Genomic DNA, 115,343 nt, shown 5'->3' on the forward strand with positions numbered 1-115,343 from the left:
TCGACGACGCGGTACACCGCTTCTACGCCACGGTGGTGACCCACCTGGACCCCACACCCCCACGCCGACCCTCCACCCCGGAACGGACTCCGGTGACCTGATCCCCTCACTGCTGTCGGAACGCAGGTGACTGAGGCTCGGTGTGTTCGTGCCGCATCTGTGTGACCGCGTCGGGCTTCGGTGTGACCGGTCCGCCTTCTTGTGAGGGCGACGGCCCCCTGTTGCCATGGCTATGGGGGTCGGAGTCGTAACCGGGGGGCGAGCATGGGTGAGCTGAAGGTCGTCGCGTGGAAGCGATACGGGCAAGATCGGCTGTATGTGAACCTGTCCGACGGCACGGCTGTCGCGTGGGCCGACCGGAGCACGGGCAAAGTCACGATCCTTCAGGAACCTTATCGGCGCGAGGCTCTGCGGCTCTTACGGGCCTGTCTCACTCGCGGCGCCAAGCCCGCGGCTCCCGCACCTCCGCAGCCTCGCCCCCCTCGGCAAGAGGCGCCCCCCGTACCGAAGTTGCCTCCCCTGACGCCGGCCGATGACCTCGCGTTGAACCGTCCCGGTGAATCCCTGCGCGCGAAGCTTCAAGCAGAGGGGCCTACGCTGCTCCAGCGATGGATCGACTGGTTGTTGCGGCGGCCGTCCGAACTGGACTCCTACCGCAAGGGGTTGGCTGGAGAAGTCCGTGTGGGTGCCGAGTTGCAGAGACTCACACACCATGGCTGGCACGTCCTGCACTCGATAGAGCTGCCCCGAAAGGTGGACATCGACCATCTCCTGATCGGCCCCGGCGGGATCTTCTGCATCAATACCAAGCGTCACTTCGGCAAGGCCGTTTGGGTCGGTGACGAGATGACGCGCGTCAACCATGGGAAGCCCCAGCCCTATGGCCGCAAGAGCAAAGCCGAGGCAGGCAGGGTGCAGGCGGTACTGGAACGCTACGTCGGCTTTCCCGTGCGGGTGGAGCCAGTGCTCGTGTTCGTCGGTGTGACACGTCTCGAAAAGGCCCCCACTCAGCTCGCCGTACGCGTGTACCGCGAGCGGGAGGTGTCCGCACTCGGCCCGCTTTCCGGAGTATTGAGCCCTGAGCAGATTGACGCCGTGTACGCCGTGGCGCGGCATCGGTGTGCCTGGTCAACGACTTGATCGGAGCGGAAGCCGAGGATCCCTCAGGCCTGGCAGCCTCAGTACTCGGTCCTCCAGCGGTCGGCTCCCCGGCCGAGCCCGGCAGGCAGCGTCGGCTCCCTGAACGCCGCACCGAAGTCACCGACTTGCCGAACCGGCGCGGGCTCAGCCCGCTGAAGGGAACGGGCCAGGACGGCACCACTGCCGTGCTCGGACCAGCCACGCGGTGATCATTCCAGTCCTTCTGCCGTCGCGGGCCCCAGTTCCTGGGCCCAGCGTCGACTCCAGACGGTCAGCGGGCTCAGCGCCTCGATGAGTTCCCGGCCGAGCTGGGTGAGGCGGTAGCCATCGCCGTCCGGGGCGAGCAGGCGGGCGTCGGACAGCTCCTCGATGCGGCTGCTGAGCACGCTGGAGGACATGTGCTCGCATCGGCGCTGCAGTTCACGGAAGCCGGCCGGGGCCTGACTCAGCTCCCACAGGATCCGCAACGTCCAACGCCGTCCGAGCAGGTCGAATGCGGCCATCACTGGCCGACCCGATTCCGATCCCCGCACCGGCACACCCGGACGCGGCGCTCTGGCTTCCATGCTCACTCCTTGCGCTTCGGTTCTCGAAGCATCATAGTGATGCGAAAACCGAAGCGGGAGGCGCCGAGACACCACGCATCGAACCGCTCACCCCGCCCCGCCCCGCCGACGTCGACCGGGCACCGGCATCGGCGCCATGGCGATCACGACGCCGACAAGCCTCGCTCTCGCCCGTCGGCGCTCCTCCGCGACCGACCCGCAAGTCAGACGCACTCATCCGCACACTGGAGGTTCCATGCCCAAGGGCTACTGGGTCAGCGTCTACCGCACCATTTCAGACCCTGAGAAACTGGCTGCCTACAACGAGCTGGCCCCGCTGGCCGTCGGACCCGGAGGCGGCCGGACCCTCGTGCGTGGCGGTCGGGTCGTCGCTCATGACGCCGGAATCGCCGAACGCACCGTCCTGGTCGAGTTCGACAGCTTCGAGCAGGCCGTCGCGGCGTACGAGAGTGCGGCCTACCAGGAGGCACTGGCCGCCCTCTCCGACGGCGTCGAACGCGACTTCCGCATCGTCGAAGGCATCGACTGACCGGGGTCCAACCGGAACTTCACTGGAGCTCCACCATCTTGGTTTGCGCTGGTGCTGCTGCTGGTGCGGTGAAGGCGGAGCTCGTGCGGAGTTCGGTGAGGACGCGCGGCCGGCCGGCGCCGAGGGCGCGGAGGTCATGGGCGACACATTCGGACGGCGAGGAGGGCGGTCGGCGAGACCCCGAAAGGTGGCCCGCCCCGGTGCCGTAGCTCCCGGACCAGCCCTCTGAGCCAAGCGGAGCCCCGGCATCCGCCTGCTGAAGTGCATGAACCGTTCACCGTACTGGCCGGTCCGTTTATCGGATTGGTAAAGAACAACAACCACACCTGTCCTGACCACCCCCGCAGACGGAAGTATCCCCGTACCGAGGGAATGACCGAAACGATGTGCGGGAGGCCCCACTTGACACGTACCCCGATGACCGCGCGGAGCAGACGAGCGATGACGTTCGGATCCGCGGGTGCTCTCGTTGCGGCGACGCTGATCGCGGGGGCGCTCGGTGCGCCTGCCGCCAGTGCCGACGCCGCCGGCGGCAAGGCCGCTTACGCCAAGGACCGTGAGGCCCGGGGCGCCGCCGTCGCCGCCGCGCGGGCGGCGAAGAAGGGCGTCGACTGGAAGGACTGTCCCGAGGACTGGGGCTTCCCCAAGCCCGTGCAGTGCGGCTGGGTCAGCGTTCCGCTCGACTACGCCAAGCCCTACGGCAAGCAGATCAAGCTGGCCGTCGACCGCATAGGCAGCACGGGGAGCAAGGAGGAGCGCCAGGGCGCGCTCGTCTACAACCCCGGTGGCCCCGGCGGCTCCGGCATGCGCTTCCCGCTGCGCGTCGTGAACAAGAGCAAGCTGTGGGAGAAGACCTCGAAGGCCTACGACTTCGTCGGCTTCGACCCGCGCGGTGTCGGCCACTCGACGCCGATCTCGTGTGTCGACCCGCAGGAGTTCGTCAAGGCGCCCAAGCTCGACCCGGTGCCCGACTCCGCGGCCGACAAGCGCGCCCAGCGCAAGCTCGCCGCCGAGTACGCGGACGGCTGCAAGGAGCGCAGCGGCTGGATGCTGCCGCACATGACCACCCCGAACACCGCGCGTGACCTCGACGTCATCCGCGCCGCGCTCGGCGAGAAGAAGCTGAACTACCTGGGCGTGTCCTACGGTACGTACCTGGGCGCCGTGTACGCGACGCTCTTCCCCTCGCACGCGCGCCGCATGGTCTTCGACTCCGTCGTGAACCCCTCGCGCGAGAAGATCTGGTACCAGGCCAACCTCGACCAGGACGTCGCCTTCGAGACGCGTCTCAAGGACTGGATGACGTGGGTCGCCAAGTACGACTCCGTCTTCCACCTCGGTGACACGCAGAAGAAGGTCGCCGCGCAGTGGACCGACCTGCGCGCCGCCGCGAAGAAGGCGCCGTTCGACGGCGTCGTCGGCCCCGCCGAGCTGACCTCGTACTTCCAGAGCGCCCCGTACTACGACTCCACGTGGGTCTCGATCGCCACCAACTGGAGCAAGTTCGTCGCCGGTGACCGGCAGCCGCTCATCAAGGCCGCCAGCCCCGACCTGTCCGACATCGCGGGCAACAAGGCCTCGGAGAACAGCAACGCGGTCTACACCGCCGTCGAGTGCGCCGACGCCAAGTGGCCCACCAGCTGGAAGAAGTGGGACCGGGACAACACTCGCCTGCACAAGGACCACCCGTTCATGACCTGGGCGAACGCCTGGATGAACCTGCCGTGCGCCACCTGGCCCAGCAAGCAGCACCAGCCGATCGAGGTCAAGAGCGGCAAGGGTCTGCCCACCACGCTGATCGCCCAGTCCACGCGTGACGCCGCCACCCCCTACGAGGGCGGCGTGGAGCTGCACAAGCGCCTCAAGGGCTCGCGTCTGATCACCGAGAAGGACGCCGGTTCGCACGGCATCACCAACCTGGAGAACCCGTGCCTGAACGAGCGGGTCGACACCTACCTGCTCACCGGCAAGGTCGACAGCCGCGACGTGACGTGCACCCCGCACGCCACGCCCAAGCCGTGACGCCTGTACGACACCTGCGCGACCTGTAGGTGATGTCTGCTGTCGGGAGATCGCCCTCGGCCTTGGCCGGGCGGTCTCCCGACCGCGTTCCGGCTGGCCGCTCAGGCCGTTCAGGTTGCCCTGGCCGCTCAGGCCGCCCGAGCCGTCAGCCAGGCGTCCTCCGCCGCGTAGTCGAAGAGGTCGATCACCGGATCGTAGGCGCGCGCCAGGACCGGGAAGGCCGTGCGCCAGTCCCTCCCCGCGAGCCGGTCCGTCAGCCAGGCGACCGTGTCCGGCAGCGAGTCGGCGTACGTCGTCACCGCCGTGTAGCCCAGCGCCCGCCGCGCGGCCGTCATGTCGTACACCACCGGATGCGCCGTGGTCCACGGCGTCAGGCCCACGCCCTTGCCGGGTGCCTCGCCCTCGATGAGCACCGTCTCGCTCTCGAAGCCCATGACCGCGTCGATCGCCGCGCCGATCCCGGCCACCGTCGGGGTGTCGGGGTCGCCCGCGTTCAGGACGCGGGAGCCGGGCCGCGCCGCCGCGAGGCGCACCAGTTCCGCCAGGTTCAGCACGCTCACCGGATGGAACAGGCCGGTGCCGCCGTGGCTGAGGACGCGCACGCGCCGCCCGTCCAGGACCCGTTTGACGAAGTACAGCTCGCGCGGCGCCCGGCAGTGCGGGCCGTGGACCGCGCCCGCGCGCAGCAGCGTCGTCGGCAGCGCGTCGCCGAGCGCGAGCAGCTCCTGTTCGAGGCGGACCTTGCGGGTGCCGTACGTGGCCTCGCCCGGCCCGACCGTCCGCTGGGTCTCCGGGATCGGCACCGGGTAGCGGGGGAAGCCGTCCGGCTCGTCCTGCGTGTCGAAGCTGCGGCCCCGCTCGTCCTCGTACACCGCGCCGCTGGAGATCACCACGGCCGAGTCGACGCGGTCCCGCACCGCGGCCAGCTGCCGGGCGTGCTCCGCGCCGTGCGCGACGATGTCGACGAGGACGTCGCAGCCGTCGCCCACGAGGCGCGTGACCGCGGTGTCGTCCGCGCGGTCAAGGCGCGTCACGCGCACCCCGTCCGGCCAGCCGTCGTCGCGCCCGCCGCCGAGCGAGGCCGCCGTCACCGCCCAGCCGTCCGCGGCGAGCGCCCGCACCGCCGCGCGCCCGATCTGCCCCGTCGCTCCCAGTACCACCGCGTGTCCCATGACGGGACCGTACGGGGCCCGCGAGCGCGGCCCCCAGGCCTTTTCGCGGTCGGCAGACGAGCGCTCGGGGCCGCGCTCAGCTCAGCGGCAGCCTCGGAAGCCTGCGCCGCGGCGCGGGCCGCCCGCTCTCCTCGGTCTGACCCGCGGCCTCCTCCGCCTTCACGTCGGCCGCGTACTTGTCGACGTACTCCTGGCCCGACAGGCCGAGGATCGCGTACATGATCTCGTCGGTGACCGCGCGCAGGACCGCCTTCTCGCCGTCCATGCCCGCGTACCGCGAGAACTCCAGGGGCTCGCCGAAGCGGATCGTCACGCGCTGGAAGCGCGGCACGACCTGGCCGGGCGGCTGTGCCTCGAAGGTGCCGATCATCGCGCACGGGATCACCGGCACCTGTGCCTTGAGGGCCATCGCGGCCACCCCGACCTTGCCCTTGTACAGGCGCCCGTCGTGCGAGCGGGTGCCCTCGGGGTAGATGCCGAGCAGCTCGCCCTTGCGCAGCACGCCGAGCCCCTCGCGGATGGCGGCCTGCCCGGCCTCCTTGCCGGAGCGGTCCACCGGGATCTGCCCGGCGCTGCGGAAGAACGCGGCGGTGAGGCGGCCCTTGACGCCGGGGCCCGTGAAGTACTCGGCCTTGGCCAGGAACGTGATGCGCCGCTTGAGGATCGCGGGCATCAGGAAGTGGTCGGAGAACGACAGGTGGTTCCCGGCGACGATCGCCGCGCCGGACTCCGGGACGTGTTCGAGCCCCTCGATCCTGGGCCGGAACATCAGCCGCAGCAGAGGCCCGATCAGCGCGTACTTGAGGACCAGGTAGAACATGCGGGCGCCGCCTTCCCCCGGGGGTGGTGCCGACGCACAGTAGTCAATCGGCGGCGCCTAGGCGAGAGCCCGTTCGGGTCGATTCGATCGCGCGGCGGACTGGTCCGTTCGGGTTCTGTCGTGCGGCCGGGTGGGGGAGTGCGTGGCGTGGCCGCTGGCCGGGCGCCGCCCGGCGGGGGTGCTCTGGGCCCGGCCCGCCGTCGTCCGCCGGGCCGGGCCCGGCGCCGTACGGTGCGATGGGCCGATGCCCAGCCGCCCCTGACGCCACCGTCCGTGACGCCCGAGGTCCTCGTCCGTGACGCGGCGTCCGCTTCCGCCCCTCCGGAGGTCCCATGCGTTCGCTCCTCGTCACCCCGGCCGCGCTGCTCGCGCTCGCCACGGTCGCCGGGCCGGCGGCCGCCGCGCCCGTCGACGGGCCGCAGCCCGACGCGCGCGGTGTCTTCCTGACGGTGTCGGGGGCTCAGAACACGTGGATCCGCGGGGTGCTGCTGCGCTGCGCGCCCGAGCCGTCCGGGCACCACCCGTACGCCCGGGAGGCGTGTGCGGAGCTGGACCGGGCGGGCGGCGACTTCGGCGAGCTCCCGCGGGAGGACCGGATCTGCACCAAGAAGTACGACCCGGTCACCGTCGGCGCGACCGGCACGTTCCAGGGGCGGCCGGTCGCCTGGCACAAGACGTACGGCAACGCGTGCGAGATGGAGGCGTCCACGGGGCACGTGTTCCGCTTCTGACCGGAAGCGCCGGAAGCGCCGGAAGGGGCCGGAAGTACTGGAGGCCCCCGAAGGATCCGGGCCCCGGTGAAGGGCCGCCCCGCCCCCGCCTCACGTGGGCCGGGAGAAGACCATCGCCAGCGTGATCAGGCCGAGCACCACCCAGCCGAACCACAGCCAGCCGTTGCTGCCGAGGGCCACCGTGTAAGCGGTCACCATCACCAGACCGCCGATGGTGAACGCGCCCATCGTCTTCGTAGCACCCGGCATCGCCCTGCCTCCTCACGACAGACGGCTCGGGCGTCCGGTATCCGGGGCACCGAGACCGTGGCCTCGGTGCCATCCTCACCCGTGAGGAGGTCCGGACGCTAGCGCCCGCGCGACGCCAGTGACGCCAGATAGGCGTTGTACGCCTCCAGCTCCTTGTCCCCGTCGCGGTCGGCGGCGCGGTCCTTGCGCCGGCCTTCGCGCTGGTCGGAGCGGTACCACTGGAAGAGCAGGGCGATGAGGACGAGCACCGAGGGGATCTCGCTGAACGCCCAGGCGATGCCGCCCGCCGCGTTCTGATCGGCGAGCGCTTCGACGCCGAGCGAGGACGGGGGGTTCTTGTACGTCTCGATCATGGGCTCGGACGCCATCATCAGGGCGATGCCGAAGAACGCGTGGAACGGCATGCCCGCGAACAGCTCCAGCATCCGCATCAGATGGCCGGGCCGGTGCGGGCCCGGGTCGATGCCCATGATCGGCCAGAAGAAGACCAGGCCGACGGCGAGGAAGTGCACCATCATCCCGATGTGCCCGGCCTTGGAGCCCATGAGGGTGTCGAACAGCGGCGTGAAGTACAGCGCGTACAGGCTCGCGATGAACATCGGGATGGTGAACGCGGGGTGCGTGATGATCCGCACGTACCGGCTGTGCAGGAGCATGAGCAGCAGCTCGCGCGGCCCCTTGCGGCCCCGGCCCGCGACCGGCAGCGCCCGCAGCGCGAGCGTGATCGGCGCGCCGAGCAGCAGCAGGATCGGCGACAGCATGCTGATGATCATGTGCTGGACCATGTGCACGCTGAACAGGACCATGCCGTAGTCGTTCAGCTTGGTGCACATCACGAGCAGGATCGTGAGGACGCCCACGACGAACGAGACCGTGCGCCCGACGGGCCACTTGTCGCCGCGCCGCACGAGGCGGACGACGCCCCAGCCGTACAGGCCGAGCGCCACCAGGCAGCTGATGAGGAAGAAGGGCTCGACCGAGATCTCCAGGCCGCGCGCCAGCGTGAACGGCGGCAGGTCCATGTTCATCCCATGGTCCATGCCGTGCATGCCGTGCCCGCCGTGATCCATCCGCTGGCTCCTGTTTCGTGCAGATTGTGCGCTGTGTGTCCGCACCAGAGTAGAACCGCCCCCGGGCGCGCTCGCGACCGGGGGCGGATTCGGGACCCCGGCGCTCGCCGGGGGCGGGGCGGTGGCCTAGAGCACGCACTCCGCTTCCTCGTACCGCTGCTCGGGCACGGTCTTGAGCGTCTCTACGGCCTCGGCGAGGGACACCGTCACGATGTCGGTGCCCCGCAGTGCGGTCATCCGTCCGAACTCGCCGCGGTGCACGGCCTCCACGGCGTGCCAGCCGAAGCGGGTGGCGAGCACGCGGTCGTACGCCGTGGGCGTGCCGCCGCGCTGGACGTGGCCGAGGATCACCGGGCGGGCCTCCTTGCCGAGGCGCTGCTCCAGTTCGAGGGAGAGCTGCCGGGCGATGCCCGCGAACCGCTCGTGGCCGTAGACGTCCTTGCCGCCCTCGTCGAACTCCATGGTGCCGGGGCGCGGCTTGGCACCCTCGGCGGCCACGACGATGGCGAACTTCTTGCCCGCCTCGAAGCGCTCGCCGACCTTCTCGGCCAGCTCCTCGATGTCGAAGGGCCGCTCCGGCACGACGACGGCGTGCGCGCCCGCGGCCATCCCCGAGTGCAGCGCGATCCAGCCGGTGTGACGGCCCATGACCTCGACGATCAGGACGCGCTGGTGCGACTCGGCGGTGGTCTTGAGGCGGTCCAGGGCCTCGGTGGCCACGCCGACGGCGGTGTCGAAGCCGAACGTCACGTCGGTGACCGCGATGTCGTTGTCGATGGTCTTCGGTACGCCGACGATCGGCAGGCCCGCGTCGGACAGGAGCCGGGCGGCCTTCAGGGTGCCCTCGCCGCCGATCGGGATGATCGCGTCGAGGCCGAGCTCGGCGACGTGCCCCTTGGCGCGCGCGACGCCGTCACGCAAGTGGGCGGGCTGTACCCGGGAGGAGCCGAGGAGCGTGCCGCCGAGCGCCAGGATGCCGCCGACCGCGTCCAGGTCGAGCTTGCGGTAGTCGCATTCCAGGAGGCCCTTCCAGCCGTCGTGGAAGCCGATGACCTCGTCGCCGTGGTCGACTACGGCACGGTGCACGACGGAGCGGATGACGGCATTGAGTCCGGGGCAGTCGCCGCCGGAGGTCAGGACACCGATACGCATGGTGCGAAACCTTTGCAAGGTGGGCGGTGACCGGACCCCGTCGTCCGGCTGAAATCCCGGCCCACCCTACCGGCGCACCGCCCGCCCCCGCAGGCATCGCCCACCCACTGGACACGCAACGGGACAGCGAAACGCCGGACGGGGGCAGCCGAACGCCGGACGGGCGGAGAAATCCAGCCCGTCCGGCGTTTGAGGACGAGCGCGCAGCGCGACAGAGCCGCCCCCCGCGCCGAAGGCGTTACGCGGGCTGCTGGGCGGCCGCGATCCGCTCGGCGCGCAGCGCCTCGTACCAGCGGTCGTCCGTCGGCGGCAGCGCGTTCACATCGAGCGCCAGCTTCAGGAGCAGGTCGGCGAGCAGCGGGTTGCGGGCCAGGACGGGCCCGTGCATGTACGTCCCGAAGACGGTGCCGTTGTAGGCGCCTTCCGTGCCGTCGCCCGTGCCGTTGCCCTTGCCGAGGCGGACGCGGGCCAGCGGGCGGGCGTTCGGGCCGATGTGCGTGACGCCCTGGTGGTTCTCGAAGCCGGTGAGCTCCGGCAGGCCGAGCTGCGGGTCGATGTCGCCGAGGACGTCGCCCACGCAGCGCTCGCCCTCGCCGCGCACGGAGACCACGTCGAGCAGGCCGAGGCCGGGCTCGCGCTGGCCCAGGTCGTTGATGAACTCGTTGCCCAGGATCTGGTAGCCGGCGCAGACCGAGAAGACGATCGCGCCGTTGCCCACGGCCCGCTGGAGGCCGCCGTCGCGGCGCAGGCGCTCGGCCGCGAGCCGCTGCGGCCGGTCCTCGCCGCCGCCGATCAGATAGATGTCGCCGGAGGTGGGCACCGGCTGGTCGCTGCGCACGTCGTAGCGCTCGACCTGGAGGCCGCGCTGGTGGGCGCGGCGCTCCACGACCAGGGCGTTGCCCTGGTCCCCGTACGTGGACAGCAGGTCCGGGTAGACCCAGACCAGCCGGAGGCTGTTGTCGCTCATGCTCATTGGTCCTCAGTGACGGTCGGGGCGCGGTCAGTTGCCCACGCGGCGGCGCAGGTCCTGGAAGGCGGTGTAGTTCGCGATGGTCTCGATGCGGCCGGGCGGGGCCAGCTGTACGGCCTCGTCGAGGCTCTCGCAGACGCGGAAGTCCAGGTTCGCGACCTCCAGGCGGACGGCGAGGTCCAGCTTGCGGTCGCCGAGCACGAAGATCGGGTGACCGGCGAGCCGGGTGTAGTCGACGTCCCACAGCCAGGAGGTGTCGGTGCCGTCGGCCCCGCGCGCGTTCACCGAGAGGATCACCGGGGCCGGGGGTCCGTCGATCAGCGAAAACGTTTCGAGCCAGCCTGCCGGGTTCTTGGCGAGAAGGAGACGCAGGTCACGGCCCTGGAACTGGACCACGTCATAGCGGCCCGCGACGGCCTGGACCTGATACATCCGCTCCAGGGCGACCTGCGGCGGCACGCCGAAGACGGCGGCGACGGCGGCGGACGAGGTGGCGTTCGCCTTGTTCGCCCGGCCCGGGAGCTGGAGGTGGATCGGCCAGGCCGAGCCGTGCGGGTCCAGGACGTGGTCGCCGGAGAGGGCCCAGCTGGGCGTGGGGCGGCGGAAGCCGCACTCGCCGCAGTACCAGTCGTCGCCGGGGCGCTGCATGACGCCGCCGCAGGCCGGGCACGACCAGGCGTCGTCCTTCCAGGCCTGGCCCGCGGCCACCCACACCACGTTCGGCGAGGAGGAGGCGGCCCAGACGACCAGCGGGTCGTCGGCGTTGGCGATGACGACGGCCTTGGTGCCCGCCAGGCCCTCGCGCCACTTCTCGGCGAGCATGCGGGTCTCGGCCGCGCGGTCGAGCTGGTCGCGCGAGAGGTTCAGGAGCGCGATCGCCTTGGGGTCGACGTCGCGGGCGACGCCCGCCAGGTACTTCTCGTCGACCTCGATCACGCCGAACTTGGCGTCCGAGCCGCCTGCGAGGGCGGAGGTGATGCCCGCGGGCATGTTCGCGCCGAGGGCGTTGGACACGACCTGGCCGCTGGCGCGCAGGGCCTCGGCGATCAGGCGCGTCGTGGTCGTCTTGCCGTTCGTGGCCGAGACCAGGACTACGTCGAGGTGGGTCGCGAGCCGACCGAGGAGCTCCGGGTCGAGTCTGAGCGCGACCTTGCCGCCGATCACCGAACCGCTGCCGCGGCCCGCCGCGCGCGACACCGCCGCGGCCGCCTTGCCCGCCGTCACGGCCAGCTTGGCGCGTGCCGACAGCGACTCTGAGCTGCCAGGGTGTCCTGCCATCGTTCTGGGTCCTCCTTGCGTACGGCGCCGCGCCTGCCCGGCATCGTGTCGGCCCAGCCTATCGAGATCGACTGACAAGCCCGAATCGCACCACCACCCGGCACCACTGCTGTCCCCTGGACCGTACTCTTGCGGCCATGCGACACGGCTCGATCCCGGGCGCCTCAGGGCGCGTACGACCCCTGACCCTGCTCGGTGACCCCGTGCTGCACACCCCCTGTGCGGAGGTGACGGACTTCGGGACCCAACTGGCGGCGCTCGTCGAGGACATGTTCGCCACGATGTACGCGGCCCGGGGCGTCGGCCTCGCCGCCAACCAGGTCGGCGTGGGCCTCCAGGTGTTCGTGTACGACTGCCCGGACGACGAGGACGTGCGCCACCTCGGCCACGTGGTGAACCCGCGGGTGGTGGAACTCGACGGCGTGACGGTGCGCGGCCCCGAGGGCTGTCTGTCGCTGCCGGGCCTGGAGGCGGCGACGCCGCGCTTCGACCACGCGGTCGTCGAGGGCGTGAGCGTCACGGGGGAGCCGGTGCGGGTGCACGGCACCGGGTTCTTCGCGCGCTGTCTGCAGCACGAGAGCGACCACCTGACGGGCGGCGTGTACACGGACCACGTCACGGGCTGGCGCAGGCGGCGGGTCCTGCGCCGGGCGGCTCGGGCGCCCTGGGCGACGACGGCCTGAGCTGTCGGGCGGGGCGGAAATGAGGGCCCGGGGCGCGGCGCGCCCCGGGCCCTCACGACTCTCAGAAGCCGGGCCCGCCCACGCGGTTGCCCGCGGCGGCCAGGCGGCCCCAGAGCAGGTCCGCCAGGCTGCGCACCAACTGGGCGCGGGGGCAGGGGCGTTCGCCCAGCCACCAGTCGCCCGCGGCGTGCATCATGCCGACGATGCCGTGGCCCCACACGCGCGCGAGCTCCGCGCTCTGCGGGCCGAGGTCGACGCGCTCCTCGATGACCTCGGCGAGCTCCTCGCCGAGGCGCCGGAGCAGGGGAGCGGAGTGCAGGCCCACGTCGAAGCCCTCGCCGCTCACCTCGCCGGACGAGACGGCTTCCGACGGATGCATGAGGAAGCGGTAGACCTGCGGCCGGGCCTCGATCGCCGCGAGGTAGGTGTCGAGCGTGGCCTCCACGCGCTCCCTGCGCTCGGCCGGGGCGTCCAGGGCCGCGCGCAGGGAGGCGAGCAGCGCGTCCGTGTGGCGCTTGGCGAGCGCCGCGTAGAGGCCGCCCTTGTCGCCGAAGTGCCGGTACAGGATGGGCTTGGTGATGCCCGCCTCGGCTGCGATGGCGTTCATCGAGGCCCCGGGGCCGTCGCGGAGCACGACGCGGTCGGCCGCCTCAAGGAGTTCGCGCCGTCGTTGCTCGGCGGACCGCTGTTGGTCGGTCCGCTGCGTGGTCTCCATGTGGTGTTCTCCGCCCGTGCGATTCCTGACGCAACGCGCAACGTAACACCCGGAAGCCCTCGCGCATCGAACGGGCTGCCGGGAGTTGACACAGGCTACCGGCCGGTAACAGACTCCAGTTACCGCAAGTAACGTAGCACGGGTTCGCAGCCTGGAGGGGTCATGGCCGAGTTCACCATGGAGCTCAACGACGAACAGAAGGAGGTCAGGGACTGGCTCCACGGGTTCGCCGCGGACGTGATCCGGCCCGCGGCCGCCGAGTGGGACGAGCGCGAGGAGACGCCCTGGCCGGTCATCCAGGAGGCCGCGAAGGTCGGCATCTACTCCCTGGACTTCTACGCGCAGCAGTACTTCGACCCCACCGGGCTCGGCATACCGATGGCCATGGAGGAGCTGTTCTGGGGCGACGCGGGCATCGCCCTGTCCATCGTCGGCACCGGCCTCGCCGCCGTGGGCGTCCTCGCCAACGGCACCGAGGAGCAGATCGGCACCTGGATCCCGCAGATGTACGGCGACGCCAGCGACGTGAAGGTCGCCGCCTTCTGCTCGTCCGAGCCGGACGCGGGCTCCGACGTGGCCTCGATGCGCACCCGCGCGGTCTACGACGAGGTCAAGGACGAGTGGGTCCTGAACGGCACCAAGACCTGGGCGACGAACGGCGGCATCGCCAACGTCCACGTCGTCGTCGCCGTGGTCGACCCCGACCTCGGCTCCAAGGGGCACGCCTCCTTCATCGTGCCGCCGGGCACGCCCGGTCTGTCCCAGGGGCAGAAGTTCAAGAAGCACGGCATCCGCGCCTCGCACACCGCCGAGGTCGTCCTGGAGGGCGTACGCGTCCCCGGTTCCTGTCTGCTCGGCGGCAAGGAGAAGCTGGACGAGCGGCTCGCCCGCGCGCGGGAGCGGGCGAAGAGCGGCGGCGAGCGCGTGAAGAACGCGGCCATGGCCACCTTCGAGGCCTCGCGCCCGGCCGTCGGCGCGATGGCCGTGGGCACCGCCCGCGCCGCGTACGAGGAGGCGCTGGAGTACGCGAGGACGCGCGAGCAGTTCGGCCGCCCGATCATCGACAACCAGGGCGTCGCCTTCCAGCTCGCGGACATGCGCACGCAGATCGACGCGGCCCGGCTCCTGGTGTGGCGGGCCTCCTGGATGGCGGTCACGGGCAAGAAGTTCGAGAGCGCCGAGGGCTCCATGTCCAAGCTGTTCGCCAGCGAGACCGCGAAGAAGGTCACCGCGCAGGCGATCCAGATCCTCGGCGGCAACGGTTACACGCGCGAGTACCCGGTGGAGCGCATGCACCGGGACGCCGCGATCTACACGATCTTCGAGGGGACGAGCGAGATCCAGCGCCTGGTGATCGCGCGCACGCTGTCGGGGCTGCCGATCCGCTGAGACGCCCGCGGCGCGGGGCCGAAGCGGGCGCGGCACGGGGGAGGGGGCGGCCCGTCGCTGCTCCCTCCCCCCGGCGTGACGCCCTCTGGTTGGCGTCATGTGCATGCCCTTACGGTGGCCCCGTCGTCGTCCCGCCGAGGAGTGCCCATGCGCTTACGTCCCCTGACCTGGCTGGTTCCCGCCCTCGCCACCGCCGCCGCGGTCACCGCCACCGCGCTCGCCCTCCCGCAGGGCGGGGAGCGCGCTCCGGACGGCCGCGCCGCTGCCGCCGCCGACGCCCGGCCCGCGGGCAAGGCCAGGCCCGACGCCCGGAACGTGGTCCTCGCCGTGCACGGCGGCGCCGGCACCGCCCTCGACCGCGACAAGACCACGCCGGAGCGCGAGAAGGCGTACCGGGACGGGCTCACCGAGGCCCTCAGAGCCGGGCAGAAGGTGCTCGACAAGGGCGGCTCCAGCGTGGACGCCGTCCAGGCGGCGGTCACGAAGCTGGAGGACGACCCGCTGTTCAACGCGGGCAAGGGCGCGGTCTTCACCGCCGACGCGGGCCATGAGCTGGACGCGTCCATCATGCGCGGCTCGGATCTGAAGGCCGGTGCCGTGGCGGGCGTGAAGAACCTGCGCAACCCCATCGAGGGCGCCCGGGCCGTCATGGACAAGTCGAAGCACGTGCTCCTCGCGGGCGAGGGCGCCGACGACTTCGGCGCCCGGCACGGCCTGCGGACCGTCACCCAGGACTACTACTGGACGCAGGCCCGCTGGGACGCCCTGATGGCCGCCAAGGAGGCCGAGAAGGGCCGCGAGGGCGGCAGCGGCGACAAGAAGGCCGCGCGCTCCCCTGCCGCCCTCGCCGACGAACAGTCCAAGGGCACGGTCGGCGCGGTCGCCGTCGACAAGCGCCGTGACCTGGCGGCGGCGACCTCGACCGGCGGCCTCACCAACAAGCTCCCCGGCCGCGTCGGCGACTCGCCCCTGATCGGCGCGGGCACGTACGCGAAGAACGGCACGGTCGCGGCGAGCGCCACCGGCGCGGGCGAGGTGTTCATCCGGGGCGGGGCCACCGCGACGATCTCGAACCTCATGGAGTTCAAGGGCGTGGGCGTGGCGAAGGCCGCGTACGAGGTGATCGTCAAGCGCCTTCCGGCCCTCGGCGGCGACGGGGGTGTGATCGCCCTAGCGCCCGACGGGCAGTTCGACGCGCCGCACAGCAGCCCCGGCATGCTGCACGGATATCTGACCGAGGACGGCGAGGTGGTCACGAAGATCTTCCCGGACGAGACGCCGCCGAACAGCTGAGACGCCGGGCCCCCAGGGAAGCGGGCTCCACGCAAGCGGACCTCCAGGCAAGGGGGCTCCAGGTAATAGGCAGGCAGACTTGCAAGTCTGCCTGCCTATTTCGTACGGTGACGTCATGACCGACTCGTCAGGAAGCACGGCTGGACCCGGGCCGGAGCAGATCGCCGCCGACCTCACCGTCGCCGTCCGGCACGTCGTGCGCAGGCTGCGCACGCAGACGCCGGAGACCGGCCTCACGGCCTCGCAGCGGTCCGCGCTCGCCCTGCTCGCGGAGGCGCCCGCCACCACGGCGGAGCTGGCCCGCGCCGAGCACGTGCGGCCCCAGTCCATGCGCCTGACCGTCGGCGCGCTGGAAGCCGAAGGCCTGGTCGAGCGCGCGCCGGACCCGCACGACGGGCGCCGGTCCGTGGTCTCCGTGACCGAGCGCGGCCGCCGGGTGCTCGCCGAGGCGCGGGACGCCAAGCGGAACTGGCTCGCGGCGGCCGTCGCGGACCGGCTCGACGAGCGCGAGCAGCGGCAGCTGGCCGACGCCGTCGTGCTCCTGGAGCGCCTGGTCCGCCCGTGACCCCCGGCGCCGCCGAGCGCGCCCACCCCGTACGAGAAAGGCACCCCCATGACCGCCACCACGCTCGACCCGAAGACCGCCCTCGTCCTCGTCGACCTGCAGAAGGGCATCACCGCCCTGCCGACGATCCATCCGGCCGACCGGATCGTCGAGCGCGGGGCCCGGCTCGCCGCCGCCTTCCGCGCGCACGGGCTGCCCGTCGTCCTGGTCCGCGTGACGGGCCGGGCGCCCGGGCGCACCGAGGTCACGCTCGGCGGCGGTGGCGCGACCCCCGCCGACTGGGCGGAGCTGCGGCCCGAACTGGACCGCCAGGACAGCGACATCGTCGTCACCAAGCACCAGTGGGGCGCCTTCCACGGCACCGACCTCGACCTTCAGCTGCGCCGCAGGGGCGTCACCCAGGTCGTCGTCGGCGGCATCGCGACCGCGTTCGGCGTGGAGTCGACGGCGCGGGCGGCGCACGAGCACGGCTACCACGTGACGGTGGCCGTGGACGCCGTGACCGACATGGACGAGCAGGCCCATCTGGCCGCCGTCGAGAAGGTCTTCCCGCGGCTCGGCGAGACGGACACCGCCGACGCGATCATCAAGCTCCTGGGCTGAGCGGCGCCCCGGGCCGGTACACGTACGGCGTGGTCGTGGCCAGTTCCGCGAAGCCGAGCCGCCGCAGGATCGGGCGGCTCTCGCTGGACGCGTCGACCTGGAGGTAGCGCACGCCGCGGGCGGCGGCGAGGCGGGCGCGGTGGGCGATCAGCGCGCGGTAGATGCCCCGGCCGCGCCACGCCGCCACGGTGCCGCCGCCCCACAGGCCCGCGAAGTCCGTGTCCGGCCGGAACTCGATGCGCGCCGAGCTCACCGGCTCGTCCCCGGCCAGCGCGACGACCACGGCGAGCGTGTCGGGCGCCGCCGTCAGCTGGTCGAGCACCTGCCGGCCGAGCGCGGCGCCGTCCGAGCCGAAGGCCCGGTCGTGCGCGGCGACCATCAGCCGCACCCCCGCCTCGTCCGTCACCGGGACGAGCTCGATCCCCTCGGGCGCGGCGGCGTCCAGGGGCAGCGCGTCGACCTCCGTGACCATCAGGGTCTCGGCGGGCTCGGGCGCGAACCCGGCCGCGAGGAGCCGCTCGGGCAGGTCGGCGGGCAGGTCGTGGGAGTACAGCTTCCACTCGAAGTCGCGCCCCAGGCCGGTGAACAGGCGCACCTGCGCGGCGATCGCGGCGTCGGCCGTGGCCGGGTCGAGGTCCGACCACAGCACGCCGTTCCAGTCGTGGGCGGCGGCTCCCACATGGCGGATGACGCCGTCCGCCCGCTCCACGCGGCCGCCGGGCCCCTCCGGGTCGGGGCTCTGCCGGATCTGCTGGTCGTACGCCGCGAGGGCCGCTGTCGAGTCCATCCGGTTACTTCAGCAGGGGGCTCCGCGCCGGACAACCGGATTTCTCCGGCGGGCGGTCAGCGGTCCGCGCGCGGGGCCCGGGCCCGGGACAGCGGCGGCAGGTGCAGCGACTTGGTGATCGCCGCGAGGCGCAGCGCGAGGACGAGGACGGCCGACGTCACCGTGGTGGTGGTCGGGGACGCGCCCGCGTGGTGCAGCCCGAGGTAGCAGCCGGCGCCCGCGAGCGCGGCGGTCGCGTACACCTCCTCGCGCAGCAGCAGCGGCGGGAACTGCCCGCACAGCACGTCGCGCAGGACCTCGCCCGTCACCCCCGTCAGGACGGCCAGGATGATCACGGCGAGCGGCGTGACGTGCGCGTCGATGGCGGCCTGCGCGCCCATGACGGTCACCACGGCGAGGCCCACCGCGTCCACCACCATCAGCGTGCGCTGCGGCAGCTCGCGGTGGCGCAGATAGAGCATCGTGGTGATGCCCGTGACCGCGATCACGGTGAGCAGGACCCAGTCGTGGGTCCAGTACAGCGGGTGGCGGTCCAGGATCAGGTCGCGCAGCGTGCCGCCGGAGATGGAGGCCACGAAGGCCAGGACGAGCCCGCCGAAGGGGTCCATCCGCGCCCGGTGCGCGGCGAGCACGCCGCTCGCGGCGAAGGCGGCGATGCCGACGAGGTAGAGCGCGTGCAGCATCAGCGGGCCGCCTCGCGCGGGGCCGGTCGCCGGGGCGCGGGGGAGGCGCCCGCGACGGCGCGCGGGCGCGCGGGTGCCGTGCGCCGGGCCCCGTGACGGCCTCCCCGCCGCAGCGCCAGGAGCCCCGCCGTCGACGCGGCGGCCGTCAGGCCCAGGGCGGTCGCGTCCAGGCGCCAGTCCGACGCGGCGGACCGCCCGCCGCCGTCGGCGACGGCCGCTTGCTCCTGCCCCTGCCGGGCGGGCGCCGCCGTGGCGAGGGCGCAGGCCACGGCGGCCGTCACCGCACCGGCGACGGCCACCGCGACGAGCCGCCGCCCGCGCTTCCACACCGTGTCCATGCTCCCCACCGTCCCGGACGCCCCGGGGCCCGCGCCATCGGTCAGATGGCCGGATCGGGGTGGCCGAAAGGACGAAAGATCACCGCGGCGGCCGAGCCGGAGGGGTGAGCAGCGGCCCCCGCGCCGCTGCTCCGGGGCGCCCTCACCCCTGCCAGCGGCAGCGCAGCGCGGCGGTGGTGAAGCCGGGGCCGTAGGCGACGGTGTAGCCACGGGCGCCGTCGGCGGGCGGCGCGCTGTGCGTGCGCTCCAGGACGCGCAGCACGCTCACCCCGCCCAGATTGCCCTCCTGGGCGAGCGTGTCCGTGGAGTGACGCGTGTCAACGTCATCGAGTCCGAGGGCGGCCGTGGTGTCGGCGATGATGCGGGGGCTGCCCGGGTGGACGACCGCGAACTCGGCCGTCTGCGGACCGATCCACTCCAGAAGCTGCGGAAGCACGTCGTCCGCGGCCGTGAGCGCCTTCCTGGTGGAGTCGAAGTGGAATCCGTCCGCCGTGATCCGGCCGCGCTGGCGGTCGATGCTGCCCGGCAGCACGTACTCGTACGTGTCCTCGATGACCAGGCCCGGGCCGAGGGGCTCGTCCGTCACGACGGTGGCGCCCGCGGAGTCCCCGAACAGGGCCTTGTAGATCATGGCCTCGATGCCCGTGTCGTTGTGGTGGTAGACGGACGAGATGACCTCCGCGGCCACCACGAGGACCTTGCTGCCCGGCCGGACGGCGACCAGGTCCGCGGCCCGGATCAGGGACTGGGTGCCGCCGGGGCAGGCGAGCGTGGTCAGGGCGATGCGGCGCACGGTGGGCCGCAGGCCGAGCCGTTCGATCAGGTGGATGTCCAGGTTGGGGACGGACCAGCCGGTGGTGTGCGTGGTGACCACGGCGTCGATGTCGGTGGCGGCGAGCCCGGCCGACGCGAGTGCGGCCGTGGCCGCGCGCTCGGCCATGGCGAGGGCGTCGCCGAAGGCCGCGGTGGCCCGCTCGTGCACATCGGCCGTGCCGGCGACGGTCGGGGAGTCGAGGGGCCGGGTGAAGTAGCGGGTCTCGACCCCGCAGTTGCCGATGACCCGCAGGAACGCGGTGAGCCGAGGGTGGTCGGGGTGGTGCCGGCGTATGTCGTCGGTGATCTCCGCGGTGGTGACCTTGTGGTCACCGACGACGGTCTGGGGTCTGAGGACATATGCGGACACGAAGGAACTCCCGCCAGGTGCAGGTCGGATGTGGAGGGCATAAGGAAACGTACTGCACCTCGTCGAACGTGCGTCCTGGCGTAGCGGTTCCAGCGCGGGCCCCGGACCTGGGAAGAGCCGTCGTTCGGGCCCGCTCGTGGCCGTCGGCCGGAGCGGGCCCGCGTGCGGCGATCAGGTGGCGCCGGGGCGGGCCCCGCCCGCGGTGATGCGGTGGGGCGGTGCCGGAGCGGGCCTGCTCGCGGTGATGCCGGTGGAGCGGTGCCGGGGCGGTGGCCGGCCGCCGCGGGCCGTCAGGTGGCCCGCAGCATCGGCGCCCGCGGGTGGACGCGCTCCCGTCCGGGGTGGAACACCAGGATCATCATCCGGGCGCCCGGAGCGGTCAGTGGCTGGGCGGCGCACATGGTGACCCAGCCCGCGCCCTTCTCGGCGTGCAGCAGGGGCCGCTCGTCGCCGTCGGGGTGGGGGTAGGGCTTGTCCGCGCCGTACAGCGGGGCGGCCAGGGGGTCGGCGAGGACCTCCTTCTCGATCTGCTGGAGGGTCTCGTCCTCGGGCCGGGTGGCGAGCGCCCCGCGCAGCTGCGGCAGCAGCATGGGCGCCCAGGAGGTGTCCCAGTCGAGGAGGATCTCGCGGGCCACCGGGCTGAGGACCATCCAGCGCATGATGTTCGGCGGGACCTCGCCCCCGGGGAAGACGGCGGCGCAGGCGTCGTTGTACACGAGCATGTCCCAGGACGCGTCCGCGATGTATGCGATGTGCGAGATGCCGTTGACGGCCTCGCGCCAGACGCCCGGCACCTCCTTGCCCGACGACAGGTGCAGCGGCCCCGGAGGGTCCTGGAGCAGGGCGTACCGGCACAAAGACACCCATTCCTGCTCGTTCAGCCCGAACAGACGGGCCACGTCGCGCAGGAGGGCCGCCGGTGGGTTGGGGTAGTTGCCGGACTCGAGGCGGTGGTACGTACCAAGGGTGCGATGCAGGAGTTGGTCCACCTGATGCTGGGAGAGCCCCGGTGCCCGTCTGCCCTGCCCCGTCGAGCGGACGAAGCCGTGCGATTCGGGGGCGATGAGGGCGCGTCGTTCACGGAGCAGAGCGCGCAGCGCCGTCTTGTTCATGGTGGGTAATCCCTCTTCGTACACGCCGAGTTGAGCGTCAGCAGTCTAAATATTCGCATCGTCTTTGGGCATAAACATTGCCTGAAGAAAACGATCAGCTCGTGCGGCATCATGGAGTGGGCGGGGCCACCGACCTGCAGGTTTGATCGTCGGTGGGCTCGCGGGCACAACTCAGGGGCATCTTGTTCGGGGAGCATGAAATTGGCTGAAATTCCTCGGCGTCGGATACCCCCTCCGCCTACGGGGTCGTAGTCGGGTAGCGCGCGGGACCGGTTGTTCGTATTCCGATCTGTGTGGTCGGAAACTGAGCAGTGTGTACCTGTGTGGCAGTTACTACCCGGTTCGGTTCCTGGGTTCACTGGCTGCGGCCGGTGCCGTCACTCGCCATTACGTAGCGGCCACGGTACCGGCCGCCCCGTGTTGTTCCGGGCGGCCCTTGTGGCTGGTATTCGCTCAAGAGACCCGAGTCCGCGTTCGGCCCTGTTGCTCCGTGCCGTCGAGCGCCGTCACCTGCTTTTCCGCCGCTGCCAGGATCTCCGTCACACGCGCGCCGAATCGCACGTCGCACGCGTGCGGCCGTCCGGCATGTGCCGCCGTCACGAGCGCGCTCACGGCTGACCGAAACGCGACGCCCGAATCGCCCCACCCTGTCTCTTCGAAGGCCTCCGGGGAGACCGTCCCGCGCTCGCCGCGGAACTCCAGCGTCACGCCCGTCGCCCGCTCCGGGGCACGCAGCGTCAGGGTCGCCGTACTGGACGCGCCGCCCGCGTGCCGCAGGATCAGATGGACCGTGTCCGCCGGTCCCGGGGCCGCCGTCACCGTCGTGATCTCGCCGAGGACCGCCGTCAGGACGGACAGCGCGTGCGGCCCGACGTCCCACAGGCCGCCCTTGCTCGCCCGCCACGGGGAGTCGAAGGCGCCGCTCCCGTCCGCCGCGTAGAACGAGCTGTACCAGTCGGCCCGCCCGGTGAACCACGGCCCCTCCCCGGCCCGCTCGGCCAGCCAGTCGGCCACGGGCGGGGCGAACCGCAGTGTGAAGAACACCACGGAGGCCACGCCGGCCCGCTCCACCTCCGTGACCAGGGCGCGCGCCGCCGCCGCGTCCGTGGCCACCGGCTTGTCCAGGAGCAGATGGCAGCCCGCCCGCGCGGCCCGCGCCGCCAGGGGTGCCTGCACGTCCGGCGGCACCGCGAAGGCGACCGCGTCGCTCGCGGCGAAGAGCGCGTCCACGTCCGCGTACGCCGTGGTGGCGTGCGTGGCCGCGAGCTCGGCGGCGGCCTCGGGGCGGCGGCCCCACACGCCGGCGAGCTCGGCGTCCGGATGCGCGGCGAGCACCGGCGCGTGCGTCGCGGTCGCCCAGGGACCCGTACCGATCAAGCCCACACGAAATCTGGTCATGGCCGCAGTATGGCGGAGCGGTGCCGGGCGCCCCACGGGCCGGGTGGGCGGTCGCCGCGGGGCGCTGCGCGCGACGATCTCCGCGCCCGCGCCGGGGCGGCCCCTGGTGACCTTCGGCCATAAAGGTACGGACCTTGCGGCGAGACGGTGTCCGGCCGCGGATCGTTTCCCGGGTACGGTCCGCGAAGTCCGTCCCGCAAATCGACGTACCGTCAACTCTCGGCGGGTGAATGGCAATTCGCCGGGCCAGGTGAATTGCCATTCACTCCGCCCCGGGGAGAGATGTCCGAGAATCGCGCGTGAACTGTCCCGACTGTCCGGGAATTCTCCGATATCCGGTGGTGCGGCTGACGGCGGGGCTGTTGCGCCCTGTGCAACCGTCCGTGGCCCGTGGGGTGTCCGCCGCCTACCCTCGGACGCGGCCGCCGGGACCGGGCGGCCGGTGAGGGAAAGTGACGCCATGACCAGCTCCACCCCGCGGCCGCACCGGCACGTGACGGGGTCCGCCCGCCGTGACGCCGAAGAGACCAGGGCCGCCATCGTGCGGGCGGCCCGGCATCTGCTCGCGCGGCACGCGCACGCCGACATCACCCTGAAGGCGGTGGCCGAGCGGGCGGGGGTGAGCCCGCCGCTCGTCCTGAAGTACTTCGGCAGCAAGGACGCGCTGTTCGCGCAGATCATGTCCTTCGAGGCGGACGCCGCGGCCATCCTCGACGCGCCCCTGGAGGGCCTCGGCCGCCACATGGTCCACCACCTGCTCACCAGCCAGGCCGAGCAGGGCGCCGACCCCCTCCTGCGCATCGTCTTCGCCCCGCTGCACCGCGAGCACGGCTATGTGCTGCGCGCCAACTTCCGCACGCAGGTCGTACGCAGGCTCGGCGAGCGCCTCCCGGGCGAGGATGCGGGGCTGCGCGCCGAGATGGCGGTGGCCATGCTCCTCGGCCTCGGTGTGATGTACGGCATCGCCCGCGGCCCCCATCTGCGGGCGATGGCGATCGCCGAGATCACCGATCGGTACGCGCCCGCCGTGCAGGCCTGTCTGACGCCCGCGTGTTGAGCAAAGCTTTACGGACGGCCGGAACCTGATGTTCCAGATGTGCCCCCGGCGCGGTCGGACGCGGTGGGGGCGGCCGTCCGGCCGTGGTGACTTCTTGACCTTCGGTCCGGTGCGGCCGGAATCCGCGGGTCGGCCGGGTTCGCGGGGTGACGCGAGCGTTGACCGCACGGGGTTCGGGGCGGAGCCTGTCGATATAGCTGCTAGATACATCTACTTCGGCGGGAGGAATCGTATGTGCGGCATCACCGGCTGGGTCTCGTTCGACCGCGAGCTGCGGACCGAGGGCCCGGTTCTGGACGCGATGACGGAGACGATGGCCTGCCGCGGTCCTGACGACCGCGGCACCTGGGCGCAGGGCCCCGCGGCGCTCGGCCACCGGCGCCTGGCCGTCATCGACCTGCCCGGCGGCCGCCAGCCCATGACCGCGGCCACGCCCGGCGGCACGGTCGCGCTCGTGTACTCCGGCGAGACGTACAACTACACCGAGCTGCGCGCCGAACTGGCCGGGCTCGGGCACGCCTTCACCACCGACTCCGACACCGAGGTCGTGCTGCGCGGCTACCTCCAGTGGGGCGAGGAGGTGGCCGAGCGGCTCAACGGGATGTACGCCTTCGCCGTGTGGGACGGCCCCCGCCAGCGGCTCGTCATGGTGCGCGACCGCATGGGCATCAAGCCCTTCTACTACCGCCCGACGTCCGACGGCGTCCTCTTCGGCTCCGAGCCCAAGGCGATCCTCGCCCACCCGCTGGCCCGGGCGCGCGTGACCGCCGACGGGCTGCGCGAGGTGTTCGCCTTCGTCAAGACGCCGGGGCACGCCGTGTGGGACGGCATGCGCGAGGTCGAGCCCGGCACCGTCGTCACCGTGGACCGCCGGGGCCTGCGCGCCCGCACCTACTGGCGTCTGGAGACGCGGCCGCACCCGCACGGTCGCGACGAGTCCGTGGCCACCGTCCGCTCCCTGCTCGACGACATCGTCCGCCGCCAGCTCGTGTCCGACGTGCCGCGCTGTGTGCTGCTCTCCGGCGGCCTCGACTCCTCCGCGCTCTCCGCGCTCGCCGCCCACCAGCTCAAGGGCGCGGGCGAGACGCTGCGCAGCTTCTCCGTCGACTTCGCCGGGCAGAGCGACCACTTCGTGGCGGACGAGCTGCGCGGCACGCCGGATGCCCCCTACGCGCACGACGTGGCGCGGCTCGCGGGCACCGATCACCGCGACATCGTCCTCGACGCGCAGACGCTCGCCGATCCCCAGGTGCGGGCGAAGATGCTCACCGCCCGCGACATGCCCGTCGGCTTCGGCGACATGGACGCCTCGCTGTACCTGCTCTTCCAGGCGATCCGGGAACACTCCACGGTCGCCCTGTCCGGCGAGTCGGCGGACGAGGTCTTCGGCGGCTATCTGCAGTTCTTCGACGAACAGGCGCGGCGCGGCACCACCTTCCCCTGGCTGGTGCGGCACGCCGAGACCCTCGGCGACGAGGCGGGGCTGCTGCGCCGTGACGTCCTGGACATCCTGGACCTGCGGTCCTACGTCGGCGACAGCTACGCGGGGGCCGTGGCCGCGGTCGAACGCCTCGACGGCGAGAGTGACTTCGAGTACCGCATGCGCACGATCAGCCAGCTGTATCTGACGCGTTTCGTGCGGGTGCTGCTCGACCGCAAGGACCGGGCGAGCATGGCCGTCGGCCTGGAGGTGCGGGTGCCGTTCTGCGACCACCGCCTCGTCGAGTACGTCTACAACGCGCCCTGGGCCCTGAAGACCTTCGACGGCCGGGAGAAGTCGCTGCTGCGGGAGGCCGCCGCGGACCGGCTCCCCCAGTCGGTGTACGACCGGGTGAAGAGCCCCTACCCGTCGACGCAGGACCCGAAGTACGCCTTCGCGCTCCAGGAGCACGCCAAGGACCTGCTCGCGCAGCCCGGACATCCGGTCTTCGACCTCGTGGACCGCGACGCGCTGCGGCGCCTCGCGCACCGCGAGACGCCGCAGATCAGGCCCGCCTCGCGGCGCGGCATGGAGCGCGCCCTCGACCTGGCCGTGTGGCTCGACCTCTATGAGCCGGAGGTCGCGCTGGGCTGAGCCCCCGGCCGGGGCGAGTCGTGCGCCGGGTTCAGGATCCCGTCGCCAGGGTGTCCAGGAACCGCTGGAGCGCGGGCGCCGACGAGGCGTCGAGGCGGCGGCGCACCGGCGGCACGCTCGCGCCCCGCCGGACCGCGCCGGCGCGCGCGTCGCCGCCCCGCCGTACGTGCCCGGTCGCCACCCGCCGTATGAACTCCGCGACGGTGAGGCCGAGCCGGTCCGCGTGCCGCAGTACGGCGTCGTACTCGTCGGGTGGGAACAAGACCTGCACAGGCGTGGCACCGTCCATGGACGCATGATGCCGTCCTGTCCAGCCAGGCGCGGGACAGATGGCCTATTCCGCCCGAAGGGGTGGCACGGGGGTGCGGGCGCGCGGCGGGGCGCGCGCGTTACGGAACGGAGCCCGCACCGACCGGTGCGGGCTCCGTCCGGGACGATCCGCGGGCTACGGACGGTTGTCGATCAGGTCCTGGATCTGCGGGTAGATCTTGTCCATGCGCGTGCCCACGTTGGTCGGGCAGGAGCCGCCCCAGTGCAGGGCGATCACCTTGTGAGAGGAACCGGCGAGCACGGGGGAGCCGGAGCTGCCGCCCGAGGTGTCGCAGTTGTAGCCGACGTCCTCGGCGCCGAGCTGCGGGGTCCGCACGCCGCAGTAGGCGCCGCCGTCGCGCTCCTCGTAGATCGAGATGCGCTTGGGCCGGGTGTCGCCGTGCCCGGCGATGTACGCCTGCTCGTTCGCGATCGGCGCGCGGGTCTCCAGGAACAGGGTGCCGAACTGGGTGATCCGGTCGAAGTCGTCCACGCTGAAGAGCGTGAAGTCGAGGCTCGCCGAGGTGCGCAGGAGGGCGTTCGCGCCGACCTTGGTGCCCGGGCGCGGGTCGTTGCCGCCGCAGGTGGCGCAGTCGTAGTCGAACTGGAGCTCCACCTTGTCGAGTTCGGCCTGTGTCTTGATGCAGTGGTTGTTGGTCATCATGTGGTTGCCGCGGCCCACCCGCCAGGCGGTGCAGTAGCCCCCGCCGTTCAGGAGCATGCGGGCCACGCCGCGCGAGGCGGCGTAGTGCGCGGGGTGGCTGGTCTTGTAACAGACGGCGTCCCGGCGGCCGTCGGCGCCGCACACGCTGCGCGTCGCCGGGTTCTCGGCGGCGAACTCCGCCGGGGTGTAGCCGCGCCAGTACCGGTCGACCCTCGCCTGCGAGCGCCGCTCGCCGCGGGTGTGCAGGGTGATCACCGCGGTGTCCCCGTCGACGGACATCGCGGCGAAGCCGGTGCGCCCGTGCCGGGTGAAGCCCGCGTCGCCCGGCGCGGCCCCGCCGCGGGTGGGGTCGCCGTGGTAGGTGTGCACTTCGCGTCCGGCCGGGTCGGCCACGGTCAGGCGGTCGCCGGGGGCGAGCGTGAGGCGGGCGAAGTGCACCTTGACGTACGCCGCTCCCGGGTGCCGGATCTCCTGCCGCGCCGGGCCGTCGGGGGAGCCGAGCCGGAGGTCGACCGCCTGCTCCTCGCCCGCGGCCGGGACCGGAGCGGTGCGGACGGGGGCCGGTGCCGTTGCGCTCGCCGTCGTCGGTGCGGCGGGGACGAGGGCGGCCGTGACCACGAGAGCGGCCGCCGCGATGACGCGTCTGAACACGGTGCCTCCTTGGGAGCGGTGGGGGAAGGGGCTCCCGCCCTCGACGGTAGGTCTGTACATGACAACGCGGGAGGTGTGTGTCGGTCAGAAGTGCCGGGAGGGTGTGCAGGCGAGAGGGCCCCGGCCGGACGGGGGAATCGCGGCCGGGACCCTCATCTTGTTCAACGGTGAAATAGGCAGGGGGGTTCCCGCCCACCCCGCGACCTCGTGTGATCTGTGCGACATGCAGGCGGCGCGGGGGCCCGGCCGGACCACGCCCCGGCCGCCCGGCCGGGTCAGGCCCTGGATGTGACACCCGTGCCGGGAACGCCCTAGCGTCGTGCCGTGACGCTCGACGATCTCCGTGTCTTCATCGCCGTCTGCCGCGCGGGCAGCCTCAGCGCCGTGGCGCGCGACCTCTCCTGTACGCAGTCGGCGGTGAGTCAGCACGTCAAACGCCTGGAGAAGGAGCTGGCCGTCAGCCTCCTCGAGCGGCACGCGCGCGGGGTCGTGCCGACGTCGGCGGGCCGCATCCTGCACGCCGCCGCCTCCGACGGCATCGGCGGCATCGACCTCGCCCTGCGCCGCCTGCGCGACCTGGTGCGCGGGGAGAGCGGCGCGGTGCGCATCACCACGGGTGCCACGACGGTGCGGCACTTCATGGCCGACGCGATCGTCGGCTTCCGGCAGCGGTTTCCGCAGGTGGCCCTGGAGTTCCAGACGGCGAGTTCGAGCCGGGCCTGCTTCGACGCGCTCGCCGCCGACGACCTGGACCTGGCCTGGGTCACCATCGGCGAACCCGTGCGCGGCATCGAGCAGCGGCCCGTCGCCGAGCTGCGCTGGGTGTTGGCCGTCCCCTGCGGCGACCCGCTGGCCGCCAAGCGGCGCGCCACCCTCGCCGACCTGGCGGCCGCGCAGCTCATCCGGCCGCCCGAGGTGTCCAGTTCGCGCTCCCGCCTCGACGCGGCCCTCGCCGACGCGGGGCTGCGGCCGCAGGGCCACACCAGCGTGGCCGACTGGGACACCGCCCTGCTGCTCACCGAACTCGGCGTCGGCCAGGCCGTCGTGCCGGAGCTGCCCGGCTGGCGCGACGCGGGTCCGCCGGGGCTCCGCCTCGTGCCCGTGCCGGAGCTGCCCGCGCTGTCCGTGGGCTGGGCGGTGCGCCGCTGGGACGCGCTCAGCCCGCTGGCGCGCGCCTTCGCCGACACGGTGGCCACCGACTGCGGCGCGGGGCGCGTGGGCGCGGTGCCCGCTCAGGGGGCGAGCCGCGCGGCGCGCGTCTGAAGGCAGCGGACCTCCGGGCGGCTCAGGGCGCGCTGCGCCGCCGGTCGCGGGGGCGTCCCCCGACCGGGCGCACCCCGCGCGCGGGTCCGGTGGGCCGCCCGGAGAGTGGGAGGCATGCGTGTCGTGCGGGAGGCGGTGGCGGGGCGGCTGCCGCCTGCCGGGCGCGCGGTCCTCGCCGGGGTGCCGGGACTGTTCGCCGTGGGGGCGCTCGCGCTGTGCGCGGTGGGCGTCGAGCACGCGGCCGAAGAGGCCGGGCACCGGCCCGCCGTGGTCCCCGCGGCCCACCGCGCGGCCCGGCCGCCCATCGTGCCGCGCGCCAAGTGGCTGGGCGACACGGGCGAGACCGGCCCGCCGGTGCGCTACGGCGGCCCCGTGATCGCCGTCTTCGTCCACCACACGGACTCGCCCAACAGCTACGACTGCGCCGACGCGCCGCGCATCATCCGGGCCCTCGCGGCGGGCCAGACCGGTGCCCGGCTCTTCGACGACATCGGCTACAACTTCCTCGTCGACCGCTGCGGCACGATCTACGAGGGCCGCGCGGGCGGTGTCGACCGGCCCGTCGTCGGCGCGCACACGCAGGGGTTCAACCACCGCACGGCCGGGATCGCCGCGCTCGGCACGTTCACCGCGGGCACCCCGGTGCCGCGGCCGATGACGGAGGCCATCGCCGCGCTCACCGCGTGGAAGCTCGGCCTCGCGGACGTCGACCCGCGGCTGCGGGCGCAGCTGGTGTCCAGCAACAGCCTCAGCCGGTTCCCGGTGGGGACGCGCGCCGAGTTCGACGCCGTGGCCGGGCACACCGACGGCTACACCACCAGCTGTCCGGGCGCCGCGCTCCGCGCCGAGCTGCCCGCGATCCGGGAGCGGGCCGCCCGCCTCCAGGGCCGCGCGGAGGAGCGGGCGCACGCGGCCCGTCCGCTGCGGTGACCGCAGGCGCCGGTCAGGTGACGCGGGCGGCGATGGCGCGGGCGCACTCCAGGGACTCGGTACGGGTGGTGTCCACCTCCAGGTCGTAGCGCACGCCCTCGTGGACGAGGCGCGCCTGCGCCGCGGCCATGCCGGGGGTCCGGTCCCCGCGCGCGACCTCGCGGCCCGCGGCCACGGCGCTCTCGCAGCGGACGCCGACCCACAGCACGTCCAGGTCGCCGAGGGCCTCCTCCCACCGCCGCCGGGACGCCGCGCCGCCGAGGAAGACGTCGTCGACGACGATCCGGGCGCCCGCGCGGGCCATCGCCACGATGCCTTCGGTCCAGGCCCGCTCCAGGGCCCGGAAGTCCGCCCCGACGTCCACGCCGCCGTCGGCGGCGAACACGATCCCGCCGTCCGCCCCCCGCATCCGCGCGGGCAGGGCGTCGACGAACGCGTCGCAGCCGAACGCCAGCCACTGGTCGGGCAGGACGGCCTGCAGGCACCGCACGATCCCGGACTTGCCCGAGCTGGAACCGCCGTTGAGGATGATCATCCGAGTCGTCACCGCGCCACCCTAGGACGCCGTGTCGCGCACCGGCCACCGCGTTTTCCCGGGTGCAGGGGCAGGCCTAGCCGTCGAGGCGGATGCCCTTCACGGCCGTGTCGAAGACCGGGCGGTACTGCTTCCAGCGCTCGTTCGGCGCGGAGAGGTAGACGACGTACTGGGTGCCGTCGTCGTCGGAGAACGCCATCTCCACGGCCCGGAACGTGCGGGCCTTGCCGTCGAAGGTGAACTCCCAGTACCCCGCGGGCGCGCCCCGGAAGGTCGTGGCCGCCATCCGCACCCGCTCGTAGCCCGGGTTGTCCCGGCGGGTCTGGCTCTCCTCGGTCCTGCGCCAGTGCTCGACCGGGTCGGACCCCGCGAACTCCGCCACGTTGACCCGCAGGCCCACCAGCCCTGTGGGGTCGATGTACGCGACGTCGCCGCCCGGCAGGTTCTTGCGGGTCCACCCGTCGCGCACGGGCAGGGCCAGGCCGCCCTCCTGCCGCGCCAGGTGGTAGCCGGACGGCACGGGCGGGACGGCGGGGCGGGAGGCACCGGTCGCGGGCCGGGCCCCGGACGCCTCGTCGCCGTCGCCGGGCCACAGCAGGACGCCGCCCGTCACGCATCCGGCGACCACGATGGCGGAGCCGCACCACAGGGCCGCGCGGCGGCCGGTCCCGCGGCCGCCCCGGCGCGCGGGGGCCGCGGCGGGCGCGGGACCGGCCGGGGCGAGCACGGTCGCGCCCGTGCCGGAGCCCGTACCCGCCACCCGCCTGAGCAGGCGCTCCGCCTCGTGCGCCGGGGTGCGGCGCTCGGGGTCCTTCACGAGCAGGCCCTCGATCAGCGGGGCCAGCTCCCCGGCGGCGCGCGGGGGAGCGTGCGGTTCGGTGGCGATGGCGTACGCCGTCTCCATCGCGGTGCCGCGCTCGAACGGATGGCGGCCCTCCACCGCCTCGTACAGCGTCACGCCCAGGGACCACAGGTCGCAGGCGGGCCCGTGCTCGACGCTGCGCAGCCGCTCCGGCGCCAGGTAGCGCACGGAGCCGATCAGCTCGCCGGTCCGGGTCAGGGACGGCGTACCGCTCTCGACGGCGATGCCGAAGTCGGTGAGCACGGTCCGGCCGTCGTGCCCGAGCAGGACGTTGGCGGGCTTCACGTCCCGGTGCAGGACGCCCGCGTCGTGCGCGGCCCGCAGCGCGGCGGCCATGGCCAGGCCGTGCCGGGCCGCCTCCGCGGGCGCCAGCGCGCCGCGCTCCGCCAGGACGTCGCCGAGCGTGACGGAGGGGATGTACTCCATGACGATGCACGGCAGGCCCTCGTCGTCCACGACGTCGTGGACGACGACCACGTGGGCGTGGGTGATCCGGGCGGCGCTGCGGGCCTCGCGGCGGGTGCGCTCGTGCAGCGTCCGGATCTCGTCGTCGTTCAGATGCGGGGGCACGTGCAGCTTCTTCACGGCGACGTGCCGGCCGAGCAGTTCGTCCTCGGCCCGCCACACGGTGCCCATGCCGCCCCGGCCCACGCGCTCCGCGAGGCGGTACCGGCCGGCCACGAGCCGTCCCAGATCGGACACCGTCGACGTTCCCCCGCTTCGCACACATGAACAGGTTGCGGAAGAAGCCTAACCCGATCGCCCGGCGGCCCCCGGAGCCGGATGAGGCGCCGGACCGGCTAGCGATTCGCTGTCGCGTACACGATGAGATTGTCCACGGGGTGCCCCTGGGCGTCGTACGCGCCGTCGCAGGTGATCAGGCGCAGGGCGCGGGCATCGGTCGCGCCGTAGACCTTGTCGGTGGGGAAGGCCTTCTTGGCGGCCGTCTCGGTGGCGGTGACCCGGAAGTGGACCGTCCTGCCGTGCGCGTCCCGTACGGCGATGTCCGCGCCCACCCGCACCTTCTTCAGGTCGTGGAAGACGGCCCGGCCGAAGCGCGTGTCGTTGTGGCCGATGATGACGGCCGCGCCGCGCCGCCCGGGGATCGCGCCGCCGGTGTACCAGCCCGCCGTCATGCCCTTCTCGGCGGGCGGCACCTCGACCGTGCGGTCCGGGTTCAGACCGAGGCGCAGCAGCGGGCTGCGCACGCCGATGGACGGGATCGCCACGTGCACGGGGGCAGCGGGCGCGGCCGACGCGGCCGCGTCGGGGGTGCCCACGTCGTACGTCTTGGAGGCGGACGGCCTCTCCTTGGTGGCGGCGGCCGTTCCGTCGGCGGCGGAACAGCCGCCCACGGCCGCGCCGACGACGACGGCGAGGACGCAGGCGCCGAGGGCACGGCGCGGGAGCGGTCGGCTCTTCAGGGGCATGGGTGCTCCGGGCGTGGTGGCGCCGCCCGGGCAAGGGGCGGCGCCACCACGCGTGATCGGGCCGGACGGGCGCGCGCGGCGCGGCGCCCGGCGGGGGAGGTGGTCCTCGCGGCCGGGCTCAGCCCTGGGCGCGACCGGTGGCGCGACGGCGCAGGACCAGGGTGCTCGCGCCCGCGAGCAGGGCGATGCCCGCCGCAGAGCCGACGAGGGCCGGGGTGGTGTCGCCGCCGCCCGCCGCGGGTCGCTCGCCCGCGGCGACGCCGCCCCTGGGGGTCACGGTGGGCTTCTTCCGCGCGGGCTCGGGCGCGGGCGCGGCGGTCTTCTCCTTGGCGTCTGTGACGACGGGCTTGTCGCCCGCGGCGACGCCGCCGCGCGGCGCGGCCTGCTTGCGCTTGTCCCGCAGGGCCTCCTCCGCCGCGGCCCGCTTCTTGGCGACGGACTCCTTGGAGACCTCGGGCGCGGGCGCGCTCTCACCGGCCGTCGGCTTCGGCTTGGGCGTCGACTCCGAGGCGAACGCGGACGGGGCGGCGAGCACGCCGACGGCCACGGCGGAGGCGACGGCGGCGGCGCGCAGGGGGCGGGCGTGGGGGCGGGCGTGGGCGCGGTGGGTCATGTGATGGGGCTCCGTTCCGGCTCGGACAAGAGGGGGCGTGCCCGGCGGGGGCGGCGGACACCGGTGTTCCGCCGGGCACGGTCGCCAGACTGGCGCGAAGTTGTGTGGAAGCTGTCAGGTTCCTGTTGGGGTTCGATCAGCCCTGCGGGGAAGGCCGGTCGGCCGCCCACCGGGGAGCGGCCCACCGCCCCGAGGCTCCGTCGGCCGCCGCGGCGCCGAGCGGCGGAGCACCGCCCGGCCCCGCTGTCGGACCCCTCTGGCAGAGTGCGCGGCATGAGTGATCGCCACGAAGCCTTCCGTGCCCTGCACCGCGCCGGGGCGCCGCTGTTGCTGCCCAACGCCTGGGACCACGCGTCCGCCGCCGCGCTCGCCCGCGCCGGGTTCCCCGCGATCGGGACGACGAGCCTCGGCGTGGCCGCCGCCGCGGGCAAGGCGGACGCCACCGGGGCCGCGCGCGAGGAGACGCTGCGGCTCGCCCGGGGCATCGCCCGGCTGCCCGCCCTGATCTCCGTCGACATCGAGGGCGGGTTCAGCGACCGGCCCGAGGACGTCGCGGACCTGGCCCGCGCGCTGGCCGGGGCGGGCGTCGTCGGGGTGAACCTGGAGGACGGCCGCCCGGACGGCACGCTCACCGCCGTCGACGCGCAGTGCGCGCTGATCCGCGCGGTGAAGGCCGCCGCGCCCGACCTGTTCGTCAACGCGCGCACGGACACGTACTGGCTCGCCGCCGGGGGAGCGCCCGAGACCGAGGAGCGCCTCGCCGCGTACCAAGAGGCGGGCGCGGACGGGGCGTTCGCGCCGGGCGTGCGGGACGAGGCCGTGATCGCCCGGCTCGCCGGCGCCCTCGACGTACCGCTGAACGTGCTGCACGCGCCGGACGGCCCGTCGCCCGCGCGCCTCGCCGACCTCGGCGTGCGCCGCGTGAGCACGGGCTCGCTGTTGTTCCGCGCGGCCGTGCAGCAGGCGGTGGACGTGGCCCAGGAGTTCCTGCGCGGCGCCGCCCGCCCCAGGGACGTACTCTCGTACGCCGACGCCCAAGATCTCGCCAAGGCGTTCGAGCCCGGGGAGTGACCCGGGCCGCCGACGGGCGGGGCGTGGAGGGGGAGCGCATGGCGGGGCGGGACACCTCACGGCGCGCGGCACGGACGTCGAGCCCCGGTCCGGCCTCCCTGTGGGCGGACCCCAACTACCGCCTCTTCCTCGCCCTCCAGGGCCTGTCCGCGCTCGGCGACTCCTTCTCGCACGTGGCGATCCCGCTGCTCGTGCTGCACCGCACCGGCTCCGTGGCGCAGATGGGACTCGTCACCGGGCTCACGGGCCTGGCCTCGATCGTCACGGGCCTCTTCGCGGGCGTCGTCGCCGACCGGGTGAACCGGCGCCGCCTGTTGGTGCTCACCGACGTCGCGCGCTGCGTGCTCTTCGGCATGGTGCCGCTCGTGTGGCTGTTCGCGACGCCGCTGTGGCTGGTCTACGCGGTCGTGCCGGTCGCCGGGGCCTTCGCGATGCTCTTCCAGGTGACGTATGTGACGGTGGTGCCCGCCATCGTGGGGCCCGGCCGGATCCTCAAGGCCAACAGCCATCTGTTCGGCGCGTACGCCATCGCGAGCGCGGGCGGGCCGATGCTCGCCGGGCTCGTCGCGGCCGCGTTCGGGCCCGCCGCGGCGCTCGGCATCGACGCCGCGACGTTCGCGGTATCGGCGGTCGGCATCCTCTTCGTCCGCATACGGCCGATGCCGTCACCCGACGAGGCGGAGGGGCGCGACGAGCGGGGCGGACGGGGCGAACCGGAGGAACGGGGCGGTGTCCGGCGGGAGTTCCTCGCCGGGGCCCGCTTCCTGTGGGAGCACCCGGTGCTGCGGCCGCTGACCGTGCTCCTGGCGCTGCTCACGTTCCTCACCTACGGCCTGACCGACGTCATCGTCTACTACGTCAAGCACGGCCTCGGGCACGGCGACAGCACGGTCGGCTCTGTGCTGGCGGCCGGGACGCTCGGGACGCTCGGCGCGTCGTTCGCCGTCGACCGGCTGCGCCGGCGCCTCGGGTTCGGCGTGAGCTGGATCGGCGTCCACCTGCTCGCCGGGACCGCCGTGGCCTGCCTGGGGCTCACCGGAAGCGTGCCGCTGGTGGCGGTGCTCGCGGCCGTGGTGCTCTTCTGCACCGGCGTCGCGGGGATCAACTCCATGTCCCTGCGCCAGGAAGTGACGCCCAGTCATCTCCTGGGCCGGGTCACCTCGTCCTTCTGGACCCTCCACAGCGCCCTCGGCCCGGCCGGTGCCGCCGCCGTCACCGCGGCGGCCGGGGCGTGGGGCGTCCGGGCCGTGTGCCTGACCGTGGGGGCGTGCGTGGTGGCCGTGGCCCTGTCCGCCACGGCGACGGGCATCGGCCGCACCCGCGGGGGCCGCGCCGCCCGGGCCGACGGGACCTGAGGCCGGGCCCGGCTACCGGCCGGGGCGCGGCAGCCGGACCGTCGCGACGCCGCCGTCCAGGTCCACCGCGGTGCGGTGCGGCGGGGCGCCGTCCTCCTCGTCGTCGCGCATCACGAGGGAGGACTGGCGCTCCTTCAGCTCGTTCTGCTTGCCGGGCGAGAAGCTGGCGTGGAGCTGCTCGAAGCCGGTCGCCGATATCTGGCCCTGGCGGGCGCTGTTCCGCCAGGGCAGCAGCCCCGCGCGCCCGGCGCGGAGCAGCAGTTGGTCCACGAAGGCCACGACGGTCAGGGCGATGACGAGGCCGGGCAGGGTCATCAAGACGGCGAATCCCATGACGTCAGTATGCGCGGCACGCGCCGCCGCCGGGCGGTGGTCGGCGCACGACTCCCCTCCGGGCGGCGACTCCCCGGCAACACCCCTCCGGTCGGCAACTCCCCTGGGCAACCTCCTCCGGGCGGCAACTCCCCTCCGCGCGGCGCTCAGTGCCGTGACTCCTCCCGTGTGCGACCCCGTTCGTCCGCCCCGGCACCGGGGGCCCGGTCGCCGTGGCCCGGCCACCACGCCGCGTGCCCGATGAGGGCCGTCAGGGCGGGGGTGAACAGCATCGCCATGACGAACGCGGCGACCGCGATGCCGAAGGACAGGGAGAAACCCATCTGGGAGAGCGTCGAGTTGCCCGCGAGCATCAGCGTGGCGAACGTGCCCGCGAGGATCACACCGGCCGAGCCGATGGTCGGACCCGAGTGCCGGACCGCGACGCCCGCCGCCTCGTGCGGGCCGCGGCCCTCGCGGGCCTCCTCGCGCAGCCGCGAGACCATGAGGATGTTGTAGTCCGTGCCGAGCGCGACCACGAACAAGTACATGATCACGGGCAGCATGAACATCAGGCCGGGCTGGCTGCCGATCTGCTGGAAGAGGAGCGATGTCGCGCCCAGCGTCGCGCCGAACCCGAGTGCGACCGACAGCATCAGGTACCACGGCGCCACCAGGCTGCGCAGCAGCAGCCCGAGGATGACCATGATGGCGATCGCGGCCACCGGGAAGACGACCGAGTAGTCGCGGTCCACGGCCTTGTTGATGTCGACGTACACGGCCGTGATGCCGCCGACCAGCGCCTTGGTGCCCTGTGGCGCGTCGGCGTGGGCGGCGGGCCGCAGCTCGTCCTTGATGGTGCCGAGCGCCTTCTCGGAGGCGGGCGGGTCGGCGAGCACCACCGAGTACGACGCGGTCGTGCCGTCCTTGCTGACCTTCGGCGCGGCCACCGAGCCCACGCCGTCGACGGACTCCAACCGCTTGCGGAACGCGGCCGGCCGGCCCTCGGGCAGCGGCCCGTCACCGGTCGACGTGAGATACACGAACGTCGGGTCGGTGGTGCCCGCGGGGAAGCCCTTCTCCAGGTTGTCCTGCCAGACGACCGACTCCTTGTCCTTGGGGAGCGAGGACCCGGCCAGGTCGAAGTTGGCCTTGTAGCCGAGCGCGCCGAGCGCGAGCGCGCCCATGAAGAGGGCCGAGACGACCGTCCACACGGCGGGCTTGCGGGCGATGGAGGTGCCGAGCCGGGCGAAGCCCGTGCCCTGCGGCTCGCGCTGCCAGGACTTCGAGGGCCAGAAGACCTTCGTACCGAGCAGCGACACCACGGCCGGGACCAGGGAGAGCCCGGCGAGCAGGGTCAGGAACACGGCGATCGCGAGGGCGGGGCCCATGGAGCGCAGCATGCCGAGGGAGGAGAGCGTGAGCGCGGCGAACGCGACGATGACGGCGCCCGCCGCCGAGGTGATGGCCTCGCCGACCCGCTCCACGGCGTGCACCATGGCGCCCTTGGCGTCCTCGCCCGCGCGCAGCGCCTCGCGGTAGCGGAAGAGCAGGAACAGGATGTAGTCCGTGCCGACGCCGAACAGGACGACGGTGAGCAGTTCCTGGACGGACGAGTCGGCCTTCATGTCGAAGGCCTCGTTGGCCCAGGCGATCAGGCCCGTCGCCATCGGCGAGATCAGCCCGATCAGGACGACCGGCAGCAGCGCGATGATGGGGCTGCGGAAGATCACGAGCAGCAGCACGATGATGATGACGATCGTGCCGGCGCCCACGAGCAGGCCCGCGCGCTCGGACGCGTCGCTCTCGTCGAGGGCCTGCGCCGCCGAGCCGGTGATGCCCGCGTCGAGGCCGGTGCCCTTCAGCTCCCCCTTGAGGTCCTTGCGGAGCTGTTCGACGGCGTCCTGCTGCTGGGTGTCCTCGGGGTTGGTGATCTTCGGCATGGCCACGACGGAGGTCTGGACGCGCTTGTTGGGCGACACCTCACCGGGCGCGACGGCCTGGACTTCCTTGATCTTCTTCGCTTCCAGGTCCTTCGACACCCGGGTGACCGCGGTGGAGTCGGCGGGGGTCAGCCGCCCGCCGTCGGAGCGCTGGAAGACGATGATCGCGCCGATGTTCTCCTGTTGCGGGAAGTCCCGTTCCTGGAGGTCGGAGGCGCGGATGGATTCGTAATGATCCGGCAGGAAGCTGGCTTCGTCGGTGCTGGAGGTGAGCTTCGGTGCCAGCGAGATCACGGCGGCCGCCGCGACGACCCAGGCGAGGATCACCCACCAGGGGCGGCGGACCACGAAACGGCCCAGTGCAGAGAACATGAATCACTGCCTCTCCTCGCCCCCGAGGCACATCACATCCTGCCCAGCATCGGCCGGACCATGCGGGCCCGCCACTCGGGACGGCCTTCCCGGGACCGCGGCGGCGGCCCCGGGAAGCGCGGGAAGCGCAGCCGCGGACTCAGAAGTTGATCATGTGTCCGGCGAGGCCGTGCACGGCCTCCTTGACGGCTTCGCCCAGGGTCGGGTGGGCGTGCACGTTGCGGGCCACCTCGTGCACCGTGAGGTCCCACTGCTGGGCCAGGGTCAGCTCGGGAAGCAGCTCCGTCACGTCCGGGCCGATGAGGTGGGCGCCGATGATCTCGCCGTACTTGGCATCGCTGATGATCTTCACGAAGCCGACGGTGTCGCCGAGGCCGTGCGCCTTGCCGTTCGCCTGGAACGGGAACTTGGCGACCTTGACGTCGAAGCCCTTCTCCTTGGCCTGCGCCTCCGTCCAGCCGAAGCTCGCGATCTGCGGCTGCGAGTAGGTGGCGCGCGGGATCATCGGGTAGTCGAGCTCCATCGTCTCGGCGTCCCCGATGGTCTCGGCCGCCACGACGCCCATGGACTCGGCGGTGTGGGCGAGCATCAGCTTGGCGGTCACGTCGCCGATGGCGTAGATGTGCGGCACGTTCGTACGGCAGCGGCCGTCGACGTCGATGGCGCCGCGCTCGGTGAGCGCCACGCCGGTCGCCTCCAGGCCGTAGCCCGTGACGTTCGGCGCGAAGCCGATGGCCTGGAGCACCTTGTCGGCCTCCAGGACCTGCTGCTTGCCGTCCTTGGCGGTGACGGTCACGCGGACCTGCGGGCCCGACTCGTCGATGGACTCCACGCGGGTGGAGGTCAGTACGTCGATGCCGAGCTTGCGGTACTGCTTGGCCAGCTCCTTGGAGACGTCCGCGTCCTCCAGCGGGGCGACGCGGTCCAGGAACTCGACGATCGTGACCTTCACGCCGTAGTTGTGCAGGACGTAGGCGAACTCGATGCCGATCGCGCCCGCGCCCGCGATCACCACGGAGCCCGGCAGCTCGTCGGCGAGGATCTGCTCCTCGTACGTGACCACGCGGTCGCTGCGGCGCGTGCCGGGCAGCAGCTTCGGGGTGGCACCGGTGGCGATGATGCAGTTGTCGAAGCCGATCGTGGTGGTCGTGCCGTCCGACTTGGCCACCTGGAGGGTGTTGGCGTCCAGGAAGGTGCCCCGGCCGTCGAACTCCGTGATCTTGTTCTTCTTCATCAGGAAGTGGACGCCCTTGACGCGGCCGTCCGCGACCGTGCGGCTGCGCCGGAACGCCTCGCCGTAGTCGAAGGACACCTCGCCGTCGACCTTGATGCCGTACGTCTTGGCCTCGTGCGTGAACAGGTGGGCGAGCTCGGCGTTGCGCAGGAGGGCCTTCGTCGGGATGCAGCCGACGTTGAGGCAGACGCCGCCCCAGTACTTCTCCTCCACGACCGCTACCCGCTTGCCCAGCTGGGCGGCGCGGATGGCGGCCACGTAACCGCCGGGTCCTGCTCCGAGCACGACGACGTCGAAGCGGTCATCCATGGGGTGGTTCCTCTCTGCGTTTGCGGTGCTGTGTGCAGCTCTGTGGTGTGGCTGCCACGATCATCCGTCATACCCGCCCCGGGGTGTGGGGCGGGTCGGTGTCCTTGACCCCTCAAGGCTCTCGCACGAGCTGCCACTTGACCTCGCCGGCCTGTCGTTCGGCGGTGGGGGCGAGCCCGGCGGCGCGGGCGACGGCGGCGGACGCGAGGTGATCGGGGTGGACGTGCGCGCTCACCGAGGTCACCCGGGGGTGCCCGAACAGCCAGGTGACGAGGGCCCGCGCCGCCTCCGTGGCGATGCCGCGCCCCTGCCACGGCGTGCCCACCACCCACGCGACCTCGGCGGTCAGCCCGTCGGCGCCGTCGGGGGTGACGGTGGCCTGCACGGTGCCCGCGAGACGCCCGTCGGCCCGGACGCGAACGACCCAGTTGCACCAGGAGACCCCGGGCTCGGGCGGCCCGGCGAGCATGCGCGCGTACCGGGCGCGCAGGGCGGGCAGGTCGTCCGGGGCCCCGCCGGTGAACGCGTGCAGTGCCGGGTCGGCGAGGACGGGGGCCATCTCCTCGGCGTGCGCGGAACCGAGGGGCTCCAGGGTGAGCCGGTCGGTGTCGAGCGGCTCGGGGACGACCGGACCGGCGCCGGGACGGCTCACGCGTCCTCCGCCACCGGCTCCAGGACCACCACGGGCAGCACCCGCTCGGTCTGCTTCTGGTACTCGGCGTACTGGGGGAAGGTCTCCACGGCCCGCGCCCACCAGGCGGCGCGTTCCTCGCCCTCGGCGACGCGCGCCTCGTACGTCCTGATCGCGGGGCCGTCCTGGAGCCGCACGCGGGGGTGGGCGAGCACGTTGTGGTACCAGGCGGGGTGCTTGGGCGCGCCGCCGACGGAGCCCACGGCGGCATAGCGCTCGCCGTCGGAGACGCGGATCACCGGGGTCTTGCGGATCTTCCCGGACCGGGCGCCCCTCGTGGTGAGGACGACGGTGGGGTAGCCGTTCAGGAGGGTGCCGTCCAGACCGCCGCTGGACTCGTAGCGGTCGACGTGCTCCGCCACCCAGTCCCAGGTGTTGGGGGCGTACTCGCCGTCGAGGGTGTGGTCGTCCGCGGGGCTCATGGGGGCTCCTTCGGCAAGGGCGTACGGGCCGGCCGGATGCCGGTCCGGTTGGTGCCAACCGGCCGGACCCGCGAACTCTTCCCGTACGCCCGCGTCCTGCCTCAAGGCGGCAGTGTGCGGCCCCCGATGCTCGGGACATCGGGGGCCGCGGGCCTCGGCTGCCTCCCCCCACGAAAGGTGGCCGAGGGGTCTTGGGGGACGGACCGTCAGAAGTTCAGGAGCGCCCCCTCGGCGAGCGCCGCGTCCTTCGTGCAGGGGTTGCCGAACGTGGTCGTCCAGGCGACGTGCTTGCCCTGCCAGACGCCGCTCACGGAGACGACGACCGGGTTCCACTCCTTGGTACACAAGGCCTTGGGCTCCTTGTTCACGAGCGCGTCGAACCGCGCGCCCACGGCGGCGGCCTCCGCGCAGGCGGCACGCGGCGCCGGGTGGGTGCCCGAGGCCTTCGGCGCACACGTCAGGGTGACCGCGCGCTGCACCGTGGCCGTGGCGGCGTCTTCGCCCTGGCCGACGGTGAGCACCAGGTCCGAGGGCGCGTACAGGCCCATCGGCTTCGGCGTGGCGGCCTGGGCCGCGCCCGTCGTGACCGCCGAAACGGTCAGGACGCCGGCGGCCACGGCAGCTGCCGTGCTCACGGTCTTGAGGAGGTGACGCACTGTAATGCTCCTTCAACTGCGGGTGAGTGGTACGAGAATGGATGTTGCGTACCGATACTGCTGCGCGTTACGGACGGGTTGCGTGCCGTAGCGGCGATTGCGTTGAGGAGTCTGGCAAGTGCGCTGAGTAAGCAGCAAACTGATGGTCGATTTCCGGATGCAGGCGTCCGCTGAGCGAGGCGCACGTGGTCATTCGGGCAGCTCAACGTACGCGGGAGCGCGCCCACTCATCTTGCGGCGCGCCGTTTTGACACTGGTGGTATAACCCAAAACAACCCTCTGACCTGCGAAAATGAGCGGTCGGTCGTTTTTTGCAACGTGGGCTTCGACCGGAAACCGGTGCTTGACCGGCCGGGCCCCACCCGGTAATCAGCGGGGCACACGGAGCGCGCGGGACGCCTGCGGCGGACGCTGAAGCAGGGGCGGGAAGCGGCATCGCCCCAGGTCAAACGGGTGAGGGCGAGGCCACGACGGCGCGTGCCGCCACCGGGCTCAGCCGCTGCCCTTGCTCGAAAGCGGTTGTGTACGACTGTGCGCCGAGGCGGGCGCGGGCCGCCGCCTGCACGCGGTCCACGTCCCCGCGCTCGGCATCGGGCAGCGGCGCACCCACCGAGGCGCGGGCCGCCGAGGCCGCGCCGAGCAGCGTCGCCGCCGTGCCGTGCGCGCCCGCGGCCGCCTCGGCCCCCGCGAGGCCCTCCAGGGCGAGGGCCAGCGCCCTCGGGTCGCCGAGGGGCAGCGCCGCCGCGAACCCGTCCGCGTGCAGCGCCCGGGCCGCCGCCGCGTCGCCGCGCAGCTCCGCCACGAAGCCGAGCTCGGCGAGGGCGAGCGTCACGCCGGGGCCGTAGTCGGCCTTGCGGAACCACGCGAGGAGCGCGCGCATGTGCCGCTCGGCGCCGTCCAGGTCGCCCTCCCTGCGGGCGCCGAGCCCGAGGCCGATCAGGGCGTCGATCTCGCCGGAGCGGAAGCTGTGGTCGCGCGCCAGCTTCAGGGCCCGCTCGTGATCGGCGCGCGCCCCGGCCAGGTCCCCGGTGAGCAGCGCGATCCGACCACGCCCGGACAGCCGCTTGGAGGCCTCCGCCCACAGCCCGAGCCGCTCCGCGACGAGCAGCCCCTCGTGGTGCAGCCGGGCGGCCTCGGCGTGGTCCCCCGCGATCTCGCTGAGCGTGGCCAGCGGGAACACGGTCTGCAACTGCCCCAGGGCGTCGCCGAGTTCACGGAAGAGCCGCGCGCTGCGCTCGCTGTCGCGCCGCACCGCCGCCAGGTCGCCGCGCGCCATCGCGTGCCGGGCCCGCACGCTGAGCGCGGCGGCGGTGCCCCAGCGGTCGCCGAGCGCCTCGAAGGCGTCGAGCGCCTCGTTCACCAGGCGCTCCCCGGTGCGCACGGCGCCCGCGCCGAGCTGCGCGGAGCCGAGGATCCACAGCGCGGTGGCCCGCCCCGACGGATCGTCGACGTGTCGGTACGCCTCCAGGACGGCGGCGAGGAGCGGCTCGAAGTCCGGGTGCGCGGCCGTCGGCGGACCGGCCGCGGCAAAGGCCGCGCCGTCCGTGTCGGTCCCGGTCCCGGTGCACGCGTCGGTGAACCCCTCGTCGCCCTCCCGCAGGGCGATGCCGGTGCGCCAGGCGAGGGCGAGCGCCCGCGCGGCCGCCGCCCCCGGCGGGAGCCCCGTGGCGGTGGGCGCGAGCGCCAGGGCCGCGTCCAGGGAGCGGCGCGCCTCGGCGACCCTGCCCCGCAGCACCCAGTACCAGGCGAGGGCGTTCACCATCCGCAGCGCCCGCTCCACAGCCCCGTGCCCGACCGCCGCGTCCAGGGCGCGGCGCAGGTTGCCGCTCTCCTCGTCGAGCCGTTCCAGCCACCGCCGCTGCTCCGGGCCGCGCAGCGCCGCGCCGCCGCGCTCGGCGAGCGCGGCGTAGTGGGCGCTGTGCCGCTCGCGCACCTCCTCGGCCTCGCCCGCCTCCCGCAACTGCTCGGCCCCGTAAGCCCGTACGGACTCCAGGAGGCAGTAGCGCGGCCCGTCCGGGCGGTCGGACGCGACCACGAGCGAGCGGTCCACGAGCCGCGCGAGCAGGTCGAGGACGTCCGCGGGGCGCACCGCGCCGCCCGCGCCGACGGCCTCGGCCGCGGCCGGGCCGCAGCCGTCGTGCACGGCGAGCCTGCGCAGCACCGTGCGCTCGGGCCCGCTCAGGAGCGACCAGCTCCAGTCGATCACCGCGCGGAGCGTGCGCTGCCGGGCCGGGGCGTCGCGCAGGCCCCGGCGCAGCAGCGCGAACCGGTCGTCGATCCGGGCGAGCAGACCGTGCACCCCCATCGTGCGGACCCGGGCCGCCGCGAGTTCGAGGGCCAGCGGCAGCCCGTCGAGCCGTACGCACAGCTCGGCGACGGCCTCCGTGTCGTCCGCGCCGAGCGCCGCCGTGCCGGGCCCGAGCCCGGCCCGCTGGACGAACAGCTCCATGGCGCCGCCCAGTTCCAGCGGCGGCACCGGCCACACCCGCTCGCCGCTCACGTCGAGCGGCTCCTGGCTGGTAGCGAGGACGGTGAGGTCCGGCGCCGCGCGCAGCAGCCCGGCGGCGAGGGCGGCCACGGCGTCCACCACGTGCTCGCAGTTGTCGAGCACGAGGAGCAGCCGCCGGGCGCGCAGCGCGTCCGTCAGGCGGGCCACGGCGTCCCGCTGCGGGCCCGCCTCCGGCTCCTCGTGCAGCCCGAGGACCCGCGCCACGGCCTCCGCGACGGCGGCCTCCGCCCGGTCGCGGCCCGCGTCGACGCCCGCGAGTTCCACGAGCCACACCCCGTCGGGGAACGCGGGCACGAGCCCGTGCGCCGCGGCCACCGCGAGCCGCGTCTTGCCCACGCCGCCGGGGCCGGTGAGCGTCACCAGACGCGTGGCGCCGAGCAGCCGACGTACTCCCGGCACGGCGTCGTCCCGGCCGACGAGGCCGGACACCGGGGCGGGGAGGTTGGAGCGCACGCCCGGGGCGGCGGTCGGCGGACGGCCGCGGCGCGCGGGCCCGCCGGGCGGCGGGGACGGCCCGTCGAGCGACGGGTCCTGGCGCAGGATCGCCCCGTGCAGCGCGGCCAGTTCCGGACCCGGCGCGAGCCCGAGGTCCTCGGCGAGGCGACGCCGCAGGTCCTCGTACGCGGCGAGCGCCTCCGTCTGGCGGCCCGAGCGGTACAGCGCCCGCAGCTGCGCCGCCCGCAGCCGCTCCCGCGCGGGATGGCGTACGACCAGGTCGGCGAGGTCCGCGGCCAGCTGCCCGTGCTCGCCGCTGTCGAGGCGCGCCTCGGCGTGCTCCTCCCGCGCGGTGAGCCGGGCCTCGTCCAGCCGCTCCGCCGCGCCCCGCGCGAACGCCTCACCGGCGAAGTCGGCGAACGCCTCGCCGCGCCAGAGGCCGAGCGCGTCCGCGAGCAGGCGGGCCCGCTCGCGCGGCTCCCCGGCGGCGCGCGCCCGCTCGACCAGGGCCGTGAACCGGGCCGCGTCCACGTCGTCGGACTCGACCCGCAGCGCGTACCCGGCGGGCCCCGACGCGACCAGGTCACGGCCGCCGGGACCGGCCTCGTCCAGGGCCCGGCGCAGCCGGGACACCTTCCCCTGGAGGGCGTTGGCCGGGTGCTCCGGCAGCGCCTCGCCCCACAGCCCGTCGATGAGCCGCTCGGCGGAGACGGGCCGCCCGGGGTGCACGAGCAACTGGGCGAGCAGCGCACGGACCTTGGCGCCCGGCACGGTGACGGCCGCGCCGTCCGTCGTCCACACGGCCAGCGGACCGAGCACCCCGAATCGCATGCGGACGACGATAACGCGCCAGGTGAACGACCCCCCGGCTCCCGCCCCCCGGCTCCCCGGTCCCCGGCCCCCCGCCCCCCTCGGGCCCTTGCCCCCGACCGCCCGGGCCCCGGCGGCAGCCGGACCGGCAGTGGACCGACAGCCGACCGACAGCGCCCGCCCGCAGGGTGACGACACAGGCCGCGGCGCCCAGGAGCCCGGCCCCTCACCACGGAGCGACCCCATGAGCACCGCCGATCCCATGAGCACCGCCACTCCCACGCCCCCCGCCACGGTCACCGTCATCGGCCTCGGCAACCTCGGCCAGGTCCTCGCCCGCGCCTTCCTCGACCAGGGCCACCAGGTCACCGTCTGGAACCGCTCGCGGGGCAAGGCGGACGCACTCGTCGCGCTGGGCGCCACCGCGGCGCCCACACCGAAGGCCGCCGTAGAGGCCAGTGAGCTGGTCGTCGTCTGCGTCCTCGACTACACGACGGTCCGCGACCTGCTCACCCCCGTCGGCGACGCCCTCGCGGGCCGCGCCGTCGTCAACCTGACGTCGGGCACCCCCGGCCCCGCCCGCGAGCTGGGCACCTGGGTCACCGAGCGGGGCGCGGCCTACGTCGACGGCGCGGTGTACGCGATCCCGCAGACCATCGGAACGCCGGAGGCCTTCGTCCTGTACAGCGGCGACGCCGACGCCTTCGCCGCGTACCGGCCGCTCCTGGAGCCGCTCGGCTCGCCGGTGTTCGTCGGCGCCGACGCCGGGCTCGCGCCGGTGCACGACGTGGCCCTGCTCAGCGGCATGTACGGGATGTTCGCGGGCTTCTTCCAGACCGTCGCGGTCGGCCGCTCCGCCGGGATCGAGGCGGCGGAGGTCACCGTACTCCTCGTGCGCTGGCTGAAGGAGGCGCTCGGCGCGCTCCCCGGCTTCGCCGCCGAGATCGACGCGGGCGACTACCGCACGGACACGTCGAACATCGGCATCAACGCCGTCGGGCTCGCCAACATCCTCACCGCGACCCGGGCGCAGGGCGTCGGCGTCGACCTGCTCCTGCCGCTGCACGAGGTCTTCCAGCGGCAGCTGGCCGAGGGCCGCGGCAGCGAGAGCATGGCCCGCGCCATCGAGTCCCTGCGCTAGGCGTTCCCCCTGGTGGGGCCGTCGTCAAGGCCGCGTCAACGTCCCGGCGGCCGCTGCCAAGGATGCGTCAAGGGCCGTGTCCGAAGTCCCCGGCACCCGCTTCGGTGGGGGAAGTCACCCAGGAAGCCAGGGAGTTGAGGCACATGAGCGCCGAGAACGTGGTGGGCCTTCTGATCGCCGCCGCCCTCGTCGGGTACCTCGTCCTCGCGCGGCTCTACCCCGAGAGGTTCTGACACCGGCGCGATGACGGACGGACGACCCGGACAGCTGAAGATCTACCTCGGAGCGGCACCGGGGGTCGGCAAGACCTGCCGCATGCTCGACGAAGGGCTCCGCAGGGCCGCCCGCGGCGCGGACGTCGTCATCGGCTACGTGGAGTGCCGCGGGCGGCCGCACACCGAGGCAGCGCTGGCGCAGGCGCGGGCCGGCGGCGTGACGGCCGTCGACCCCGCCCGCCGCTCCTGCCGGGGCGGCGAGTTCACCGAGCTCGACCTGGACGCGCTGCTCGCCCGCCGCCCCCAGGTCGCCCTCGTCGACGACCTGGCCCACGCCAACGTGCCGGGCGCGGGCCGAAACCCCCGGCGCTGGCAGGACGTCGACCGGCTGCTCACCGCCGGGATCGACGTCGTGACCACGGTCAACATCCAGCACATGGAGTCCCTCAACGACGTCGTCGAGAAGATCACCGAGGTGCCGCAGGCCGAGACCGTGCCCGACGAGGTGGTGCGCCGCGCCCACCAGATCGAACTCGTCGACGTCGCCCCCGAGGCGCTGCGCCGCCGGATGGCGCACGGCAACATCCACGCCCCCGAGGACGTCGACGCGGCCCTCGCCCACGCCTTCCGCCCCGGCAACCTCACGGCCCTGCGCCAGCTCGCCCTGCTCTGGCTGGCCGACCGGGTCGACGAGACCCTCCAGGCCTACCGCTCCGAACACGGCATCGGCGGCGTGTGGGAGACCCGCGAGCGCGTCGTCGTCGGCCTCACCGGCGGGCCCGAGGGCGACACCCTGGTCCGCAGGGCCGCCCGCATCGCCGACCGCTCGGCGGGCGGCGAACTGCTCGCCGTGCACATCACGCGCAGCGACGGCCTCGCCGCCGGGACCTCGCACGCGTCCCTGACCCGCCAGCGGCGCCTGGTGGAGGACCTCGGCGGCAGCTACCACTCGGTGGTCGGCGACGACGTGGCCGGTGCCCTCGTGGAGTTCGCACGCGCCGAGAACGCCACCCAGCTCGTCCTCGGCTCCAGTCGCCGCGGCCGCTTCGAGCGGTTCCTCACCGGGCGCGGCACCGGCGAGACCGTCGTGGCCCTCTCCGGGGCCATCGACGTCCACACCGTCACGCACGAACGCGCCGGGCACGGCACCCTCCTGCCTTCCCGCAGACGCACCCTGTCGGGCCCGCGCCGCGTCGCGGGCCCGGTGGCGGGGCTGCTCCTGCCCCTCGCCCTGACCTTCCTGCTCGACCTGGACGCCGCCCGCGACCGCCTCAACCTCACCAGCGAGGCGCTGCTCTTCCTGCTCGCCGTGGTGGGCGTGGCCTGCATCGGCGGCGTGGCCTCGGCGGTGGTCGCGTCCGTGACCGCGTCGCTGCTGCTCAACTACTGGTTCATGCCGCCCGTCGGGCACTTCACCCTTGGCGATCCCAACAGCGTCCTCGCGCTCGTGGTCTTCGCGATCGTCGCGGCCACCGTCGCCGCCGTCGTCGACCGCTCGCTGCGCCTGTCCCGGCGCTCGGCGCGCGCCACCGCGGAGGCCGAGACGATGTCGGCGCTCGCGGGCACCATCGTGCGCGGCGGCCGGCCCGTCCCCGCCCTCCTCGAACGGGCCCGCGAGGCCTTCGGCGTGGCCGCCGCCGAGCTCGTCGACCTGCCGCCCGACACCACCGACGACCAGGTGACCGCCGTGCCTGCGGGCACCGACGCCTACCTGGTGCTGCGCGGCCGCACCCTGCCCGCCGCCGACCGGCGCGTGCTCGCCGCGTTCGCCGCGCACGTCGGCGCCGCCGTGGAGCGGGCCCGGCTCGCCGAGGCCGTCGCCGAGGTGGAGCCGGTCAAGGCCGCCGACCGGATGCGCACGGCCCTGCTGCGGGCCGTCGGCCACGACCTGCGCACCCCGCTGGCCGCCGCCCTCGCCGCGATCGGCTCGCTGCGCAGCCCCGACCTGGACTTCTGCGAGCAGGACCGGCAGGAGCTCCTCGCCACCGCCGAGGAGTCCCTGACCCGCCTCAACCGGCTCGTCGACAACCTGCTCGACATGAGCCGCCTCCAGGCGGGCGCGCTCCGCCTCGAACTGCGCGCCACCGCCCTCGAAGAGGTCCTCGGGCCCGCCCTCGACTCGCTGCCGGTGGCCTGCCCCGTGGACACCGGCGGCCTGGAGGAGATCCCCGCCGTCCTCGCCGACCCGCCGCTCCTGGAGCGCGTCCTCGCCAACCTCGTCAACAACGCCGCCCGGCACACCCCGCCCGGCGGCCGGGTCCTGGTCACCGCGAGCGCCCTCGCGGGCCGGGTCGAGGTGCGCGTCGTCGACCGGGGCCCCGGCCTCCCGGCCGCCGACCGCGACCGCGTCTTCGAGCCCTTCCAGCGGCTCGGCGACACCGACAACACCACGGGCCTCGGCCTCGGCCTGGCCCTGTCCCGCGGCCTCGCCGAGGCGATGGACGGCACCCTCACGCCGGAGGACACCCCCGGCGGGGGGCTCACGATGGTCCTCTCGCTGCCCTTCGCCGGGCACTTCGCCGAGGTCAACGGTGCACACCGGGGAAGCGTCTGGCATTCTGAGCGCCTTTGAGTGATGGGCGCATCCATCGCACCCGAGCGCAGAGACGAGACACCGAGATATATGGCACGCGGCAAGCTGCGGATCTATCTGGGGGCGGCACCGGGCGTCGGTAAGACGTACGCGATGCTGTCCGAGGCCCACCGTCGCATCGAGCGCGGCACGGACTGCGTGGTGGCGTTCGTCGAGCACCACGGGCGGCCGCGCACGGAAGTGATGCTGCACGGCCTGGAGGTCGTACGGCGCAAGGAGCTGGAGTACCGGGGCGCCACCTTCACCGAGATGGACGTCGACGCCGTCCTGGAGCGGGCCCCGGCCGTCGCGCTCGTCGACGAACTCCCGCACACCAACGTGCCGGGCTCGCGCAACGCCAAGCGCTGGCAGGACGTCGAGGAACTCCTCGCGGCGGGCATCGACGTCATATCCACGGTCAACATCCAGCACCTGGAATCGCTGGGTGACGTGGTGGAGTCGATCACGGGGGTGCGGCAGCGCGAGACGGTGCCGGACGAGGTGGTGCGGCGCGCGGACCAGATCGAGCTGGTGGACATGTCGCCGCAGGCGCTGCGGCGGCGGATGGCGCACGGCAACATCTACAAGGCGGACAAGGTCGACGCGGCCCTGTCGAACTACTTCCGGCCGGGCAATCTGACGGCGCTGCGGGAGCTGGCGCTGTTGTGGGTGGCCGACCGGGTCGACGAGTACCTCCAGCAGTACCGGGGCGAGCACAACATCCGCTCGACCTGGCAGGCCCGCGAGCGCATCGTCGTCGGCCTCACCGGAGGCCCCGAGGGCCGCACCCTGCTGCGGCGCGCCGCCCGGCTCGCCGAGAAGGGCGCGGGCGGCGAGGTCCTCGCGGTCTACATCGCCCGCAGCGACGGTCTGACCGCGGCCTCGCCCAAGGAGCTCGCCGTCCAGCGCACCCTGGTCGAGGACCTCGGCGGCTCCTTCCACCAGGTGATAGGGGAGGACATTCCCGCGGGCATCCTGGAGTTCGCCCGGGGCGTCAACGCCACCCAGATCGTCCTCGGTGTCTCGCGCCGCAAGGCCTGGCAGTACGTCTTCGGGCCCGGCGTCAGCGCCACCGTGGCCCGCGAGTCGGGGCCCGACCTGGACGTCCACCTCGTCACCCACGACGAGGTCGGCACCGGCACGGGCCTGTCCAGCACGCCGCGCACCGCCCGGCTCAGCCGCAACCGCCTCATCTGGGGCTGGCTCATCGGCATGGTCGGCCCGGTGCTGCTCGCCCTGCTGCTGCGCGGCGTCGCACCGGGCCTCGGCCTCGCCAACGACATGCTGCTGTTCCTGACCCTCACGGTCGCGGCGGCCCTGCTCGGCGGCATGCTCCCGGCCCTCGCCTCCGCGGCCTTCGGCTCCCTGCTGCTCAACTACTACTTCACGCCACCCGTCCACCACGTACTGATCTCCAACCCCAGGAACATCGTCGCCCTGGTGATCTTCATAGGGGTCGCGGTGTCCGTGGCGTCCGTGGTCGACCTCGCGGCCCGGCGCACCCACCAGGCCGCGCGCCTGCGCGCCGAGTCGGAGATCCTCTCCCACCTCGCGGGCAGCGTGCTGCGCGGCGAGAACGGTCTCGCCTCGCTCCTGGAGACCGTCCGGGAGACCTTCGCGATGGAGGCCGTGGCCCTCCTGGAGCGCGAGAACGACACGGCGCCCTGGACCTGCGCGGGCAGCGTCGGCACCCGCAAGCCCGCGGACCGCCCGGAGTACGCCGATGTGGACATGCCGGTGGGCGACACCATGTCGCTCGCGCTCACCGGGCGCGTGCTGCCCGCCGAGGACCGCCGCGTGCTCGGCGCGTTCGCCGCGCAGGCCGCGGTGGTCCTCGACCGGCAGCGCCTGCAGTCCGAGGCCGACCAGGCCCGCGCCCTCGCCGAGGGCAACCGCATCCGCACCGCCCTGCTCGCCGCCGTCAGCCACGACCTGCGCACCCCCCTCGCCGGGATCAAGGCGTCGGTGTCCAGCCTGCGCTCCGACGACATCGAGTGGTCCGAGGAGGACCGGGCGGAACTCCTGGAGGCGATCGAGGCGGGCGCCGACCGGCTCGACCACCTGGTCGGCAACCTCCTGGACATGTCGCGCCTCCAGACCGACACGGTCCAGCCGATCGTCCGCGAGATCGACCTCGACGAGGTGGTGCCGCTCGCCCTGGAGGGCATGGCGGCGCCCGCCGAGCACGTCGTCCTCGACATCCCCGAGGACCTGCCGATGGTGGCCGCGGACAAGGGCCTCCTGGAGCGCGCCGTCGCCAACGTCATAGAGAACGCCCTGAAGTACAGCCCCGAGGGCGAGCCCGTCCTCGTCGCCGCCAGCACCATGGCCGACCAGGTGCAGCTGCGCGTCGTGGACCGCGGCCCCGGCGTCCCCGACGACGCCAAGGACCGCATCTTCGAGCCGTTCCAGCGCCACGGCGACGCCCCGCGCGGCGCCGGGGTGGGCCTCGGCCTCGCCGTCGCCCGCGGCTTCACCGAGGCCCTCGGCGGCACCCTGACCGCCGAGGACACCCCCGGCGGCGGGCTCACCATGGTCCTGGTCCTGCGGACGGCCCCCGGGCGGCCGAGGCCCCGGACGGACCTCCCGGCGGCGGCCACGTCGTAGCGCGCGGCGGGTCAGCCGAGCCGCACCGTGACCTTCTGGGTGGTGCCCCGGGTGCCCGCGAGGTCGCCGAAGACGAGCGTCAGCGAGCCGCCCGTCGCGGCCGAGGTCACGGTGGCGGGCCGGCCCGTGACCTCGGCGACCGGCCGGTGCCAGGTCACCGTCAGGCCGCCGCCCGGGGCCCGGGTCGGGTCGCTGACGCACACGGTGGCCGTGCCGTCGGGCCGCTCGGTGACGAGGACGGAGCAGGCGGCGCTCGCGGCGAGCGGTCCCGCCGCGCCGCCCGCCCAGAAGTTCGCGGCCGTGCAGCCGAGCGAGGGCACGTCGATGCCCTGCGCCGTGTCCGTGTTGGCGAGGATCCGCAGCCAGCCGACGGCCGCCGCCCGCTCGGCGGTGCGGTCCGCGCTCGCGCCGGGCAGCAGCAGATACGCGTACGACCCGCTGGTGGGGTCGGTGCCGTGGTCCACGTACAGCGTGAGGAAGGTGCGGGTGAGGGGCGTCGCGGAGCCGCCCCGGTTGATGTCGCTCCACTTGCCGGTGCGCTGTTCCCGCAGGGCCTTCACGGTGGCGCCGCCGGGGAAGACATAGCCGCCGTGCCCGCCGATGTGCGCCCACCGGGCGCCGGTCAGCGTCTGCGCCCAGGGCGTGGCGACGGGTTTGGGGACGCCGTCGGCCTGGAAGGGGGCGCGGCCTGCCGTCCCCAGGTTGCGGTTCTCGACCGTCGACTCCACCGCCGTGCCGTCCGTGCAGCTGATGCCCGCGCCCAGGCACACGATGGTGTCGTCCAGGCAGAACCACGACTTCCGCGCCGACAGGGTGCTCAGCAGCCCCTTCAGATGCTGCCCGAGCGCGGCCCGCTGTCCGTCCGTGGCGCCGCCCACCCAGCGCACGGCCGGCCGCGCGGCGCCCCAGTCCCCGCCCGCCCCGTCCGCGAGGACCGTGCGCGAGACGGTGGTGCCGGGCAGCCGGTAGGGGTCGACGGTGGGCCAGTAGGCGTCGCTGTACTGACCGTTGGCATAGGTGTCGCCCCACCAGGCGAGCAGGCCCGAGCCGGTGTGCCAGCCGCGCAGGTTCTCGCCGTTGCCGGTCTCGTAGTACGTGATGCGGGAGTCGGCCATGCTGAGGGACGCGGCCCAGCCGGGGCGCCGGTGCGTGGCCCGCGCCATCTCGGGGAAGAGCCGGTGGCCGGTCGGCTCGGGCACCGGGGCGGTCCCCGCGTCGTCCTCGACGTCCTTGAGGCGGGCCAGGGCGGCGATGCCGAGCTGCGGGTCGGCGAGCGCCGGGCTGTAGTGGTCGCGGCGCATCCAGCCCTTCACCAGGCTGCGCCAGCGGGCCCGTTCGGCGGCGGACGCGCCCTGTCCGAGCAGCAGCACCGACGCCAGGATCGGATGGCCGCGTAGATGGTCGTCGGCCTGGACGCGCCGGTCGTCGGAGGCGGCGACGCCCCGGCTGAGCGCACGGCCCGCGACGCAGTCCATCACCAGGCCGTTGTAGAGGAACGGCGCCCACGCGTGCTCCACGGCGTCGAACACGATCTGCAGGCCGGGGTCCGTCACCGCCCAGGGCGAGTCGGCGAGCAGCGCGAACAGCAGGCCGAGCCCGCCGAGCAGCACCGCACCGTAGGAGCCCGTGTAGGGCACGGTGGTGTGCTGGATGAACGAGCCGTCGCGGTACAGGCCGTCGCCGCTGCTCACGTACGGGAAGACCGGTGACAGGGCGTCCCGGGCCAGGGCTAGCTTCGCCGGAGTCGCGCCCACGGCCCCGCGCAGCGCGAGCACCCGGCACAGGTCCACGCGGTTGGCGCCCGTGCTGGTGCCGGTGTAGTGCGCGACCGCCGCGTCGGGCACGAAGTGGTCGACCGCCGCGCAGAACCGGGCCACCTGCTGTGCCGACAGCGCGTCGTACAGCAGCACGCAGGTGTCGAGCAGCGCCTGCGGGGCGCCGATCTGCCAGCTCCACCAGTTGCCGAAGCGCGTCGTGCGCTCGTTGTAGACCTGCGCGTACAGATGGTCGAGCCCGGTGAGGACGTCGGCCCGCAGCCCGGCGTCCCCGGTCAGGCCGGTGCCCGGCTGGCAGGAGGCCTGCGCCATCGAGGCGAGCCGGGCGTAGCTGGCCACGACGTTGGCGGAGTACGCGAACGAGTCCTGGTCGGTGTCCGGTTCGGGGTCGGCGTACGGCAGGTCGGGCCAGAGGGAGCCGCTCGCCGGGGCCATGGCCGAACGCCACCGCCGGGCCGCCTCGCCGAGCCCGGCGAGGCGGCCCTTGAAGGGCTCGGCGGTCGGCGTGAACCCCTCGCCGAGGACGAGGGTCCGCCAGGTGGCGCGCAGTTCGGCGTACGCGTCCCCGGCCGAGGCCCGGGCGGCGGGCCCGCCGGGGGCGCCGAGCGCGAGGGCGGCGGTGCCGGTGGTCAGCAGGAAGGCGCGGCGGGGCCATGAGGGCATGCGGGACTCCCGGGAGACGAAGGGGGAGCAGCAGGAGCAGGAGCAGGGGGTGCACGGGGTGCAGAGGCGTGCGGCGCGGCCTGGCAAGCGCTTTCTAGCATGCGGCGGCGGGCCCCTCAAGCCCCTGCGGCCCTCCTTCTCAGCTCCCGTCCCGCGGGGTCTGCTGCTGTGCGGCCCGTTCCAGGAAGCGCAGGAGTTCGACGGGGAAGGGCAGGACGAGGGTGGAGTTCTTCTCGGCGGCGACGGCGACGACGGTCTGGAGCAGGCGCAGCTGGAGGGCGGCGGGCTGCTCGGACATCTCCTTGGCGGCTGCGGCGAGTTTCTTGGAGGCCTGGAGTTCGGCGTCGGCGTTGATGACGCGGGCGCGGCGTTCGCGGTCGGCCTCGGCCTGGCGGGCCATGGAGCGCTTCATGGTCTCGGGCAGGGAGACGTCCTTGATCTCGACGCGGTCGATCTGCACGCCCCAGCCGATGGCGGGGCTGTCGATCATCAGCTCCAGGCCCTGGTTGAGCTTTTCGCGGTTGGACAGCAGGTCGTCCAGGTCGCTCTTGCCGATGATCGAGCGCAGCGACGTCTGGGCCGTCTGGGAGACGGCGAAGCGGTAGTCCTCGACCTGCACGACCGCGTTGGCGGCGTCGACGACCTTGAAGTAGACGACCGCGTCGACCCGGACGGTGACGTTGTCCCGGGTGATGCCCTCCTGCGCGGGCACGGGCATCGTCACGATCTGGAGGTTGACCTTGCGCATCCGGTCCACGATCGGCACGACCATCGTGAACCCGGGCGGCCGCGGCGAGCCGTGCAGCCGCCCGAGCCGGAACACGACACCGCGCTCGTACTGCTTGACGACACGCGCCGCCGACGCCGCGTACACCAGACCGGCGGACGCCGTGGCCGCGCCCGCCACGACCAGTTCCTCCAGCATGACGACCCCCTGTCGGTCGAGCCGTCCGGGATCGCTGAATTGTCCCGTGTTTAACGATACGCCCGGGGGCGGGGGCGAGGACCTGCCCCCGGCGCGACCCTCAGGCGGCCTCGGGCCGTGACGCGTACAGGCGGGTGTAGTAGCGGCCCGCGGCTTCGAAGCCGGTGGGGTCGGCGCCCGTGGCGGCGACCCGGGCGACGGCGTCGCGCTGCTCGGCGGGGCCGGTGAACAGGCGCTGCGGGTAGAGGCGGTGCGGGTCCGTCGTGGTGGTGAGGCCGTGCGCGGCGAGGCTCTCGGCGATCCGGTCGTAGGGCACCGTGCGCAGTACGAACGCGCTGACCCACAGGGGGAGCCGGACGTGGGCGAGGAGCGCGTCGAAGGTGCGGTACGAGACGTAGCCGATGCCTCCGGTGACGGTGATCAGACCGACGCGGCCGAGGGCGCGGGCCAGGCCGGGGCTGGGCGGGACCCGCTCCAGGTTCTCCGCATAGGCCTCGTCGAGCAGACCGACGGCCAGGGCGTAGGCCGTGGCCCGCGCCGCCGTGTCGACGCCGATGATCCGCACCGCGTCCGGGCGGCGCCGCTCGGCGTAGAACTCCTTGTCGCGGTCCAGGAGTTCACCCGGCGTGAGCCGGTCCGCCGCCTCGTCGGTGTAGTGCGCGTACAGGTCGTCGAGCGTCAGGTCGTGGTTCAGGAGCGCCGCGTTGATGCCGTACGAGCAGCACAGGTCGAGGACCGTGATGCGCTCGCCGCCCGCGCCGGGCGGGCCCTTCTGCTCCCGCTCGGCGAGCGTGCGGCGGAAGACGTCCTGGGCGTGCTGCGGGATCTCGTAGGCGAAGGGCGCCAGGCGGCGGAAATACGACCTCGGGTCGGGGCGGTCGTAGATGTCGTCGAAGCGGGTCTTGCCGGCCATTTCAGCCATCGCCGGGCCGGCGCCGTCGGGCGTCCTGCGTGCGCACATGGGGGTACCTCCGGGGCGTGAGTTCGGGTGTGCGGCAGTCGAAGCTCTACCCGACGCGTTTCCCGGCCCGGTAGACCGCGTGGCGGTTCCCGGCCAGGGGGACTCATTAGGCTGTGCCGGTGTTCACCTCCCAGGGCCCCTCGCTCCGCGAACTGGCCGTGCAGGCGCTGTCCTCCACCGAGCACGGCTACGACCTGCTGGCTCCCAAGTTCGACCGCACGCCGTTCCGCACGCCCGACCGCATCCTGGAGGCGACCGCCGACGCCCTGCGTCCACTTGGCCCGTTCCCGGCGGGTCTCGACGTGTGCTGCGGCACCGGGGCGGGCGTGCGGACGCTGCTGCCGCTGTGCCGGGAGCGGGTCACCGGCGTCGACTTCAGCGCCGGGATGCTGGCCGAGGCGCGGGCGGCCCTCGCCGCGCCGGAGCCGGGGCCGACGGTGGACTGGGTGCGGGCCGACGCCCGCGCGCTGCCGTTCGCCGGAGCCTTCGACGTGGCCGTCAGCTTCGGCGCGTTCGGCCACTTCGTGCCGTCCGAGCGGCCCGGGCTGTTCGCCCAGGTGCACCGGGCGCTGCGCCCCGGCGGCCTGTTCGCCTTTCCCCTCGGCGCACCCCAGCCACTCACGTCACCATGGTACTGGGCCATGCTCGGCTTCGACTCGGCGATGCGGGTGCGCAACGCGCTGTGGCGGCCGCCCTTCGTCATGTACTACCGCACGTTTCCGCTGGCCGGGGTGCGGGCCGATCTGGAGCGCGCCGGGTTCGCGGTACGGCTGCTTCCGCTGGCGGAGTTCGGACGCAGGGACGACGGCAGCCCGCGCTGGCGCCTGGTGGTGGCGCGCAAGGGGTGAGCCGCTCGCCCGGTGCGCGCTCCCGCGCACGCCTGTCGGGTCAGTCGGCGGCGGCCGTCGCCCCGTCGTCGTACGCCGCCCGCGCGGCGAGCACCTCGTCCATGTGGTCCTCGGCCCAGCCCTTGATCGCCCCCATGAGACCGGCCAGGCTCTCGCCGACCGGCGTGAGCGCGTAGCTGACGCGGACCGGCACGGCCGGGGTGACGGTGCGGCTCACCAGGCCGTCGCGCTCCAGGTTGCGGAGGGTCTGGGTGAGCATCTTCTGGCTGACACCCGCGAGGCGGCGGGCCAGCTCGCTGTAGCGGTGCGGTCCGTCGGCCAGGGCCGTCAGGGCGAGCGAGACCCACTTGTCGGCGATGCGGTCGAGGAGCTGGCGGGTGGGGCACTGCGCGACGAAGGCGTCGTACGCGGCCCGCGCCTCGGCGCGGCGCTGGGCGGCGGTCCGGGTGGCCACGGGGTCTCCTCCGGGTGACATAGGCACTCTGAAGTGCGTGCTTCCCTACGGAGAGCAACTCTCCCTACGTTGGGCGTTGAGGTCAACCGGCCGCCGACGGGGCGGCGGGGCCGACGGCGGAGGAGCGGGGCTATGAGCGCGACGACGGTGATGCGGGCAGCGGTGGTGCGGGTGCCGGGCGGACCGGAGGCCGTGGAGCTCACGCGGGTGCCGGTGCCCGCACCGGGCCCCGGCCAGGTGCGGATCCGCGTGGCGGCGGCGACCGTCAACCCCGTGGACCTGCTGACCCGCTCCGGCGCCCTCGTGGCGGCCGGGCGGATGGCGCCGCGCGCGACGACCGGCCTCGGCTGGGACGTGGCCGGGACGGTGGACGCGACGGGCCCGTCCGTGACCGCCCTCGCCGTGGGCGACGAGGTCATCGGCCTGCGCGACCTGCTGGACGTCTCCCTCGGGACGTACGCCGAGTACGTGGTCCTGGACGCGACGGCGGTGGCCCCGGCGCCCGAGGGGCAGCCGCCGGCGGCGGCCGCCACCCTGCCCCTGAACGGGCTCACGGCCTGGCAGTCCCTTGCCGCCCTCGACCTGCCGCCCGGGGCGCCGCTGGTGGTGACGGGCGCGGCGGGGGCCGTCGGCGGGTACGCCGTGGAGCTGGCGGCGCTGCGCGGCCTGCGGGTGCTGGCGGTCGCGGGCGCGGCGGACGAGGGCCTGGTGCGGGGCCTGGGCGCCGAGTGGTTCGTGCCCCGGGACGTCCCGGACCTGGCGGCGGCGGTGCGGTCGGCCGTGCCGGGCGGCGCGGCCGGGGCCCTGGACGCGGCGGGTGTCGGGCTGCCCGCGCTCGCGGCCGTGCGGGGCGGCGGGGCGTTCGTGGCGGTGGCGGCGGACGCCCCGCCCGGCCTGCGGGGCATCCGCTCCCGGAACCACTGGATCGCGGCGGACGGCGCGGCCCTGGGGCAGCTGTCCGCCCTGGCGGCGGCGGGCCGCCTCACGCTGCGCGTGGCCGACACGCTGCCCCTGGCCCGCGCGGCCGAGGCCCACGCCCGCCTCGCGGCGGGCGGCCTGCGCGGCCGTCTCGTCCTGCTCCCCTGAGGGCCCGGTCAGGGCCCGGTCCCCGAGGGCTAGGCCCGTGTCCCGAAAGCCCGCCGGTACGCCTGCGGGCTGACCCCCGCGACCCGCTTGAAGCGGTCGCGGAACGCCGTCGGCGAGCCGAAGCCGACCTGCGCGGCGATGCGTTCCACCGGGTGGGCGGTGGTCTCCAGGAGGTGCTGGGCCCGGCGCACCCGCGCCCGGTGCAGCCATTGCAGCGGCGTCGTGCCGGTCTGCTCGCGGAAGCGGCGCAGCAGCGTGCGGCTGCTCAGGCCCGCGTGCGCGGCGATGTCGTCGAGGGTCAGCTCGCGGGCCGCGTTCTCGTCGAGCCAGGCGAGCAGCGGCTCCAAGGCCTGGCCGCGGGGGTGCGCCGGAGGCTGGTTGACGATGAACTGGGCCTGGCCGCCCTCGCGTTCCAGCGGCATCACGGACGCGCGCGCGGCGTCGGCGGCGACCGCCGAGCCGTAGTCGCGGCGGATCATGTGCAGACACAGGTCCATCCCGGCGGCCGCGCCCGCGGAGGTGAGGATCTGGCCGTTGTCCACGTACAGGACGTCCGGGTCGACGTCGATGTCCGGGTAGGCGGCGGCCAGTTGCTCGGCCGCGTACCAGTGCGTGGTGGCCCGCAGCCCCTTGAGCAGCCCGGCCTGTGCGAGCACGAACGTGCCGACGCAGACCGAGGCGATCCGGGTGCCCGCGCCGGCCGCCTCGCGGAGCGCGTCCAGGACGTCCTCGCGCACCGGCGCCGAGGGGTCGTGCACGCCCGGCACGATCACCGTGTCGGCTTCGGGGAGCGCGCTCAGGCCGTAGGGCGCCCGCAGCGCGAACGCGCCGCCCGCGTCGACCTCCTCCTCGGCCGCGCACACCCGCACCCGGTAGCCGGAGCGCTCGCCGGGCAGCCGGGTGCGGGCGAAGGCGTCGATGGGCATCGCCAGGTCGGAGGGGATGACGTCGTCCAGGGCGAGGACCGCGACCGTGTGCATGGCGGCAACGTACGACATCACCGGTTTCCCGCCAACCCGGAGCGCGGGACGCGGACAGCGCCCGACCAGGCCTTCCCCGGCCCGCGCACCCCCTGGGCCCGCCCCGCCGCGTACTGGCGATATCCCGTTGAAAGCTGTCATTCCAGCCGCTGTCGAGGCGCGGCGCGCCCTGGCTAGCCTCGGCGGTGCCCGAGCCCCTCGGCACGGCTCCCTCACCACGGAACGGAACCCCGGCATGCGCGTGCAGGCAGTACTCTTCGACGGCTTCGACCCGCTGGACGTCCTCGGCCCACTGGAGGTCCTGTACGCGGGCGGGCACGCGACCGACGGCGCGCTCACCGTGGAACTGGTCTCGGCGGAGGGGCCCCGCGACGTCCCCAGCGGTCTGGCGCCGATCAGCCTCAGGGCCACGGCGCGGCTCGACCCCTCCCGTGCCGGCCTGGTGCTCCTGCCGGGCGCCGCCGGGGCGACCGAACAGCGCGACCCCGACGACGACAGCATCCCCGCACGGCTCGGGCGCACGCTGCGCACCGGCCTGCCCGGGCTCCTCGGCGACGCCCTGGCCCGCCCCGGCGTGACGGTGGCCACCGTCTGCGGCGGCTCGCTGCTCCTGGCCCTGGCCGGGCTCATCGAGGGCCGCCCCGCCACCGGGCACCACGCCGCCCTGGACGGCATGGCCGGGCTCGGCGTGCGCACCGTGCGGGCCCGTGTCGTCGACGACGGCGACCTGGTCACGGGCGGCGGCGTCACCTCGGGCCTCGACCTCGGCCTGTACCTGCTCGAGCGGGAGTTCGGGCCGCGCGTCGCCCACGCCGTCGAGGAGCTCTTCGCCCACGAGCGCCGCGGCGTGGTCTGGAGCGACACCGGCACCGAGCCCGTCGCGATCTGAAGCCCCCTGTCCCGCCGCCCAGCCGAGAGCCCCTGATGTCGAAACTCTTCCTCGCCCTGCACGTACTCGCGGCCATCGTCGCCGTGGGCCCCGTCACCGTCGCCGCCAGCATGTTCCCCAAGGTCCTGCGCGAGGCCCTGGCCGCCCCCGACGACCCGCGGCCCGTCACCACGCTGCGCACCCTGCACCGCATCAGCCGCGTCTACGGAGGCCTCGGCATCGCCGTGGTGGCCTTCGGCTTCGCCACCGCGAGCAGCATGGACGTCCTGGGCAGCCCGTGGCTGATCACGTCGATCGGGCTGACCTTCCTGGCGGCCCTGGTCCTGATGCTGCTGGTGCTGCCCCGTCAGGAGGCCGCCCTGGCGGCGGTGACCGGGCCGGGGCCCGATGCCGCGCCGCGGGCCGAGGACGGCACGGCCCGCGCGGCCGAGGGCGCCGTCGCGGTGCGGCCCGACGCGCGGGCGAGCGCCCGACTCGCCATGGCCACCGGGATCTTCAACGTCCTGTGGGCGACCGTCACCATCCTGATGATCGTCCGGCCGGGCTCCACGACGGGAGCCTGACGCCCCCGCCCCTCAGGCCAGCAGCCGCGCCTGTCGGGCGGACACGGCGTGGGCGAAGCCGTCCCCCGCCGCCCAGCGGGCCACCTCGCTCACGGCGAGGTCGGTCAGGCGCCGCCACTCGTTGCCCTGCGACCCGGCGAGGTGCGGGGTGAGCAGGGCGTTCTCGCAGTCCCACAGCGGATGTCCGGGAGGCAGCACGTCGGGGTCCGTGACGTCGAGCACGGCCCGGATCCGCCCCGCCGTCACGGCCTCGGTGAGCGCGTCCTGGTCGACGACGGCCCCGCGCGCGGTGTTGATGAGCACCGCGTCCCGGCGCAGGGCGGCGATGAGGTCCCGGCCGACGAGCCCGCGCGTCTCGGGCAGCAGCGGCGTGTGCACGCTCACGACGTCGCTCTGCGCGAACAGCTCCCGCAGGCCCACGCCGCGCACGCCGAGGGCGGCCGCCCGCGCCGCGTCGACGTACGGGTCGTGCAGCAGGATCCGCAGGTCGTACGGGCGCAGCAGCTCGATGACGCGCCTGCCGACGTGCGAGGCGGACAGGATCCCCACGGTGCGGCCGTGGTTGCCGAGCGCGCGGGGCGTGCGCATCGGGTCGTCGGGGCGGCGCGCGGCGGTGTAGGCACGGGCCCGCTCCAGGACGTGCTTGCCCGTGAGCAGGACCATCGCGACCGTGTACTCGGCGACCGGCAGGGCGTTGGCGGCGGCCGCCGACGACACCTGCACGCCGCGCTCCCAGCAGGCGTCCGTGACGTGTCCCCGCACGGAGCCCGCCGTGTGCACGACGGCCCGCAGGCCGGGCGCGGCGGCGAGCGCGGCCGCGTCGAGCGGCGGGCAGCCCCAGCCGGTGACGAGCACCTCGACCCGGCCGAGGACGGCCCGGGCCGCCGCCGTGCCGAAGTCGTCGAGCAGCGGGGGATACGTCAGGTCGCAGACGGCGTCGAGCGCGGCGAGCGCCTGCTCGTCGAGGACGGCGGCTGCGGCGTCGCGCGCCATGGCGAGCGCGGCACGCGGCCGGGATGCGGGGCGGGGCTGCGGCGTGGTCATGGGCCCCAGATATACGGGGTGCGGTCCGCGCGGCACAGGAGGAGGCCGGACAGGCCGGGGCGTGCCGGGCTCAGTCGCCCGCGCTCGGGACGCCGAGCCTGACCCGGTAGCCGCCGTCCGGGGTGGGGCCCGCCTGGAAGGTGCCGTGCAGCAGGTCCGCGCGCTCGCGCAGGCCGATGAGGCCCTGCTGGGAGCCGGGCAGCGGCAGCGAGGGGCGGGTGGGCGGGGTGTTGGTGACCGTGACCCCGAACTCCTCGCCGTCGTCCCACAGGTGGACGCGGGCGCGGGCGCCGGGCGCGTGCTTGCGCACGTTGGTGAGCGCCTCCTGCACGGTGCGGTACACGGCGCGCTGCGCGGGCGTCGCGATGTCCGGCGGCAGCGCGCCGGTCAGCTCCGCCTCGATGCCGCTGGAGCCGACCAGGGTCCGCAGGTCGGCGAGGGTGGGCTGCGGGGTGAGCTCGGTGGCCCGGCCGCCGGAGGCGCGCAGCAGCGTGACCATGTGCCGCAGCTCGTCGAGGGTGTTGACGCTCAGGGAGCGGATCGTGCGGGCCGCCTCCCGCGAGTCGGTGTCCTTGGCGGCGACCTGCCAGGCGCCCGCCCGCACCGCGATCAGCGACACCTGGTGCGAGACGACGTCGTGCATCTCGCGGGCCAGCTGTGCCCGTTCCTGGGCGAGCACGGCCTGCGCGTGCAGCGCCCGCTCGTGCTCGCGCGCCTGTTCGATCTCGGCCAGTCGGCGCGACAGGTCCCGGCGCGCCTGGGTGAGCTGGCCGAGCAGCACGGGGGCGGCCGCGGTCGTCAGCGTGTAGACGAAGTAGATCAGGGTCCAGGTCTGGTCGTCGGAGGCGAGCGAGCTCGGCGGCCACGGGAAGGCGGACGCGGCGGCCGACAGGATCGCGCAGATGGCGAGGAGCCTGCGGTCCCGTGTCCGGTCGGCCAGCGTGAACAGGGCGGCGAACGGCGGCACCGTGAGCTCCACCATCACGCTGGAGGGCAGCGTGAGCAGCACGACGAGGAGCGGGAACCGCCGCCGGAGCAGCAGCGCGAGACAGGCCACCGTCGCCGCGGTCAGCGCCCCCGGAGTCTCGTCGTAGCCGTCGGTGGTGAAGCCCAGGTCGATCACCGCGCAGACGAAGACGACCAGGTCGACGAGGTACGGCGGCACCCGCCGCGGCCGCCTGGCCCGCAGCGCCGCGAGCGCGCCCCGACGGCGCGCCGGGGGACGCGACGCCCGCCGGTCCGCCGCCGGGCTGTCGCCCGAGGGGTGTGCCCCGCCCTGGTCCGCCGAGGAGACCGACGTGTCGGGCGTCGGCGGCGGGGTGTCCCCGTCCTGCTGCCGGTCGCTCACCCGGGCTCCTCCGCGCGGCCTCCCGCGTCCAGGAGCCCGGCGCGCTCGGCCAGCAGGGCCGCCTGGACGCGGCTGGTGACGCGGAGCTTGGTCAGGATGGCGCTCACGTGGTCCTTGACGGTGCCCGCGCTGAGGTGGAGGCGGGTGCCGATGTCGGCGTTGGTCAGGCCCTCGGCGATGAGGACGAGGACGTCGCGCTCCCGGCCGGTGAGGCGCTCCACGCGGGCCCGGTCCGCACCCGAGGCGGCGGAGCCGCCGGGCCCGGGGTGGGCGCGCAGCATGGACCGCGACGCCTTGGGCGACATCACCACGCCGCCCGCCGCGAGGGTGCGCACCAGCTGGGCGAGCTGGTCGGGCTCGGTGTCCTTGAGCAGGAACCCGGCCGCCCCGGAGCGCAGCGCGGTCACGATGTACTCGTCGGTGTCGAAGGTGGTCAGCATCGCCACGGCCGGGGCCTCGGGCAGCGACCGCAGCTCCCTGAGGACGGTGAGGCCGTCGACGTCCGGCATGCGGATGTCGAGCAGCACCACGTCGGGGCGCTCGCGCCGCACGGTGTCCACGGCGTCGCCCCCGGCGGCGGTCGCGACGACGTGCAGATCGTCGGCCGCGTTGAGGATGAGCTCGAACCCGGATCGCACCAGGGCCTCGTCGTCGACCACCACTACCCGGATCACGCCTGCCGCCTCGCCGTCGTCGTCCCGCGGACCGCCCGCCCGCGAGGGGGGCCGCCCTCGTGATCGTCCCCGTACGACTCTAGGCGGCGGCGCCGGTGGCGCGCGGGGGCGGTCCCGTACGGCAGCCACCCGGCGTGGGGGTTCCAGCCGTTCGGGGGGAGGGGCGGGCCGGGCGGCGGAGCGGCGCCGGACGACTGCCGGATACCCCGCGCGCGGCCCGCCGCCGAGGCTGAGCGGCATGACACAGAACGCAGTGGCCACGGCCCCGGCACCGGCCGCGCCACCGGTGGCCGAGGCGCGGTCGACCGGCCGTCTCATAGGCGTCGACCTCGCCCGTGGCCTCGCCGTCTTCGGCATGTACGCGGCCCATGTGGGGCCCGACCCCGCGACGGCGGGCGGGGTGCGGGGGTTCCTCATGGAGCTGGCGCACGGCCGGTCGTCCGCGCTCTTCGCGTTCCTCGCGGGCTTCTCCGTCGTCCTGATGACCGGGCGCCGGGCGCCCAGGACCGGCCGCGCGGGCCGCCAGGCCGTGGCGAAGGTCGTCCTGCGCGCCGTCGTCCTCCTCGTGCTCGGCACCGCGCTCACCATGAGCGGCACGCCGGTCGAGGTGATCCTCGCCTTCTACGGCCTGTACTTCCTGCTCGTCCTGCCGCTGTACCGCCTCTCGGCGCGCACGCTCGCCGAGATCGCCGTGGTGGCGGCGCTCGTGCTGCCCCAGCTCCTGTTCCTGATCGTGCGAGCGGTGTACTACGACGGTGCCCTCGGCGGCGGCTCCACGGGCCCCCTGGCCTGGCCCCGCACCGGGGACGGCCTGGTCTCGCTGCTGTTCACCGGCTCCTACCCGGCCCTGTCCTGGCTGCCCTTCGTCATCGCGGGCATGGCCGTGGCGCGGCTCGACCTGGCGGACACGGCCGTGCGGATCCGCCTGGCCGCCACCGGCGCGGGCCTGGCCGTGCTCGGCTACGGCGGGTCCTGGTTCGCCCTGCACCACCTGCCCGGCGTGGCGCAGGCCCTGGGCCGGGCGGGCTTCCCGGCCGGCGGGACGGGCACGGCGTGGTGGTCCGACGTCGCGGGCTGGCCCGAGGAGGACACCTGGGGCTGGCTGTTCGTCGCCGCGCCGCACAGCGAGACGACCCTGTCGATCGTGGCGAACACCGGGGTCGCCGTCGCCGTGCTCGCGCTGTGCCTGCTCGCCGCCGACGCGCTGCCGCGCTTCCGGCGTCTGGCGGGGCCGGTGATCGCGGTCGGCAGCATGTCGCTGACCGCGTACGTCCTGCACATCGTCGCCATCCGCTTCCTCGGCGGCGACGAACTGCCGCAGTCCACGCTCGTGCTGCTCGGGTTCGTCGTGGGCATCTGCGCGTTCGCGGCGCTGTGGACGCGGTTCTTCCGGCGCGGCCCGCTGGAGGCGCTGCTGCAGCGTACGACCAAGGTCGCGGACCGCGTCCCGTGACCGTCCTCGCGACCCCCGCCGAATGGCGGGGGTCGCTCCCGCCGTTCGGCGCCCCGGATTCAACCCCCGGCGGGACGCCTCGGGACCCGCACGGGCGGGAGGGTGTATGAGCCACGGACATCTCGGACAACACCCCACCCAAGGCCCACATGTGATCTAGCCCCCGGAGCGCACCCCAGCGCCCGCCCCCTACGCCACCCCCCCCTCGAAACGAAGCCCACGGGACAGCCCCCTCATGAAGATCACCTTCCTGCTCTACAACGCGTACGGCATCGGCGGCACCATCCGCGCGACGGCGAACCTCGCCACCGCGCTCGCCGAGCGCCACGAGGTCGAGGTCGTCTCGTACTACCGCACCGCCGACACCCCGAGCCTGCCCTTCGGGCCCGGCGTCACCCTGCGCCCCCTGGTCGACCTGCGCCCGGGCTCCCGGCACTACGACGGCCGCGACCCGGCCCAGCGCGCGTCCGGCACCGTGTGCCCGCACGACCTCATGTACAAGGGCAAGACGCCGCCCAGCAGGCTCGGCGAGACGCGGCTCGCCGAGCACCTGCGCCGCTCCGACGCGGACGTCGTCATCGCGACCCGCCCCTACCTGGTGTGCTTCCTCGCCGAGCACGGCCGCGCCGACCAGCTCCGCATCGGCCAGGAGCACGTCACCCACGACTTCCACCGCGCGGGCCTGCGCCGCGACCAGGACGCCGCGATCGCGCGCCTCGACGCGTTCGTGACCGTCAGCCACGGCGACGAGCGCGCCTACCGCGCGGCCCTGCCCGACGTCCCCACGCGGCTCACCCACATCCCGAACTGCATCCCCGCCCCCGAGGCCGAGGCCTCCTCCGGCGACACCCGGACGGTCGTCGCGGCGGGCCGCCTGGTGCCTGTCAAGCGCTACGACCGCCTGATCGGGGCGTTCGCCAAGGTCGCGGCCCAGCACCCGGACTGGACCCTGCGGATCTACGGACAGGGCCGCGAGAAGGAGAAGCTGCGCCGGCGCGTCCACGAACTCGGCCTGCACGACCACGTGTTCCTGATGGACGCCCGCACGTCCATCGACACGGAGTGGGCCAAGGGCGCCGTCGCGGCCGTCTCCAGCTCCACCGAGTCGTTCGGCATGACGATCGTGGAGGCCATGCGCCTGGGCGTGCCGGTGGTCAGCACGGACTGCGACTTCGGGCCGCGCGAGATCATCACGCACGGCGAGGACGGACTGCTGGTCCCGGCGGACGGCCCGGACGCCGCCGTCGAGGAGGGCATCGCCGACGCGCTCTGCCGCCTCATCGAGAACGACGCCGAACGCTTCCGCATGGCCCAGGCCGCGATCCGCTCGGCCCGCCGCTTCCTGCCCGACCACACGGCCGCCCAGTACGAGGCGCTGATCGACGACCTGCGGCCCGGCGCGGCGGCCGCCCGCCGCTCCCGGACCCGCGCCGCGCGCACGGCGGCGGCCCGCACGCCCCGCCAGCGCGTGGGCGCGCTGGCCGAGCGCCTCGGCGTGGCGGCCTGGCTCGGCAAGGCGCTGCCGCCGGTCGCCGTCGGCTGCCGCGTGGCCCCCGACGGCTCGCTCTACTTCCGCGTGCCCGTGGCGGAACTCGCCCACGGGGACTGGCAGTTGGTGCTCAGGCCGCGCGCGGGCACCGAGGACGACACGGTGCGCCTGCCGTTCCGGATCACCGCCGACGACACCGAGCCGTACGTCAGGCTCCTGCTCCACCGCAGTGGCCGCCCCATGGCCGAGGGCTACTGGAACGTCCACCTCCAGCAGGGGCGCAAGGGCCGCGTCCGGCGGGCGCGGGCGGGGCTCGTGGAGACCGGCAGGCTGCTCGCCCCCACCGTGCCCCCGCACCCCTCCGGCGCGGGCTTCGCCACCGCCGTGCCGTACCGCACCCAGGACGGCAACCTCTCCCTGCGCACCTGGAGCAGGGCGGCCCACGCCGAACTGGAGTCGCTCGCCGTGGACACGGACGCGATCACCCTCACCGGCACGGTGCACGGCGCGGCGGCACGCGGCCACCACTACCGCCTCAGGGCCCGGCTGCGCGGCGGCGACGCCTCGTTCGAGACCCGCTGCGCGGTCGACGAGGCGGGCTGCTTCACCGCCCGGGTCCCGCTGGCGGACCCGGCCGGGCAGCACCCCGGCGGCGAGGCGATCTGGGACCTGGGCCTCGAACCGTACGACGAGCAGGGCGACGTCATCCGGCTCGCGCGGCTGCGCGGCGACGTCATCGAGCGGCGCCGCACCGACGTCTTCCCGAGCGCACGGCCCGCCACCGCCGACGGCGTCCTTGAGTTGCGCCCGTATCTGACGTCCCGCAACGACCTGGCCCTGAAGGCGGTGGCGGATCCCGTGGCGTCCGCGCGGGAGTCCGTCGTATGATCGGCGGCGTACCGCATCGCATGGCGGCCTCCTCGACCACCACGGCCCCGACCGGCCTGAACAGTGAGGTCCGCGCATGCCCGCGCTCCAGGTACGCCCCTTCCACCGCGATGACCGCGACCAGCTCACGGAGCTGGTGAACGCCCATGTGGCCGCCGTCGTCCCCGGCGTCTCCGTCTCCGTTAACACCGTCCTCGGCCAGTTGGCGCGCAGGCCCGACGAGTTCATCGTCGACCCCTGGGTCGCCGAGCGCGTGACGCTCGTCGCCGAACAGCGCTCGAACGTCGTGGCCGCCGCGCACCTGCTGCGCTACCGCGCCGACGCCGAGGTCGGCCCGGACTACCGGGACATGGGTGTCATCGACTGGTTCGTGGCGCGCCCGGCCGCGTCCTTCTGGCCGGACGCGGACACGGCCGCCGATCTGCTGATGAGCGCCTGCCTGGCCCAACTGGCCCGCTGGGGCGTGCGCGTGCGGGAGGCCGACGGCGCCCTGCCCGCGCCCGCCGTGTACGGCCTGCCCCGGACCTGGCCGCACGTCCGCGCCGTCTACGAGCGGGCCGGGTTCCGGCACACCGGGCACACGGAGGTCGTCCTCATCGCCGCGGTGCCCGACCTGCCGACACCCCCGGCCCCCGTGGCCGGCCTGGCCGTCCGCCGCACCCTCGGCGAGTGCGGCACCCGCCTCACCGCGCACCTGGACGGCCGCGACCTCGGCTTCATCGAGGTCGACACCGCCCTCGGCCGCCCCGAGCGCCAGGCCCGCAACGGCTCGCTCGCCGACATCGGCAACCTCCGCACCGAGCCGGGCCACGGCGTCCCGTCCCTGCCCGCCTGGCTCCTCGGCGAGGCCGCCCGGTGGCTGCGCCTGGCCGGAGCCGACCGCCTCCTGGCCTACGAGTCCGCCGACGACCGCGAGGCCCTCGCGCTCCTGAAGGACCTGGGCTTCACCGAACTGGTCCGCACGGACCGGGGCTGGCGGCACCACGGCTAGCCCTCGACACCGGTCGACGTGTGGGCCGAACCCACCGGCTTGGACTCCGGTGAGCCGCGCTGGCGCAGATAGACGGAGAAGATCGCCATCGAACCCACGGCGAGCAGCTCCGACTGCCAGTTCTGCAGGGTGCGGTCCCAGAAGTCGGCGGCCGTCAGATACGCGGACCAGCTGATCGGGGCCTGGAGCCCCCGCAGGTGCTCCTCGTTGTACGCGGCCACCCCCGTGATGGACTGCGCCAGCCAGGAGAGCAGGAACAGCGAGCACATCACGATGCCGAGGGACCGGGAGTACCAGGCCTGGCGGACGCCGCCGACGGACGCCAGACGCGGCGAGTCGGCCCTCGCGTACCGGCCGACCTTCTGCTCCCGGTCCGTCCCCGGGCCCGCCTCGTCCAGCTCCTTGGACTCGGGCGAGCCGCGCTGGAGCAGCCACACCGTGCCGAAGACGTAGAGGAAGAACTGGAGGTACTCGGACTGCCAGTTCTCCGTCACGTCCACCGCGAAGTCGGAGGTGAGCAGATAGCCGCCGAAGCCCACCGGGTGCAGTTCCTCGGCGACGAGGCGGTTGTTGAACTCGGCGTGCCCGGCGACCGCCTGCCCCGCCAGGGCGAGGAGGAACCCGGCCCCGAAGGCCAGCGTCAGGCCGTTGTGGCGCAGAAACCGCAGCACCCGCCTCACCGGTGCGTCAGCCCCAGCACCGTGCAGTAGGCGAGCCCGCCGAGCACCACCACCAGATACAGCGTGAACAACGTCCGCACGCGTCAACCACCCTTGACCAGACACCGATACGGCTTCCCGGGCCGGGGCGCGCAGCCCGCGGCCGTGACCTTCCAGCCACCCGGGAACGAGGAGAGGAAGAGCGTGTCGCGCCGGGTCACGACCCGTGCCTGACCGCCGTACACCTCGACGGAGCGCACCGGGCCCGCCGGCGGCAGCCCCGCCTCCGGCAGCGCCCGCGCGCAGGGCCGCTCCGCGGACCGCTCCAGTTCCTCGCGGGTCCCGGGCGCGAGCGCCGCACAGCCGCGCACCGCGTCCGAGAGCCGCAGGCTCGCGGCGAACCGGGCCGCGGCGGCGCCCGCCGCGTCCTCGCGCTCGCTGAGCGAGCCGCAGGCCGTCAGCGTGCAGAGCAGCACTCCCGTCAGGACCCTCGCACCGCCGTCACGCACCAGATCCGCTCCCTCTCACGGGCCCACCGGTCCCGGCGACGCCTCCCGGTCCGGGGCGCCCGGGCGCGAGCTACTGCGACGATGCCGTGCGCGGTCGCGACGAGCGGACGCCGGACGCCCGACACGCCCCGGTGCGCCCGATCGGACCGCGGCCGATCGGCCGCCCCTGATTCACCGTGACCGTGCCGGGCACTCGTGCACTCCGATCGCGAAGCCGGACCGGGTGGCGTACGCCCGCTCCGGTGGTGGCGGTGTCCCATCCGGCGGAGGGTGGAGCGGGACGGGCCGCGCCCTGTGCGCCCGCCCTCTCGCCGGGCACCAACTGTAGGAGGTTCCGTTGTCCGACCAGACTCTGCCGCTGCTCCGCCAGGGCTACGCGTGGCTGCCCGACCTGAGCCGCCGCCGGGGCCCGGGCCCGGTGCGCACGCGGCTGCTCGGCAAGCCGGCCGTCGCGCTGCGGGGACCGGCCGCCGTCGGATTCTTCTACGACGAGGACCATGTGCGGCGGCGCTCCGCCCTGCCCGAGCCGGTGCTCAGCACGCTCTTCGGCCAGGGCGCGGTGCACACGCTCGACGGGGCGGACCACCGGGCGCGCAAGGCCCTGTTCGTGTCGCTCCTGAAGGACGCGCCGGGCGTGGCCGCCCTCGCGGACCGGGTGGCCGAGGAGTGGGAGCGTGCGCGCGAGGAGTGGGCACGCGGCTCCGAGGTGACGCTGTTCGACGAGGTCGGCGTCCTCATCACCCGCGCCGTGTGCGCCTGGGCGGGCATCCCCCTCGGGGAGCCTTGGGGCGACGAGCCCCGGCGGACCGCGGCGGACCTGGTGGCGATGGTCGACGGATTCGCCACCGCGGGGCCGCGCCACCTGCGGGCCCGGCGCGCCCGGCGCCGCCAGGAGGCGCGCCTCGCCCGGCTGGTCGAGGCCACCCGGGCGGCGGCCGCCGGAGAGCTCTCCGAAGAGGAGGACCCCGCTCGGCGGCCCTCCGCGCTGCACGCCGTCGCGGCGCACCGCGACGCCGACGGCGAGCCGCTCGACCCGCGCACGGCCGCCGTGGAACTCCTCAACGTCATCCGCCCCACCGTCGCCGTCACCTGGTACACCGTTTTCGGCGCCCACGCCCTGCACCGCAATCCGGAGCTGCGCGTGCCGCTCGCCAAGGGAGGCGAGGAGTACGCCCGGGCCTTCGCCCACGAAGTGCGGCGCTTCTACCCGTTCGCGCCCTTCGTCGCCGGGCTCGCCCCGCGGGACGTCGAGTGGCGCGGCGAGCCGATCGCCGAGGGCACCCTGGTCCTGCTCGACCTCTACGGGCAGAACCACGATCCGGACCTGTGGCAGGCGCCGTACACCTTCGACCCCGAGCGGTTCACGGGCCGCGAGCCCGGCCGCGACGAACTCGTCCCGCAGGGCGGCGGGGAGGCCGCCACCGGCCACCGCTGCCCGGGGGAGGACGTCACCCTCGCGGTGCTCGGCACGCTGCTGCCCCGCCTCGCCCGGCTCGACTACCGCGTCCCCGACCAGGACCTGCGCATTCCGTTGCGCCGGGTGCCGACCCGGCCCCGCAGCGGCTTCGTCATCACCGACGTGCGCTGACGCAGGAGACGTACGCCGCCGAAGGAGCACCCGGCCCTTCGCGCCATCCCAGGGAGGACCGCCATGACGCACCACGACCACGACCACCGGCACCCGTCAGGGAAGCCCGCGGAGACGGCCGCCGAGGAGGTCCTCGAGGAAGCCGAGGAGGCGGCCACGCGTGACCCCGGGGAGGAGCGGGACCGCGCCAAGGACGGCGAGGCGGGTGACGCGCTCACTCCGAACCCCGGGGCCCAGGAGGACGCCCACCGCGACGACGACCGCGGCGGCGGGGCGTAGCGCCACCGGCCGCGGGCCGCCGCGCGGGCGTTCACCGGGTGGACCTCACCGCCTCCCGCGACGGTGAGGGCCTCCGGCCGCGCGGTCACGTGTCGACGAGCCGCAGCGTCTCGATGTCGTCCCAGCCGCGCGCGGCGAGCCGGTCCCGCAGCCCGAGTTCGGGGGCGGCGCGCACGACCAGGCACTGGGGCGGGCGGAGATGGCGGCCGAGGACGACGAGGATCTCCAGGGCACTGTTGGCGAAGTAGCGGACACCGGTGAGGTCGAGGGTGATCTCCTGCGACTCCTTGCTCTGTTCGGTGAGGGCCACGGCCAGCGGCCCTCGGTGGGCGCTGACGACCTCGCCGAACAGGCGAACGCCCGCGAACGCGCCCGCGGGCATCATGACGAGGAGGTCGTCGGCGAAGTAACCGCGCATGATGAGTCCTGGATGCCGGGCACCTCGCAGGAGAGGCGGCGATGGGGGGGGGAGGGCCTTCGCGGGCGGCCCCTCGCGCGGTGCCGAAGATGCGGGTGCAGAGTCCCGCTGGACACAGCCGCTGGCGGAGGGGGCCTCGCTCCAGGCCCGAGAGGGCGCCGGACGGGCGTCGCAGCGCTGACGGCGACACCCCTTCCACGGACTGCTCGCAGCGTACTCCCGCGCGTCACTCTGGGGGAGGGTGGGAACACACGGAGTGGCCGCGCGCTCCTGCCTCGCGCGCGCGGCCCGTCCGCCTCGACCGTCGCCCCGTGTGCGGGAGAACGCGGGGGGACGGGAGCGGTCCACCGGCTGACCTGCACTGAGTGCCGCGGTGTCACCGGCTTGGTGCACGGGTGACCCCCACCGCGATCGTTACACCTCGGTGTGCGTACGCCGCCTGACGCAGTCACCCGCACGTGCGGGACGAGTCCGCCCACGGTGGACGTCGAAGGCCCGCCGGTCGCTCGGCACACGCGGCCCGGCCCCTCGCGCGGCAGGGCGGGGTCGCGAAGGGCCGGTACGGCTCGGACGTCGCGGCGCGGGCGCGCTACCGCACCGGGCGCAGGCGCGGCTTCTCGTGCTCAGCCGAACTGGACCGAGCGCTTGGAGAGGCCGAGCCAGGTGCCCTCGATGACGCTGCGCTGCGTGCGCAGGTCGTCCACGGCGGTGCCGAGCGTGACCGCGAGCGGGACGAAGTGCTCCTCGCGCGGGTGGGCGTAGCGGGCGCCCGGAGCCTTGTGCGCGAAGTCCAGGAGCGCGTCCACGTCCCCGGCCGCCAGGGTGCGGCGGCCCCAGTCGTCGAACTCGGCCAGGACGGCGGGCACTTCGTTCCCGGGGTTGATGGCCCGCAGGTTGTGCGTGAAGTGCCCGCTGCCGACGATCAGGACGCCCTCGTCGCGCAGCGGCGCGAGCTTGCGCCCGATCTCCATCAGCTTGAGCGGGTCCAGGGTCGGCAGGCTCACCTGGAGCACCGGCACGTCGGCGTCGGGGTACATCTCCCGCAGCGGTACGTACGCGCCGTGGTCGAGGCCGCGGTCCGGCAGGTCCTGGACCGGTGTGCCCGGGCCGCGCAGCAGCTTGCGGACCTGCTCGGCGAGCTCGGGGGCGCCGGGGGCGGCGTACTGGACGCCGTAGTAGTGCTCGGGGAAGCCCCAGAAGTCGTAGACGAGCGGCACGGCGGTGGTGGCGCCGAGGGCGAGCGGGGCCTCCTCCCAGTGTGCGGAGACCATCAGGATCGCCGTCGGGCGCGGCAGCTCGGCGCCCCAGCGGGCCAGCTCGCCCGGCCAGACGGGGTCCTCGGCGAGGGTGGGGGCGCCGTGGCTCAGGAAGAGGGACGGCATGCGCTCCGGGGCTGGGGTGGTCATGGGTCGGCTCCTTGCGGTGGGGCGCGCCCGGCGGGGCGGTCGGGTGCGCGGCGGGGCACAGCGGCGAGACGGGGGGTTCAAATTTGAACCACCCCTCGACCGTACTGGATGGTTCGAATTTGAACAACAGGCGTAGTCTGGGGCCATGCCCAAGACCCACTGGCTCGACGACGACGAGATGGCCGCCTGGCAGGCCTTCCTGACCGCGGGCGCGCTGCTCAACCGCCGCATCGAGGAGCAGCTCAAGGACGAGTCAGGCCTGTCCCACCTCCAGTACGAGGTCCTGGTGCGGCTCTCCGCCGCCGAGGGGGGCGCGCTGCGCATGACCGAACTCGCCGCGGTGGTCGTCACGAGCAAGAGCGGGCTGACCTATCAGATCAACCAGCTGGAGAAGGCGGGTCTGGTGCGCCGCCGCTCCTGTGCCGACGACGTGCGCGGCGTGTACGCGGTCCTCACCGACGAGGGCCGCCGCCGTCTTGAGGCCGCCGCCCCGGGCCATGTCGACGTGGTCCGGGGTCATCTCATCGACGTGCTGACGCCCGGCCAGCTCACCGCCCTGAAGGAGGGTCTCGGTGAGGTCGCGCGGCGCCTCGGCGCGGCATGAGGGGCTGAGGGTCAGGCCGCCGACCGCTCGGCGCGCGCCTGCTCGTCCTGGTCGGCCAGGTGCCAGTGCAGATCGCGGACGCCGGGCTCCAGGGAGAGCCGGGTCACGAGCTGCTCCATGTCCGCGCCGGGGGCGCCGTCGAGGGTGACGGCGGCTTCGAGCGCGGTGGTCGAGCCGCCCTCGCCGCGCCGGATGCGCAGCCCGGCGAGGCGCGGGTCCGCGCTGCTCAGGAGCTGGATGAGCAGCGCCCGGACATGGGTCTCGGCGCGCCGGTCGCAGGTGACGTGGAAGGCGACCCGCGTGGTGGTGTCGGCGCTCGCCTGCGGGGCCCGGTCGATGAGACGGCTGGTGGGCCGCAGGACCAGGTGGACGCCGATCACCGCGAACGCGCCGAGCAGCGCGAGCGCGAGCCGCCCCGAGGCGGCGAGGACGCCCACCGCCGCCGAACACCACAGCGTGGCCGCCGTGTTGAGGCCGCTGATGGAGGCGCCCTCGCGCATGATGACGCCGCCGCCGAGGAAGCCGACGCCGGAGACGACGTACGACGCGACCCGGGTGGGGCTCGTGGGGTCGGCCATCGCCTCGCTGTAGAGCACGAAGAGGGTGGCTCCCGCGGCGACGAGCGCGTTGGTGCGCAGGCCCGCCATGCGGGCGCGCCATTGGCGCTCCACCCCGATGAGGGCGCCGCAGCCGACGCCGGTGGCCAGGCGGAGAGCGAAGTCGAACGTGGTCAGGGCCTGCATGGCGGCACCTCCCGGTGGCGCGGTCGTACGGGACACCCCATAGTTGCATGCTTGCGCAAATGCGCATAGAGGATCCCCATCGGAGACCGCCCTCCACCTGCTTATTTGCGTATCGACGCAAAGAAGCGCACACTTCCCCTGGCCCCCCACGGCCCCTGTCCGGCACATCACCGAAGGAGGCAGCCATGGGCGCAGACCCTCCCAGTAGCGGCCGCTGCCTCGACGGCGGCTTCTGATCCCGCTAGTCAATTCACTTACGCACACCGGGCATCGCCCTGGACCCCGCACGGCCCGCCGCGTTCTGCGGTCGCGGCCCGGGGGCCGCTGTGCCCACAGTGTGGTCGGAGGTTCTTGTGATGTCGTTCCGGACCAGCGGCGGCGCTCCCCGCGCCCCGCTCGCCAGCCGGTTCGCGGGCCGTGTGTCCCGCATGACGTGGGTGGACGTGGTGGTCGCCGCGGCCGTCCTGGTACTGCTCTACCTCGTCCTCAAGGTCGGTCAGGGCACCACCGTCCGCTTCTCCACCGAGCGGTCGGTCACGGTGGACACCGACCCGGCGCGACTGCCGTACGACGCGGCGCGCTCGCTCCTGCGCATGTTCGCCGCGCTCGCGGCCTCGATCGCCTTCACCTTCGCGTACGCCTACGCGGCGGCCAAGAGCCGCCGCCTCGAGCGGATCCTGATCCCGGCCCTCGACATCCTCCAGTCCGTGCCCGTGCTCGGCTTCCTGACGGTCGCGGTGACCGGGTTCCTCGCACTGTTCCCGGGCTCGATGCTCGGCCTGGAGTGCGCGTCGATCTTCGCGATCTTCACCTCGCAGGCCTGGAACATGACGTTCGGCTTCTACCAGTCCCTCACCGCGCTGCCCCGCGAACTCGACGAGCTGTCCCGGTCGTTCCGCTTCACCAAGTGGATGCGGTTCTGGAAGGTCGAGGTCCCGGCCGGGACGATCGGCCTGGTCTGGAACGGCATGATGAGCTTCGGCGGCGGCTGGTTCTTCCTCGTCGCGTCGGAGGCCATCAGCGTCAACAACAAGGAGTACGCGCTGCCGGGCGTCGGCTCCTACGCCGGAGCGGCCGTCGCCGACGGCGACCTCGGCAAGGTCGGCTGGGCCGTCCTCACCATGGCCGTCATGGTCATCGGCGTGAACTTCCTGTTCTGGCGGCCCCTGACCGCCTGGGCGGAGCGGTTCAGGAACGAGCAGTCCGAGGCGAGCGAGGTGCAGCGCTCGGCCGTGCTCGACCTCCTGCGCCGCTCCCACTGGCCCCGGCTGCTCGGATCCCTGCTGCGCCCGGCGGGCCGCGCCCTGGGCCGGGCCGCCCGCGTCCTCGGCACCGACGACCGGCCGCTGTCCTTCGACCCGGCGCGGCGGCGCACCGGCGACATCGCCTTCGCGCTCGTCGCGGGCGGTCTCATCGCCTGGGGCCTGGCCGACCTCGGCGGCTATCTGCACGACCGCACCGGACTCGGCGTGTTCGGCGAGCCGCTCCTCCTCGGCCTCGTCACCTTCGCCCGCGTCGTCGTGCTGGTCGCCGCCGCCACCGTCGTCTGGGTGCCCGTCGGCGTGTGGATCGGCTTCTCGCCGCGCCTGACCCGGATCGCCCAGCCCGTCGTCCAGGTCCTGGCGTCCTTCCCCGCCAACTTCCTGTTCCCGCTCGCCGTCTGGTTCTTCCTGCGGACGGGCCTGTCCCTCGACGTCGGCGGCATCCTCCTGATGGCGCTCGGCGCCCAGTGGTACATCCTCTTCAACACCATCGCCGGTGCCATGTCGATCCCGAGCGACCTGCGCGAGGCCATGGACGACCTCGGCGTACGCGGATGGCAGCGCTGGCGGCGGCTGGTCCTTCCCGGCGTCTTCCCGGCGTACGTCACCGGCGGCATCACCGCGTCCGGCGGCGCCTGGAACGCCTCGATCGTCTCCGAGGTCGTCACCTTCGGCGCCACCACCCTGACCGCCACCGGCCTCGGCGCGTACATCGCCCGGGCCACCGCCGACGGCGACTTCCCCCGGCTGCTCGCGGGCGTCGCCGTGATGAGCCTGTACGTGGTGGGGCTCAACCGGCTGCTGTGGCGCCGCCTCTACCGCCTCGCCGAACGGCGCTACTCCCTCTGACCGCCGACCGGTCCCCGAACGTCCCCGCCCGCCTGGAGAACTGGAGCCTCCCTCATGGCACTCAAGGCCCTCCGCGCCCTGCGCACCCCGACCGCCCGCCCCGCCGGCAGGCCCCCGCGCGCCGCCGACGGCGACGTCCTGCTCGAAGCCGCCGGGCTCACCAAGTCCTACGCGGGCGCCGACGGCGAACTGCCCGTGCTCGCGGGCGTCGACCTGACGATCCGCGCGGGCGAGATCGTCGCCCTGCTCGGCAAGTCCGGCTCGGGCAAGTCCACCCTGCTGCGCTGCCTCGCCGGGCTCATCCCGGCGAGCTCCGGCTCCGTCGCCTACCGCGGCGAGCCGCTGACCGGCGCCAACCCGGGCACGGCCATGGTCTTCCAGACCTTCGCGCTGCTCCCGTGGCTGACGGTGCAGCAGAACGTGGAACTCGGCCTGGAGGCGCGCGGCGTGCCCGCCGGCGAACGGGCCCGCGCCGCCGTGCAGGCCATCGACCTGATCGGCCTGGACGGCTTCGAGTCGGCCTACCCCAAGGAGCTGTCCGGCGGCATGCGCCAGCGGGTCGGCTTCGCCCGCGCCCTCGTCGTCGAGCCGGACGTCCTGATGATGGACGAGCCGTTCTCCGCGCTCGACGTGCTCACCGCCGAGAACCTGCGCGGCGAGCTGATGGAGTTGTGGGAGTCCGGCCAGTTCCCGACCCGGGCCGTGGTCCTGGTGACCCACAACATCGAGGAGGCCGTCCTGATGGCCGACCGCGTGGTCGTCCTGGGCTCCCGCCCCTACGGCACCGTCCGCGAGACCATCGAGGTCGGCCTGGAGCGCCCGCGCGACCGCACCGCGCCCGCCTTCGAGGAGCTGATCGACCGCGTCTACCGGGTCATGACCGGCCGCCCCCGCGAATCCCGCCTCCCGGGCCGCACGGAGGCGGCGGAGCCGGACCGGCGCACCGTCGCCACCACCCCGCTGCCCCCGGCCACCGTCGACGGCCTGTCCGGCCTCGCCGAGACGGTCGCCCACCGGGGTGGGAGCTGCGACCTCGCCGAGCTCGCCGACGACCTCGCGCTGGACGTCGACGACCTGCTGCCGCAGGTCGACGCGCTCGACCTGCTCGGCTTCGCCCACGTCAGGGGCGACGACCTCGTCCTGACCGAGGCGGGCGCCGCGTTCGCCGGGGCCGACGTACAGACGTCCAAGCCGCTGTTCGCCCGCGCCGCCCTGGAGGTCCCGCTGGTGAAGCTGATCACCAACAGCCTGCCCGGGAGCCCGGGCGGCACCGCCCGCGCCGGGTACTTCCGCGACCTGCTCGCCCACCACTTCACGAGCGAGCAGGTCGAGCGGCAGCTGGAGACGGCCACCGACTGGGGCCGGTACGCGGAGCTGTACGCCTACGACGCGGACCACGAGGAGTACCGGCTCGACGAGGCCGGCGAGAGCGCCCCGTAGAGGTACGGGGAACCGCGCGGCCGGCCACGACGGACCGGCGGGCGACCGCGGCGCGGCCGGTGACGCGCTCAGGCGGCGGCGACCGTGATGTGGCGCTCCGCGCCGGGGGCCTCCAGCTCGTCGACCACGGCGGCCGCCAGGTCCTCCGCGCTGATCCACGAGCGGCCGTCGGCGCCGGTGAGCAGGGTGTCGGTGCCGCGCCGGTAGCGGCCCGTGCGGTCGCCGGGCTCCAGCAGCGCCGGCGGGCTCAGATAGACCCAGTCGCCCCCGGCGTGGTCCTGGCAGGTCCGCAGCTGGGCCACCCCGGCGGCGGCGACGGCCGTCACCGCCGCGGGCACGTACGTCGGATCGTCGGCGACCAGCAGATCCGCCGCGCCCGGGCTGCGCAGCGCCCCCGCGCCCCCGACCACGAGGACGCGCAGGCCGAGCCGCGCGGCGCTGTCGAGGACCGACCGCGTGGCCCCGACCAGGAACTCCTGGTCGACCGGCAGGGTCCGCAGGGTCACCACGACCGCGTCCGCGCCGGAGCCCGCGAGGGCCGCGTGCAGGGACTGCGGGTCGCGGGCGTCGACCCCGACCGGCGTCACGTGCGGTGCGTCGTCGGCGGGCCGCCGGGACAGGGCGAGCACGCGGTGCCCCCGGGCACCGGCCTCGGCGATCACCCGGCTGCCCACCATCCCGGTGGCGCCGAGCACGGCGATCGTCATGCCCGCCCTTGTTTCCTCCAGAATCTCCCGCGTGGCCGTCGTCACCGAGGTGTTCATCGCGTCCGCTCTCCTTGCGTCAGGTGTTCCGTTACGTGGATGTCGGGTGTGGTGCTGGGGTGCGGCGGCCGTGGGGGACCGAGCTGCGTGGCGAGCAGCGCCGCGAGGGCGAGGGCGAAGCCGAGGCCCTGCGGCAGGTTCAGGGACTCGCCGAGCGCGAGGCCGACGACGGTGGCGACCAGCGGCGAGAGCAGCACCAGCGGCGCGGACGCGCCGACCGGCAGCTTGCCGATGCCGCGGAACCACAGCGTGAACGAGACGATCCCGCCCATGCCGCCGAGCCACAGGTAACCGGCCGCGGCGGCGCCGTCGATCCCGTGCGGCACCCCCTCGACCAGGAGCGTGAGCGGGAGCAGCAGCAGCCCGCCCGCCGTGAGCTGCCAGCCCGCGAGGGCCAGCGGGCCGACCCCCGCGGGGCGGCCCCAGCGCTTGGTGAGGACGATCCCGCCCGCCATGCCCGCCGTTCCGCCGAGGGCGGCCAGGATGCCGACGGCGTCCAGGCGGGCCTGCGGGCCGAGCACGACGAGCCCGACACCGAGCACACCGAGCCCGCCCCAGGCCCACTGCCAGGCCGTCGGCCGGTCGCGGAGCACCACGATGGAGAGGGCGGCGACCAGCAGCGGCTGGGTGGCGCCGAGGGTGGCCGCCACCCCGCCGGGGAGCCGCTCGGCCGCCAGGAACAACAGGGGGAACAGCGCACCGATGTTGAGCGCGCCCACGACGGCGGCCTTCCACCACCAGTCCCCGCGGGGCAGGACCCGGGTGAGCGCCAGGGCGAGCAGCCCCGCGGGCAGGGCGCGCACGAGCCCGGCGAACAGCGGCTGCCCCGGCGGCAGCAGCTCCGTGGTCACCGCGTACGTGGTGCCCCAGGAGGCGGGGGCGAGTGCGGTCAGCGCGACGGTCGCCACCCGTGGCGCCGCAGGGGCCCGCGAAGGGCCCGGTGACCGCTCGGTCGGTATCGGCATGCTCGGCATGTGAGGAGTCTCGGCCGCACCCCACCATGGCTCCAAAGCATGGTTGTCATGGCAGCTATGAACGATCACCATGATCGCGTGGATCTCCAGCAGATGCGGTACGTCGTCGCCGTCGCCGAAACCCGTAACTTCACGCGCGCCGCGGAGCGCTGCTCCGTGGTGCAGTCGTCCCTCAGTCACCGGATCGCGAGCCTGGAGCGGGAGCTGGGGGTGAAGCTGTTCGCCCGGTCCAGCCGCCGCACCGAACTGACCAGCGCGGGCGAGGCGTTCCTCGTCGGCGCGCGCGAGTGCCTGGCCGCAGCGGAGCGCGCGGGCGCCGACGCCGCGGCCGCGTCGGGCGTGGTGCGCGGGCGGCTCGCCGTGGGCGTGATCGTGACCACGGCGGCCGTCGACGTGGCCGAACTGCTCCAGCGCTACCGCGCCCGCCACCCGGACGTCCGGGTCTTCCTGCGGGGCGGCCGCAGCGACGCGCTGACGGCCGCGGTCCGCGACGGCGATCTGGACATCGCCTTCCTCGGCCTGCCGGAGGGCGATGTGCCCTCCGGCGTGGAGTCCCTCGTCCTCGACCGCGACGAGCACGTGCTCGTCGTGCCCGCCGGGCACCGCCTCGCGGGTGCCGACCGGGTCACGCTGGGGGAGATCGCGGGGGAGACGTTCGTGGACTTCGCGGCCGGGTCGCCCGCCCGGGCCCAGTCCGATCAGGCGTTCGCGGCGGCGGGCCTGGTCCGTGACGTGGCGTACGAGGCCCAGGTCGCCCTGATGACCGGCCTCATCGCGCGTGGGCTCGGAGTCGCGCTGCTGCCGTCGGCGTTCATCCGGCCGCCGGTCGCCGCGGACCCCGGGCTCGCCCTCGTCCCGGTGGTCGACGGGCCGCGGCGCGTGGAGTACCTGGTGTGGAGCCGGTTCAACCCCAGCCCCGCCACCCGGGCCCTGCTCGCCGTCCTCGGCGTCAAGGAGCAGCGGGCGGCGGCATCCTGACGGGTGGTCAGTGCCCGGTCGCCGGGCGGCGGCGCGCGGCCCGGCCCACCCGGGCCCGCGGCGTCCCGGCGGGCGCGTGCGCGACGGCGGGCCCGGCGGCGGCGCCCTCCGGGGCGCCCGGCTCGGCCCCCGCGGCGGCGGGCCGGGCCACCAGGGCCGCCTCTTCGAGGAGGCCGCGCACGTCCGCGGCCCGGTAGTAGATCCGGGTGCCCTCGCGGCGCGGCACCACGAGTCCGGCCGCCCGCAGCTTCGCCAGGTGCTGGGAGGTCGCGGCCACGTGCGCGCCGATCAGCTCCGCGAGCGCGCTGACCGGCAGCTCCTGCTGGCTGAGCGCCCACAGCAGGCGGTAACGGGAGGGGTCGGCCACGGCCTTGAGCACGGCCACGGCCCGGTCCGCGGCCGCCGCGTCCCACGACTGTCCTTGCGCATCCATGCAAGTAGGGTACGTCGGCTCCAGGGGCGGTGGGTGTCCGCGGGGGACGGCTACCGGCCACCGCCGGGGCGTCGGCGACGCCCGCTGGAAGGCGGCCGCAAGCCCTTTCAGGGCGAAGGTCCGGGCCAAGGCGGCGGGCGCGGGGCCGCCGAGGCGGACGTGTTCAGCTGCAAGTCCGCCGCGGGAGCGTCGCGCCAGGTCAGCGCGGCAGGCCCGGCACGCCCTTCTGAATAGCCATTGCTTTTCGCTCCAGAGGAATAGTGCAACAAACATCAGGCAATGCGGAAGTAAGAAATCCGTTCATGGAGTCGATGGCGAAATTTCGGCGGTTGCCGGGCCCGATTGCGTTAAATTCCGCTGGTAGTCGATTTTCTGGTGTGGAAGAATCTTCAATCAGCTGGTCGGTCGCGTCCGAAAGATTGGGTCAGACCATCGGCAGTGCCGGACACGAGTCAGCCGTCAGGTGCGGGGGAGAAGTCGGCTCATGAATGTGGTGGAACGGGACGAGGAATTCTCGATCATGGAAGGCATGCTCGGCGCCACCGTCGCCGGGCAGGGCGGAGCGCTCTTGGTGAGCGGGGTCGCGGCGAGCGGGAAGACCGCGCTGCTGCGTGCCTTCGGCGCTCGGGCGCACGCCGCTGGGGCGCTGTTGATGCAGGCCACGGCCTCGGATGTGGAGCGCGATATGCCCCTGGGGGTGATGGGGCAGCTGCTGCTCGGCGCGGAGCTGCCGGACGTCGACGCCACCAGGGCGGCACGGCTCGTCGATCTCGTGGCGGTCACCGTGCCGGCGCGCCGGGCGCGGGCCGCGCTGCCCGCCACGGTGGTGAATGTGATCACGGAACTCAGTGGGATTATCATCGAAAAGGCGAAGGAAAGGCCGGTGGTGCTCGTCATCGATGACGTCCAGCACGCCGATCTCTATTCTCTGGAAGGGCTGCTCTATCTCGCGCGCAGGCTGGATGCGAGTCGCATTCTGATGCTGCTCGGAGAAAGCGGAAGTGGCCTTTCCGGCAATACGGGATCCGGCGCGGCGTGCTTCCAGATGGATCTGCTGCGCGTTGCCGGCTGCCGCCATATCAGGCTCGGCCCGCTGACCCGGCGGGGCGTGGCCGAGCTGGCCGCCGCGTGCGGGGGCCACGGGCAGCGGTGGTGGGGGACGCGCCCGCTGGTCGCGGAGCTCCACCGCATCGGCGGCGGAAACCCCTTGCTCACCCGGGCACTGATCGAGGACGGCCGTGGACCGGGCGCCGGGAGTCGCGAGGGCGGCCCCGCGGCCCTGGTGCCCGGCGAGGCCTTCGAACAGGCCGTGACGATGTGCCTGTACCGCAGCGACACCGCGATGCGGAACACCGCCTGGGCGCTCGCGGTCCTCGGCCCGCACGCCGCCCACGCCGAGCTGGCCGAAGTCCTCGGCGTCAGCCGCGAGTCGGCGCACCGCAGCCTGGACGCGCTGCGCGCCGGAGGGCTGCTCGGCTCCGGCTGGTTCCGCCACGAGGCGGGCCGCGCCGCGGTCCTGCGCAGCATGGAGCCCGCGCACCGCGCGCACCTGGAGGCCCGCGTCGCCGAGGTCCTGCACGACCACGGCCACGCGGCCACGGTGGTCGTGCGCCATCTGATCCAGGCGGGCCCCGTCGACGCCGCGTGGGCGCTGCCCACCCTCCTTGAGGCCGCCGAGCGGGCCCTCGCCGACGACGAGGTGGGGCTCGCCCTCGCCTGTCTGCGCGCCGCCCGCGACAGCTGCGCGGACGAGCGGCGCTCCCTGGAGATCAGGGCCGCGCTGGCCCGGGCCGCCCGGCGGGTCAACCCGGCCACGGCCGCCCAGCACCTGCCCGCGCTCACCGCCGGGGCGCTCGCGGGCCGCGTCAGCACCCGGCACGCGGCCGAACTCGTCGGTCACCTGCTGTGGTTCGGGCAGGTCGACCAGGCCACCGCCGTGCTGCGCGCCGCCGAGAAGTGCCGCGCGGCGGGCGCGGCGCCCGGCGCGGGCACCCCGCACCGGCTCGACGACGTGCGGCTCTGGCTGGCGTACGAGTATCCGGGCCTGCCGCGCCCCGCCCGGTCGGCCGACGAGGCCTCGTGGGGGGCCGGACCCGCGCGCAGCGCGCACGAACGGGCGGCGACGCTGGTGCGGGCGGTGCTCGACGGGGCCGGTGACGACGTCGTGGTGCGGGCGGAGCAGACCCTCCAGGGCACCCGTCTCGACGACGGCACGGTGCCCGCGCTCGTCGTCGCGCTGAACGCGCTGATCCTCGCCGACCGCCTGGACAAGGCGGCGTACTGGAGCGAGACCCTGTTCAAGGAGGCCACCGCGCGCAGCGCCCCCATGTGGCAGGCGCAGCTCGCGACCGTCAAGGCCCGCGTGGAGGTCAGGCTCGGCGGGCTCGCCGCGGCCGACCGGTCCGCGCACACGGCGATCACGCTGGTGCCCGCCGAGGGCTGGGGCGTCGCCCTCGCGGCGCCGGTCGCCCTCGCCGTGTACGCCAAGACCGCCCTCGGCCGGCTGGACGACGCGGCCGCCCATCTGTGCGTCCCCGTACCGGAGATGGCCTTCCACACGCCCGACGGCCTCGTCTATCTGTGGGCGCGCGGGCACTACTACCTGGCGGCGGGCCGGCCGTACGCGGCGCTCGACGACTTCCGCACCTGCGGCGACCTCATGACCTGCTGGGACCTGGACCTGCCCGGACTCGTGCCCTGGCGCACCGACGCGGCCCAGGCCCATCTGGCCCTGGGCGACGAGCGCCGCGCCCACGACCTCGCCGAGGAGCAACTGGCCCTGGTCGGCCCGGGGGCGGCCTGGACGCGCGGCGTCTCGCTGCGGGTCCTCGCCCGCACCCTCCCCGCGGCCCACCGTCCGCCGCTCCTGGAGGAGGCCGTGGAGACACTGCGCGAGAGCGGGCACCGGCTCGAACTCGCCCGCGCCACCGACGAGCTGGCCCGCGCCCACCGCGAACTCGGCGGCGCCGGGCAGGCCAGGTCCCTCGCCCGCAAGGCGCAGCAGCTGGCCCGCGAGTGCGGCGTGCCCGCCCCCGCCCCGCCGCGGCCGGCCGACCCCGGCACCCCGCTGGGCGGCGACGGCGCCTGGGCCCCGCCCGCCGCCGGACGCCCGGTCGAACTGAGCGACGCGGAGCTGCGCGTGGCCACCCTCGCCGCCCGCGGGCACACCAACCGGCAGATCGCGGACAAGCTGTTCATCACCATCAGCACCGTCGAGCAGCACCTGACCCGCGCCTACCGGAAACTGGACGTCCAGCGCCGTACGGACCTCACGGAGAAGATCAGACCCGCCGCGGGCAGCGGCACCCGCTAGCGGCGCCCCGCGCCGCGCCGGGACCGGTCGCGGACGTCCGTCGGTCGTCTCCGTGGTCACCGTCCCGTTCTACGAGGCGGACGGTCACAGGGCGGTCCGCACGTCCGCTCCGGTCACAGGGGGCCACCGGGCACCCACCGGCGCCGGGCGCGGTCCTGTGGACACCGGGCGGCGCCGGTACGCTGCCGCTGTGGGACGGGCCCGGGCTGTGACCCGTGCGTGACGCGGGCCCGGGCAGTCTCCAGTGGTGCGGGGGTGGCCGATGAGAGTGCTCGTGGTCGAGGACCACACCGAACTCGCCCAGTCCGTGGCGCGGGTCCTGCGCCGCCAGGGCATGGCGGTCGACGTGGCGTACGACGGCGCCGACGCGCTGGAGCGCACGGCGGTGGTCGAGTACGACGTCGTCGTCCTGGACCGGGACCTGCCCGTCGTCCACGGCGACGAGGTGTGCAGCCGTCTGGCCGCGCAGCCGGTGCACGCCCGCGTCCTGATGCTCACCGCGTCCGGCACCATCGCCGACCGCGTCGACGGCTTCAACCTCGGCGCGGACGACTATCTGCCCAAGCCCTTCGCGTACGCCGAGCTGGTCGCCCGCATCCGCGCGCTCGCCCGGCGCCCGCAGCCCGCCCTGCCACCGATCCTCGTCCACGACGACCTGTGCCTGGACCCGGCGCAGCGGATCGCGACCCGGGCCGGGCACCGACTGGCCCTCACGCCCAAGGAGTTCGCGGTCCTGGAGTATCTGCTCGCCGCCCAAGGGAGGGTGGTGTCGGCGGAGGAACTCCTGGAACGGGTGTGGGACGAGGCCGCCGACCCCTTCACCACCACCGTCAAGGCGACCATCAACCGGCTGCGCCCGAAGCTCGGCACCCCGCCCGTCATCGAGACCGTGCCTCGGGGTGGGTATCGGATTTGAGGCATCCATGCGACTGACCGCGCCGTCCGCGCCCGCTGCGATCCGCCGACTGCTGCCGAAGCGGGTGCGGATGCGCCTGACGCTCCTGTACGGCGTGCTGTTCGTCGTGTCCGGCGCCGTGCTGCTCGCGATCACCTATCTGCTCGTCACCCACGCCTCGACGAGCGTCGTCCTCGGCAGGGAGGGCGACGGGCCCGTCCTGGGGCGCGCGGACGGCGCGAGCGGCCCGCTCGGCCTGACCGGCGGCCAGGTGCCGCTGCCCCTCAAGGACGGCACCCGGGCGCTGCGCGAACACGCCTACCGCCAGCACCAGCAGGACCTGCGGAGCCTCGTGGTGCAGTCCGGCATCGCCCTCGCCATCATGGCCGTCCTGTCCATCGCGCTCGGCTGGCTCGTCGCCGGGCGCGTGCTGCGGCCGCTGCGCACCATGACCGGCACCATCCGCCGCATCTCCGCGCGCAACGTGCACGAGCGCCTCGCCGTCGCGGGCCCCGCCGACGAGCTGAAGGACCTCGCCGACACCGTCGACGGGCTCCTCGGCCGTCTGGAGACCGCCCTCGACGCGCACAAGCGCTTCGTCGCCAACGCCGCCCACGAACTGCGCACCCCGCTCACCCTGGAGCACGCGCTCGTGGAGGAGTCGCTCATGGACCGCGAGGCCACCGTGGAGTCGTACCGCGCGAATCTGGAGCGGCTCCTCACGATCAGCGAACAGCAGGCACGGCTGCTCGAATCGCTGCTCACCCTGTCCAGCAGCGAGCGCGGCCTGGACCGCCGCGAGCCGCTCGACCTGGCCGACGTCGCGGAGCAGACGGTCCGCGTGCCGCGCCCCGACGCCGCGCGGCACCGGCTGCGGATCACGACGAGCACCGCGCCCGCCCCGCTGGCGGGCGACTCCGCGCTCGTTCAGCGGCTCGTGGCGAACCTCGTCGACAACGCCGTGGGCTACAACGTGCCCGGCGGACACGTGCGGATCAGCACGGGCACCGAGGACGGCCGGGCCCTCGTGACCGTCGTCAACTCCGGCCCCCGGGTGCCGCCGGAGCAGGTGGAGCGGCTCTTCGAGCCCTTCCAGCGGCTCGGCCGCACCGCCGACGAGGGCCACCACGGGCTCGGCCTGTCCATCGTCCGCACCATCGCCACCGCCCACGACGCCCTGCTCAGCGCGTCCGCCCGGCCCGGCGGCGGCCTGGTGGTGGCGGTCGCCTTCCCGGCGCGCGCCGAGCCCGCGAACCCCGCGCCGCTCCACTACCCCACCACCGTCCGGTGACGTCCGGATAGGGGTGAATAGGGGTGTCCGGGGCGCGGACCGGCCTGTTAATGAGGGGTACCAGGCCGGAAAGCGCGTTGTTAAGGTGAGCGTGTTCGGCTATCACGAAGTCGTTCTGTTACGTCATGAATGCGGTGTCGCGCAGATCGCGCCAGGAAATACGGGCTCGCGGAATGCGACGCCGTCCGTGAACGCCGTGTCGTAGAACAACGCGGCGCATCACGCCAGGACATCGAATTCGGGGATTTCGGAGACTTCAGAGCCGCAGACGTCGGTGCCGCTCGGTCCGGGACACGAGTCCGCGTGACGACATCCGCGGCACGCACCGGGGAGACGAAACGGCGGTGGGTATCGGCGGCCTGCTCGGCGCGAACACATCATGAGGGGGAGTTGAGTTGGCACTACCCGGGCACCCGCGCATCGATCGACTCACGGTCGTCGAAGTGGAGATCAGCACACTGTCGACGGCCGGTTCACCCAGACTCTCCGGAGCGGATCCGGACCACGTGGAGACACTGGCCGCGGTGCAGACACCACTGCCGCCGATCACCGTGCACCGCTCGACGATGCGGGTCATCGACGGGCTGCACCGCGTGCGCGCCGCACAGGTGCGCGGCCGGACCGCGATCGCCGCCCGGTTCTTCGACGGCGACGAGGCCGACGCCTTCGTGCTCGCCGTGGAGTCCAACATCGCCCACGGGCTTCCGCTGACGACCACGGACCGCAAGCGCGCGGCCCGGCGCATCATCACCTCCCACCCGCAGTGGTCGGACCGCATGATCGCCTCGGTCGCGGGCATCGCGCCCGGCACGGTCGCCGAGATCCGCAGGCGCGCGCCGGGCCAGGTCACCGGCGCGCAGTCCCGCATCGGCCAGGACGGCCGGGTCCGCCCGGTCAACGGCGCCGAGGGCCGCAGGCTGGCCAGCGAGATCATCGCGGAGAACCCGGGCCTGTCGCTGCGCCAGGTCGCGCGGGCCGCCTCCATCTCGCCCGAGACGGTCCGCGACGTGCGCAACCGCATGATGCGGGGCGAGGATCCGCAGCTGCGGCGCGGACGGCGGGCCGGCTGCCGGGAGGCGGCGCCGCCCGCGCCGCGCACGGGCTTCGGCCCGGTCGCGGTGCCCGACCGGGGCCAGGCCCAGGCCCGCGCCGCGATCGTGGACCGGCTCAAGGCGGACCCGGCCCTGCGGTTCAGCGAGACCGGGCGCATGCTGCTGCGGCTGCTCACCATCCACACGCTGAGCCCGGAGGACTGGGACAAGATCATCGACAGGGTGCCGCCGCACTGCGGTGCCATCGTGGCCGAACTCGCCACGGACTGTGCGGAGATGTGGGCGGAGTTCGCGCAGCGCGTGCAGCGCAAGGCCGTGGAGACGGCCTGAGCGGGGGCTCGGCCGCTGGGCGGCCGCCGGCTGCCCGCTGCCGCCTGCCGTGGCCCGTTCCGTTGTCTGCGGGTCCGTTGTGGCTGGTCGCGCAGTTCCCCGCGCCCCTTCGGGGCGCGCCACGCCCCGTCCAAGTGTGTACGTCACTCGGTCGGACAGTGGTCTCTCCCTATTCCCGTTAAGGCCGTCCACTGCCCATTTTTCAGGCCTGGTTGGTGGGAATGCGGGGCGCTACCGTCCTCGGTACGAGCGCAGTCGAAGGAATGTACGCGATCCCGAGAGGATTCCATCGCGTGTTAATCACCCAAGGTCCTGGTGGAATTACCGTCGGAGACCCGAACTCGTCCGACACCAAGAAACAGAAACTGCGGGCGGGAACGTCACGCCGCGCCCTCACCTATGTGCGCCCGCACCGGAACGCGCTGCTCTTCCTGCTGCTCACCACCGTGGTGGACTCCCTCGTCATCGTGGCGACCCCCCTGCTGCTCAAGGACATCGTCGACGACGGCATCCTCAAGGACGACCTGGGGCTCGTGGTGACCCTGGCCCTGGTCGTCGCCGGGCTCGCCGTCGTGGACGCGGTCATGCAGCTCGCGCAGAGCTACTTCTCCGGGCGCGTCGGCCAGGGCGTCAGCCACGACCTGCGCGTCCAGACGTTCACCCACGTCCAGCGGCAGCCCATGGCGTTCTTCACCCGCACCCAGACGGGCCTGCTCACCAGCCGCCTCAACGCCGACGTGATGCTGGCCCAGCAGTCCATCGGCCTGATCCTCACCTCGGCCACCAGCGTCCTGACGGTGCTCCTCGTGCTCGCCGAGATGTTCTACCTGTCCTGGCTGATCACCCTGATCGCCGTCGCCATGCTGCCGCTGTTCGTCGTGCCCGGCGTCTACGTCGGGCGGCGCCTGCAGCGCTACTCGCGGGAGCAGATGCAGTCCAACGCCGAACTCGCGGGCGTCATCCAGGAGCGGTTCAACGTCAGCGGCGCCATGCTCGCCAAGCTCTACGGCCGCCCCCGCTCCGAGGCCGAGGCGTTCGCGGCCCGCGCGCGCCGGGTCCGCGACGTCGGTGTGGTCTGGACCGTGTTCAGCCGGATGTCGTTCATCTTCATGGCGCTGCTCGCCGCGCTCGCCACGGCGCTCGTGTACGGCGTCGGCGGCGCCCTCGTCCTGGACGGCGCCTTCCGCCTCGGCACGCTCGTGGCCCTCGCCGTGCTCATGGGCCGCCTCTACGGCCCCATCACCCAGCTGTCCAGCATGCAGTCGAACGTCCTGACCGCCCTGGTCAGCTTCGACCGGCTCTTCGAGGTGCTCGATCTGAAGCCCCTCATCGAGGAGAAGCCCGACGCCCGCGCCCTGCCCGCCCCCGGCACCGGGGCCGCGCCGCGCGTCGAGTTCGACCGGGTGGACTTCCGCTACCCGCGCCCCAGCGAGGTGTCGCTCGCGTCCCTGGAGGCCGGCGCGCTCTCGCAGCGGGAGCGCACCCAGGAGACCCCGGTGGTGCTGCACGAGCTGACCTTCGAGCTGCCGCCCGGCAAGCTCACGGCCCTGGTCGGCCCGTCCGGCGGCGGCAAGACGACGATGACGCACCTGGTGTCGCGCCTGTACGACCCGACGTCGGGCACCGTCCGCGTCGACGGCCACGACCTGCGGGACCTCACCCTGGACTCGCTGCGCGACACGGTCGGCGTGGTCACCCAGGACGCGCACTTCTACCACGACACGATCCGCGCCAACCTCACCTACGCCCGCCCCGACGCCACCGACGGCGACCTCCTCAAGGCCTGCGACGCCGCCCGGATCGGCGAGTTGATCCGCTCGCTGCCCAGCGGACTCGACACCGTCGTCGGCGACCGCGGCTACCGCCTGTCGGGCGGCGAGAAGCAACGCCTCGCCCTGGCGCGCCTGTTGCTCAAGGCGCCGTCCGTGGTCGTCCTCGACGAGGCGACCGCCCATCTGGACTCCGAGTCCGAGGTGGCCGTCCAGCGGGCCCTGACCACCGCCCTGCGCGACCGCACGTCCCTGGTGATCGCCCACCGCCTGTCCACCATCCGCGAGGCCGACCAGATCCTCGTCGTGGACGGCGGCCGGATCCGCGAACGCGGCACGCACGAGGAACTCCTCGCCGCCGAGGGCCTGTACGCCGAGCTGTACCACACGCAGTTCCAGCGCCAGGGCGCCAACGGCGCCGGTCCCCGGGTGCGGACCCGCACGCCCGGCGACGGGCCGGTCCTCGGCGAGGGACCCGTCCTCGGCCAGGGGCCGGTGCTCGGCCGCGGCCCCATGCCCGGCGGCAGCGACGGCCTCGTCCTCGGCGGCGGCCTGCCGCCCGGCGGCGGCGAGTACGCCGTCCGCCGCCGCGGCGAGCCCGACGACTGACCACGGCACCCCCGCGCCCCACACCCGTACAGCGGCCCATCAGCAGAAGGGAGAGCGATGAGCAGCCAGGCGGATTCCACTCTGCCCCTGTCCGAGAGCCAAGAGGGAATTTGGCTGGCCCAGCGCATCGAGAGCACGCGCGGCCTCTACACCATCGGCCAACACGTGGAGATCCTCGGCCCGCTCGACACCGGCGTGTTCGAGCACGCCCTGCGCCGGGCCGTGGCGGAGACGGAGATCCTCCGGGCCCGCTTCGTCGAGGACGCCGACGGCCGGGTGACCCAGCGGTTCGCGCCGACGCCCGAGCAGAGCCTGCCCACCGTCGACCTGACCGGCGCCGACCACCCGTGGCGCACCGCCGAGGCGTGGATGCGGGCCGAGCAGCACGCCATGGCGGCACACGGCGCGAACGGCCTGTTCGGCTACGCCCTGCTCACCCTCGGCCCCGACCGCCACCTGTGGTACCAGCGCTATGACCACCTCCTGATGGACGGCTTCGGCTGCTCCCTCATGGCGCGGCGCGTCGCCGACCTCTACACGGCCGCGCTGGACGGCCGCGCAGCGCCGCCGTCGGCCCACGCCCCGCTGCGCGAACTGCTGCGGCAGCAGGACGCCTACCGCGCCTCCGCCGACCACGCCCGCGACCGCGCCTACTGGCACGACCGCTTCGCCGACCGGCCGCCGCTCACGGCGGTGCCCGGCCACGGGGCCGCCGCCCCCGACGCCGCCGCGCGCGCCACCGGCCATCTGGCGCCGCCCGCCGTACGGGCGCTGCGCGCCGCCGCGACCGCCGCCGGGGTGAGCTGGCCCCGGCTCGTGGTCGCCGCCGTCGGCGCGTTCGGCTGCCGCCTGACGGGCGCCGACGAGGCCGTCCTCAGCCTGCCCGTCGCCGGACGCCTGACCGCCCAGGAACGGCGTACCCCGTGCACGACGGCCAACGTCCTGCCGTTCCGGATTCCCGCGGCCCCCGGCATGAGCCTCACGGAGCTGGCCCGCGAGGCGGCCCGCGAGGCCACCGGCCTGCTGCGCCACCAGCGGTACCGGGGCGAACGGCTGCGCCGCGAACTCGCCTGGCCGAGCGGCGGCCGCTGGCACTTCGGGCCGTTCGTCAACGTCCTGCCCCTCGGCGAGAACCTCCGCTTCGGCCCCTGCCGCGGCATCGCCCGCGACCTGTCCCACCGCCGCGTCGAGGAGCTGAGCGTCGTGGTCAGCGGCTGGTCCGACGACCAAGGCTTGGCCATCTCCCTGGAGGCCGACGCCGCGCGCTACGACCAGGACTGGGCGCGGGCGGGCCACCGGTCCCTGCTGCGCTTCCTGGAGCGCCTCGTCGCCGACCCGGCCGTGCCGACCGGCCGCGTCGACCTGGCGCCCGCTCCCGCCCGGCGCCGGTCGGAGCCCGTCGGCCCCCGCCCGGTGCCGGACCTCATCGGCCGCCGGGCGGCCCGCCGCCCCGGCGCGGTGGCCCTCGTACACGGTGAACAGGCCGTGACGTACGGACAGTTGTGGCAGCGCTCCGAAAGCGTGGCGCGGCGGCTCACCGGCGCGGGCGTCGGCCGCGGCGACCGGGTCGCGGTCGTGCTCGAACGCTCCCCGGACCTGGTGGCGGCGCTGCTCGGGGTGTGGCGCGCCGGGGCCGCGTACGTCCCCGTGGACGCGGGGCACCCGGCCGAGCGCGTGGCACGCGTCCTCGCCGACAGCGCCGCGTCCGTCGTGCTGTGCGCCGGACCGACGCGCGCCGCCGTGCCGGACGGCGACGCGCGGGTCCTGCTCCTCGACGGCCCGGCGGCCGCCGAGGGCGGCCTCGCGGACGCGGTGCGCGCCGACGACGTCGCGTACGTGATGTACACCTCCGGCTCGACGGGCGCGCCCAAGGGCGTGGCGGTGCCCCACCGCGCCGTGGCCGAGCTGGTCGCCGAGCCCGGCTGGGGCGTCGGCCCGGACGACGCGGTCCTGATGCACGCGCCGCACGCCTTCGACGCCTCGCTGTACGAGATGTGGGTGCCGCTGGTGTCCGGCGGCCGCGTGGTCGTCGCCGGGCCGGGACCCGTCGACGCCGAGGCCCTGCGCCGGTACGTGGCCGGGGGCGTCACCGCGGCGCACCTGACGGCCGGCACGTTCCGGGTCCTGGCCGGTCAGGCGCCGGACTGCCTCACCGGTCTGCGGGAGGTCCTCACCGGCGGCGACGTGGTGCCCGCCGCGGCCGTCGAGCGGCTGCGCCGGGCCTGCCCGGACGTGACGGTCCGGCACATGTACGGGCCGACGGAGACGACCCTGTGCGCCACCTGGCACCACGTGCGGCCGGGCGAGGACGCGGGCCCGGTGCTGCCCGTCGGCCGGGCCCTGCCCGAGCGGCGCGCCGTCGTCCTCGACGCGGCCCTGCGGCCCCTGGCGCCGGGCCTCGTGGGGGAGCTGTACCTGGCCGGGGCCGGGCTCGCGCGCGGCTACTGGGGGCAGCCCTCGATGACGGCGGAGCGGTTCGTGGCCTGCCCGTTCGAGCCCGGCGCGCGCATGTACCGCACCGGGGACCTGGTCCGCGCGAGGGACGACGGCGCGCTGGTCTTCGTCGGCCGCGCGGACGGCCAGGTCAAGATCCGCGGGTTCCGCGTCGAGCCCGCCGAGGTCGAGGCCGCGCTCGCCGCGCACCCGGCGGTGACGCAGGCGGTCGTCACGGCCCCCGAGGACACGCCCGGTGAGCGCCGCCTCATCGGGTACGTCGTGACGGGCGACGCCGGGAGCGAGGACATGAACGAGGGCGGGGCCGGAGACGAGGGCCGGGGCGGCGGGGACGGAGGCGACGGCCGGGGCGGTGGCCGCCGGGCGATCGACCCCGAAGCGCTGCGCGCCCACGTCGCCTCGCTGTTGCCCGACCACATGGTCCCGGCGGCCGTCCTCACCCTGGACGCGCTGCCGGTGACCCCGAACGGCAAGGTGGACCGGGCGGCGTTGCCCGCCCCCGACTTCGCCGCGAAGGCCACCGGGCGCGCGCCCCGCAACGCCGTCGAGGCGATCCTGTGCGACCTGTTCGCCGCCGTCCTGCGCCTGGAGCGGGTCGGCGCCGACGACAGCTTCTTCGGCCTCGGCGGCGACTCCATCATGGCGATGCAACTGGCCGCGCAGGCCCGGCGCGCCGGGGTGCGGTGCGGCGCCCAGGACGTCTTCGAGCACGACACGCCGGCGGGGCTCGCGGCCGTGGCGCGCTTCGAGGCGGACGCAGCCGCCGGGGACCCGGCACGCGACACGCGCCCCGGCGAAGAGGCCGCCGAAGGCCCCGAGCCCGCCGCGCCCCTCCTCGCCGGCCTCACCCCCGGCGAACTGGCCCGGCTGCGCGCCCGGCTGCCCGGCCTCACCGACGTCTGGCCGCTGTCGCCGCTCCAGGAAGGCATGCTCTTCCACACCACCTTCGCCGCCGACGACGCGGGCCCGGACGTGTACGCGAGCCAGCGCGTCCTCGCCCTCGACGGGCCGCTGGACGTGGCCCGCCTGCGCGCGTCCTGGCGCACGCTCCTGGACCGGCACGCCGTGCTGCGCGCCAGCTTCCACCAGCGCGCGTCCGGCGAGCCGGTGCAGGTCATCGCCGGAAACGTACCGCTGCCCTGGCGCGAGAGCGATCTGTCGGGGCTGGCCGAGGACGCGGCGTCGGCCGAGGCCGCCCGCCTCGCCGAGGCCGAGAAGTCCGCGCGCTTCGACCTCGCGTCGCCCCCGCTGCTGCGGCTCCTCCTGATCAGGCTCGGCCCGGACCGCCACCAGCAGGTCATCACCAGCCACCACACCCTCGTCGACGGCTGGTCCATGACGGTCGTCTTCAAGGAGCTCGCCGCGGTGTACGCCGCCGCGGGCGACGGCTCGGCCCTGCCCGCCCCGGTCCCGTACCGCGCCCATCTGGCGTGGCTGGCCCGGCAGGACGACGAGGCGGCGCGCCGCGCCTGGCGTGCGGAGCTCGCCGACGCCGAAGGCCCGACCCTCGTGGTGCCCGAGGAGTCGGTGCGGACGCCGGTCGTGCCCCGCCCGGTGACGTTCGAGCTGAGCGACGAACTCACTTACGCCGTGGGCGTGTTGGCCCGCACCAACGGCGTCACCGTCAACACGGTCGTGCAGGGCGCCTGGGCGCTGGTCCTGGCCCGGCTCGTGGGCCGCGCCGACGTGGTGTTCGGCACGACCGTCGCGGGCCGCCACGCCGACCTGCCGGGCGTCGAGTCGGCCGTCGGCCCGTTCATCAACACCCTGCCCGTGCGCGTACGGCTCGATCCCGCGACCCCGGTCGCCGGTCTGCTGGCCGCGCTGCGGGAGCGGCACGTGGCCCTGATGCCCCACCAGCACACGGGACTTCAGGAGATCCGCAGGGCCGCGGGCGACGGCGCGGTCTTCGACACCCTCGTGGTCTTCGAGAACCTGCCCGAGCACCCCACCGAGCCCGAGCACCCCGCCGCGCCCGCCCTGACGATGCGGCCCGTCGGCGAGCCGCAGGACCGCGGCCACTACCCGCTCGCGCTGATCGTGGTGCCCGACCGCAGGCTGCGCGGCCACCTCGTGGGCCGCCCGGACGCCGTGCCGCACGCCCGCGTCGAGGAACTGGTGCGCTGGCTGACCCACGTCCTGGAACAGTTCACCGCGGACCCCGGCCTGCCGGTGGGGCGCGTCGGCGTCCTCCGCCCCGCGGAGCGCTCCCTGGCCGTGGAGCAGGCCCTGGCGTCGGCCACGACCGACCCGCGCGCCGATCTGCTCGCCCCCGACGCCTTCACGCTGCGGGCCGCCGCGACCCCGGCGGCCGTGGCCGTCGAGTCCGGCCGCCGGACCGTCCGCTACGAGGAGCTGTCCGCGTACGCGACCCGCCTCGCCCGCCACCTGAAGGGGCGCGGCGTCGGTGTGGAGACCCCGGTCGCCGTGTGCGCCGACCGTTCCGTCGAGCTGATCGTGGCGCTCCTCGCGGTGTCCCTCGCGGGCGGCGTGTACGTCCCCGTCGACCCCGGCCACCCGCCCGCGCGCGTCCGCCTCGTCCTGGACGACGTCGCCCCGCCGGTCCTGCTGTGCACCCGCGCCACGCGCGCGGTCGTGCCGGACGGCTACCGGGGCCACGTCGTCGTCCTGGACGACCCGGCGACCGCCCTCGCCGTCGCCGCGCACGCCCCCGGCCCCCTCACCGGCGCGGAGCGCCCCGCCCTGGCGGCGGCCAACGCGGCGTACACGATCTACACCTCGGGCTCCACCGGCACCCCCAAGGGCGTCGTCGTGCCGCACGGCGCGCTGCGCAACCTCGTCGCCGACCACACCCGCCGCTACGCCATGGACGGGACGAGCCGCATCCTGCAGCTCGTCTCGCCCAGCTTCGACGTGTCGATGGCGGACATCTGGCCCGCCCTGTGCGCGGGCGGCCGCCTCGTCCTCGCCCCGCCCGCGCGGCGCCACGCGACCGGCGAGGAACTCGTCCGGCTGCTGCGCGCGAGCCGCGTCACGCACGTCGCCATGACCCCCACGCTGCTCGCCCAACTCCCCCCGGGCCACCTGCCGGACCTGCGGGTCCTCATCATCGGCGGCGAGACCGCGCCCGACGACGTACGCCGCCGGTGGACGGCGCGCGGCCGCGACGTCCACAGCGAGTACGGCGTCACCGAAGCCGCCGTCACCTCCACGGCGAGCCGCCCGCTGCGCGCCGACGACCCGCCGACGACGGGCCGCCCCGTCGCCGGCACCGCCGCGTACGTCCTCGACTGCTTCCTGCAGCCGGTGGGCCCCGGGACCGTGGGCGAGCTGTACGTCGCGGGCGCCGGGCTCGCGCGCGGCTATCTGCGCCGCGCCCGCCTGACCGCCGAGCGGTTCGTGGCCTGCCCGTTCGCACCCGGCGCCCGCATGTACCGCACCGGCGACCTGGTCCGCCGCACCCCCGCGGGACACCTGGTGTACGAGGGCCGCGCCGACGCCCAGGTGAAGGTGCGCGGCTTCCGCGTGGAGCTCGGCGAGATCGAGGCCGCCCTGGCCGCGCACCCCGACGTCGGCCGCGCGGTGGTGGGCCTGACCGCCCACGGGCCCCGGGAGCGGCGGCTCGTCGGCTACGTCACGGCCGACCCCGACCGGGGCCGGGGCCTGGACGGCGAGGCGGTGCGCGCGCACGCCGCCGACGTGCTGCCCGCCCACATGGTGCCCGCCGCCGTGCTCGCCCTGGACGCGCTCCCGACGACCCCCAACGGCAAGGTGGACCGGGCGGCCCTGCCCGTGCCCGACTTCGCCGAACGCGTCGCGGGCCGGGCCCCGGCGACCGCGGCCGAGGAGACCCTCTGCGCCCTGATCGCCGAGGTCCTCGGCCTGGACCGGGTCGGCGCCGACGATCACTTCTTCCGCCTCGGCGGCGACTCCATCACCTCGATGCAGCTGGTCAGCCGGGCCCGCGCGGCCGGGGTCGCGTTCACCTCGCAGGACGTCTTCGAGCGGCCGACGGCGGCGGACCTCGCCCGCGTCGCCAAGCTCGGCACCGGCGCGGAGCCCGCCTGGGACATCGGGGTCGGCGACGTACCGTGGACGCCCGTCATGCGGGCCCTGGGGGAGCGGGTGACCGGCGGCGCGTTCGCCCAGTGGGTCCTCGTCGGCGCCCCGGCGGGGCTCGGCGCGGACACGCTCGTCGCGGGCGTGCGCGCCCTGCTCGACACCCACGACATGCTCCGTGCCCACACCGTCGGACCGGGGCCCGAACCGCGCCTCGTCGTCCGGGAGAAAGGGGCGGTGTCCGCCGCGGACCTCGTCACCGCGGTGGACGCGACCGGCGTGGCCGACGGCCGCCTCGACACGGCGGCGCGCGACGCCGCACGCGACGCGGTGGGGCGCCTCGACCCGGCCCGCGGCGTCATGCTCCAGGCCGTGTGGCTGGACGCCGGGCCGGGCCGCGTGGGCCGACTCGCCCTCGCCGTGCACCACTTGGCGGTGGACGGCGTCTCCTGGCGCGTCCTCGTCCCCGACCTGCGGTCCGCGTGCGAGAGCGCGGCCGCGGGCCACGAACCGTCCCTGGAACCCGCCGGTACGTCCTTCCGCCGCTGGGCCAGCCTGCTGGCGGGGCAGGCCAGCGAACCGGAGCGCACCGCCGAACTCGAAGGCTGGGCCGCCGTGGTGGCCCACGCCGAGCCGCCCCTCGGCCGCCGGGCCCTCGACCCGCGCAGGGACACCGCGGCCACGGCGCGCCGCACGATGTGGACGGTGCCCGCGCGGCACACCCGCACGCTGGTCACCCAGGCTCCGGCGCTGTTCCACTGCGGTGTGCACGAGGTGCTCCTCGCCACCCTGGCGGGCGCCGTGGGCCGCACCCGCCGCGACGACGGCACATCCGGGGGCACCGTCCTCATCGACGTCGAGGGCCACGGCCGCCAGCCCCTGGGCGGCGCCGACCTGCTGCGCACGGTGGGCTGGTTCACCAGCGTCCACCCGGTCCGCGTCGACCTCGCCGGAGTCGACCTCGACGACGCCCTCGCCGCGGGGCCCGCCGTCGGCGCGCTGGTGAAGACGGTCAAGGAGCAGGCCCGCGCGGTGCCGGGCGACGGCCTCGGCTACGGCCTGCTGCGCCACCTCGGCCGGGAGACCGGGCCCATCCTCGCCGCCCTGCCCCGGCCGCAGATCGGCTTCAACTACCTGGGCCGCTTCGCGACGGGCACGCCCGGCGGGCCCGTCGCCCCCTGGGACCTCGCCGGGGACACGGCGATCGGCGGTTCGGCGGCCCCCGACCTGCCCGCCGCCCACGTCGTCGAGGCCGCCGCCGCCCTGCGGGACACACCCGGCGGCGCCGAGCTGACGCTCACGCTCGGCTGGCCCGCCGCCGTCCTGGCCGCCGGGGACGCGGAGCGCCTCGGACGGACGTGGCTCGACCTGCTCGCCGCCCTCGCCGCGCACACCGCGGACCCGACGGCGGGCGGGCACACCCCGTCCGACTTCCCGCTGCTCGACCTCGCGCAGGACGAGGTCGAGGAGTTCGAGGCGATCGCCGCCCAGCTGGCCGGGCCACCGCACCCACCGGGGCCGCCGCCCGGCCCGCCGCACACCCGCACCGCACGGCTCGCAGGACACGAAGGACTTGAGGGACTCGAAGGAGGACGGTCGTTGTGAAGGCACCCACCGCCGGTCAGGAATCCGCCGCCGAAGGGTCCGGACCCCAGGGGTCCGCCGCCCGGGGAGCCGCCGCCCAGGGGTCCGCCCTCGCGGAGGTCTGGCCGCTGTCCCCGCTCCAGGAAGGCCTGCTGTTCCACGCGGACTTCGACGGCCAGGGCCCCGACGTGTACACCGTCCAGTCCGTCCTGTCCGTCGAGGGCCCGCTGGACGCGGCCCGGCTGAGGTCCTCCTGGCAGGCCCTCCTGGCCCGGCACGCGGTGCTGCGGACGAGCTTCCACCGCCGCGCGTCCGGCGAGGCCGTCCAACTGGTCATGCGGGAGGTGGCGCTGCCGTGGGCCGAGGCCGACCTCTCCGCGCTGCCCGAAGCCGCCGCCCGCGCGGAACGCGACCGCCTCACGGAGAGCGAGCGCGCCCGGCGCATCGACCCGGCCGCGGCACCGCTGCTGCGCCTGCTCCTGATCCGCGGCGGCGAGCGCCGCCACCACCTCGTCCTGACGAGCCATCACATCCTGCTCGACGGCTGGTCCCTGCCGGTCCTCCTCGACGAGCTCGCCACGGTCTACGCCGCCGGGGGCGACGCCTCGGGCCTGGCGCCGGTCACCTCCTACCGCGAGTACCTCGCCTGGCTCGCCCGGCAGGACAAGGAGGCCGCGCGGGCCGCGTGGCGCGCGGAACTCGCCGGGGCCGGGGAACCCACCCTGGTCGCCGGGCCCGCGGCCGGGGCCCGCGGCGACGCCCTGCCCGTCCGGGCGTCCGTCCGGCTCTCCGCCGACACCTCCGCCGCGCTCACCGGCCTGGCCCGCAGCCACGGCCTGACCCTCAACACGGTGGTGCAGGGTGCCTGGGCGATGGTCCTTGCGCGCCTGGCCGGGCGCACGGACGTGGTGTTCGGCGCCACCGTGGCCGGGCGTCCGCCGGAGCTGCCGGGCGCGGAGTCGATGGTGGGCCTGTTCATCAACACCCTGCCCGTGCGGGTCCGCCTCGACGCCGCGCTGCCGGTCGCCCGCATGCTCACCGAACTCCAGGAACGCCAGACCGCTTTGATGGCCCATCAGCACCTGGGGCTCGCCGACATCCAGGCGGCCGCCGGGCCCGGCGCGGCCTTCGACACCCTCCTCGTCCACGAGAACTACCCCCGCGTCACCGGCGACGCGCCCCGCCCCGACGCCCCGGCCTTCACCGTGACGGAGTCCCGCCAGGCCACCCACTACCCCCTGTCCGTGGGCGTGGTCCCCGGCGACCGCGTCCGCGTCGACGTCACCCACCAGCCCGGCCTGGTCGACCCGGACGTCGGCGAGGGCCTGACCGGTGTCGTCGCGCGCGTCCTGGAACAGATCGCCGCCGACCCGTCCGTGCCGGTGGGCCGCGTCGGCGTGCTCACCGGACCCGAACGCGGCCTCGTCCTGGAGGGCTGGGGTGCCACGGAGGGCGAGACGCCGGACGCGCTCGTGCCCGAGCTGATCGCGCGACGGGCCGCCGGGGCACCTGAGGCCCCGGCGGTCGTCGACGGCGAACGGACCCTGACGTACGGACAGCTGTGGCGCGACTCCGGCCGTCTCGCCGCGTACCTCGCCGACGGCGGGGTGCGCCGGGGCGACCGCGTGGCCGTGCTGATGGAGCGGTCCGCCGACGTCGTGGTCGCCCTCCTCGCCGTCTGGCGCGCGGGCGCGGCCTACGTGCCGGTGGACACGTCGGCCCCGGTGGAGCGCGTGGCCCGTATCCTCGCGGACTGCGCGCCCCGGGTGGTGCTCCGCACCCGGGCGACGCACGGCGCGATACCGGAGACCGGGGCGCGCGTCATCGCCCTGGACGAGCCCGCCACCGTGCGGGAGGTGGCCGCGCGCGAGGACGGCCCGCGCACCCGCACGGGCGCGGCCGACGCGGCGTACCTGATGTACACCTCCGGCTCGACGGGCGTGCCCAAGGGCGTGGCCGTCCCGCACGGCAGCGCGGCGGCCCTCATCGCCGAGCGGTGCTGGCGGATCGGCCCGGACGACGCGGTCCTCATGCACGCCCCGCACGCCTTCGACGTGTCGCTGTACGAGATCTGGGTGCCCCTGGTGTCCGGCGGCCGCGTGGTCGTCGCCGCACCGGGCCCCGTGGACGCCGCACGCGTCCGCGCCTGCGCGGCCGCCGGGGTCACGGCCCTGCATCTGACGGCCGGGTCGTTCCGGGTCCTCGCGGGTGAGGCGCCCGACTGCTTCACCGGCCTGCGCGAGGTCCTCACGGGCGGAGACGTGGTGCCCGCCGCGTCCGTGGCCCGGGTCCGCGAGGCCTGCCCCGGCCTGGCCGTGCGCCATCTGTACGGCCCGACGGAGACGACCCTGTGCGCCACCTGGCGGTCCTGGCGACCGGGTGAGCCGGTCGGGCCCGTCCTGCCCATCGGCCGCCCACTGCCCTGCCGGCAGGCGTACGTCCTCGATGCGTTCCTGCTGCCGGTGCCGCCGGGGGTGGCGGGCGAGCTGTACGTGGCGGGCGAGGGGCTCGCCCAGGGCTACTGGGGGCAGCCCGCGCTCACGGCGGAGCGGTTCGTGGCCTGCCCGTACGTGCCGGGCGGGCGCATGTACCGCACCGGGGACCTGGTCCGCTGGACCGCCGACGGCACCCTGGTCTTCGTCGGGCGCGCGGACGCGCAGGTCAAGATCCGCGGGTTCCGGGTGGAGCTGGGCGAGGTGGAGTCGGCCCTCGCCGCCCACCCGGCCGTGGCCCAGGCCGTGGTCACGGCTCCGGAGACGGGCCCGGGCGAGCGCCGCCTGATCGGCTATGTCGTCGCCGACGGGCAGGACCTGGACGGCCCTTCGGCCCGGGAGTACGTGGCGAAGGTCCTCCCCGACTACATGGTCCCTGCCGCGGTGCTGGTGCTTGACGCCCTGCCGGTCACGCGGAACGGCAAGGTGGACCGCGCGGCGCTGCCCTCGCCGGACTTCGCGGGCCGCGTCACCGCACGCGAACCGGGCACGGAGGCCGAAGAGGTCATGTGCGGGCTGTTCGCCGAGGTCCTCGGGCTCGAACGCGTCGGCGTGGAGGACAGCTTCTTCGAGCTGGGCGGCGACTCCATCATGTCGATGCAACTCGCCGCCCGCGCCCGCCGCCTGCGGCTCGACTTCACCTCCCAGGACGTCTTCGAGCACGAGACCCCGGCCGGACTCGCCGCCCTGGCCGCCCGCACCGCCGAACGGACCCGGAAGGCCGACGACGGCGTGGGCGAGGTGCCCTGGACGCCGGTGATGCGGGAGCTGGGCCACTGGGCGGCCGATCCCCGGCTGGCGCAGTGGACGGTGGTGGGCGCCCCGCCCGGCCTCGGCCTCGACGTCCTGGCGGCCGGTCTGGGCGTCGTCCTGGACACGCACGACATGCTGCGGGCGCGGGCGGCCGAGGACTTCACCCTGGTCGTGCCGGAGGCGGGCTCCGTCGACGCGACCGCCCTGGTCACCCGCGTGGACGGGACCGACGGCGCTCTGGACGAGATCGCGGAGCGGGCCGCCCGGGAGGCGGTGGGGCGTCTCGACCCGGCGGCGGGCGTGATGGTCCAGGCCGTGTGGGTGGACGCGGGACCGGACCAGGTCGGCCGACTCGCGGTCGTCGCCCACCACTTGGTGGTCGACGCCGTGTCCTGGCGCCTTCTCCTGCCGGATCTCCGTGCTGCCTGCGAGGCCGTCGCCGCCGTACAGGAACCTCAACTGGGGACGGTAGAACGTTCTTTCCAGAGCTGGGCTCGTCTCCTCGTCGAGCAGGCCCGCCAGGACCACCGCGTCGCCGAGCTGGACGCGTGGACCGCCGTGCTCGGCGCCGGGGCGCCGCCGCTCGGCGGCCGGGCCCTCGACCCGGCGCGCGACACCGTGGCGACCCTGGTCCACCGGACCTGGACGGTGCCGCCGGAGCGGGCACGCACCCTGGTGGGCGCGGCCCCGGCCGCCTTCCACTGCGGGGTGGACGAGGTGCTGCTCGCGGGCCTCGCGGGCGCAGTCGCGCACCACCGCCCGGAGGCCGCGGGCGGGCTCGTCGTCGACGTGGAGAGCCACGGACGCGAACCCCTCGACGGCATCGAACCGGCCCGCACCGTCGGCTGGTTCACCAGCACGCACCCGGTCCGCCTCGACCTGTCCGCGCTCGACGTCGCCGCGGCCCACGCCGGAGGCCCGGCGACGGGCCTGCTCCTCAAGACCGTCAAGGAGCAGGCGCGCGCCGTGCCGGGCGACGGTCTCGGCCACGGCCTCCTGCGCCACCTCAACCCCGACACAGCACCGACTCTCGCCGCCCTGCCGCACCCCCAGATCGGCTTCACCTACCTGGGCCGGTTCGCGGCGGACGGCGGCACGTCGGGAGCCGTCGCCCCCTGGGCCGCCGCCGGGCGGACGGCGCTCGGCGGCTCGGCACCCCCCGGGATGCCCGCCCGGCACGCCCTGGACGCGCGCGCCGTCGTCCGCGACACCCCCGAAGGGCCGGAGTTGACGCTCACCCTGAGCCGGCCCGGCGGCCTCTTCGACGAAGCGGCCGCCGACGGCATCGGCCGGGCCTGGCTCGACCAGCTCACCGCCCTGGCCGCGCACACCGCGGAGCCCGCGGCGGGCGGCCACACCTCCTCCGACTTCCCGCTCGTCGACCTGGGCCAGGACGAGGTCGACGAACTGGAGGCCGGGCCGCACGACGACACGTTCTGACCAGCCCCGTCCGAGGAGAGAAGCGATGACCCGATCCCGTGTCGAGGACGTGTGGCCCCTGTCGCCGCTCCAGGAGGGGCTGCTCTTCCACGCGGCGCTCGACGACCAGGGGGCCGACGTCTACCAGGGCCAGCGCCTGCTCGACCTGACAGGGCCGGTGGACGCGGCCCGGCTGCGCACGGCGTGGCAGACCCTCCTGGCCCGCCACCCGGCCCTGCGCGCGGGCTTCCGGCGGCGCAAGTCCGGCGGGGCGATCCAGGTCGTCGCCCGGGACGTCACCCTGCCCTGGCGCGAGGCCGACCTCTCCGGCCTGCCCGACGACGAGGCCGGGGCCGCCATGGACGACCTGGCCGGCGCGGAGCGGGCCGAGCGCTTCGACCTCACGGCCCCGCCGCTCCTGCGGCTGCTCCTGATCCGTCGCGGCGAGACGCGGCACCGCCTGGTGCTCACCAGCCACCACGTCCTCATGGACGGCTGGTCCCTGCCCGTGCTGCTGCGCGAGCTGAAGGCGCTGTACGCGGCCCACGGCGACCCGGGCGCCCTGCCCGCGCCCGTCTCGTACCGGGACTACCTCGTCTGGCTCGCCCGCCAGGACAAGGAAGCGGCTCGGGCCGCCTGGCGGCTCGACCTCGCGGGCGCGGACGAGCCGACCCTCGTCGCACCGGCCGACCCGGGCCGCGCGCCCGGCACCCCGCAGATCCTCACCCGGGACGTGCCGACGCACCTCGCCCGAGCGGTGACGGCCTTCGCCCGCCACCACGCCCTCACGGTCAACACCGTGGTGCAGGGCGCCTGGGCCCTCGTCCTGGCCCGGCTCGCCGGACGCACGGACGTGGTGTTCGGCGCCACCGTGGCCGGCCGCCCCGCGGACCTCCCGGGCGTGGAGTCGATGGTGGGCCTGTTCATCAACACCGTCCCCGTACGCGTACGCCTCGACGCCGATCAGCCGGTCGCGCGCATGCTGACCGAACTCCAGGAGCGCCAGACGGCCTTGATGGCCCACCACCACCTGGGCCTCTCCGACATCAAGGAACTCGCGGGCCCCGGAGCGGCCTTCGACACCCTCGTCGTCTACGAGAGCTATCCGCGCACCCCCACCGAGACGCCCGCCCCCGACACCTTCTCCCTGCGCGTCGTCGCGGGCGAGGAGACCGCCCACTACCCCTTCACCCTCGTCGTGGCACCCGGCACCCCCATGCGCTGCAAGCTCGACTACCGCCCCGACCTGTACGCCCGCGACACGGCCGCATCGGTCCTCACCTGGCTCTTCCACGTACTGACCCAGATCACGGCCGACCCCTCGACACCGGTGGGCCGGATAGGCGTACTCGACGAGAAGGAGCGGGCAATCCTCGTCGAGGGACAGAGCACGACGCCGGGCGAGGCCCCGGAGGGCCTGGTGCCTGAGCTGGTGGCGGGCAGGGTGGCGTCGGCGCCGGATGCGGTGGCGCTGTGCGGGGCCGATCGGTCCCTGTCGTATGGGGAGTTGTGGGCGGAGTCGGGCCGGTTGGCGGCGTACCTCTCGCGTCGTGGCGTGGGGCGTGGTGACCGTGTCGCGGTGGTGTTGGAGCGGTCGGTCGACGTGGTGGTGGCGTTGCTGGGGGTGTGGCGGGCTGGGGCGGCGTATGTCCCGGTGGATGCGTCGGCTCCGGTGGAGCGGGTGGGTCTGGTGCTGGGGGACTGTGCTCCGGCGGCGGTGCTCTGCACCCGGGCGACACGGGACAGGGTGCCTGATGCGGGCGCACGCCGGGTGGTCCTTGATGATCCGGCTACAGCACAGGAGTTGGAGAGCTGCGACGGCACCTCCGGGAGCGTCCGGGTAGCTCCTGACGATGTGGCGTATGTGATGTACACGTCGGGGTCGACGGGTGTGCCGAAGGGTGTGGCGGTGCCGCACGGGAGTGTGGCTTCGCTGGTGGCGGAGCGGGCTTGGGGGGTGGGTCCGGGTGATGCGGTCCTGATGCATGCTCCGCACGCGTTCGATGTGTCGTTGTATGAGGTGTGGGTGCCGTTGGTGTCGGGTGGGCGGGTGGTGGTGGCCGGGCCGGGGCCGGTGGATGCCGGGCGGGTGCGGCAGTCCGTTGAGGCCGGGGTGACGGCCCTGCATCTGACGGCCGGGTCTTTTCGGGTCCTCGCGGGTGAGGCGCCCGACTGTTTCACCGGTCTGCGGGAGGTCCTCACGGGCGGTGACGTGGTGCCTGCTGCTTCGGTGGCGCGGGTGCAGGAGGCCTGCCCCGGCCTGGCCGTGCGGCACATGTACGGTCCGACGGAGGCGACCCTGTGTGCCACCTGGCGCAGCTGGGAGCCGGGTGAGCCGGTGGGTTCGGTGCTGCCCATCGGGCGCCCGCTGCCTGGACGGCGTGCGTACGTCCTCGACGCGTATCTCCAGCCGGTGCCGTCGGGTGTGGCTGGCGAGCTGTATGTGGCGGGTGAGGGGCTGGCCCGGGGTTATGTGGGGCAGCCGGGGCTGACGGCGGAGCGGTTCGTGGCTTGCCCGTATGTGCCGGGTGGGCGGATGTACCGCACGGGGGATCTGGTGCGGTGGTCTGCCGAAGGTGAACTTGTCTTCGTCGGGCGTGCGGATGCTCAGGTGAAGGTCCGTGGGTTCCGGGTGGAGCTGGGCGAGGTGGAGGCGGCCCTTGCGGCACACCCGGGTGTGGCTCAGGCGGTGGTGACTGCTTTGGAGGCGGGGCCGGGGGACCGGCGCCTGGTCGGATACGTGGTGGCCAACGGGCAAGCTCTGAATGGTCATTCCGTACGGGAGTACGTGGCGAAGGCCCTCCCGGAGTACATGGTTCCCGCCGCAGTGATGGTCCTGGACGTGTTGCCGGTGACGCGGAACGGCAAGGTGGACCGCGCGGCGCTCCCTTCGCCGGACTTCGCGGGCCGGGTGACCGAGCGTGAACCGAGTACGGAGGCGGAGAAGGTCCTCTGCACGCTGTTCGCCGAGGTTCTGGGGCTTGAACGGGTTGGAGTCGAGGACAGCTTCTTCGAGCTGGGTGGCGACTCCATCATGTCGATGCAGCTGGTCGCCCGCGCCCGACGCGCCGGACTCGTCCTCAAGGTGCAGGACGTCTTCGAGTGCGAGTCTCCAGCGGGGCTCGCCGCCGCTGCGGGAGCCACGGGCGAGGAAACGGCCGCGCCGGGCGACGGCGTCGGGGAAGTGCCCTGGACGCCGGTGATGCGGGAGTTGGGCCACTGGGCGACTGACCCCCGGCTGGCGCAGTGGACGGTGGTGGGCGCCCCGCCCGGCCTCGGCCTCGACGTCCTGGCGGCCGGTCTGGGCGTCGTCCTGGACACGCACGACATGCTCCGGGCACGGGTGACCGAGGGCTTCACCCTGGTCGTGCCGGAGGCGGGCTCCGTCGACGCGACCGCCCTGGTCACCCGCGTGGACGGGACCGACGGCGCTCTGGACGAGATCGCGGAGCGGGCCGCCCGGGAGGCGGTGGGGCGTCTCGACCCGGCGGCGGGTGTGATGGTCCAGGCGGTGTGGGTGGACGCGGGGCCGGACGCGGTCGGTCGGCTCGCTCTCGTCGCCCACCACTTGGTGGTCGACGGCGTGTCCTGGCGTCTCCTCCTGCCGGACCTCCGTGCCGCCTGCGAGGCGGTCGCCGCCGGTCGGGAGCCGGAGCTCGAACCCGTGGGCACGTCGTTCCGGAGCTGGGCCCGCCTGCTGGCCGAACGCGTACCCACAGCCGAACTCGACGCCTGGGTGAGGCATGTTGAGGTGCCGGAAAGCATGCTGGCCGAAGGCGAGTTGAACCCGCAGCGGGACACCGCGGCCACCATGACGCACCGGACCTGGACGATCACAGGCGACACGGCCGCCCACCTGGTGAGCAGGGCGCCCGCCGCCTTCCACTGCGGTGTGCGGGAGGTGCTCCTTGCCGGGCTCGCGGGCGCGGTGGCGCGGCACCGGCCGTCGACGGCCGACGGGCTGCTGATCGACATCGAGAGCCACGGCCGCGAACCCCTGGAAGGGGCCGAACTCACCCGCACGGTCGGATGGTTCACCAGCACGCACCCCATCCGCGTCGAGCTGGGCGGTGTCGACCTGGACGAGGCCCTGGCCGGTGGTCCGGCAGCGGGTGCGCTGCTGAAGGCGGTGAAGGAGCAGTCCCGGACGCTGCCGGGCGACGGGCTCGGCTACGGCCTGCTGCGCCACCTCGACCCCGCGACGGCCGAAGTTCTCGCCGCCCTGCCCCGCGCTCAGATCGGCTTCAACTACCTCGGCCGCTTCACCACCGACGGCGACAGCGAAGGCCCCTGGCAGCTCACCGGGGCCATCGGCGGCACGATCCCCCCGGACACGCCCGTCCTCCACGCCCTGGAGGCGAGCGCCACCGTCCAGGACGCGCGGCACGGCCCCACGGTCACCATCACCCTCGCCTGGCCGGCGAACGTCCTGGACGAGCGGGCGGCGGAGGACCTGGGCCGGGCCTGGTGCGCACTGCTCGGCGGGATCGCCGCACACACCGACGGCCCCGGGGCCGGTGGGCACACGCCCTCCGACTTCCCGCTCCTCGACCTCACGCAGCGGGCCGTAGCGGAACTCGAAGAGCAGGCACAGGAGGTGGCGGACATCTGGCCGCTGTCGCCGCTCCAGGAAGGAATGCTGTTCCACGCCGCGTACGACGACGAAGGGCCCGACGTCTACCAGACGCAGCGGCTGCTCGCCCTCGAAGGCCCCCTGGACGCGGGGCGCCTGCGCGCGTCGTGGGAGGCCTTGCTCGCCCGGCACTCCGTGCTGCGGGCGGGCTTCCACAGGCCCACGTCGGGTGAGGCCGTGCAGGTCGTCGAGCGGACCGTCGAACTGCCCTGGCGCGAAGCCGACGTGTCCGGGCTTCCGGAGGCAGAGGCGGAGGCTGCCGCGGACCGGCTGGCGGCCGAGGAGCTGGACCGCAGGTTCGACCTGTCCCGGCCGCCGCTGCTCCGGCTGCTGCTGGTCCGCCTCGGCGAGAACCGCCACCGACTCGCTCTCACCTGCCACCACATCCTTCTGGACGGCTGGTCGATGCCGGTCGTCCTCAATGAGGTGTCCGCCCTGTACGCGGCCGCCGCCGACGCCTCGGGGCTCGCACGGGCGACCTCCTATCGGGCCTATCTGGCCTGGCTCGCCGGGCAGGACGGGGCGGCGGCGCGCGCTGCCTGGGACGCGGAGTTCACGGGCGCCGAGGGCCCGACGCTGGTGGCGCCCGCCGACCCCGGCCGGTCCCCGGTGACGCCCGAGGTGGTCTCGGTGGAACTGTCCCTGGAGCGGACCGGGCAGCTGAACGCGTGGGCGCGTACCGCGGGCCTGACCGTGAACACGGTGGCCCAAGGCGCGTGGGCCCTGGTCCTTGCGCGCCTGGCCGGGCGCACGGACGTGGTGTTCGGCGGCACGGTCGCCGGGCGCCCGCCGGAGCTGCCGGGCGTGGAGTCGATGGTGGGCCTGTTCATCAACACCCTCCCGGTCCGCGTCCGCCTCGACGCCGGGCAGCCGGTCGTCGACATGCTCCGCACGCTCCAGGAACACCAGTCGGCCCTCACGGCGCACCAGCACCTGGGTCTGCCGGACATCAGGGAACTGGCGGGATCCGGCGCGGTGTTCGACACGATGCTGATGTTCGAGAACTACCCGCGCGGCTCGGTCGCCCTCACCGGCCCCGACCGGGGTGCCGCCGACGTCACGATCAAGCGGCTCCACACGGTGGCCGGCACCCACTACCCGCTCGCCGTCGGCGTCGTCCCCACCGAGCGGCTGCGGGTCGTGGTGACCTACCGGCCCGACCTGTTCGACCGCAGCCGGGCCACCTCCATCGCGGAGCGTGTCGTACGGGTCCTGGAACAGCTGAGCGCCACTCCCTCCGCACCGGTCGCCCGCCTGGACGTCCTCACCGCATCCGAACCCGGCCTCCTCCTGGAGGAGTGGGGCACCACGCCGGGCGAGGGCCCGCAGGGCCTGGTGCTTGAGCTGGTGGCGGGCAGGGTGGCGTCGGCGCCGGATGCGGTGGCGCTGTGCGGGGCCGAGCGGTCGTTGTCGTACGGGGAGTTGTGGGCGGAGTCGGGCCGGTTGGCGGTGCACCTCTCGCGTGTGGGTGTGCGGCGCGGCGACCGGGTGGCCGTGGTGATGGAGCGGTCGGTCGATGTGGTGGTGGCGCTGTTGGGGGTGTGGCGGGCTGGGGCGGCGTATGTCCCGGTGGATGCGTCGGCTCCGGTGGAGCGGGTGGGTCTGGTGCTGGGGGACTGTGCTCCGGCGGCGGTGCTCTGCACCCGGGCGACACGGGAAGCGGTGCCGGAGGCCGAGGCACGTGTCGTCGTCCTCGACGACCCCTCCACCGCGAGCCGGTTGGCGACGCTGCACGAGACCCCGACCGGCACTCAGGCGTGCCCTGACGATGTGGCGTACGTGATGTACACGTCGGGGTCGACGGGTGTGCCGAAGGGTGTGGCGGTGCCGCACGGGAGTGTGGTTTCGCTGGTGGCGGAGCGGGCTTGGGGGGTGGGTCCGGGTGACTCGGTGTTGATGCATGCTCCGCATGCCTTTGATGTGTCGTTGTATGAGGTGTGGGTGCCGTTGGTGTCGGGTGGGCGGGTGGTGGTGGCCGGTCCGGGGCCGGTGGATGGCGGGCGGGTGCGGGAGTTCGTTGAGGCCGGGGTGACGGCCCTGCATCTGACGGCCGGGTCTTTTCGGGTCCTCGCGGGTGAGGCGCCCGACTGTTTCACCGGTCTGCGGGAGGTCCTCACGGGCGGTGACGTGGTGCCCGTCGGGGCCGTGGCCCGGGTGCGGGAGGCCTGCCCTGGCCTGGCCGTGCGGCACATGTACGGTCCGACGGAGGCGACCCTGTGTGCCACCTGGCGGAGCTGGGGGCCGGGCGAGCCGATGGGCTCGGTCCTGCCCATCGGGCGCCCGCTCCCCGGGCGGAAGGCATACGTGCTGGATGCCTTCCTGCGTCCGGTGCCGCCCGAGACGGACGGTGAGTTGTATGTGGCGGGTGAGGGGCTGGCCCGGGGGTATGTGGGGCAGCCGGGGCTGACGGCGGAGCGGTTCGTGGCTTGCCCGTATGTGCCGGGTGGGCGGATGTACCGCACGGGGGATCTGGTGCGGTGGTCTGCCGAAGGTGAACTTGTCTTCGTCGGGCGTGCGGATGCTCAGGTGAAGGTCCGTGGGTTCCGGGTGGAGCTGGGTGAGGTGGAGGCGGCCCTTGCGGCGCATCCGGGTGTGGCTCAGGCGGTGGTGACTGCTTTGGAGGCGGGGCCGGGGGAGCGGCGCCTGGTTGGTTACGTGGTGGCCAACGGGCAATCCCTGGAGGGTGATTCCGTGCGGGAGTACGTGGCGAAGGTGCTCCCGGAGTACATGGTTCCCGTCGCAGTGATGGTCCTGGACGTGTTGCCGGTGACGCGGAACGGCAAGGTGGACCGCGCGGCGCTCCCTTCGCCGGACTTCGCGGGCCGCGTCACCGCACGCGAACCGAGCACGGAGGCGGAGAAGATCCTCTGCACGCTGTTCGCCGAGGTCCTGGGGCTTGAACGGGTTGGAGTCGAGGACAGCTTCTTCGAGCTGGGCGGCGACTCCATCATGTCGATGCAGCTGGTCGCCCGCGCCCGACGCGCCGGACTCGTCCTCAAGGCGCAGGACGTCTTCGAGCACGAGACACCGGCCGGGCTCGCGGCGACGGCGGAGTCCGCGACCGGCGGCACACCTACCGCAGGTGACGGGCTCGGCGAGGTCCCGTTCACGGCCGCGATGCGGGAGTTGGGGCGCTGGGCGGCCGACCCGGAGTTCGCGCAGTGGGCGGTGGTGGGCGCCCCGCCCGGCCTCGGCCTCGACGTCCTGGCGGCCGGTCTGGGCGTCGTCCTGGACACGCACGACATGCTCCGGGCACGGACGGCCGACGACGTCACCCTGGTCGTACCAGAGGCGGGCTCCGTCGACGCGACCGCCCTGGTCACCCGCGTGGACGGGACCGACGGCCTCCTCGACGAGATCGCCGCCCGGGCCGCCCGCGACGCGGTAGGGCGCCTCGACCCGGCGGCGGGCGTGATGGTCCAGGCCGTGTGGGTGGACGCGGGGCCGGACGCCGTCGGTCGGCTCACCCTCGTCGTGCACCACCTGGTCGCGGACGGCGTGTCCTGGCGCGTCCTGCTGCCGGACCTCCGCACCGCCTGCGAGGCCCTCGCGGCCGCACGGGAGCCGGAGCTCGAACCCGTGGGCACGTCGTTCCGCAGCTGGGCCCGCCTGCTCGCCGAACGCGTACCCACAGCCGAACTCGACGCCTGGACGCGCCACGTCGACGTACCCGAGAACCCGGTGAGCGCAAGCGAGTTGGACCCCGCGCTGGACACGGCCGCGAGCATGCGGCGGGAGTCGTGGACCGTACCGGAGCCGTACGCGCGCACCCTTCTGGGGGAGACGCCGACGGCGTTCCACTGCGGTGTGCGGGAGGTGCTGCTTGCCGGGCTCGCGGGCGCGGTGGTGCGGCACCGGCCGTCGACGGCCGACGGGCTGCTGATCGACATCGAGAGCCACGGCCGTGAACCCCTGGAAGGGGTGGACCTCTCGCGGACGGTGGGGTGGTTCACCAGCTCGCACCCCATCCGCGTCGAGCTGGGCGGTGTCGACCTGGACGAGGCCCTGGCCGGTGGTCCGGCAGCGGGTGCGCTGTTGAAGGCGGTGAAGGAGCAGTCCCGGACGCTGCCGGGCGACGGGCTCGGCTACGGCCTGCTGCGCCACCTCGACCCCGCGACGGCCGAAGTTCTCGCCGCCCTGACCCGCGCCCAGATCGGCTTCAACTACCTCGGCCGGTTCGCCACCGACGGCGACGGCGAAGGCCCCTGGCAGCTCACCGGAGCCATCGGCGGCGCGGCGGCCCCGGGCATGCCCGCGCTGCACGCGCTCGAAGCCGCCGTCGCCGTGCGGGACGGCGGAGAGGGGCCCACACTGACCCTCACGCTCAGCTGGCCGGAGCGGCTCCTCGACGCAGAGTCCGTCCACGGCCTCGGCCGGGCCTGGTGCGCACTGCTCGGCGGGATCGCCGCACACACCGGCCGTCCCGGGGCCGGTGGGCACACGCCCTCCGACTTCCCGCTCCTCGACCTCGACCAGCACGCCGTGGCCGAACTGGAGGAGCGCGTACCGCAGATGGCGGACCTCTGGCCGCTGTCGCCGCTCCAGGAAGGGCTCCTGTTCCACGCGGCGTACGACGCACAGGGGCCGGACCTCTACGAAGGGCGGCGCGTCCTCGCCCTGGACGGGCCCCTCGACGTGCCGCGGCTGAAGGCGTCCTGGCGGGCCCTGTGTGAGAGGCATCCGATCCTGCGTGCGAGCTTCCACGAGACGGCGTCGGGGCAGTCCGTCCAAGTCATCGCCCGGGACGTCGAACTGCCGTGGCGTGAGGTCGACTTGAGCGCGCTCGACGCCGACGCGGCGCGGGCCGCCCTCGGCCGCCTCGTCGACGAGGAGCGGGAGCGGCGCCTCGACGTGACCACGGCCCCGCTGCTGCGGCTCACCCTGGCCAAGCTCGGCGAGAACCGGCACGCGCAGATCGTCACCAACCACCACATCGTCACGGACGGCTGGTCCCTGCCCGTGCTCATCGGCGAGGTGTCCGCGCTCTACCGGGCGGGCGGCGACGCGCGGGAACTGCCCCCGGCCACCTCGTTCCGCGCGTACCTGGCCTGGCTCGGACGGCAGGACAAGGAGGCGGCGCGGACGGCCTGGCGGGAGGAGTTCGCGGGCACGGACGAGCCGACGCTCGTGGCGCCCGAGGACGCCGCGCGGGAACCCGTCGTGCCCGCCCGCGTACCGTTCGAGCTGACCGAGGAGCTCACCGCCGCGGTGACCGACCTCGCGCGCACCCGGGGCGTCACGGTGAACACCGTGGTGCAGCTTGCCTGGGCCCTGCTCGTCGCGCGCCTCACGGGCCGCACGGACGTGGTGTTCGGCGCCACCGCCGCGGGCCGCCCCGCCGAACTGCCGCGCGTGGAATCCATGGTCGGCCTGTTCCTCAACACGCTTCCGGTGCGCGTGCGGCTCGACGGCGGACAGCCGGTCGCCGCCCTGCTCGCGGACCTCCAGCGGCGGCAGGTGGCCCTCATGGCCCACCAGCACGTCGGCATGCCCGAGATCCGCCGCCTCGCGGGGCCCGGCGCGGCCTTCGACGCGCTGCTCGTGTACGAGAGCTATCCGCGGCCCGTGCTCGCGGAGCCCTCGCCCGACACGCTGACCATCCGGCCCGGCGGCACACCGGAGGACACCGGCCACTACCCGCTGACGCTGATCGCCGTGCCCGGAGAGCGGCTGCACGGCGAACTCATCCACCGGCCCGACGTGTTCCCGCGCCCCTGGGCCGAGGAGCTGACCGCGTCCCTCGCCCACGTCCTCGCCCAGCTGACGGCGGATCCGGACGTCCCCGTGGCGCGCGTCAGGGCGCTGAGCGCCGCACGGCACGAACAGGTGGTGCGCGCCTGGAACCAGGACCGCGCCACCGTCGACGCGGCACCGCTGCCCGAGCTGTTCCGGCGCCGGGCGGAGCGCTCGCCCGACGCCGTGGCCCTGGCGTGCCGCGCGCCGGACGGCACCGAACAGGAGCTGACGTACGCCCGCCTCGCGGACCGGGCCGGACGCCTGGCCCGCCACCTCAGGGACGCCGGAGTGCGGCCGGAGACGCGCGTCGCCGTGCTCGTGCCGCGCTCGGCTGCCATGGTGGAGGCCGTGCTCGCCGTGACCATGGCGGGCGGCGCCTTCGTGCCCGTCGACCCGGGCCACCCGGCGGACCGCGTCGCGTACGTGCTGCGCGACGCCGGGCCCGCCGTGCTCCTGTGCACCACGCGGACCGCCGCGGCGGTGCCCGACGGCTTCCCGGGACACGTCGTCGTCCTGGACGAACCGGCCGTCGCGGCCGCCGTGGCCCGACACCCGGGCGGCCCCCCGCCCGACGTGCCGCCCGCCTCGGCCAACGCCGCGTACGTCATCTACACCTCCGGCTCGACCGGCAGGCCCAAAGGCGTCGTCGTCACCCACGGAGGCCTCGCACACCTGGCGCGGGCCCAGATCGAACGGTTCGCGGTACGGCCCGACTCGCGCGTGCTCCAGTTCGCCTCGCTCGGCTTCGACGCGGCGGTGTCCGAGCTGTGCATGGCCCTGCTGTCCGGCGCCACGCTCGTCGTGCCCGGCGCCGACGAACTGCCGCCGCACGTGACGCTCACGGACGCGCTGCGGCGGTGGCGCGCCACCCACGTCACCGTCCCGCCCGGCGTCCTCGCCACGGAGGACGAACTGCCCCCGGACCTGACGACGCTGGTGGTGGCCGGGGAGGCCTGCCCCACCGCCCTCGTCGACCGCTGGTCGGCCGGACGCCGCATGGTGAACGCCTACGGGCCCACCGAGGTCACCGTGTGCGCGGCCATGAGCGAACCCCTGGCGCCCGGCGCCGCCGCCGTGCCCATCGGCCGCCCCATGACGAACGCACGCGCGTACGTCCTCGACGCCTTCCTCCAGCCGCTGCCGCCGGGCACGGCCGGGGAACTGTACGTCGCGGGCCCCGGGCTCGCCCGTGGCTACGGCGGCCGGGCAGCGCTGACCGCCGAACGCTTCGTGGCCTGCCCGTTCGAGCCCGGCGCGCGCATGTACCGCACCGGGGACCTGGCACGCTGGACCGAACAGGGCGAACTCGTCTTCGCCGGGCGCGCGGACACCCAGGTCAAGGTGCGCGGGCACCGCGTCGAGCCGGGCGAGGTCGAAGCCGCCCTCACCGCCCACCCCGACGTCGCCCAGGCCGCCGTCGTGGCACGCGAGGACCGGCCGGGGGAGCGGCGCCTGGTCGCCTACGTCGTGACGCGGCGGACGGATCCCGCAGCGGCCGCGCCGCCCGCAGGCGACGAACTGGCCTCCTCCCTCAGGGACTTCGCCGCCGAACGGCTCCCCGGCCCC

At 74.3% G+C, this 115,343-nt stretch carries 85 protein-coding genes (2 of these 85 cut by a window edge); 41 read left to right on the forward strand and 44 right to left on the reverse strand.

The features are described 5' to 3' along the window. Both AC5WAM_RS35640 and AC5WAM_RS35645 read left to right on the forward strand, forming a co-directional pair. Nucleotides 1–101 carry the 3' portion of a TerD family protein gene (locus AC5WAM_RS35640; RefSeq protein ID WP_495520027.1) on the forward strand. It extends 1,948 nt beyond the left edge of the window, so 101 of the gene's 2,049 nt are visible here — the last part of the coding sequence; its start codon lies off the left edge, out of view; the stop codon is at nt 99–101. A 163-nt stretch (nt 102–264) separates the two neighbouring features. Beyond that, complete coding sequence (locus tag AC5WAM_RS35645) at nt 265–1,140, forward strand: nuclease-related domain-containing protein (protein WP_495520028.1); 876 nt, start codon at nt 265–267, stop codon at nt 1,138–1,140. A gap of 209 nt (nt 1,141–1,349) precedes the next feature. Here the strand turns inward: AC5WAM_RS35645 and AC5WAM_RS35650 are convergent, their stop codons facing one another. Beyond that, entirely contained in the window at nt 1,350–1,706 is a 357-nt protein-coding gene (locus AC5WAM_RS35650; RefSeq protein ID WP_495520029.1) for a winged helix-turn-helix transcriptional regulator, read from the reverse strand. 235 nt (nt 1,707–1,941) lie between these two features. Between AC5WAM_RS35650 and AC5WAM_RS35655 the strand changes: the two genes are divergently transcribed. Further along, entirely contained in the window at nt 1,942–2,235 is a 294-nt protein-coding gene (locus AC5WAM_RS35655) for a DUF1330 domain-containing protein (protein WP_495520030.1), read from the forward strand. Nucleotides 2,236–2,652: 417 nt separating this feature from the next. Continuing rightward, entirely contained in the window at nt 2,653–4,257 is a 1,605-nt protein-coding gene (locus AC5WAM_RS35660; protein ID WP_366793681.1) for an alpha/beta hydrolase, read from the forward strand. 128 nt (nt 4,258–4,385) lie between these two features. On the opposite strand, the gene AC5WAM_RS35665 is transcribed toward AC5WAM_RS35660, so the two are convergent. Together AC5WAM_RS35665 and AC5WAM_RS35670 are read right to left on the reverse strand one after the other, a co-directional pair. Beyond that, complete coding sequence (locus AC5WAM_RS35665; protein ID WP_495520031.1) at nt 4,386–5,429, reverse strand: NAD-dependent epimerase/dehydratase family protein; 1,044 nt, start codon at nt 5,427–5,429, stop codon at nt 4,386–4,388. A gap of 76 nt (nt 5,430–5,505) precedes the next feature. Further along, nucleotides 5,506–6,249: a lysophospholipid acyltransferase family protein gene (locus tag AC5WAM_RS35670; RefSeq protein ID WP_366793603.1), complete on the reverse strand. Its 744-nt coding sequence runs from the start codon at nt 6,247–6,249 to the stop codon at nt 5,506–5,508. Between the two features lie 332 nt (nt 6,250–6,581). On the opposite strand from AC5WAM_RS35670, the gene AC5WAM_RS35675 reads away from it, so the two are divergent. Next, entirely contained in the window at nt 6,582–6,980 is a 399-nt protein-coding gene (locus AC5WAM_RS35675; protein ID WP_495520032.1) for a subtilase-type protease inhibitor, read from the forward strand. Nucleotides 6,981–7,070: 90 nt separating this feature from the next. Here the strand turns inward: AC5WAM_RS35675 and AC5WAM_RS35680 are convergent, their stop codons facing one another. From AC5WAM_RS35680 to AC5WAM_RS35700, 5 genes are all read right to left on the reverse strand, one after another. After that, the gene (locus AC5WAM_RS35680) at nt 7,071–7,229 is read right to left on the reverse strand and encodes a hypothetical protein (protein ID WP_138958287.1); all 159 of its coding nucleotides are present in this window, start codon (nt 7,227–7,229) and stop codon (nt 7,071–7,073) included. Between the two features lie 98 nt (nt 7,230–7,327). Then, on the reverse strand, nt 7,328–8,299 hold the full coding sequence (locus AC5WAM_RS35685) for a cytochrome c oxidase assembly protein (protein WP_366793600.1): 972 nt from the start codon (nt 8,297–8,299) through the stop codon (nt 7,328–7,330). Between the two features lie 126 nt (nt 8,300–8,425). Beyond that, complete coding sequence (locus AC5WAM_RS35690) at nt 8,426–9,451, reverse strand: 6-phosphofructokinase (RefSeq protein ID WP_495520033.1); 1,026 nt, start codon at nt 9,449–9,451, stop codon at nt 8,426–8,428. 238 nt (nt 9,452–9,689) lie between these two features. Beyond that, nucleotides 9,690–10,418, reverse strand: a complete 729-nt coding sequence (locus AC5WAM_RS35695) for a type 1 glutamine amidotransferase (protein WP_138958284.1) — start codon at nt 10,416–10,418, stop codon at nt 9,690–9,692. Between the two features lie 33 nt (nt 10,419–10,451). Continuing rightward, entirely contained in the window at nt 10,452–11,699 is a 1,248-nt protein-coding gene (locus tag AC5WAM_RS35700; protein WP_495520034.1) for a MurT ligase domain-containing protein, read from the reverse strand. A gap of 137 nt (nt 11,700–11,836) precedes the next feature. Here AC5WAM_RS35700 and def point away from each other — a divergent pair, with 137 nt between their 5' ends. Beyond that, complete coding sequence (def, locus tag AC5WAM_RS35705) at nt 11,837–12,382, forward strand: peptide deformylase (RefSeq protein WP_495520035.1); 546 nt, start codon at nt 11,837–11,839, stop codon at nt 12,380–12,382. A 61-nt stretch (nt 12,383–12,443) separates the two neighbouring features. Here the strand turns inward: def and AC5WAM_RS35710 are convergent, their stop codons facing one another. Further along, nucleotides 12,444–13,097: a TetR/AcrR family transcriptional regulator gene (locus tag AC5WAM_RS35710; RefSeq protein ID WP_138958281.1), complete on the reverse strand. Its 654-nt coding sequence runs from the start codon at nt 13,095–13,097 to the stop codon at nt 12,444–12,446. A gap of 162 nt (nt 13,098–13,259) precedes the next feature. Here AC5WAM_RS35710 and AC5WAM_RS35715 point away from each other — a divergent pair, with 162 nt between their 5' ends. The 4 genes from AC5WAM_RS35715 to AC5WAM_RS35730 all read left to right on the forward strand — a co-directional run bounded on the left by AC5WAM_RS35715 (nt 13,260) and on the right by AC5WAM_RS35730 (nt 16,947). Next, nucleotides 13,260–14,486, forward strand: coding sequence for an acyl-CoA dehydrogenase family protein (locus AC5WAM_RS35715; protein WP_138958280.1), 1,227 nt, complete (start codon nt 13,260–13,262; stop codon nt 14,484–14,486). 147 nt (nt 14,487–14,633) lie between these two features. Further along, the gene (locus AC5WAM_RS35720; RefSeq protein WP_495520036.1) at nt 14,634–15,779 is read left to right on the forward strand and encodes an isoaspartyl peptidase/L-asparaginase family protein; all 1,146 of its coding nucleotides are present in this window, start codon (nt 14,634–14,636) and stop codon (nt 15,777–15,779) included. Between the two features lie 115 nt (nt 15,780–15,894). After that, nucleotides 15,895–16,344, forward strand: coding sequence for a MarR family winged helix-turn-helix transcriptional regulator (locus AC5WAM_RS35725; protein WP_495520037.1), 450 nt, complete (start codon nt 15,895–15,897; stop codon nt 16,342–16,344). Between the two features lie 48 nt (nt 16,345–16,392). Beyond that, nucleotides 16,393–16,947 (forward strand): isochorismatase family protein, encoded by a 555-nt coding sequence (locus AC5WAM_RS35730; protein ID WP_366793588.1) that lies wholly within the window; start codon nt 16,393–16,395, stop codon nt 16,945–16,947. Here AC5WAM_RS35730 and AC5WAM_RS35735 read toward each other — a convergent pair. From AC5WAM_RS35735 to AC5WAM_RS35760, 6 genes are all read right to left on the reverse strand, one after another. After that, entirely contained in the window at nt 16,931–17,734 is an 804-nt protein-coding gene (locus tag AC5WAM_RS35735; protein ID WP_495520038.1) for a GNAT family N-acetyltransferase, read from the reverse strand. The genes AC5WAM_RS35730 and AC5WAM_RS35735 overlap by 17 nt on opposite strands. Before the next feature lie 56 nt (nt 17,735–17,790). Then, nucleotides 17,791–18,417 (reverse strand): trimeric intracellular cation channel family protein, encoded by a 627-nt coding sequence (locus AC5WAM_RS35740; RefSeq protein WP_366793584.1) that lies wholly within the window; start codon nt 18,415–18,417, stop codon nt 17,791–17,793. After that, nucleotides 18,417–18,755, reverse strand: coding sequence for a hypothetical protein (locus AC5WAM_RS35745; protein WP_366793583.1), 339 nt, complete (start codon nt 18,753–18,755; stop codon nt 18,417–18,419). The genes AC5WAM_RS35740 and AC5WAM_RS35745 overlap by 1 nt, the downstream gene beginning before the upstream one ends. Before the next feature lie 142 nt (nt 18,756–18,897). Then, entirely contained in the window at nt 18,898–19,938 is a 1,041-nt protein-coding gene (locus tag AC5WAM_RS35750; protein WP_495520039.1) for a beta-ketoacyl-[acyl-carrier-protein] synthase family protein, read from the reverse strand. Nucleotides 19,939–20,228: 290 nt separating this feature from the next. Beyond that, nucleotides 20,229–21,050, reverse strand: coding sequence for an MmyB family transcriptional regulator (locus tag AC5WAM_RS35755; RefSeq protein ID WP_495520040.1), 822 nt, complete (start codon nt 21,048–21,050; stop codon nt 20,229–20,231). A 453-nt stretch (nt 21,051–21,503) separates the two neighbouring features. Further along, the gene (locus tag AC5WAM_RS35760; RefSeq protein WP_495520041.1) at nt 21,504–22,448 is read right to left on the reverse strand and encodes a Gfo/Idh/MocA family protein; all 945 of its coding nucleotides are present in this window, start codon (nt 22,446–22,448) and stop codon (nt 21,504–21,506) included. Between the two features lie 460 nt (nt 22,449–22,908). Between AC5WAM_RS35760 and AC5WAM_RS35765 the strand changes: the two genes are divergently transcribed. Further along, nucleotides 22,909–23,505: a TetR/AcrR family transcriptional regulator gene (locus AC5WAM_RS35765; protein ID WP_495520042.1), complete on the forward strand. Its 597-nt coding sequence runs from the start codon at nt 22,909–22,911 to the stop codon at nt 23,503–23,505. A 232-nt stretch (nt 23,506–23,737) separates the two neighbouring features. Next, entirely contained in the window at nt 23,738–25,579 is a 1,842-nt protein-coding gene (asnB, locus tag AC5WAM_RS35770; protein WP_495520043.1) for an asparagine synthase (glutamine-hydrolyzing), read from the forward strand. 31 nt (nt 25,580–25,610) lie between these two features. Here asnB and AC5WAM_RS35775 read toward each other — a convergent pair whose 3' ends face one another. Further along, entirely contained in the window at nt 25,611–25,868 is a 258-nt protein-coding gene (locus tag AC5WAM_RS35775; RefSeq protein WP_242715157.1) for a plasmid mobilization protein, read from the reverse strand. 156 nt (nt 25,869–26,024) lie between these two features. Continuing rightward, nucleotides 26,025–27,203: a trypsin-like serine peptidase gene (locus AC5WAM_RS35780; protein WP_495520044.1), complete on the reverse strand. Its 1,179-nt coding sequence runs from the start codon at nt 27,201–27,203 to the stop codon at nt 26,025–26,027. Nucleotides 27,204–27,527: 324 nt separating this feature from the next. Between AC5WAM_RS35780 and AC5WAM_RS35785 the strand changes: the two genes are divergently transcribed. Together AC5WAM_RS35785 and AC5WAM_RS35790 are read left to right on the forward strand one after the other, a co-directional pair. Next, on the forward strand, nt 27,528–28,466 hold the full coding sequence (locus AC5WAM_RS35785) for a LysR family transcriptional regulator (RefSeq protein ID WP_495520045.1): 939 nt from the start codon (nt 27,528–27,530) through the stop codon (nt 28,464–28,466). Nucleotides 28,467–28,580: 114 nt separating this feature from the next. Then, the gene (locus AC5WAM_RS35790) at nt 28,581–29,396 is read left to right on the forward strand and encodes a peptidoglycan recognition protein family protein (protein WP_495520046.1); all 816 of its coding nucleotides are present in this window, start codon (nt 28,581–28,583) and stop codon (nt 29,394–29,396) included. Nucleotides 29,397–29,409: 13 nt separating this feature from the next. On the opposite strand, the gene cpt is transcribed toward AC5WAM_RS35790, so the two are convergent. The 4 genes from cpt to AC5WAM_RS35810 all read right to left on the reverse strand — a co-directional run bounded on the left by cpt (nt 29,410) and on the right by AC5WAM_RS35810 (nt 32,836). Then, a complete protein-coding gene (gene cpt, locus AC5WAM_RS35795; protein WP_366793680.1) occupies nt 29,410–29,931 on the reverse strand; it encodes a chloramphenicol phosphotransferase CPT in 522 nt (173 codons plus the stop codon). Nucleotides 29,932–30,007: 76 nt separating this feature from the next. Beyond that, nucleotides 30,008–31,495 (reverse strand): serine/threonine-protein kinase, encoded by a 1,488-nt coding sequence (locus AC5WAM_RS35800; RefSeq protein WP_495520047.1) that lies wholly within the window; start codon nt 31,493–31,495, stop codon nt 30,008–30,010. 98 nt (nt 31,496–31,593) lie between these two features. Continuing rightward, on the reverse strand, nt 31,594–32,223 hold the full coding sequence (locus tag AC5WAM_RS35805) for a class F sortase (protein WP_495520048.1): 630 nt from the start codon (nt 32,221–32,223) through the stop codon (nt 31,594–31,596). A gap of 118 nt (nt 32,224–32,341) precedes the next feature. Further along, nucleotides 32,342–32,836 carry a hypothetical protein gene (locus AC5WAM_RS35810; RefSeq protein ID WP_366796127.1) on the reverse strand — a complete coding sequence of 165 codons (495 nt, stop codon included), beginning with the start codon at nt 32,834–32,836 and terminating at the stop codon, nt 32,342–32,344. A gap of 273 nt (nt 32,837–33,109) precedes the next feature. Here AC5WAM_RS35810 and AC5WAM_RS35815 point away from each other — a divergent pair, with 273 nt between their 5' ends. Together AC5WAM_RS35815 and AC5WAM_RS35820 are read left to right on the forward strand one after the other, a co-directional pair. After that, a complete protein-coding gene (locus AC5WAM_RS35815; RefSeq protein WP_495520049.1) occupies nt 33,110–33,907 on the forward strand; it encodes an isocitrate lyase/PEP mutase family protein in 798 nt (265 codons plus the stop codon). Between the two features lie 38 nt (nt 33,908–33,945). After that, nucleotides 33,946–35,262 carry an MFS transporter gene (locus AC5WAM_RS35820; protein ID WP_495520050.1) on the forward strand — a complete coding sequence of 439 codons (1,317 nt, stop codon included), beginning with the start codon at nt 33,946–33,948 and terminating at the stop codon, nt 35,260–35,262. 12 nt (nt 35,263–35,274) lie between these two features. Here the strand turns inward: AC5WAM_RS35820 and AC5WAM_RS35825 are convergent, their stop codons facing one another. The 7 genes from AC5WAM_RS35825 to AC5WAM_RS35855 all read right to left on the reverse strand — a co-directional run bounded on the left by AC5WAM_RS35825 (nt 35,275) and on the right by AC5WAM_RS35855 (nt 44,976). After that, the gene (locus AC5WAM_RS35825) at nt 35,275–35,595 is read right to left on the reverse strand and encodes a DUF6191 domain-containing protein (RefSeq protein ID WP_366796124.1); all 321 of its coding nucleotides are present in this window, start codon (nt 35,593–35,595) and stop codon (nt 35,275–35,277) included. 146 nt (nt 35,596–35,741) lie between these two features. Then, the gene (locus AC5WAM_RS35830) at nt 35,742–37,889 is read right to left on the reverse strand and encodes an MMPL family transporter (RefSeq protein ID WP_495520051.1); all 2,148 of its coding nucleotides are present in this window, start codon (nt 37,887–37,889) and stop codon (nt 35,742–35,744) included. Between the two features lie 139 nt (nt 37,890–38,028). Beyond that, on the reverse strand, nt 38,029–39,432 hold the full coding sequence (lpdA, locus tag AC5WAM_RS35835) for a dihydrolipoyl dehydrogenase (protein WP_366796122.1): 1,404 nt from the start codon (nt 39,430–39,432) through the stop codon (nt 38,029–38,031). A 112-nt stretch (nt 39,433–39,544) separates the two neighbouring features. Next, nucleotides 39,545–40,084, reverse strand: coding sequence for a GNAT family N-acetyltransferase (locus AC5WAM_RS35840; RefSeq protein ID WP_495520052.1), 540 nt, complete (start codon nt 40,082–40,084; stop codon nt 39,545–39,547). Beyond that, nucleotides 40,081–40,545, reverse strand: coding sequence for a nitroreductase family deazaflavin-dependent oxidoreductase (locus AC5WAM_RS35845; protein WP_495520053.1), 465 nt, complete (start codon nt 40,543–40,545; stop codon nt 40,081–40,083). Before AC5WAM_RS35845 ends, AC5WAM_RS35840 begins: the two co-directional genes overlap by 4 nt. 206 nt (nt 40,546–40,751) lie before the next feature. After that, the gene (locus AC5WAM_RS35850; protein WP_366796119.1) at nt 40,752–41,201 is read right to left on the reverse strand and encodes an SSI family serine proteinase inhibitor; all 450 of its coding nucleotides are present in this window, start codon (nt 41,199–41,201) and stop codon (nt 40,752–40,754) included. Between the two features lie 445 nt (nt 41,202–41,646). Continuing rightward, the gene (locus tag AC5WAM_RS35855; RefSeq protein ID WP_495520054.1) at nt 41,647–44,976 is read right to left on the reverse strand and encodes an AfsR/SARP family transcriptional regulator; all 3,330 of its coding nucleotides are present in this window, start codon (nt 44,974–44,976) and stop codon (nt 41,647–41,649) included. Between the two features lie 223 nt (nt 44,977–45,199). Here AC5WAM_RS35855 and AC5WAM_RS35860 point away from each other — a divergent pair, with 223 nt between their 5' ends. The 4 genes from AC5WAM_RS35860 to AC5WAM_RS35875 all read left to right on the forward strand — a co-directional run bounded on the left by AC5WAM_RS35860 (nt 45,200) and on the right by AC5WAM_RS35875 (nt 51,490). Then, the gene (locus tag AC5WAM_RS35860; RefSeq protein WP_495520055.1) at nt 45,200–46,096 is read left to right on the forward strand and encodes an NAD(P)-dependent oxidoreductase; all 897 of its coding nucleotides are present in this window, start codon (nt 45,200–45,202) and stop codon (nt 46,094–46,096) included. A gap of 143 nt (nt 46,097–46,239) precedes the next feature. Further along, nucleotides 46,240–46,329, forward strand: coding sequence for a K(+)-transporting ATPase subunit F (kdpF, locus tag AC5WAM_RS35865; protein ID WP_037825521.1), 90 nt, complete (start codon nt 46,240–46,242; stop codon nt 46,327–46,329). A 10-nt stretch (nt 46,330–46,339) separates the two neighbouring features. Continuing rightward, entirely contained in the window at nt 46,340–48,883 is a 2,544-nt protein-coding gene (locus tag AC5WAM_RS35870) for an ATP-binding protein (protein WP_495520056.1), read from the forward strand. A 51-nt stretch (nt 48,884–48,934) separates the two neighbouring features. Then, on the forward strand, nt 48,935–51,490 hold the full coding sequence (locus AC5WAM_RS35875; RefSeq protein WP_495520057.1) for an ATP-binding protein: 2,556 nt from the start codon (nt 48,935–48,937) through the stop codon (nt 51,488–51,490). A gap of 11 nt (nt 51,491–51,501) precedes the next feature. Here AC5WAM_RS35875 and AC5WAM_RS35880 read toward each other — a convergent pair whose 3' ends face one another. The 3 genes from AC5WAM_RS35880 to AC5WAM_RS35890 form a co-directional block, all read right to left on the reverse strand. Further along, nucleotides 51,502–53,928: a polysaccharide lyase 8 family protein gene (locus AC5WAM_RS35880; RefSeq protein ID WP_495520058.1), complete on the reverse strand. Its 2,427-nt coding sequence runs from the start codon at nt 53,926–53,928 to the stop codon at nt 51,502–51,504. A gap of 139 nt (nt 53,929–54,067) precedes the next feature. Continuing rightward, nucleotides 54,068–54,853, reverse strand: a complete 786-nt coding sequence (locus AC5WAM_RS35885; RefSeq protein WP_495520059.1) for a slipin family protein — start codon at nt 54,851–54,853, stop codon at nt 54,068–54,070. Between the two features lie 100 nt (nt 54,854–54,953). Then, nucleotides 54,954–55,766, reverse strand: a complete 813-nt coding sequence (locus AC5WAM_RS35890; protein ID WP_495520060.1) for a hypothetical protein — start codon at nt 55,764–55,766, stop codon at nt 54,954–54,956. A gap of 167 nt (nt 55,767–55,933) precedes the next feature. Here AC5WAM_RS35890 and AC5WAM_RS35895 point away from each other — a divergent pair, with 167 nt between their 5' ends. After that, nucleotides 55,934–56,662, forward strand: a complete 729-nt coding sequence (locus AC5WAM_RS35895; protein WP_495520061.1) for a class I SAM-dependent methyltransferase — start codon at nt 55,934–55,936, stop codon at nt 56,660–56,662. A gap of 40 nt (nt 56,663–56,702) precedes the next feature. Here the strand turns inward: AC5WAM_RS35895 and AC5WAM_RS35900 are convergent, their stop codons facing one another. Then, the gene (locus tag AC5WAM_RS35900; protein WP_366794029.1) at nt 56,703–57,116 is read right to left on the reverse strand and encodes a winged helix-turn-helix transcriptional regulator; all 414 of its coding nucleotides are present in this window, start codon (nt 57,114–57,116) and stop codon (nt 56,703–56,705) included. A gap of 132 nt (nt 57,117–57,248) precedes the next feature. Here AC5WAM_RS35900 and AC5WAM_RS35905 point away from each other — a divergent pair, with 132 nt between their 5' ends. Then, a complete protein-coding gene (locus tag AC5WAM_RS35905; RefSeq protein WP_495520062.1) occupies nt 57,249–58,202 on the forward strand; it encodes an NADP-dependent oxidoreductase in 954 nt (317 codons plus the stop codon). A gap of 29 nt (nt 58,203–58,231) precedes the next feature. Here the strand turns inward: AC5WAM_RS35905 and AC5WAM_RS35910 are convergent, their stop codons facing one another. Then, the gene (locus tag AC5WAM_RS35910; RefSeq protein WP_495520063.1) at nt 58,232–59,182 is read right to left on the reverse strand and encodes a GlxA family transcriptional regulator; all 951 of its coding nucleotides are present in this window, start codon (nt 59,180–59,182) and stop codon (nt 58,232–58,234) included. Between the two features lie 235 nt (nt 59,183–59,417). Here AC5WAM_RS35910 and AC5WAM_RS35915 point away from each other — a divergent pair, with 235 nt between their 5' ends. Together AC5WAM_RS35915 and AC5WAM_RS35920 are read left to right on the forward strand one after the other, a co-directional pair. After that, the gene (locus AC5WAM_RS35915; protein WP_495520064.1) at nt 59,418–60,071 is read left to right on the forward strand and encodes a DJ-1/PfpI family protein; all 654 of its coding nucleotides are present in this window, start codon (nt 59,418–59,420) and stop codon (nt 60,069–60,071) included. Nucleotides 60,072–60,106: 35 nt separating this feature from the next. After that, nucleotides 60,107–60,634, forward strand: a complete 528-nt coding sequence (locus AC5WAM_RS35920) for a hypothetical protein (protein ID WP_495520065.1) — start codon at nt 60,107–60,109, stop codon at nt 60,632–60,634. 12 nt (nt 60,635–60,646) lie between these two features. Here the strand turns inward: AC5WAM_RS35920 and AC5WAM_RS35925 are convergent, their stop codons facing one another. From AC5WAM_RS35925 to AC5WAM_RS35935, 3 genes are all read right to left on the reverse strand, one after another. Then, on the reverse strand, nt 60,647–61,678 hold the full coding sequence (locus tag AC5WAM_RS35925; RefSeq protein ID WP_495520066.1) for a hydroxyacid dehydrogenase: 1,032 nt from the start codon (nt 61,676–61,678) through the stop codon (nt 60,647–60,649). 70 nt (nt 61,679–61,748) lie between these two features. Next, nucleotides 61,749–62,792, reverse strand: coding sequence for a sensor histidine kinase (locus tag AC5WAM_RS35930; protein WP_495523716.1), 1,044 nt, complete (start codon nt 62,790–62,792; stop codon nt 61,749–61,751). 230 nt (nt 62,793–63,022) lie between these two features. Then, on the reverse strand, nt 63,023–63,688 hold the full coding sequence (locus tag AC5WAM_RS35935; protein WP_495523717.1) for a response regulator: 666 nt from the start codon (nt 63,686–63,688) through the stop codon (nt 63,023–63,025). 250 nt (nt 63,689–63,938) lie between these two features. Here AC5WAM_RS35935 and AC5WAM_RS35940 point away from each other — a divergent pair, with 250 nt between their 5' ends. The 3 genes from AC5WAM_RS35940 (at nt 63,939) to AC5WAM_RS35950 (ending at nt 68,521) form a co-directional block, all read left to right on the forward strand. Next, on the forward strand, nt 63,939–65,153 hold the full coding sequence (locus AC5WAM_RS35940) for a DUF418 domain-containing protein (RefSeq protein WP_495520067.1): 1,215 nt from the start codon (nt 63,939–63,941) through the stop codon (nt 65,151–65,153). Nucleotides 65,154–65,388: 235 nt separating this feature from the next. Continuing rightward, nucleotides 65,389–67,530 (forward strand): glycosyltransferase, encoded by a 2,142-nt coding sequence (locus AC5WAM_RS35945; protein ID WP_366794037.1) that lies wholly within the window; start codon nt 65,389–65,391, stop codon nt 67,528–67,530. A gap of 76 nt (nt 67,531–67,606) precedes the next feature. Next, on the forward strand, nt 67,607–68,521 hold the full coding sequence (locus AC5WAM_RS35950) for a GNAT family N-acetyltransferase (protein ID WP_495520068.1): 915 nt from the start codon (nt 67,607–67,609) through the stop codon (nt 68,519–68,521). Here the strand turns inward: AC5WAM_RS35950 and AC5WAM_RS35955 are convergent. Next, nucleotides 68,518–69,201 carry a DUF6766 family protein gene (locus AC5WAM_RS35955; protein WP_495520069.1) on the reverse strand — a complete coding sequence of 228 codons (684 nt, stop codon included), beginning with the start codon at nt 69,199–69,201 and terminating at the stop codon, nt 68,518–68,520. The genes AC5WAM_RS35950 and AC5WAM_RS35955 overlap by 4 nt on opposite strands. An 83-nt stretch (nt 69,202–69,284) precedes the next feature. Next, a complete protein-coding gene (locus AC5WAM_RS35960) occupies nt 69,285–69,689 on the reverse strand; it encodes a hypothetical protein (protein WP_366794040.1) in 405 nt (134 codons plus the stop codon). 337 nt (nt 69,690–70,026) lie between these two features. Between AC5WAM_RS35960 and AC5WAM_RS35965 the strand changes: the two genes are divergently transcribed. Both AC5WAM_RS35965 and AC5WAM_RS35970 read left to right on the forward strand, forming a co-directional pair. Further along, a complete protein-coding gene (locus AC5WAM_RS35965; protein ID WP_495520070.1) occupies nt 70,027–71,277 on the forward strand; it encodes a cytochrome P450 in 1,251 nt (416 codons plus the stop codon). A 63-nt stretch (nt 71,278–71,340) separates the two neighbouring features. After that, nucleotides 71,341–71,556, forward strand: a complete 216-nt coding sequence (locus AC5WAM_RS35970; RefSeq protein ID WP_366794042.1) for a hypothetical protein — start codon at nt 71,341–71,343, stop codon at nt 71,554–71,556. Between the two features lie 85 nt (nt 71,557–71,641). Here AC5WAM_RS35970 and AC5WAM_RS35975 read toward each other — a convergent pair whose 3' ends face one another. Together AC5WAM_RS35975 and AC5WAM_RS35980 are read right to left on the reverse strand one after the other, a co-directional pair. Continuing rightward, nucleotides 71,642–71,974, reverse strand: a complete 333-nt coding sequence (locus AC5WAM_RS35975; protein ID WP_366794043.1) for a hypothetical protein — start codon at nt 71,972–71,974, stop codon at nt 71,642–71,644. A 623-nt stretch (nt 71,975–72,597) separates the two neighbouring features. Further along, nucleotides 72,598–73,380, reverse strand: a complete 783-nt coding sequence (locus AC5WAM_RS35980; RefSeq protein WP_495520071.1) for a dioxygenase family protein — start codon at nt 73,378–73,380, stop codon at nt 72,598–72,600. Nucleotides 73,381–73,525: 145 nt separating this feature from the next. Here AC5WAM_RS35980 and AC5WAM_RS35985 point away from each other — a divergent pair, with 145 nt between their 5' ends. Next, nucleotides 73,526–73,984, forward strand: a complete 459-nt coding sequence (locus AC5WAM_RS35985) for a MarR family winged helix-turn-helix transcriptional regulator (protein WP_366794045.1) — start codon at nt 73,526–73,528, stop codon at nt 73,982–73,984. Between the two features lie 11 nt (nt 73,985–73,995). On the opposite strand, the gene AC5WAM_RS35990 is transcribed toward AC5WAM_RS35985, so the two are convergent. Beyond that, complete coding sequence (locus AC5WAM_RS35990) at nt 73,996–74,727, reverse strand: MgtC/SapB family protein (RefSeq protein ID WP_366794046.1); 732 nt, start codon at nt 74,725–74,727, stop codon at nt 73,996–73,998. A 356-nt stretch (nt 74,728–75,083) separates the two neighbouring features. Between AC5WAM_RS35990 and AC5WAM_RS35995 the strand changes: the two genes are divergently transcribed. Both AC5WAM_RS35995 and AC5WAM_RS36000 read left to right on the forward strand, forming a co-directional pair. Continuing rightward, nucleotides 75,084–76,838: an ABC transporter permease gene (locus AC5WAM_RS35995; protein WP_495520072.1), complete on the forward strand. Its 1,755-nt coding sequence runs from the start codon at nt 75,084–75,086 to the stop codon at nt 76,836–76,838. Between the two features lie 54 nt (nt 76,839–76,892). Next, a complete protein-coding gene (locus AC5WAM_RS36000; protein WP_495520073.1) occupies nt 76,893–78,278 on the forward strand; it encodes an ABC transporter ATP-binding protein in 1,386 nt (461 codons plus the stop codon). A gap of 68 nt (nt 78,279–78,346) precedes the next feature. On the opposite strand, the gene AC5WAM_RS36005 is transcribed toward AC5WAM_RS36000, so the two are convergent. Both AC5WAM_RS36005 and AC5WAM_RS36010 read right to left on the reverse strand, forming a co-directional pair. Beyond that, nucleotides 78,347–78,985 (reverse strand): NAD(P)-dependent oxidoreductase, encoded by a 639-nt coding sequence (locus AC5WAM_RS36005; RefSeq protein WP_495523718.1) that lies wholly within the window; start codon nt 78,983–78,985, stop codon nt 78,347–78,349. 53 nt (nt 78,986–79,038) lie between these two features. Next, complete coding sequence (locus tag AC5WAM_RS36010) at nt 79,039–80,007, reverse strand: EamA family transporter (RefSeq protein WP_495520074.1); 969 nt, start codon at nt 80,005–80,007, stop codon at nt 79,039–79,041. A gap of 87 nt (nt 80,008–80,094) precedes the next feature. Between AC5WAM_RS36010 and AC5WAM_RS36015 the strand changes: the two genes are divergently transcribed. Further along, nucleotides 80,095–80,994 (forward strand): LysR family transcriptional regulator, encoded by a 900-nt coding sequence (locus AC5WAM_RS36015; protein WP_366794050.1) that lies wholly within the window; start codon nt 80,095–80,097, stop codon nt 80,992–80,994. A gap of 7 nt (nt 80,995–81,001) precedes the next feature. On the opposite strand, the gene AC5WAM_RS36020 is transcribed toward AC5WAM_RS36015, so the two are convergent. Continuing rightward, nucleotides 81,002–81,427 carry an ArsR/SmtB family transcription factor gene (locus AC5WAM_RS36020; RefSeq protein WP_495520075.1) on the reverse strand — a complete coding sequence of 142 codons (426 nt, stop codon included), beginning with the start codon at nt 81,425–81,427 and terminating at the stop codon, nt 81,002–81,004. Between the two features lie 484 nt (nt 81,428–81,911). Here AC5WAM_RS36020 and AC5WAM_RS36025 point away from each other — a divergent pair, with 484 nt between their 5' ends. The 8 genes from AC5WAM_RS36025 to AC5WAM_RS36060 all read left to right on the forward strand — a co-directional run. Then, nucleotides 81,912–84,740 (forward strand): AAA family ATPase, encoded by a 2,829-nt coding sequence (locus tag AC5WAM_RS36025; RefSeq protein ID WP_495520076.1) that lies wholly within the window; start codon nt 81,912–81,914, stop codon nt 84,738–84,740. Between the two features lie 262 nt (nt 84,741–85,002). Then, on the forward strand, nt 85,003–85,656 hold the full coding sequence (locus AC5WAM_RS36030) for a response regulator transcription factor (RefSeq protein ID WP_366794053.1): 654 nt from the start codon (nt 85,003–85,005) through the stop codon (nt 85,654–85,656). 7 nt (nt 85,657–85,663) lie between these two features. Beyond that, nucleotides 85,664–86,926 carry a sensor histidine kinase gene (locus AC5WAM_RS36035; protein ID WP_495520077.1) on the forward strand — a complete coding sequence of 421 codons (1,263 nt, stop codon included), beginning with the start codon at nt 85,664–85,666 and terminating at the stop codon, nt 86,924–86,926. 443 nt (nt 86,927–87,369) lie between these two features. Beyond that, nucleotides 87,370–88,308 carry a streptomycin biosynthesis protein gene (locus tag AC5WAM_RS36040; RefSeq protein ID WP_366794057.1) on the forward strand — a complete coding sequence of 313 codons (939 nt, stop codon included), beginning with the start codon at nt 87,370–87,372 and terminating at the stop codon, nt 88,306–88,308. 263 nt (nt 88,309–88,571) lie between these two features. Beyond that, entirely contained in the window at nt 88,572–90,686 is a 2,115-nt protein-coding gene (locus AC5WAM_RS36045) for an ABC transporter ATP-binding protein (protein WP_495520078.1), read from the forward strand. A gap of 57 nt (nt 90,687–90,743) precedes the next feature. After that, a complete protein-coding gene (locus tag AC5WAM_RS36050) occupies nt 90,744–98,765 on the forward strand; it encodes an amino acid adenylation domain-containing protein (RefSeq protein WP_495520079.1) in 8,022 nt (2,673 codons plus the stop codon). Continuing rightward, nucleotides 98,762–103,429: an amino acid adenylation domain-containing protein gene (locus AC5WAM_RS36055; RefSeq protein WP_495520080.1), complete on the forward strand. Its 4,668-nt coding sequence runs from the start codon at nt 98,762–98,764 to the stop codon at nt 103,427–103,429. Before AC5WAM_RS36050 ends, AC5WAM_RS36055 begins: the two co-directional genes overlap by 4 nt. A 25-nt stretch (nt 103,430–103,454) precedes the next feature. Then, nucleotides 103,455–115,343, forward strand: partial view of an amino acid adenylation domain-containing protein gene (locus AC5WAM_RS36060; protein ID WP_495520081.1) — the 5' portion only. The gene runs 1,824 nt beyond the window's last position; the window shows 11,889 of its 13,713 coding nt (coding positions 1–11,889); the start codon lies at nt 103,455–103,457; the stop codon falls past the right edge of the window.

It is taken from the genome of Streptomyces sp. JLYT201 (assembly GCF_059448825.1).

Excerpts from the sequence above, each read along its gene's own strand:
- AC5WAM_RS35645 (WP_495520028.1), top strand. The coding sequence starts at position 265 with ATGGGTGAGCTGAAGGTCGTCGCGTGGAAGCGATACGGGCAAGATCGG.
- AC5WAM_RS35650 (WP_495520029.1), bottom strand. The coding sequence starts at position 1,706 with ATGGAAGCCAGAGCGCCGCGTCCGGGTGTGCCGGTGCGGGGATCGGAA.
- AC5WAM_RS35655 (WP_495520030.1), top strand. The coding sequence starts at position 1,942 with ATGCCCAAGGGCTACTGGGTCAGCGTCTACCGCACCATTTCAGACCCT.
- AC5WAM_RS35660 (WP_366793681.1), top strand. The coding sequence starts at position 2,653 with ATGACCGCGCGGAGCAGACGAGCGATGACGTTCGGATCCGCGGGTGCT.
- AC5WAM_RS35665 (WP_495520031.1), bottom strand. The coding sequence starts at position 5,429 with ATGGGACACGCGGTGGTACTGGGAGCGACGGGGCAGATCGGGCGCGCG.
- AC5WAM_RS35670 (WP_366793603.1), bottom strand. The coding sequence starts at position 6,249 with ATGTTCTACCTGGTCCTCAAGTACGCGCTGATCGGGCCTCTGCTGCGG.
- AC5WAM_RS35675 (WP_495520032.1), top strand. The coding sequence starts at position 6,582 with ATGCGTTCGCTCCTCGTCACCCCGGCCGCGCTGCTCGCGCTCGCCACG.
- AC5WAM_RS35680 (WP_138958287.1), bottom strand. The coding sequence starts at position 7,229 with ATGCCGGGTGCTACGAAGACGATGGGCGCGTTCACCATCGGCGGTCTG.
- AC5WAM_RS35685 (WP_366793600.1), bottom strand. The coding sequence starts at position 8,299 with ATGGATCACGGCGGGCACGGCATGCACGGCATGGACCATGGGATGAAC.
- AC5WAM_RS35690 (WP_495520033.1), bottom strand. The coding sequence starts at position 9,451 with ATGCGTATCGGTGTCCTGACCTCCGGCGGCGACTGCCCCGGACTCAAT.
- AC5WAM_RS35695 (WP_138958284.1), bottom strand. The coding sequence starts at position 10,418 with ATGAGCGACAACAGCCTCCGGCTGGTCTGGGTCTACCCGGACCTGCTG.
- AC5WAM_RS35700 (WP_495520034.1), bottom strand. The coding sequence starts at position 11,699 with ATGGCAGGACACCCTGGCAGCTCAGAGTCGCTGTCGGCACGCGCCAAG.
- def (WP_495520035.1), top strand. The coding sequence starts at position 11,837 with ATGCGACACGGCTCGATCCCGGGCGCCTCAGGGCGCGTACGACCCCTG.
- AC5WAM_RS35710 (WP_138958281.1), bottom strand. The coding sequence starts at position 13,097 with ATGGAGACCACGCAGCGGACCGACCAACAGCGGTCCGCCGAGCAACGA.
- AC5WAM_RS35715 (WP_138958280.1), top strand. The coding sequence starts at position 13,260 with ATGGCCGAGTTCACCATGGAGCTCAACGACGAACAGAAGGAGGTCAGG.
- AC5WAM_RS35720 (WP_495520036.1), top strand. The coding sequence starts at position 14,634 with ATGCGCTTACGTCCCCTGACCTGGCTGGTTCCCGCCCTCGCCACCGCC.
- AC5WAM_RS35725 (WP_495520037.1), top strand. The coding sequence starts at position 15,895 with ATGACCGACTCGTCAGGAAGCACGGCTGGACCCGGGCCGGAGCAGATC.
- AC5WAM_RS35730 (WP_366793588.1), top strand. The coding sequence starts at position 16,393 with ATGACCGCCACCACGCTCGACCCGAAGACCGCCCTCGTCCTCGTCGAC.
- AC5WAM_RS35735 (WP_495520038.1), bottom strand. The coding sequence starts at position 17,734 with ATGGACTCGACAGCGGCCCTCGCGGCGTACGACCAGCAGATCCGGCAG.
- AC5WAM_RS35740 (WP_366793584.1), bottom strand. The coding sequence starts at position 18,417 with ATGCTGCACGCGCTCTACCTCGTCGGCATCGCCGCCTTCGCCGCGAGC.
- AC5WAM_RS35745 (WP_366793583.1), bottom strand. The coding sequence starts at position 18,755 with ATGGACACGGTGTGGAAGCGCGGGCGGCGGCTCGTCGCGGTGGCCGTC.
- AC5WAM_RS35755 (WP_495520040.1), bottom strand. The coding sequence starts at position 21,050 with ATGAACAAGACGGCGCTGCGCGCTCTGCTCCGTGAACGACGCGCCCTC.
- AC5WAM_RS35760 (WP_495520041.1), bottom strand. The coding sequence starts at position 22,448 with ATGACCAGATTTCGTGTGGGCTTGATCGGTACGGGTCCCTGGGCGACC.
- AC5WAM_RS35765 (WP_495520042.1), top strand. The coding sequence starts at position 22,909 with ATGACCAGCTCCACCCCGCGGCCGCACCGGCACGTGACGGGGTCCGCC.
- asnB (WP_495520043.1), top strand. The coding sequence starts at position 23,738 with ATGTGCGGCATCACCGGCTGGGTCTCGTTCGACCGCGAGCTGCGGACC.
- AC5WAM_RS35775 (WP_242715157.1), bottom strand. The coding sequence starts at position 25,868 with ATGGACGGTGCCACGCCTGTGCAGGTCTTGTTCCCACCCGACGAGTAC.
- AC5WAM_RS35790 (WP_495520046.1), top strand. The coding sequence starts at position 28,581 with ATGCGTGTCGTGCGGGAGGCGGTGGCGGGGCGGCTGCCGCCTGCCGGG.
- cpt (WP_366793680.1), bottom strand. The coding sequence starts at position 29,931 with ATGATCATCCTCAACGGCGGTTCCAGCTCGGGCAAGTCCGGGATCGTG.
- AC5WAM_RS35805 (WP_495520048.1), bottom strand. The coding sequence starts at position 32,223 with ATGCCCCTGAAGAGCCGACCGCTCCCGCGCCGTGCCCTCGGCGCCTGC.
- AC5WAM_RS35810 (WP_366796127.1), bottom strand. The coding sequence starts at position 32,836 with ATGACCCACCGCGCCCACGCCCGCCCCCACGCCCGCCCCCTGCGCGCC.
- AC5WAM_RS35815 (WP_495520049.1), top strand. The coding sequence starts at position 33,110 with ATGAGTGATCGCCACGAAGCCTTCCGTGCCCTGCACCGCGCCGGGGCG.
- AC5WAM_RS35820 (WP_495520050.1), top strand. The coding sequence starts at position 33,946 with ATGGCGGGGCGGGACACCTCACGGCGCGCGGCACGGACGTCGAGCCCC.
- AC5WAM_RS35825 (WP_366796124.1), bottom strand. The coding sequence starts at position 35,595 with ATGGGATTCGCCGTCTTGATGACCCTGCCCGGCCTCGTCATCGCCCTG.
- AC5WAM_RS35830 (WP_495520051.1), bottom strand. The coding sequence starts at position 37,889 with ATGTTCTCTGCACTGGGCCGTTTCGTGGTCCGCCGCCCCTGGTGGGTG.
- lpdA (WP_366796122.1), bottom strand. The coding sequence starts at position 39,432 with ATGGATGACCGCTTCGACGTCGTCGTGCTCGGAGCAGGACCCGGCGGT.
- AC5WAM_RS35845 (WP_495520053.1), bottom strand. The coding sequence starts at position 40,545 with ATGAGCCCCGCGGACGACCACACCCTCGACGGCGAGTACGCCCCCAAC.
- AC5WAM_RS35855 (WP_495520054.1), bottom strand. The coding sequence starts at position 44,976 with ATGCGATTCGGGGTGCTCGGTCCGCTGGCCGTGTGGACGACGGACGGC.
- AC5WAM_RS35860 (WP_495520055.1), top strand. The coding sequence starts at position 45,200 with ATGAGCACCGCCGATCCCATGAGCACCGCCACTCCCACGCCCCCCGCC.
- kdpF (WP_037825521.1), top strand. The coding sequence starts at position 46,240 with ATGAGCGCCGAGAACGTGGTGGGCCTTCTGATCGCCGCCGCCCTCGTC.
- AC5WAM_RS35870 (WP_495520056.1), top strand. The coding sequence starts at position 46,340 with ATGACGGACGGACGACCCGGACAGCTGAAGATCTACCTCGGAGCGGCA.
- AC5WAM_RS35875 (WP_495520057.1), top strand. The coding sequence starts at position 48,935 with ATGGCACGCGGCAAGCTGCGGATCTATCTGGGGGCGGCACCGGGCGTC.
- AC5WAM_RS35880 (WP_495520058.1), bottom strand. The coding sequence starts at position 53,928 with ATGCCCTCATGGCCCCGCCGCGCCTTCCTGCTGACCACCGGCACCGCC.
- AC5WAM_RS35885 (WP_495520059.1), bottom strand. The coding sequence starts at position 54,853 with ATGCTGGAGGAACTGGTCGTGGCGGGCGCGGCCACGGCGTCCGCCGGT.
- AC5WAM_RS35890 (WP_495520060.1), bottom strand. The coding sequence starts at position 55,766 with ATGGCCGGCAAGACCCGCTTCGACGACATCTACGACCGCCCCGACCCG.
- AC5WAM_RS35905 (WP_495520062.1), top strand. The coding sequence starts at position 57,249 with ATGAGCGCGACGACGGTGATGCGGGCAGCGGTGGTGCGGGTGCCGGGC.
- AC5WAM_RS35910 (WP_495520063.1), bottom strand. The coding sequence starts at position 59,182 with ATGCACACGGTCGCGGTCCTCGCCCTGGACGACGTCATCCCCTCCGAC.
- AC5WAM_RS35915 (WP_495520064.1), top strand. The coding sequence starts at position 59,418 with ATGCGCGTGCAGGCAGTACTCTTCGACGGCTTCGACCCGCTGGACGTC.
- AC5WAM_RS35920 (WP_495520065.1), top strand. The coding sequence starts at position 60,107 with ATGTCGAAACTCTTCCTCGCCCTGCACGTACTCGCGGCCATCGTCGCC.
- AC5WAM_RS35925 (WP_495520066.1), bottom strand. The coding sequence starts at position 61,678 with ATGACCACGCCGCAGCCCCGCCCCGCATCCCGGCCGCGTGCCGCGCTC.
- AC5WAM_RS35940 (WP_495520067.1), top strand. The coding sequence starts at position 63,939 with ATGACACAGAACGCAGTGGCCACGGCCCCGGCACCGGCCGCGCCACCG.
- AC5WAM_RS35945 (WP_366794037.1), top strand. The coding sequence starts at position 65,389 with ATGAAGATCACCTTCCTGCTCTACAACGCGTACGGCATCGGCGGCACC.
- AC5WAM_RS35950 (WP_495520068.1), top strand. The coding sequence starts at position 67,607 with ATGCCCGCGCTCCAGGTACGCCCCTTCCACCGCGATGACCGCGACCAG.
- AC5WAM_RS35970 (WP_366794042.1), top strand. The coding sequence starts at position 71,341 with ATGACGCACCACGACCACGACCACCGGCACCCGTCAGGGAAGCCCGCG.
- AC5WAM_RS35975 (WP_366794043.1), bottom strand. The coding sequence starts at position 71,974 with ATGCGCGGTTACTTCGCCGACGACCTCCTCGTCATGATGCCCGCGGGC.
- AC5WAM_RS35980 (WP_495520071.1), bottom strand. The coding sequence starts at position 73,380 with ATGACCACCCCAGCCCCGGAGCGCATGCCGTCCCTCTTCCTGAGCCAC.
- AC5WAM_RS35985 (WP_366794045.1), top strand. The coding sequence starts at position 73,526 with ATGCCCAAGACCCACTGGCTCGACGACGACGAGATGGCCGCCTGGCAG.
- AC5WAM_RS35990 (WP_366794046.1), bottom strand. The coding sequence starts at position 74,727 with ATGCAGGCCCTGACCACGTTCGACTTCGCTCTCCGCCTGGCCACCGGC.
- AC5WAM_RS35995 (WP_495520072.1), top strand. The coding sequence starts at position 75,084 with ATGTCGTTCCGGACCAGCGGCGGCGCTCCCCGCGCCCCGCTCGCCAGC.
- AC5WAM_RS36000 (WP_495520073.1), top strand. The coding sequence starts at position 76,893 with ATGGCACTCAAGGCCCTCCGCGCCCTGCGCACCCCGACCGCCCGCCCC.
- AC5WAM_RS36005 (WP_495523718.1), bottom strand. The coding sequence starts at position 78,985 with ATGACGATCGCCGTGCTCGGCGCCACCGGGATGGTGGGCAGCCGGGTG.
- AC5WAM_RS36010 (WP_495520074.1), bottom strand. The coding sequence starts at position 80,007 with ATGCCGATACCGACCGAGCGGTCACCGGGCCCTTCGCGGGCCCCTGCG.
- AC5WAM_RS36020 (WP_495520075.1), bottom strand. The coding sequence starts at position 81,427 with ATGGATGCGCAAGGACAGTCGTGGGACGCGGCGGCCGCGGACCGGGCC.
- AC5WAM_RS36025 (WP_495520076.1), top strand. The coding sequence starts at position 81,912 with ATGAATGTGGTGGAACGGGACGAGGAATTCTCGATCATGGAAGGCATG.
- AC5WAM_RS36030 (WP_366794053.1), top strand. The coding sequence starts at position 85,003 with ATGAGAGTGCTCGTGGTCGAGGACCACACCGAACTCGCCCAGTCCGTG.
- AC5WAM_RS36035 (WP_495520077.1), top strand. The coding sequence starts at position 85,664 with ATGCGACTGACCGCGCCGTCCGCGCCCGCTGCGATCCGCCGACTGCTG.
- AC5WAM_RS36045 (WP_495520078.1), top strand. The coding sequence starts at position 88,572 with ATGTACGCGATCCCGAGAGGATTCCATCGCGTGTTAATCACCCAAGGT.
- AC5WAM_RS36050 (WP_495520079.1), top strand. The coding sequence starts at position 90,744 with ATGAGCAGCCAGGCGGATTCCACTCTGCCCCTGTCCGAGAGCCAAGAG.